Source organism: Paraburkholderia sp. BL9I2N2 (assembly GCF_004339745.1).
In the GTDB taxonomy this organism is placed as follows: domain Bacteria; phylum Pseudomonadota; class Gammaproteobacteria; order Burkholderiales; family Burkholderiaceae; genus Paraburkholderia.
This window is the reverse complement of the sequence record NZ_SMGP01000001.1, coordinates 4,716,629-4,798,375: the sequence shown is the minus strand read 5'-3', so window position 1 is coordinate 4,798,375 and position 81,747 is coordinate 4,716,629. Positions and strand designations below refer to the sequence as shown.

Sequence of the window (81,747 nt, the reverse complement as noted above, 5' to 3'; positions counted from 1 at the left end):
TATTAAACAGTCGCAGCCACCAGTTTATTGCAACCCCTTCACCCTTCTGGCGCAGCCAGTCAAGCTACAGGGGCGTACCTTATCCCGAAGTTACGGTACCAATTTTGCCGAGTTCCTTCTCCCGAGTTCTCTCAAGCGCCTTAGAATACTCATCTCGCCCCACCTGTGTCGGTTTGCGGTACGGTCTTGTTAAACTGAAGCTTAGAGGCTTTTCTTGGAACCACTTCCAGTGCTTCTTCACCGAAGTGAATGGCGCCACGCCCTTGAATTGCGCACCCGGATTTGCCTGAGTGCCTTCTCCAACGCAGCGACCGGGACTTCCAACACCCGGACAACCTTTCCGCGATCCGTCCCCCCATCGCATTTAACAATGGTGCAGGAATATTAACCTGCTTCCCATCAGCTACGCATTTCTGCCTCGCCTTAGGGGCCGACTCACCCTACGCCGATGAACGTTGCGTAGGAAACCTTGGGCTTACGGCGAGGGGGCCTTTCACCCCCTTTATCGCTACTCATGTCAGCATTCGCACTTCCGATACCTCCAGCGCACTTTTCAATGCACCTTCGCAGGCTTACGGAACGCTCTCCTACCATGCATATAAATATGCATCCGCAGCTTCGGTATATTGCTTAGCCCCGTTACATCTTCCGCGCAGGACGACTCGATCAGTGAGCTATTACGCTTTCTTTAAAGGATGGCTGCTTCTAAGCCAACCTCCTGACTGTTTTAGCCTTCCCACTTCGTTTCCCACTTAGCAATATTTGGGGACCTTAGCTGGCGGTCTGGGTTGTTTCCCTCTTGACACCGGACGTTAGCACCCGATGTCTGTCTCCCGTGATTGCACTCTTCGGTATTCGGAGTTTGCTATGGCGTAGTAATCCGCAATGGACCCCACAACCATGACAGTGCTCTACCCCGAAGGTGATACACGAGGCACTACCTAAATAGTTTTCGGAGAGAACCAGCTATTTCCAGGTTTGTTTAGCCTTTCACCCCTATCCACAGCTCATCCCCTAACTTTTCAACGTTAGTGGGGTTCGGACCTCCAGTACGTGTTACCGCACCTTCATCCTGGCCATGGATAGATCACCTGGTTTCGGGTCTACACCCAGCGACTGAACGCCCTGTTCGGACTCGCTTTCGCTACGCCTGCCCTAATCGGTTAAGCTTGCCACTGAATGTAAGTCGCTGACCCATTATACAAAAGGTACGCCGTCACCCCCTTGCGAAGGCTCCGACTGTTTGTATGCATGCGGTTTCAGGATCTATTTCACTCCCCTCCCGGGGTTCTTTTCGCCTTTCCCTCACGGTACTGGTTCACTATCGGTCGATCACGAGTATTTAGCCTTGGAGGATGGTCCCCCCATCTTCAGACAGGATTTCACGTGTCCCGCCCTACTTGTCGTACACCCAGTTCTTCCTCGCTGTTTTCGTCTACAGGGCTATCACCTGCTATGGCCGCACTTTCCAGAGCGTTCGACTAACAATGAAGATAAAGAGTACAGGCTGGTCCCATTTCGCTCGCCACTACTCTGGGAATCTCGGTTGATTTCTTTTCCTGCGGTTACTTAGATGTTTCAGTTCACCGCGTTCGCTTCGCATGACCTATGTATTCAGTCATGGATGACCCATACGGGCCGGGTTTCCCCATTCGGATATCGGTGGATCAAAGCTCGTTTGCCAGCTCCCCACCGCTTTTCGCAGGCTACCGCGTCCTTCATCGCCTGTGATCGCCAAGGCATCCACCACATGCACTTGTTCGCTTGACCCTATAACGGGTGTGTCTCCTGCATGATCCACGGGGAATCATGCGCTCGCCACAATCGCTACAGGTTGAGTATTCGTGTTGCGCCGTATTCCAAAGCGATCTTTCGATCACCTTTAAAATACATTGATACAATCACAACCCTGATTCACCTACTCAATCACCCATCTCTAAGTGATCTTTCGTGAATCTCTTTACTACTTCTTCCTGATTGTTAAAGAACGACAGCCGATATCGCAGTTGCTATAACCGCGTATCACTCTGACTGGCTCAATCGCCAATGCCTGTTTCACTACACCGCAAACCCCTTTCAGGGTCCGCCGCAGTAAAACCGGCATTGAGGATTGGTGGAGGATGACGGGATCGAACCGACGACCCCCTGCTTGCAAAGCAGGTGCTCTCCCAGCTGAGCTAATCCCCCAGTCATACACAGATAAACTCTCTATGCGCACGGCATACCCCGGGATCATCGATCAGCACACCAGACAAGACTTTGGTGGGTCTGGATGGATTCGAACCATCGACCCCCGCCTTATCAAGACGGTGCTCTAACCGACTGAGCTACAGACCCCTGAGTCTGTCCTAGATTTCACAGCCGATAAGCGTGAGCGCTCAACGCGATTGACACGTCAGCTCGAGAAAGGAGGTGATCCAGCCGCACCTTCCGATACGGCTACCTTGTTACGACTTCACCCCAGTCATGAATCCTACCGTGGTGACCGTCCTCCTTGCGGTTAGACTAGCCACTTCTGGTAAAACCCACTCCCATGGTGTGACGGGCGGTGTGTACAAGACCCGGGAACGTATTCACCGCGGCATGCTGATCCGCGATTACTAGCGATTCCAGCTTCACGCACTCGAGTTGCAGAGTGCGATCCGGACTACGATCGGTTTTCTGGGATTGGCTCCCCCTCGCGGGTTGGCGACCCTCTGTTCCGACCATTGTATGACGTGTGAAGCCCTACCCATAAGGGCCATGAGGACTTGACGTCATCCCCACCTTCCTCCGGTTTGTCACCGGCAGTCTCCCTAGAGTGCTCTTGCGTAGCAACTAGGGACAAGGGTTGCGCTCGTTGCGGGACTTAACCCAACATCTCACGACACGAGCTGACGACAGCCATGCAGCACCTGTGTTATGGCTCCCTTTCGGGCACCCCGGCCTCTCAGCCAGGTTCCATACATGTCAAGGGTAGGTAAGGTTTTTTCGCGTTGCATCGAATTAATCCACATCATCCACCGCTTGTGCGGGTCCCCGTCAATTCCTTTGAGTTTTAATCTTGCGACCGTACTCCCCAGGCGGTCAACTTCACGCGTTAGCTACGTTACTAAGGAAATGAATCCCCAACAACTAGTTGACATCGTTTAGGGCGTGGACTACCAGGGTATCTAATCCTGTTTGCTCCCCACGCTTTCGTGCATGAGCGTCAGTATTGGCCCAGGGGGCTGCCTTCGCCATCGGTATTCCTCCACATCTCTACGCATTTCACTGCTACACGTGGAATTCTACCCCCCTCTGCCATACTCTAGCCCGCCAGTCACAAATGCAGTTCCCAGGTTAAGCCCGGGGATTTCACATCTGTCTTAGCGAACCGCCTGCGCACGCTTTACGCCCAGTAATTCCGATTAACGCTTGCACCCTACGTATTACCGCGGCTGCTGGCACGTAGTTAGCCGGTGCTTATTCTTCCGGTACCGTCATCCCCCACGGGTATTAACCACGAGGTTTTCTTTCCGGACAAAAGTGCTTTACAACCCGAAGGCCTTCTTCACACACGCGGCATTGCTGGATCAGGCTTTCGCCCATTGTCCAAAATTCCCCACTGCTGCCTCCCGTAGGAGTCTGGGCCGTGTCTCAGTCCCAGTGTGGCTGGTCGTCCTCTCAGACCAGCTACAGATCGTCGCCTTGGTAGGCCTTTACCCCACCAACTAGCTAATCTGCCATCGGCCGCCCCTGTAGCGCGAGGTCCGAAGATCCCCCGCTTTCATCCACAGATCGTATGCGGTATTAATCCGGCTTTCGCCGGGCTATCCCCCACTACAGGACACGTTCCGATGTATTACTCACCCGTTCGCCACTCGCCACCAGGATTGCTCCCGTGCTGCCGTTCGACTTGCATGTGTAAGGCATGCCGCCAGCGTTCAATCTGAGCCAGGATCAAACTCTTCAGTTCAAACCTGTTACTGTTTTCGGTTCAGTTAAGAACCGGTCGCTCACTCAACGTACTGACGATGATTTGATTGCTCAAACCTTCCTCTAATACTGTGTGAGACTTGATACTTTCGCTTGGTCGGCAGATCCCGAAGGATCCACCTCGCGTCGCGCATCAAGCGCCCACACTTATCGGCTGTTAATTTTTAAAGATCGGTTACGCATTCACTACCGGACCGGCACCGCACGTCGTCAACCTCACAACTATCCGGCACCGCTTCGTTCTGCGTCGCTGCATCAGCAGCAGAGAAACGAGATTATGAAGAACTTTCGCTACGTCGTCAACAGGTTTTTTCCAACTTCCTGAACCTGCCCACTTCGCTGAAAGCCTTGCCACTGCTGGCTCTCCCGCCTCCCGTGCCCGGCTGTCCGGAGCACGAAAGAGCGAGATTCTAGCGAGCCCCACTCCGCCTTGCAAGCGTTATTTTGACAAGCGTATTAACGATGCTTGAACACCGGTTTGCGCTTCTCCACGAACGCGGCCATACCTTCCTTCTGATCTTCGGTAGCGAAGAGCGAATGGAACAGGCGCCGCTCGAAATGCACGCCTTCCGCGAGCGTCGTTTCGTAGGCGCGATTGACTGATTCCTTCACCATCATCACTGCCGGCAGGGGGAATTCTGCGATCGTCGCAGCCGCAGCCACCGCTTCGTCCACCAAGGAAGCAGCCGGAATCACACGCGACACCAAGCCGGCGCGCTCAGCTTCGGCGGCATCCATGAACCGCGCGGTCAGGCAGAGGTCCATTGCCTTCGCCTTGGAGACGGCGCGCGGCAAGCGCTGCGTACCGCCAGCGCCCGGCATGATGCCGAGCTTGATTTCCGGCTGGCCGAACTTTGCCGTGTCGGCGGCGAAAATGATGTCGCACATCATCGCCAACTCGCAGCCGCCGCCGAGCGCGAACCCGGCCACTGCGGCAATGATCGGCTTGCGAATGGAGCGAACAGTTTCCCAATTGCGGGTGATGTAGTCACCCTTATAGACATCCATATAGGTATAGGTGGACATCATGCCGATGTCGGCGCCGGCCGCGAACGCCTTTTCACTGCCCGTGACCACGATCGCGCCGATCGCGTCGTCGGCATCGAATTCGCGCAGTGCCGTCCCCAACTCGTCCATCAACGCGTCATTCAGAGCGTTCAACGCCTTCGGACGATTCAACGTGATCAAGCCGACTCGTCCCCGCGTCTCAACCAGAATGTTCTCGTAAGCCATGCCGCCTCCCAAGGATAGAAAAATTGCGCGCGAAAACACTTCGCGCGGCCATCTTAATAATGCTACCATTCACCAACCAACCGGTCGGTCAATTATTCGACAGGCTTTTCCCAACGTACAGCCAAGCCCCTCTGCCATGACACATCCGCTATTCACCAAGCACGAAGACACGCTGCAAAAGGCACTCACCGCGGTTGAAACGCGCGGCTACTGGAGCCCGTTCGTCGAAATGCCCAGTCCGAAAGTGTACGGGGAAACGGCCAACGCGGAAGGCGAAGCCGCATTCAAAGCGCACCTCAACGCGACGTTCCAGCTGGACCAACCGTCGACGGGCGAAACCGTCGGCGCCGAAGTCTCACCGTTCGGATTCCCGCTCGGCGTACGCTATCCGAAGGCCGACCCCGCCGCTCTGATCGCGGCCGCCAACGCTGCCCAACGCGATTGGCGCGCGGCGGGCCCGCAGGCATGGATCGGCGTGTGCCTCGAAATCCTTGCCCGCGTGAATCGCGCCAGCTTCGAAATCGGCTACAGCGTGATGCACACGACCGGTCAGGCGTTCATGATGGCCTTCCAAGCCGGCGGCCCGCACGCGCAAGACCGCGCGCTTGAAGCCGTCGTGTACGCATGGGACCAATTGCGCCGCATTCCCGGCGACGCCCATTGGGAAAAGCCGCAAGGCAAGAACCCGCCGCTCGCCATGCACAAGCGTTATACCGTCGTGCCGCGCGGCACCGGCCTCGTGCTCGGCTGCTGCACTTTCCCGACGTGGAACGGCTATCCGGGCCTCTTCGCCGATCTGGCCACGGGCAACACGGTCATCGTCAAACCGCACCCGGGCGCAATTCTGCCGCTCGCGCTGACGGTGCGAATTGCGCGTGATGTTTTGCGCGAAGCGGGATTCGATCCGAACGTCGTCACCTTGCTGGCCACCGAACCGAACGACGGCGCTCTCGTCCAGGACTTGGCCGTGCGCCCGGCAATCAAACTCATCGACTTCACGGGCAGCACGCAAAACGGCACGTGGCTCGAGCGCAATGCGCATCAGGCGCAGGTTTACACCGAAAAAGCCGGCGTGAACCAGATCGTGATCGACTCGGTCGACGACATCAAGGCTGCCGCCCGCAACATCGCCTTCTCGCTCGCGCTGTACTCGGGCCAGATGTGCACCGCGCCGCAAAACATCTACGTGCCGCGCGGCGGCATCCGCACTGCGGAAGGCACGCTCAGTTTTGACGAAGTCGCTCAAGCCATTGCCGGCGCCGTGCAAAAACTCGTGGCCGACCCGGCTCGCGCTGTCGAACTACTCGGCGCGATTCAGAACGAAGGCGTGACTCAACGCATCGACGATGCCGCGAAACTCGGCCGCGTGCTCGTCGAGAGCCTGACGCTCGAACATCCCGCATTTGCCGCGGCCCGCGTGCGCACGCCGCTCGTGCTTCAACTGGATGCCGCCACCGACCAAGCACAGTTCACCAAAGAATGGTTCGGCCCGATCTCGTTCGTGATCGCGACGGACTCGACTGCGCAGTCGCTCGATCTCGCCGGCGGGATCGCCGCCGAGCACGGTGCGCTGACGCTGTCGGTGTACAGCACGGACGACGCGGTGCTGGAAGATGCGCACGAAGCATCGATCCGCGGTGGCGTGGCCTTGTCTATCAATTTGACCGGCGGTGTGTTCGTCAATCAGTCGGCAGCCTTTTCCGACTTCCACGGCACGGGCGCGAACCCGGCGGCCAATGCCGCGCTGGCGGACGCAGCTTTCGTATCGAATCGCTTCCGCGTAGTTCAAAGCCGGGTTCATGTTGAACCGAAAGCGGCGCCGGCGGTAGCTGGCTGAATGGCATAAGACAAAACACGGCTTCGTCCTATGCCGTTTGGCCGAATGGACCTGGCTGTGCACCCAAACTAACATGAGACATCGGATCGGCACCTCACGCCGATCCGCCCCAGCAGGAATCCATATGAACGACGCCTTCATTTGCGATGCGATTCGCACTCCAATCGGCCGCTACGGCGGCGCCCTGAAAGATGTCCGCGCCGACGATCTCGGCGCGGTGCCGATCAAGGCGCTGATCGAACGCAATCCCGGCGTCGACTGGCGTGCTCTCGACGACGTCATTTATGGCTGCGCGAACCAGGCCGGCGAAGACAATCGCAACGTCGCCCGTATGTCCGCGTTGCTGGCCGGCTTGCCCACCGAAGCGCCCGGCGCAACAATCAACCGCTTGTGCGGATCGGGTATGGACGCGGTCGGCACCGCAGCGCGCGCCATCAAGGCGGGGGAAGCACGCCTGATGATCGCCGGCGGCGTCGAAAGCATGACGCGTGCGCCGTTCGTCATGGGCAAGGCGACTAGCGCGTTCTCGCGTCAGGCCGACATTTACGACACGACCATCGGCTGGCGCTTCATCAATCCGCTGATGAAACGTCAGTACGGAGTCGATTCAATGCCTGAGACCGCGGAAAACGTTGCCGTCGAATTCAGCGTGAGCCGTGCTGATCAGGACGCGTTTGCGCTGGCGAGCCAGCAAAAAGCCGCTCGGGCCCAGCAGGACGGCACGCTGGCCGAGGAAATTGTTGGCGTCGACATCGCACAGAAGAGGGGTGACCCCGTACGCGTGCTGCTCGATGAACACCCGCGCGAAACTTCGCTCGAAAGTTTGGGCAAGCTCAAGGGCGTGGTCCGTCCGGACGGCAGCGTGACGGCCGGCAATGCGTCGGGCGTGAACGACGGCGCGTGCGCACTGTTGCTCGCGAACCAGCAGGCCGCCGATCAATACGGACTGCGTCGCCGCGCCCGCGTGGTGGGCATGGCAACAGCAGGCGTCGAGCCGCGCATCATGGGTATCGGTCCGGCGCCGGCCACGCAAAAGCTGTTGAAGCAACTCGGCATGACGCTCGAACAACTCGATGTGATCGAGTTGAACGAAGCCTTCGCATCGCAAGGCCTGGCTGTTCTGCGCACGCTCGGTCTGCGCGACAACGACCCGCGCGTCAACCCGAACGGCGGAGCCATTGCGCTGGGTCATCCGCTGGGCGCATCAGGCGCGCGTTTGATCACGACCGCGTTGTACCAGTTGGAACGGACCAATGGCCGCTTTGCGCTTTGCACGATGTGCATCGGCGTAGGCCAGGGCATCGCGCTGGTCATCGAGCGAATCTGAGGTCGACGCCACAGCGCCCATCGGTCAAAGAGACTTTGAGGAGACACCCAATGTCATATGAAGCGATTCGACTGGACATCGACGCGTCGAGCCATGTCGCAATCATCACGCTGAACCGGCCGGACAAACTCAACAGCTTCACGCGCGCGATGCATCAGGAATTGAGCGCCGCGCTCGACGAGGTCGAAACGTCCGGCGCCCGGGCGCTTGTGCTCACCGGCGCGGGCCGCGGCTTTTGCGCCGGCCAGGATCTCGCCGACCTCGACTTCACGCCAGGCGCCATGACCGATCTGGGCGAACTGATTGAGCAACATTTCAATCCGCTGATTCGCCGCCTGCAAGCTTTGCCGCTGCCGGTAATCGCCGCGGTGAACGGCACGGCTGCCGGCGCGGGCGCCAATCTCGCGCTCGCGTGCGACCTCGTGCTCGCGGCTCGCTCCGCCAGCTTCATTCAGGCGTTCGTGAAGATCGGCCTCGTGCCGGACTCGGGCGGCACATGGTTCCTGCCGCAGCGCGTCGGCATGGCTCGCGCGTTAGGGCTCGCCATCACCGGCGACAAACTCAGCGCGGAAAAAGCCGAAAGCTGGGGCTTGATCTGGCAAGCAGTCGACGACGCGGAACTCGCCGCCAGTGCGGCGAAACTTGCGACTCAACTTGCGCAACAACCCACGCGCGCCATCGCCGCAATCAAGCAGGCCATGCGGAAGGGCGCGACGCAAACGCTCGACCAGCAACTCGATCTCGAACGCGATTTGCAACGTCAACTGGGTGCTTCCCACGACTACGCGGAAGGCGTGCAAGCCTTTGTTGAAAAGCGCGCGCCGCGCTTCGAGGGCCGCTGACATGTCCGCTCAAGCCAACCATCCCAATCAGATGACACCCGACGAGCTCGCCCGCGCGACTGCTGCTGCAATGTACGAGAACGACGCGTGCAGCCGCGCGCTCGGCCTCGAAATCGTCGAAGTACGCCCCGGATTCGCACGCCTGCGCATGGCAATACGTGATGACTTTCTGAACGGCCATCAGATTTGCCACGGCGGCCTGATTTTCACGCTCGCAGATTCGACCTTTGCGTTCGCCTGCAACACGTACAACATCAACACGGTTGCCGCCGGATGCTCGATCGAGTTTCTGCGGCCCGTGCGAGGGGGCGACGTGCTGACGGCGGAAGCCGTCGAGCAGACGCTGAGTGGCCGAACCGGCATCTACGACATTCGAGTGACGAACCGTGCCGAAGAAACCGTTGCAATGTTCCGCGGCAAATCGGCTCAAATCAAAGGCAATCTGATTCCGACAGGCGAGTGATAACAGCAACCTCGCAGCAAACGCTATAACTCCGAGACACCACGCAGCAAACCAATGACAGATTCGCGGCCCAGTAGCGGCTCTTCGCCGCCACACCGTTAAACGGCAGCCAGCCCCAGGTTTTTGCGCGCAAGCGCACGTATTTCAGACCCAAGCATTGAGGCAGCAAGGAGACATTCGATGACCACCGCCCTTCCGCTCGATCCGATCGAGACCGCCAGCCGCGACGAACTTGCCGCGCTTCAACTTGAACGGCTTAAATGGTCGTTGAACCACGCTTATGAAAACTCGCCGGTTTATCGACACAAATTCGACGAAGCCGGGGTTCATCCGAGCGAAGTGAAAACCCTCGCGGACCTGGCGCGCTTCCCCTTCACCACCAAAAAGGATCTGCGCGACAGCTACCCGTTCGGTATGTTCGCCGTGCCGCAAGAACAGATTTCACGGATTCACGCATCGTCCGGTACCACGGGTAAGCCGACCGTCGTGGGCTACACCGCGCGCGACATCGACACGTGGGCGAATCTCGTCGCGCGTTCGATCCGCGCCGCCGGTGCGAAGCGTGGCGACAAGGTTCACGTGAGCTATGGCTACGGCCTATTCACAGGCGGTCTCGGCGCGCACTACGGCGCCGAGCGCGCGGGGCTCACTGTGATCCCGTTCGGTGGCGGCCAGACCGAAAAGCAGGTGCAACTGATCCAGGACTTCCGGCCGGACATCATCATGGTGACGCCGAGCTACATGCTCTCCATTGCCGACGAACTCGAGCGTCAAGGCATCGACCCGGCCAATTGTTCGCTGCGCCTCGGCATCTTCGGCGCGGAACCGTGGACCAACGACATGCGTCAGGCGATCGAAAAACGCATGGGCATCGATGCTGTCGACATCTATGGCCTGTCCGAAGTGATGGGCCCTGGTGTGGCGTCGGAGTGCGTGGCAACGAAAGACGGCCCGACCATCTGGGAAGATCATTTCTATCCCGAGATCATCGATCCCGAAACCGGCGAGGTGCTGCCGGACGGCGAACTCGGCGAATTGGTGTTCACGTCGCTGACCAAAGAGGCGCTGCCGATCATCCGTTACCGGACGCGCGACCTGACGCGCCTATTGCCGGGCAGCGCCCGCACCATGCGTCGGATGGAAAAGATCACCGGCCGCTCGGACGACATGATGATCGTGCGCGGCGTGAACGTGTTCCCGACGCAGATCGAGGAACTGCTGCTCAAGCAGCACGCGCTTGCGCCGCACTATCAGATCGTGCTGACCAAGGAAGGCCCGCTCGACGTGTTGACGTTGAACGTCGAGCCTTGCCCGGAATCGGCGCCGGATACGGCTGCGTTGAACTCGGCCAAGCAGGCGTTGACCTATGACATCAAGGCGTTGATCGGCGTGAGCGCGGTGGTGAACGTGCTGGGTGTGAACGGGATCGAGCGTTCGGTCGGCAAGGCGCGGCGCGTGGTGGACAAGCGCAAGTCGGGGCTGTAACAAGCAGGAAGTAACGCGCGGCGCGGCGGACCCGCACCGCGCCACGCGCTACTCAACCCTCAAGAATTCGGCAGCAACAGCCACATCCGGCCGCCCTGCTTCATCTTGCCGGCCAGATCGCCGGCGTCGTCGCCGAGGCCCCAGAAATAATCGGCGCGCACGCCGCCCTTGATCGCGGAACCCGTGTCTTGCGCGAAGACGAGGCGATTCATCGGCGAGTTCGTCAACGGACGCGTGGTCTGCAAAAACACCGGCGTACCAAGTGGAATCGACGTCGGATCGACCGCAATCGACCGCTCCGGCGTCAGCGGCACACCCAGCGCGCCGATTGGGCCGTCCGCGCCGCCGCTCGGCACGCTTTCGCCGGAAGGCATCTCGCGGAAAAACACGAAGCGCGGATTCGTATCGAGCAACGCATCGACGCGCGTCGGGTTCGCGCGTGCCCACGCCTTGATGCCCTGCATGGTCGCCTGCGCGGGCGTCAGTTCGCCGCGATCCAGCAGCCAACGTCCGATCGACTTGTACGGCTGATTGTTGGTACCGCCGAAGCCCAGACGCATGACGCTGCCGTCTTCCATCACGATGCGCCCGGACCCCTGCACCTGCAGGAAGAAAGCTTCGATCGGATCATCGACCCACACGAGTTCGTTACCGTTGAGCACACCTGCGCGCTCGAGTTGCGCACGCGCCGGCAGCGGCGCGCCCGCGCGATAACTCGCCGGCCAGCGATACAACGCGGTCTGATACACACCGTGCCGCGTATGCGAACCACGCAGCAAGGGCTCGTAGTAGCCCGTGACGAGACCGTCGAGGGTCCCGTCGGTATTCGCTAACTGGAATGGCGTGAAATAGGCTTCAAAAAAAGCCCGCGCACTGGTGACGTCGAGGTCGTCGATTTGCGAGGCTGCGGCACATGCACGCGCCCAGTTCGGTTGACGCGCGAGCCTCACGCAGTTTTGCCGCAACGCGGCCGTCGCGCCGATCAACGAGTCGTCCTGCCAACCCGGCACCTGCTGCCACGCAACGGCCGTCAGCCGCGCCGCGGCAATCTGTCCGGGTATGATCGCGGCACCCGTGGGCGGCGAAACCGACGGCCGGATCGCGCCGCCACCACCGCAGGACGCCAGCATCACCGCAACCGAAAGCGCTCCGAGCCATGCTCCGGCCGTGCGGACAAAACGCATACAATGTTCGTTCTTGATGGAAACCGCCATGTCTGATCTGTTCGACGAATACCCGATGCTCATCTTCGCGCTGGAATCGCTCCTCGCGCTCTTCCTGCTCGTCTTTATCGTTGTGTGGACGTCGTCCGGCAAGAAGAAAGCGGCGCGCGCCAACGCGAGTGAACAGCAAAAGCAGCAAAAATCGCAGTAATGCTGCGCGCTTAACCGCGCATTGAGCTTCTTAAAGACCGCGGGCCACGCCCTCGGTTCAATGCAAGGTGCGCGGCATGCGCAAGATGAACTCCGGCACTGGCGCTTCGAAACGCTCGCCGTCCTCGGCCACACAGAAGTATTCCCCGCGCATGGTGCCGACCGGCGTGGCAATCACCGCCCAACTCGTGTACTCGAAATGCTCGCCCGGTTTGAGCAACGGCTGGTGCCCGACCACGCCCAGGCCCTTCACTTCCTGCACGTTCTTGTCGCTGTCGGTGATCACCCAATGGCGCGCGATCAATTGCGCGGGCACCTGGCCGGTGTTACGGATAGTCAGCGTGTATGCGAACGCATACTGGCGGCGCTCCGGGTCCGACTCTTCGGGCAGATATTGCACCTGCGCCGAGACGCTGAATTCGTACTGGCTCATCCTGATTCCGGTCTGCTGAAACGGGGTGTGAAAAATCGCGGGAAAGCCCGAACGCCAATGGTTTGCGGGCGCATTGGCGAAGCGGCGCTGATGGTTTTGGCATTCTGCTTGATGCGCGGCACGCCCGCAACCGGACAAATCCCTTTGGACAAGGGCGAGTAAGGCGTTTTGTCGCATTCGCCGCTCAAACGACGAGCCACGCCCGAATGCACCCGTGACCGGAACGCCCGCGCACAAAACGGTAAAATGGCGCTTTCCCGCTTGCCTCCGCCCCCGCCATGACGCAATTCCGCATCGCTCCAAGCATTCTGTCAGCCGACTTCGCCCGCCTTGGCGAGGAAGTCCGCAACGTCGTCGCCGCTGGCGCCGACTGGATTCACTTCGACGTGATGGACAACCATTACGTGCCGAACCTGACCATCGGGCCGCTCGTCTGCGAAGCGATCCGCCCGCATGTCGACGTGCCGATCGACGTGCATCTGATGGTGCGCCCGGTCGACCGCATCGTCCCGGACTTCGCCAAGGCCGGCGCGAACCTGATCAGCTTTCACCCGGAAGGCTCAGACCATATCGACCGCACGCTGTCGCTGATCCGCGACCACGGCTGCAAGGCCGGCCTGGTGTTCAATCCGGCCACGTCGCTGAATTATCTGGATCACGTGATGGACAAGCTCGATCTCGTGCTGATCATGTCGGTGAATCCGGGCTTCGGCGGGCAGTCGTTCATTCCGGAAGCGCTCAACAAGCTGCGCGAAGCGCGCAAGCGGCTCGACGCCTACAAGGAACGCACCGGCCGGCAGATCTTCCTGGAAGTAGACGGCGGCGTGAAGGTCGACAACATCGCTGAAATCGCGGCGGCCGGCGCGGACACCTTCGTGGCCGGTTCGGCGATTTTCGGCCAGCCCAACCACAAGGTCGTGATCGAAAAGATGCGCGCGGCACTCGCCAACATCCAGCACTGAGCACTTGTACGCAACATGACCACTCCGTTCCCCGCCCCGACCTTCACCAGCCCACGCCTGCAAGCCGCGATCATCGACCTGGACGGCACGATGATCGATACCGCCGACGACTTCACCGCCGGCCTGAACGGCATGCTCGCGCAACTCGACGCAGAAGAAACGTCGCGCGAGGAGGTGGTCGGTTATGTGGGCAAGGGTTCTGAGCATCTGATCCGCAGCGTTCTGGCGCCGCGCTTCGAAACGGAGCATGCGCAAGACCGCTTCGACGAAGCGCTCGCGATCTATCAGGAGGAGTACGCGAAGATCAACGGCACGCACACGCGGCTTTATCCCGATGTCGAAGCCGGCTTGATCGCCATGCGCGAGGCCGGTCTCAAACTCGCCTGCGTGACCAACAAGCCGCACCGGTTCGCAGTGGAGTTGCTGCAGCAGTATGGGCTCGCGCAGTATTTCAGCGTCGTGATCGGCGGAGACAGCCTGGCGAAAAAGAAGCCGGATCCGCTGCCCATGCTCACAGCCGCGGCACAACTGGGCGTCGAACCGCGAGCCACGGTGGCCATCGGCGATTCGGAAAACGACGCGCTGGCGGGCCGCGCGGCGGGCATGGCGACGCTCACGGTGCCGTACGGCTACAACCACGGCCAAGCTATACAAACAATAAAATCCGATGGTATAGTTGACTCGCTGCTCGGCGCCGCCAAGGCGATCGCAGCGCACCATTCCACGACTTGAAAAGTCCTTCATCCTCATGTTTCTGAATAAAAAACGGAGTCTGATTAGCATCGACCGGGGAGCCTGGCCCTGGCGTCGCTGGTCGCGCTAACCTCGCCTGAGGTACGCTGAAGCTCGTCTTCGGCAACCGTTTTTTACTTCGCTGCGCTCACGCGTTTTTTCCATCATCTTGTTTCGCTGCATCGGCTGATTCGGCCTGCGTGTACCCGCAAAGTACATCTGTGCGCTGAAATCCCTTGCACGCGTCGATGGGAAACTCGCGCCGGTCGGTATCATCGTGTCGATACGTCGAACCAACGCCTGACCGGCCGCGCAATGACCCGCTTTGTCCGACGCACACTGCCGCCGGACCACCGTACAGGATCGGAACATGACCGAACTCGAATTCCAGTCCCTCGCCAATGAGGGCTTCAACCGCATTCCGCTGATCGCCGAAGCGCTCGCCGACCTCGAAACGCCGCTCTCGCTGTACCTGAAGCTCGCGCAGAGCGAACGCAACGGCGCGAACTCGTTCTTGCTGGAGTCGGTGGTAGGCGGTGAACGTTTCGGCCGCTATTCGTTCATCGGCCTGCCGGCGCGCACGCTGCTGCGCACCCGCAACGGCGTGTCGGAAGTGGTGCGCGACGGCAAGGTCGTCGAAACGCACGAGGGCGACCCGCTCGAATTCATCCAGCAATTCCAGGGCCGCTTCAAAGTGGCGCAGCGCCCCGGCTTGCCGCGTTTCGCGGGCGGTCTGGCCGGTTATTTCGGTTACGACGCGGTGCGCTACATCGAGAAAAAGCTCGCGCACACGGCCCCGAAAGACGATCTGAATCTGCCCGACATCCAGTTGCTGCTGACTGAGGAAGTGGCGGTGATCGACAACCTCGCGGGCAAGCTCTATCTGGTGGTCTACTCCGATCCGACGCAGCCCGAGGCGTACACGAAAGCCAAACAGCGGCTGCGCGAACTGCGCCAGCGTTTGCGCACCACCGTGCAACCGCCGGTCACGTCGGCGAGTGTGCGCACCGAGACCTACCGCGAATTCGCCAAAGACGATTACCTGGCGGCCGTGCGCAAGGCGAAGGAATACATCGCCGCCGGCGAGCTGATGCAGGTGCAGGTCGGCCAGCGCCTGATCAAGCCGTACCGCGACAATCCGCTCTCGCTGTACCGCGCGCTGCGCTCGCTGAACCCGTCGCCGTATATGTATTACTACAACTTCGGCGACTTCCACGTGGTAGGCGCATCGCCGGAAATCCTGGTGCGCCAGGAAAAGCGCGGTGAGGATCGCATCGTCACGATCCGGCCGCTCGCCGGCACGCGTCCGCGCGGCAATACGCCGGAACGCGATGCGGAACTCGCCACCGAGCTGCTGAACGACCCGAAGGAAATCGCCGAACACGTCATGCTGATCGACCTCGCGCGTAACGACGTGGGCCGCATCGCGCAAATCGGCTCGGTGGTCGTCACCGACAAGATGGTGATCGAAAAGTACTCGCACGTGCAGCACATCGTGAGTTCGGTCGAAGGCAAGCTGAAGCCCGGCACCACCAATTTCGACGTGCTGCGCGCCACCTTCCCCGCCGGCACGCTGTCGGGCGCGCCGAAGGTCCGCGCGATGGAATTGATCGACGAACTGGAACCCGTGAAGCGCGGCCTGTACGGCGGTGCGGTCGGCTATCTGTCGTTCACCGGCGAAATGGATCTGGCCATCACGATCCGCACCGGCGTGATCGCGAACGGCAATCTGTACGTGCAGGCGGCAGCGGGTGTAGTCGCGGATTCGGTGCCGGAATCCGAATGGCAAGAGACCGAGAACAAGGCGCGCGCCGTGTTGCGCGCCGCCGAACAGGTTCAAGACGGCCTCGATAGCGACTTCTGACCGGAGACACACCATGCTGCTAATGATCGACAACTACGACTCGTTCACCTACAACCTGGTGCAATACTTCGGCGAACTCGGCGAAGACGTGCGCACCTATCGGAACGACGAAATCACGCTGGACGAAATCGCGAAGCTCAACCCCGAGCGCATCTGCCTGTCGCCCGGTCCGAGCAATCCGCAACATGCCGGCATCACGCTCGACGTGCTGCGTGAATTCGCCGGCAAGACGCCGATTCTCGGCGTCTGTCTCGGCCATCAGGCGATCGGCGAGGCTTTCGGCGGGCGCGTGGTGCGCGCGCAAACCATCATGCACGGCAAGGTCAGCACGATCGAAACCGACTGCAAAGGCGTGTTCGCCGACCTGCCGAAGCATTTCGTCGTGACCCGCTACCACTCGCTCGCGATCGAACGCGAATCGCTGCCCGACTGCCTCGAAGTATCGGCATGGACCGAAGACGGCGAGATCATGGGTGTGCGCCACAAGGAACTGGCCGTGGAAGGCGTGCAGTTCCATCCGGAATCGATCCTGTCCGAACACGGCCACGCGCTGCTCGAAAACTTCGTGAAGCAGTCGAAGCTCGCGAGCGCGCAAACGTCCAACCGCAACGCCTGATGAAGAGAGACGACATCATGTCGATTACGCCCCAGGAAGCGCTGCAACGGACCATCGAGCACCGCGAGATTTTCCACGACGAAATGCTGCATTTGATGCGGCTCATCATGCGCGGCGAACTCTCGCCCGTGATGGCGGCCGCGATCATCACGGGCTTGCGCGTCAAAAAAAGAGACCATCGGCGAAATCACCGCCGCCGCCACGGTGATGCGTGAATTCGCCCGGCACGTCGACGTGCCGGACAACTCGAACTTCGTCGATATCGTCGGTACCGGCGGCGACGGCTCGCACACCTTCAACATTTCCACGGCGACCATGTTCGTCTCCGGCGCGGCCGGCGCGAAGGTCGCGAAGCACGGTGGCCGCGGCGTGTCGAGCAAGTCGGGCAGCGCGGACGTGCTCGAAGCGCTCGGCGTGAATATCGATCTGCAGCCGGAACAGGTGGCGGCGTCGATTGCGGAAACCGGCATGGGCTTCATGTTCGCGCCGAATCATCATCCGGCCATGAAGAACATCGCGCCGGTGCGCCGCGAACTCGGCGTGCGGACCATCTTCAATATTCTCGGGCCACTGACCAATCCGGCCGGCGCGCCCAATCAACTGATGGGCGTGTTCCACGGGGACCTCGTCGGCATTCAGGTGCGCGTGATGCAGCGCCTCGGCGCGAAGCACGTGCTGGTGGTGTACGGTATGGACGGCATGGACGAGGTCTCGCTCGGCGCGGCGACGCAAGTCGGCGAGCTGCGCGACGGCCAGATCCACGAGTACGAAATTCACCCGGAAGACTTCGGCATGCAGATGGTGTCGAACCGCACGCTGAAAGTGGCCGACGCCACCGAATCGAAAGCAATGCTGCTCGAAGCGCTCGACAACAAGCCGGGCGTCGCCCGCGAGATCGTCACGCTGAATGCGGGCACTGCCCTGTATTCGGCGAACGTGGCTTCGTCGATCGCGGACGGCATCCAGTTGGCGCGCGAAGCGATCGCGAGCGGCAAGGCCCGCGCGAAAGTCGACGAGCTGGTTCGCTTCACCCAGCAATTCAAGCAGTAATCACGTAGCGAGACATTTATGAGCGACATCCTCGACCGTATCATCGCGGTCAAACGCGAAGAAGTCCGCGCGGCCGAACAGAGCGCGCCGCTCGAAGAGCTGCGCCTCGAAGCGTCGTCGCGCGACCTGCGCGATTTCGTCGGCGCATTGCGCGCGAAACACGCGGCGGGTCTCGCCGCGGTGATCTCCGAAGTCAAAAAAGCGAGCCCGTCCAAAGGCGTGTTGCGCGAGCACTTCGTGCCGGCCGAGATCGCGCGATCGTATGAAAAGCACGGCGCGGCCTGCCTGTCCGTGCTCACCGACGTGCAGTTCTTTCAAGGCAGCGTCGCGTATCTGCAGGAAGCGCGCGCGGCCTGCAATTTGCCGGTGCTGCGCAAGGACTTCATCGTCGATCCGTACCAGATCGTCGAAGCCCGCGCGATGGGCGCCGACGCGATCCTGCTGATCGCCGCCGCGCTCGAAACCTCGCAGATGCAGGATCTCGAAGCGCTCGCGCATTCGCTCGGTCTCGCCGTGCTGGTCGAAGTGCACGACCAGAATGAGCTGATGGAATCCCTCACGCTGAAAACGCCGTTGATCGGTATCAACAACCGCAATCTGCGCACCTTCGAGACGTCGATCGAAACGACGATCGGCATGCTCGAAGCGATTCCGGAGGACCGCATCGTCGTCACGGAGTCGGGCATTCTGTCGCGCGCCGATGTGGAACGCCTGCGCGCGATGGACGTGCACACGTTCCTCGTCGGCGAAGCGTTCATGCGCGCGGACGAGCCGGGCGTGGAGCTTGCTCGGATGTTTTTCTGAGCACGGTGTCGACACACGGCACGCGGCGCACATAGCGGAGCAGATCATGGGCATGGAACGCGAAATCAAACTGGCGCTGCCGCCCGCGCAGGTGCAGGCGGCTACGCAGTGGTTCGTCGCGCGCGCGGGTGGGAAAGGCCGTCCGATCAAGCTGGTGAATATTTACTTCGACACGCCCAAGCTGACGCTGGCGAGTTCGAAGAGCGCGTTGCGTCTGCGTCAGACGCCGGACGGCTGGCTGCAGACCTTCAAGACGGTGGGCAACGCCAAAGAAGGTTTGCACAGCCGGCATGAATGGGAAATGCCGGTAGCGGGCGAAAAGCTGGAGATCGATGCGTTGTTACGCGAGTGCGACGAACCGTCCGCCGCGGATGCTTTGCGTCAGGCCGCGCCCGAACTCGTCGAATTGTTCCGCACGAATTTCACCCGGACGCTGTGGCGTGTCGAAGTGGACGGCTCGGACATCGAAGCGGCGATCGATCAGGGCGACGTGTTCGCCGAGGTCGATAGCGAAACGCGTCGCGCGCCGATCTCGGAAGTCGAGCTCGAACTGAAGTCCGGCGACGAAGCCGCGCTTCACACACTCGCCGCGGAACTCGGTAGACAGATAGCCGGTCTCGCACCGGACAATATCAGCAAGGCGCAGCGCGGTTATAAGTTGCGGGCTGGTTGAGGCGACACCTTGAGCAACGCCGCGTTTGCTGCGACACTTCCCCGCCATGACCTCCGCTTCCCGTACCCGCTCCAATCCGTCGCAGGCATCGCTGTTCGGCGACGCCGCGTCCGCACCGGCCACTGACATGACGCACGCGCAGCCGCAGCAAACCAGCGCCAGCGCCGCCACGCGGCCGCCATCACTCGAGGCCCAGTTCGACACACTGCCGCCCGCATGGCGCGCACATCTCAAACCGTTCATCGAAAGCGACGCCTACGCGCCGCTCTGCCGTTTCGTCGACGGTGAGCGCGCCGCCGGCAAAACCGTCTATCCCGCCGACGTGTTCCGCGCGCTGCGCCTGACCAGCCCCGACGAAGTGAAAGTCGTCATCCTCGGCCAGGACCCGTACCACGGCGAAGACCGCGGCACGCCACAAGCGCACGGCCTCGCGTTTTCCGTGGCGCCGGACGTGCGCACGCCGCCGTCGCTGCGCAATATCTTCAAGGAAATCGCCGCAAGCCTCGGCCACGAGACGCCCCGTCACGGTTGTCTGGACACATGGGCGAAGCAAGGCGTGCTGCTGTTGAACACGGTGCTGACCGTGGAGCGTGATTCCGCCGCCAGCCACGCGAAACGTGGCTGGGAAAAATGCACCGACACGCTGATCCATGAACTGGCGATGCGCCATGACGGCCTCGTGTTCATGCTGTGGGGCGCGCATGCGCAAGCCAAGCGCGCGCTGCTCGGCGGCAAGTCGCATTACGTGCTGGAAGCGCCGCATCCGTCGCCGCTGTCGGCGCATCGCGGTTTTCTCGGCTGCGGGCATTTTGCGAAGGCCAACGACTATCTCGCGCAGCACGGCCGCGAACCCATCGACTGGCGCCTGCCCGACGAAGCGCAAATGCTCGCGTAAAAACCGCCGGCATCCGGCATCGCGCCACAAAGAAAAAACGCCACGGACCCAAGGTTCGTGGCGTTTTTCATTCCGGTGCTATCGACCGCATCGAAGCTGCGCAGCTAGATTTACGCAGCAGCGATCGCTTCACGCGCGGAAGCCAGAGCGGCGCCGGCAGCGTCCGGGCCCATGTTCAGGCCTTCGGCGTAGATGAAGTTGACATCGGTCATGCCGAGGAAGCCCAGGAAGCTCGTCAGGTACGGCGTCTGGCTGTCGTTCGGCGTGCCCAGATATTTGCCGCCGCGTGCCGACACGACGTGAACCTTCTTGCCCTTCACGAGACCTTCCGGACCGTTCGCCGTGTACTGGAACGTGATGCCGGCACGGGCGATGAAGTCGAAGTACGTCTTCAGTTGCGACGAGATGCCGAAGTTGTACATCGGTGCGCCGATCACGACGATGTCGGCGGCTTGCAGTTCGGCGATCAGCGCTTCGCTGCGCGCGGCGATCGCGGCTTGCTCGGCCGTGCGTTGCTCAGCCGGCGTGAAGAACGCGCCGAGGACGGCGTCGTCCAGGTGCGGCAGCGGTTCAGCTTGCAGATTGCGGACGACGACTTGCGCGCCCGGATTCGATTGTTGCAGTTTTGCGGTCAGCTCGTTGACGAGCAACGTCGAGTTTGCGCCTTGCGAGCGGGCTGCCGAGTTGATTTGCAGGATCGTGGTCATGGTTGACTCCAGTTGGGGCGCGCAGTGTTGCGCGAATGGAGCCATTGTGTTTTTTTACCGCCTCGGGAAAAAGCCATCCGGCGGCGACGGATCGTTGCACTGGTAGAACAATCCGCCACCACGGGCCGTTCGTTGGGACGGCCCGGATGACGATCAGCTAGCCAGCCAGCGCTCGCGAGCCTTGCGCGCGGCGGGGCGCTTGTCGCTGGCGGTGAGCTTGTAGCGCGCCACCTCCGGCCCGTCCAGCTTGACTTGCGCGGTGCGCAACTCGTCGCGGCGGAAGGCGTGAATCTCGACTTTCGCGCCCGGCTGGTAGCGCGCGAGCAGCCCGTCAAGATTCGAGCCCGTCACGCGCAGGCCGTCGAGCGCGATCAGCACGTCGCCGGCCGAGAGCCCTGCTTTTTGTGCGGCGCTGCCGTCATGAACCGCTGCCAGCGCGCAATCCGCGCCGCCGCGCATGCGCGCGCCGAGCGACGGCTTGGCGTTTTTGTCCACTTCGGGCGCGATTTCGACGCCGAACGGTGCGAGCAGCGTGTCGAGGGGCAGATCGCGCGTGCCATGGACGGCTTCGGCGAACAACTCGGCCAATTTCGCGCCGGTCGCTTCCGCAAAAATCGCCTCGATCTCGCTTTCGTCGACGCCGACTGGCTTGCCGCGATAGAAGTCACGGCCGAAGCGCTGCCACAGCAGACGCATCACGTCGTCGAGCGATTTGCGGTTGTTGGTCTGCGCACGGATCGTCAGATCGAACGCGAGCGCGACGAGCGAGCCCTTGGTGTAGTAGCTGACAATCGCGTTCGGCGCGTTCTCGTCCTGGCGGTAGTACTTGACCCACGCGTCGAACGAGCTTTCGGCGACGGTCTGCTTGAGACGTCCGCTGCCGCGCTGCACGCCGCCGATCACCTTTCCGAGCATGCCGAAGTAGTCGTCCTGCGAGATCAGGCCGCTGCGCACGAGGATCAGGTCGTCGTAGTAAGAGGTGAAGCCCTCGAACAACCACAGCAGCGACGTATAGTTTTCGACGCTCAGATCGTACGGCGCGAACACGGCCGGCTTGATGCGCTTCACGTTCCAGGTGTGGAAGTATTCGTGACTGCACAGGCCGAGGTAGGTCCGGTAGCCTTCGGTGAGCGCCTCGCGCCCTGCCACCGGCAAATCGCCGCGATTGCAGATCAACGCGGTCGAAGCGCGGTGTTCGAGGCCGCCATAACCATCGGTGACGGCCTGGGTCATGAATACGTAGCGATCCATCGGCGCTTTCTTCGACTTCGGCTCGAACAACGCGATCTGCGCTTCGCAAATGCGCTTCAGGTCGGCGGACAGACGCGCCATGTCGAGCCCGATCACGCGTCCTGCGATCACGATGTCGTGCGGCACGCCATGCGCCTTGAACGTCGCCAGCGCGAATTCGCCCAGCGTGACGGGATGATCGATCAGCTCGTCGTAGTTCTGCGCGCGATACTCGCCGAAACCGTAACGCTTCGTGCCGCGCGCCTCCGGCAGCGCGGTCGCGACGCGCCAGTTGCGATACGCCGCGCCTTCGGGCTTCTGAATATCGACCACGCACTGCGCTTCCTCATGACCGAGCGGCGAGAGGAACACGCTCGTGCCGTTGAAAAAACCCGTCGTATCGTCGAGATGCGCCGCGCGCACCGATAGATCCCACGCGTAGACCTCATAGCGCAACGTCAGCGCGCCCTTGACCGGCGCAGCCTGCCACGTGTGCTTGTCGGTCTTCTCGACGCGCACTTTGCGGCCCGCGTCGTTGAAGGCGCGCAACGTCACGATGTTGCGAGCGAACTCGCGCACCATGTAGCTGCCCGGAATCCACACCGGCAGCATGAAACGCTGGCCGGCCGGATCGGGATCGGCGACGGTCACGGTGACTTCGAACAGGTGAGCGGCGGGTTGCTTGGGAACGATGGTGTAGCGGATCGGCTTCATCGGCGGCGATTAGAAGAGGTGAGGCGGGGATGTTCGGGCTCGATGCGAAAGGAGGCGCACGTCGCGCCTCCTTTGTTCGTTGAGTTCCGCGTGCTCAGTGCACCGCGGACATTTCCTTGTCCAGCCGGTCGGCCGGCACGGCGCCGGGCAGACGGCGGCCGTCGGCGAGGAACACCGTGGGCGTGCCGTCGACGTTCATTGCGTGGCCGAGCGCCAGGTTCTTGTCGATCGCGGCGGTGTCGCACGTGCCGGCGGCGGTGGGCGCCTGATGGTCCTGCATCCACGATTCCCAGGCCTTCGCGCGGTCCGTCGAGCACCAGATCGACTTCGATTTGGCGGTCGAATCCGGCGACAGCACCGGGTACAGGAACGTGTAGACCGTCACGTTGTCGATCGACTTGAGCGACGTTTCGAGTTGCTTGCAGTACGGGCAGTTCGGATCGGAGAACACGGCGATCTTGCGCGCGCCGTTGCCCTTCACGACCTTCACCGCGTTCCCGAACGGCAGGCTCGCGAAATCGATGCGGTTGGTTTCAGCGAGGCGTGCTTCGGTCAGATTCTTGCGGGTCTTGGCGTCGACCATGTCGCCGAGCATCAGGTAATCGCCGTTCGCGTCGCTATACACAATCTGCGTGCCGAGGTTCACTTCGTACAGGCCGGCAATCGGCGACTTCGTCACGCTCTTGATCGACACGTCGGAAAGCCGCGTCTGCAGCGTGGCTTTGAGCTTGTCGGTGGTCTGGTCGGCCTGCGCGGAGCAGCCGATCGTGACGGCGGCGATGGCAAGCACGGCGGCGGCCATGCGGAAAGTTTTTTTCATCCTGAATTCCTGGTTCAATCGCGCGCCATGCGCACGCATTGCTCGTTTCCTGACGTTTCCTGTCTGACCGGAACGGCGTCCATCCGCTCATGATACCTGTGTCGCCGGCCGCGGCATGCCCGGCCGGGTGCTTCAACCCAGCGCAGCCGACACCAGCCAGCGCTTGATGAACGGCTGCGCGCCCACGAACGCCATGCCGGTATTACGCAAGACCTTGGCAAACGGACCGGGAACCGAGAAGAGTTTTTGCAGCCCGTCGGTGGCGATCATCAGCGCGCGGATGTCTTCGCGGCGGGCGCGTTCGTAGCGGCGCAGCAGCACCATGTCGCCGAGATCGCGGAACGATTCCTTGCCGGCGACCGCGTCGGCGAGCGCCGCGACGTCGCGCAGGCCGAGGTTCATGCCCTGCCCGGCCAGCGGATGAATCAGATGCGCGGCGTCGCCGACCAGCGCGACGCGTGGCGCCACCAGCCGGTCGACCATTTGCAGCGCGAGCGGGAAACCTTGCGCCGGCGTCACGCAATCGAGCACGCCGAACTGGCCGCCGGTCACGCGTTCCACTTCAGCGGCGAGTTGCGCCGGATCGAGCGCGATCAGTTGCTCCGCGTGCTCGGTGCGCGCCGACCAGACCAGCGAAACGTGGCCGTCCGGCATGGGCAGAAGCGCGATGATCTCGCCGTCCTTGAACCATTGGTAAGCGGTTTCGCCGTGCGGCTTTTCGGCCTTGAAATTGGCGACCACGCCGGTTTGCTTGTAGTCGCGCCGGTCCATCTTCGAGCCGATCTGAGCACGCACCCACGAATGTGCACCGTCCGCGCCGACCACCAGATCGGCGTCGAGCACATTGCCGTTGGCCAGCCCGACGCTAGCGCTATCCGCGGTGAAGTCCAGCGCCTGCGCGCGCGTGTCGATCCATGTGAGATTTGGCTGGAAGCGCAACGCCGCATCCAGCGCACGTTCGATCACCGACGACTCGACGATCCACGCCAGTTGCGGCACCGAAGCCTGGAACGCGGAGAAATGCAGTTCGGCGTGCGCGTCGCCGTAGACGCGCATGTCGTAGACGGGCCCGAGCCGCGCCAGATCCAGCGCCTGCCAGACCCGCAAACGCTCCAGCAAAGCCTGTGAACTCGACGACAACGCGTAGACCCGCGAGTCGAAGGCAACGCCGGCGGGCAGTGCCGCGCAGGGTTGCGCGAGCAGCGCCACGCGCAACCCGCCTTGAGTCAGCGCGAGCGCCGCGGTCTTGCCGACGAGCCCGCCGCCGATCACGGCGGCATCAAAGGTCTGGTGGTGTGCGTTCATCCGCGCATTATAGCCGCGGGGGTTGCGGGGGACGGATCGATGCACGCGGCGTTTGAGCCCAAACAATCGCGCCGATGCTCACAGGCGACCGGCGGCCGCGTGTGCCGCGTTCGCTTCGCGCAGCCGCGTGAATTCGCGGTCGGAAGACAGGAGCCGCCAGGCGCTCGCCTCGAGGTCGCCCTTGCGCTCCCGCTGATCGCCGCGCACGGCGCAGTCCGGGAAAATGCGGTCATACACGTGCCAGAGTGAATCGAAGTCGTTGGCGTCGGCGAATTGGGCGATCTGCTTTTTATCGTCCAACGTCAAACGACTGGAGAGGCAGTTGACCGTCTGCCGGTCCGAGTTCGCCTGGGCGTCGTCGAAGTTCGGCGATACCCATGACGCGATCGCGCTGCCCAACGCGACAATAGCCACGCCCGTGATGACCCATCGTATTGTTCTCATTTTTTCCTCGGATTGGGCTCTACCGGCCCTGAACCGGCGATTCTACAATGCGTTCGAGAAATTCTTACCTGAACCTTGCAATCGCCGATCGAGCGATGGGCGCCGCTTTCCCGCTGCCGCGTCGGTGCGCCGATCCGAACGGGTTACAATTGCGCTTTCCGTGAAAACTTGCGCCCGGTCGTCGAGCAACGCCCCGATCCGGTGTCTTGTCCCGCTCCGCTGCATTGTCCGCCACGCCACACGCGAAGGCTTCTCGAATCCTGCACACAGCGTCGAGCGCATCACGCAACTTACTGATTCACTGAAGGATTTCCATGAGCCTCAAATGCGGCATCGTCGGCTTGCCTAACGTCGGCAAGTCCACCCTGTTCAACGCGCTGACCAAGGCGGGCATTGCCGCCGAAAACTATCCGTTCTGCACGATCGAGCCGAATGTCGGCATCGTCGAGGTGCCGGACGCGCGTCTGAAGGCGCTCGCTGAGATCGTCAAGCCGGAGCGCATCCTGCCGGCCGTGGTGGAATTCGTCGACATCGCCGGTCTGGTGGCCGGTGCGAGCAAGGGCGAAGGTCTGGGCAACCAGTTCCTCGCCAACATCCGCGAAACCGACGCGATCACGCACGTGGTGCGCTGCTTCGAAGACGAGAACGTGATTCACGTCGCGAACAAGATCGATCCGCTGTCGGATATCGAAGTGATCAACACCGAACTGGCGCTGGCCGACCTCGCGACCGTCGAAAAGGCGCTGGCGCGCTATTCGAAGGCCGCCAAGTCGGGTAACGACAAGGAAGCCATCAAGAACGCTGCGGTGCTGGAAAAGGTGCGTGCGCAACTCGACCAGGCCAAGCCGGTCCGCGCGCTCGACCTGTCGGACGAAGAAAAGGCCACGCTCAAGCCGTTCTGCCTGATCACTGCCAAGCCGACCATGTACGTGGCCAACGTGAAGGAAGACGGCTTCGCGAACAACCCGCATCTGGACGCGGTCGCGAAGTTCGCGGCGGCGGAAAACGCGCCGGTCGTCGCCGTGTGCGCCGCGATCGAAGCGGAAATCGCCGACCTCGACGAAGCCGACATGGAGGTGTTCCTCGCCGACATGGGCATGGAAGAGCCGGGTCTGAACCGCGTGATCCGCGCCGGCTTCAAGCTGCTGGGCCTGCAAACCTACTTCACGGCTGGCGTGAAGGAAGTGCGCGCGTGGACGATCCATGTCGGCGATACGGCGCCGCAGGCCGCGGGCGCGATTCACACGGACTTCGAGCGCGGCTTCATTCGCGCGCAGACAATCGCGTTCAACGACTACATCACGTACAAGGGTGAGCAAGGCGCGAAGGAAGCCGGCAAGATGCGTGCGGAAGGCAAGGAATACGTCGTGCATGATGGCGACGTGATGAACTTCTTGTTCAACGTCTGAGTTTCTGCCTGGGCTTCGGCTTCGGCTTCGGCTTCGGCTTCAGCTTCGGCATGAGACGGCCACGGGTGAAAACCTGAGCGTTGTCGCCCGCAGCAAGTGACTTCAAGGGAGCCCGCTTTTTAAAGCGGGCTTTTTTTATTGGCCGCTAGTTTGCATTGGAACGCGCGCAGCGCAGCGGCAATGCGATACCGTCCCTGATCGCCGCCATTCTTGCCGGTGAATCCGTGAGCACCGCATCGATGCCGAGGCACGCCGCCATGCGGTAATCGTCCGCATCGTTCACGGCAATCGCGACGATGCGCACGTCGGGCTTCTGCCGGGGCGCGAGCGAGCAACCGGCCAACGCGAGGCCCGCAATCAACTACCTGCTGCCAACCGCAATGAAGAACCCAGCATCTGCAATCCTGATTAACGCACCGTGACGTAACGTACACGAATCCACGCGAGCAACTCAAACTCGTAGGCGCCGAGCAGACTGAGGCCTCGCACAGACTGTCGCCTTCAACCACCGACTGTTTCCGTTTTGTGACACCGGTGTTAAATTGCGGCATTCGGCGCCCGTCAAAAATGGTGCACGCCGCCCGGCCACCGTCGCCGGACTGTCATCGAACACAAATAGAATCGCGCGATTCGCATCCGCGCCCGTTCCAATCTGGAGACAAATCGATGAGTTTGAAGCCGCTAATCCGTTCGCTTTCCGTTGCCGCCGTATTGAGTGTCGGCCTCAGCCAGGCGGCCCACGCCGCGACTGAAATCCAGTTCTGGCACGGCATGGAAGCCGCATTGGGCGAACGGCTGAACGACATCGCCAACGCGTTCAACGCATCGCAAAGCGACTACAAGATCGTGCCGGTCTTCAAAGGCACCTACGACCAGACTCTCGCCGCCGGCATCGCCGCGTATCGCAGCGGCAATGCGCCGGCCATCCTGCAGGTCTACGAAGTCGGCACCGCCACCATGATGCAGGCGAAGAAGGCCGTGATCCCCGTCTCGGAAGTGTTCAAGCAAGCCGGCGTGCCGCTCGATGAAAAGGCCTTCGTGCCGACCATCGCCAGCTATTACAGCGACGCCAAAACCGGCGAGCTGATCTCGATGCCGTTCAACAGCTCGACACCGGTGCTGTACTACAACAAGGACGCCTTCAAGAAAGCCGGCCTCGACCCGAACCAGCCACCGAAAACCTGGGCCGAACTGCAGGCCGACGCACAAAAGCTGAAGGCGTCGGGCATGGCGTGCGGCTATTCATCGGGCTGGCAGAGCTGGATTCAACTCGAGAACTACAGCGCCTGGCACGGCGCGCCGTTCGCGACGAAGAACAACGGCTTCGACGGCCCCGACGCGCAACTGGAGTTCAACAAGCCGCTGCAAGTCGCGCATATCCAGTTCCTGCAGAACATGCAGAAGGACGGCACCTTCACCTACGTCGGCCGCAAGGACGAACCAGTGTCGAAGTTCTATAGCGGCGACTGCGGGATCATCACCAACTCGTCGGGGTCGCTCGCCACGATCAAGAAGTACGCGAAGTTCAACTTCGGCACCGGCATGATGCCGTACGACGCGAGCGTGAAGGGCGCGCCGCAGAACGCGATCATCGGCGGAGCAAGCCTGTGGGTGCTGTCGGGCAAGGATCCGGCGGTCTATAAGGGCGTGGCGAAATTCCTCTCGTATCTGTCGTCGGCGCCGGTTGCCGCCAAGTGGCATCAGGATACCGGCTATCTGCCGGTCACCACCGCCGCCTATCAACTGACGCAGCAACAAGGCTTCTACGAAAAGAACCCGGGCAGCGACACCGCCATCAAGCAGATGCTCAACAAGCCGCCGCTGCCGTACACGAAGGGCTTGCGTCTGGGCAACATGCCGCAGATCCGCACCATCATCGACGAAGAACTCGAACAGGTCTGGGCACAGAAGAAGACGCCGCAACAGGCGCTCGACGCCTCCGTGTCGCGTGGCGATGAACTGCTGCGCCGCTTCGAGAAAGCCGGCAACTAAGCGGTCGTCGGCAGGGTTTCGGTGCGCTCGCACCGGAACCCGTGCTTGCAGCAGAACCTTGGAAATCATCGATGGAAAAGCGCTCCAGCTTCGGCACCAGCCTGCTGCCCTACCTGCTCGTCGCGCCGCAACTCGCGATCACGCTGCTGTTTTTCCTGTGGCCGGCCGGTGAGGCGCTGTGGCAATCCACGCAAAGCCAGGACGCGTTCGGAACATCCAGCGAGTTCGTCGGGCTCGCCAACTTCAAGCAACTCTTCGCCGATCCGCTCTATCTTTCGTCGTTCTATACGACGCTGATCTTCTGCGCGCTCGTCACGGTGTCGGGGCTCGTGATCTCGCTGCTGCTCGCGGTCTGCGCCGATCGCGTGACGCGCGGCGCCAAGACTTATCAAACGCTGTTGATCTGGCCGTACGCGGTCGCGCCCGCGATCGCCGCCGTGCTGTGGTCGTTCCTGTTCAACCCGAGCATCGGCCTCGTCACCTACGCGCTGGCCAAGTACGGCATCGTGTGGAATCACGCGCTGAACGCGGGCCAGGCGATGTTCCTCGTGGTGCTCGCGTCCGTCTGGAAGCAGGTCAGCTATAACTTTCTGTTCTTCTATGCGGGCTTGCAGGCGATTCCGCGCTCGCTCATCGAAGCGGCGGCGATCGACGGCGCCGGTCCGGTGCGGCGCTTTTTCGGCATCGCACTACCGCTCCTGTCGCCGACCAGTTTCTTCCTGCTGGTGATCAACATCACCTATGCATTCTTCGACACCTTCCCGGTGATCGACGCCGCCACCGGCGGCGGTCCCGCGCAAGCCACCCGCACGCTGATCTACAAGATCTTCGCCGAAGGTTTTCAGGGGCTCGACATCGGCAGTTCCGGCGCGCAGTCGGTGATCCTGATGGTGATCGTCGTCGCGTTGACGGTCGTGCAATTTCGCTTCATCGAACGCAGGGTTCAATACTCATGATCGAGAACCGCCGCGGTTTCGACCTCTTCTGCCACGCGGTGCTGATTCTGGGCGTCGTGCTGGTGGTGTTTCCGGTGTACGTCGCGTTCTGCGCGGCGACCATGAGCGAGCACGAAGTGTTCAGCGTGCCGCTTTCGCTGGTGCCGAGCACGCATCTGTTCGAGAACATCGCGACCGTCTGGTCGCAAGGCAGCGGCAACGCGGCGGCGCCGTTCGGCCGCATGCTGTTCAACAGCCTCGTGATGGCGCTGGTGATTTCGATCGGCAAGATCGCCGTGTCGATGATCTCCGCGTACGCGATCGTGTTCTTCCGTTTCCCGTTTCGCAACCTCGCGTTCTGGCTGATCTTCATTACGCTGATGCTGCCGGTCGAAGTGCGGATCTTTCCGACCGTGCAAGTCGTGTCGTCGATGCATCTGAGCAATACGTATAGCGGTTTGACGTTGCCACTGATCGCCTCGGCCACCGCAACCTTCCTGTTCCGCCAGTTCTTCATGACGCTGCCGGACGAATTGATGGAAGCCGCGCGCATCGACGGCGCCGGCGCCATGCGGTTCTTCTGGGACGTCGTCTTGCCGCTGTCGAAGACGAACATGGCTGCCCTGTTCGTGATCACGTTCATCTACGGCTGGAATCAGTACCTGTGGCCGATTCTGATCACGAGCCAGCAATCGCTGACCACGGCCGTGGTCGGCATCAAAAGCATGATCGCGTCGGGCGACACCGCGACCGAATGGCATCTGGTAATGACCGCAACGCTGCTCGCCATGCTGCCGCCGCTCGCAGTCGTGCTGACGATGCAGCGCTGGTTCGTGCGCGGACTCGTGGACGCGGAGAAGTAAGCGGCGCCCGTTTGAGCGAGCTTCTTCCGGCATTGAAATCACAACACCGCGCGATCCGCGGCACGTAACGAAAGGCTAAAACGGCATGGCTGCACTGACTCTGCAAGGCGTGAAAAAAACCTACGACGGCAAACAGTTCGTGTTGCACGGCATCAACGTGGACGTCGCCGACGGCGAGTTCGTCGTGATGGTCGGCCCGTCCGGTTGCGGCAAATCGACCTTGCTGCGGATGGTGGCGGGACTCGAGCGCATCTCCGATGGCAATATTTCGATCGCCGGCAAAGTGGTCAATCAGCTTGAGCCGAAGGATCGCAACATCGCGATGGTGTTCCAGAACTATGCGCTGTATCCGCATATGAGCGTGGCCGAGAACATGGGCTATGCGCTGAAGATCGCGGGTGTCGAGCGTGCGCAGATCGAAAAGCGCGTGCAGGCCGCCGCGCAGATTCTCGAACTCGAAGCGCTGTTGCAGCGCAAGCCGCGCGAGCTATCCGGCGGGCAACGCCAACGTGTCGCGATGGGGCGCGCGATCGTGCGCGAGCCGGCCGTGTTCCTGTTCGACGAACCGTTGTCGAATCTCGACGCGCGCTTGCGCGTGCAGATGCGGCTCGAAATCCAGCGCCTGCATGCGCGGCTTGCAACGACGAGTCTGTACGTGACGCACGATCAGATCGAAGCGATGACGTTGGCCCAGCGTGTGATCGTGATGAACAAGGGCCACGCCGAGCAGATCGGTGCGCCGACCGATGTCTATGAACGGCCCGCCACGGTGTTCGTAGCGAGCTTCATCGGTTCGCCGGGGATGAATTTGCTGGAAGGCCGCGTGTCGGATGACGGCTCAGTTTTTGAAGTGGCTGGGAACGGTCCGAAGCTGCCGTTGGCCGACGTCGCATCGATCGGCCGGGAAGTCGCCAAAGGACGCGAGTGGACGCTCGGCATTCGTCCGGAACACATGAGCCCGGGCCAGGCGGATGCGCCGCACGCGACGCTCACCGTCGATTCCTGCGAATTGCTCGGCGCGGACAATCTCGCGCACGGCCGCTGGGGCAAGCACGACGTGACGGTGCGTTTGCCGCACGCGCATCGGCCCGCGGCAGGCGAGGCGCTGCAAGTGGCGCTGCCCGCGCGGCATCTGCATTTCTTCGATCCGGCGAGCGGACGGCGCGCGAATTGAAGTGCTCGCAAAGCGCGCGTGAGGTCAGAATAACAAGCACTCGAAAGACCATGACAGGCATGATTCGTAACACCTTGCGCGCCTGCACGGCAGCTGCCGCGGCGCTGTTGTTCACCGTGTCCTCCGCGTTCGCGTATGTCGCACCGGGCACCACGCCCGACGAAGCGAACCTCAGCAATCACAACACCTATACGAATCGCGACGGCAACACGGTGCACGCGCCAGCCCGCTCCTTATCCGGCAAGGCGCCGGAAGGCGCGACCGCGCGCTGCCGCGATGCCACGTACAGCTTCAGCCGGCATCGCAGCGGCACGTGTTCGCGGCATGACGGTGTCGCGGATTGGCTCTGATCATCCGAGCGGGCCCTGGCCGGACGGACACCCACTGCCGTCCGGCGCCCCTGCCGAAGTACAATGCCACCTGAAGAACCCGCCCGCGCGCGGGGCGCCGCGAAGTTCGACGCCATGCTTCACGCCGCGCCGGCCGGCGCCGGGCGCTCCGCCCGGCCATGACACCGATTACCCATCCACCCACGATCGCCCGCCCCTACGCGGCCGGCGTCGTCAACGTCTATTGCAAGCAAATGGCCCAATACGTCTTCACCATGAACCGGGTCGGCAAGATCGTGCCGCCCAAGCGTCAAATCCTGAAAGACATCTCGCTGTCGTTTTTCCCCGGCGCGAAGATCGGCCTGCTCGGCCTGAACGGCTCGGGCAAGTCGACGCTGATCCGCATCATGGCCGGTGTGGACAAGGACATCGAAGGCGAAGCCACGCCGATGCCGAACCTGAACATCGGCTATCTGCCGCAGGAACCGCAACTCGATCCGAACAAGACAGTGCGTGAAGCGGTCGAGGAAGGTCTCGGCGACGTGTTCAACGCGCAAAAGAAGCTCGACGAAATCTACGCGGCCTACGCCGAACCGGACGCCGACTTCGACGCGCTCGCCGCCGAACAGGCGAAGTACGAAGCGATCCTCGCCACCTCCGACGGCGGCAACGCCGAGCAGCAGATCGAAATCGCCGCCGACGCGCTGCGCCTGCCGGCCTGGGACGCGAAGATCGAACATCTGTCGGGCGGCGAAAAGCGTCGCGTCGCGCTGTGCAAGCTACTGCTCGAAAAGCCGGACATGCTGCTGCTCGACGAGCCGACCAACCACCTGGATGCGGAATCGGTCGACTGGCTCGAACAGTTCCTCACGCGCTTTCCGGGCACCGTGGTCGCCGTGACCCACGATCGCTACTTCCTCGATAACGCCGCCGAGTGGATTCTCGAACTCGACCGCGGCCACGGCATTCCGTGGAAGGGCAACTACAGCAGCTGGCTCGACCAGAAGGAAGAGCGCCTGAAGCAGGAAGAATCGTCGGAGTCGGCGCGTCAGAAGGCGATCAAGAAAGAACTGGAGTGGGTGCGCCAGAACCCGAAGGGCCGTCAGGCGAAGTCGAAGGCGCGTATCGCCCGCTTCGAGGAACTGAACAGCCAGGATTACCAGAAGCGCAACGAGACCTCGGAAATCTTCATCCCGGTCGGCGATCGTCTGGGCAATGAAGTGATCGAGTTCAAGAATGTCAGCAAGTCGTATGGCGACCGTCTGCTGCTCGACAACGTCAGCTTCAAGGTTCCGGCGGGCGCGATCGTCGGCATCATCGGGCCGAACGGCGCGGGTAAGTCGACACTGTTCCGCATGCTGACCGGGCGCGAACAGCCGGATTCGGGCGAGATCGTGCAAGGCCCGACCGTCAAGCTCGCGTACGTGGATCAAAGCCGCGACGCGCTGGACGGTTCGAAGACCGTGTTCGAGGAAATCTCCGGCGGCGCCGACGTGCTGACAGTCGGCAAGTACGAAACGCCGTCGCGTGCGTACATCGGCCGCTTCAACTTCAAGGGCGGCGACCAGCAGAAGGTGGTCGGCAACCTGTCGGGCGGTGAGCGCGGCCGGCTGCACCTGGCCAAGACGCTGATCGCGGGCGGCAACGTGCTGCTGCTCGACGAACCGTCGAACGATCTGGACGTCGAAACGCTGCGCGCGCTCGAAGACGCCTTGCTCGAGTTCGCCGGCTCGGTGATGGTCATCTCGCACGATCGCTGGTTCCTCGACCGGATCGCCACGCACATCCTCGCGTTCGAAGGCGATTCGCAAATCACGTTCTTCGACGGCAACTACCAGGAATACGAAGCGGACAAGCGCGCTCGTCTGGGTGAAGAAGCGGCGCGTCCGAAGCGTCTGCGTTACAAGCCGATCACACGATAAGCTGAGACCGGCTGGCCTGCGCGTTGGCTGGGCTGACGCGCAGGCCGCCTCGACGGCCGTTTTTCAAGGCACTCGAGCGTGGCGTGCGCCGCAAACACCTGGCGTCGACGGTATGAGCGGTAGGGCACACGCATTGCGTGTCATGGCGTGATACACGTCATCGCGGCGAGACGCGTGCATTCCTCGTTCCGCCCGGACGAACATCTCTAGGCGCGCCCACCCGATGAGCGCACAAGGCCGATCACTGCCACGCCGCGCGCCACGCGGTGACGAGGAGGCAAGCATGGCGATGTCGAAGGGCAAGCGCTGGGCCGTCGCCGTGGGCGGCGTGCTGCTGGTGCTGATCGTCGTCGTGGTTGGCGCCTTGCAGTTCGCGCAACGCGAGGTCAAGGAGCGCGTGATCGCGGCGCTCGGTCCCTTGGGCAGCGCCGAAACCATCGACGTCGGCCTCACCTCGGTTCATCTCACCAACGTTCTTCTCAAAGCGCCGCCCGGTTGGCCGGCCGGCGATCCGCTACGGGCGGACGAAATCACCGTCACGCCCGATATTCGCGATCTGATCGCGCGGCGCATGCATATCCGTAGCGTCGTGGTGCGCGGCTTCGATATCGCCGTGCTGCGCACCAAAGACGGCACGATTCGCTTGATGCCGAATCTGCGGGAATCGGTGAACCGATACGACATCGAAGCCAGCGGCGCGGCGGCGTCCACGCCCCGCGAAAAGCAGGTCGATCACATCAGCTTCGAGCAGGGCAACTTCCACTTCTACGACATGACGGTTGGGCCGCCGCCGTTCAAAGTGACGGTCAGCAATGCCAACGCGACCGTCGACAATCTGCACCTGCCCGCCCTCACTGAGCCGACCAACGTCAATGTCACGGGCTCGATCAAAGGCCCGGCGCATACGGGCACCGTGTCGTTCGCCGGCTGGATCAAGATCGCCAGCAAGGATTCGCAGACCACCAGCAAACTGCGCGGCGTCGACATCGTGATGCTCGACCCGTACCTGATCAAAAAGGCCGGCACCAAGGCGCAAGTGACCGGCGGCACGATTGACCTGACGGTCGACTCGACGGTACGCAACTATCAGTTGCACGCACCCGGCACGGTGACGGTCCACAATCTGCAGCTCGCCGACACCGGCAACCCGCTCGACACCTTCATGTCGATTCCGACCAAGGCTGCGGTCGCCGCGCTCAAGTCGCACAACGGCGACATCACGTTGCATTTCGTGCTGGATGGGAATTTGCGCGACCCGAAATTCTCGGTGCAGGAAGGCCTGATGAAGCGCATCGGCACCGGCTTTGCGAAGGCGCTCGGAGTGAGCGTCGAGGGCGTGGCAAAGGGCGCGGGGGAAACTGTGAAAGGCTTAGGGAACGCGTTGAAAAATCTGCTTGGGCAGTAGGCCGGGGCAAAACTGCGTCGATGCGGGCAGAGTTAAAGCAGCGCCGTTGGAGCGCGGCCGCGCCGCTTTGCTGCCAGAAACGCACGAGCTTCGAACTGCTGGCCCAAGCTCGCGCAGTCTCCCTTCAATTTGCGAGACGCGCTGAAACTGGAACGCAGCTGCCTCGCTATCTCTTCGGAACCGTCCCAGCCTTAAACCGGCAGCCCCAACTCGCGCAGTTTCGCTTCGGTTCGCGCGGCGCTGGTGTGATGCACGCCGTGCCAGCCGAGCGCGGTTGCGGCCTCCGCGTTCTTCAGGTTGTCGTCAATGAAGACGAGTTCGCCGGGCTCGATGCCCGGCATTTGCGCCTCGATCCGTTCGCGCATGGCCGCGAAAATGGCCGGATCTGGCTTCACCATCTTCACTCGCCCCGAGACGACGATGTCGCGAAACCGCCGCAGCACCGGGTAATGCTCCCACGCATACGGAAATGTCTCCGCCGACCAGTTGGTCAGCCCGAAGAGCGGCACCTCGGCCGCTTCGAGCTTTTCCATGATCGCCACACCCTCTTCCAGCACGCCGGCCACCATGTCGTGCCAGCGTTCGTAGAACGCGCGGATCAGCGCTTCGTGATCGGGAAACTTCGCAACCAGTTCCGCGGTGGCCTCGACGATCGGCTGGCCGCCGTCCTGACGGATCACCCAGTCCATCGAGCAGACGTGAGTCAGGAACCAGCGGCGCGCGGTCTCGTCAGGGATCAGTTCCCGATACAGATACTCCGGGCTCCAGTCGATCAGCACGCCGCCGAAATCGAACACCACTGCCTTGATGGCCATGCACTCTCCGTAAGCTGATTTCCGATCGCGATCAGATGGGTTGCGTGCGCAACTCCAACCACGCTTTGGCGTCGCCGGACACGTGCGGCGTCAGGCGAGTACGCACGGTCTCGTGATACGCGTTCAGCCACGCGCGTTCGTCCTCGCGCAGCAGCGACAGATCGAGGCAGCGCGTGTCGATCGGGCACAGCGTCAACGTCTCGAACTTGAGGAAATCGCCGAACTCGGTTTGACCGGCCGGCACGTTCAGCACGAGATTCTCGATCCGTACGCCCCATTTGCCCGGACGGTAAATGCCCGGTTCGACCGAGGTGATCATGCCTTCTTCCATCGCGGTCCACGGTTCGGCCGGCGCGTAGTGCGAAATCACCTGCGGGCCTTCGTGCACGTTCAGGAAATAGCCCACGCCGTGGCCGGTGCCGTGACCGTAATCGGCGCCGGCTTCCCAGATCGGCGCGCGGGCGATCGCGTCGAGCATCGGCGAACGGATGCCGCGCGGGAACTGCGCGCGCGACAACGCCATGGTGCCCTTCAGCACGATCGTGAAATCGCGTCGCTGCGCTTCGCTGACGGTGCCGATCGGCACCACGCGCGTGATGTCGGTCGTGCCGCTCAGATACTGCGCGCCGGAATCGATCAGCAACAGGCCGTTGCCTTCGATCACCGAATGCGATTCCTGGGTGGCGCGGTAGTGCGGCATCGCGCCGTTCGCGTTGAAGCCGGCGATCGTCGCAAAGCTCAGCGACACGAAACCCGGACGGCGCGCGCGAGCCGCCGTCAGACGCTCGTCGATGGTGAGTTCGGTGATCGTCTCGCGGCCCAGCGCCCCTTCGAACCACGCGAAAAATTCCGCCAGCGCCGCGCCGTCCTGTTCCATCGTCTCGCGCACATGCTCGGCTTCCGCCGCGGTCTTGCGCGATTTGAAGAAGGTGGACGGATTGACGGCTTCGACCACCGTAACCGTCGACGGCACGGATTGCAGCGAGCCGAACGTGATGCGGCGCGGGTCGATCAGCAGCGTGCTGCCGGCGGGCAGCGCGGCCAGCGCGTCCGCGGCCTTCGCATACGGCTCGACGCTGATATTGTCTTTCGCCAGCGCATCGGCCAACGCCTGCGGCACTTTGCCGTCGGCGACGAACAGCGACGCGTGGTCGACACCGATCAGCGCGTGGGCCACGAACACCGGGTTGTAGCTGACGTCGGCGCCGCGCAGATTCAGCAGCCACGCGAGGTCGTCGAGCGTGGAGATGAAGTGCCATTGCGCGCCTTTGTCCGCCATTGCGCGGCGAATTTGCGCGAGCTTGTCCGACCGGGCGACGCTCGCATGCGGCGCGGCGTGCTCGAACACGGCGGCCGCCGGCAGCGACGGACGCTGCGGCCAGATCGCGTCGAACAGATCGACGTCGGTGCGCAGTTGCACGCCGCGCGCGCTCAGCGCCTGGCTCAAGGCCCGCGCCGCCGCCACGCCGAGCACGGCGCCGTCCACGCCGACCGTGGCGCCTGCCGGCACGTTCTGAGCGAGCCATTCGAAATGCGGCACGGTCTGCTGGCCGCCGGTCATCTTCATCAACTGAACGCCGGTGCCGGCTAGTTGCGCATTGGCCTGTTCCCAATAACGGCTGTCTGTCCAGACGCCGGCGAAGTCCGCGGTCACGACCAGCGTGCCGGCCGAGCCGGTGAAGCCGGACAGCCACTGCCGGCCTTGCCAGCGCCCAGGCAGATACTCGGACAGATGCGGGTCGGCGGACGGCACCAGGTAGGCGGCGACGCCTTCGCGCGCCATTGCGTTGCGCAAGGTGGCAAGACGTTCGGGAATGGAGGAAGTTTCGGGGAGTCGGGCATTCATCGGAGTCACCTGCAAATATTCATCGACGGGAAAGCAAGCCGACCGTCACGGCGACGGCGATCAACGCGACGGCGGTGCAAACCGGCCATTCGAGCGTATCACCGTCATGGAAGAGACCAATCACATTGCCGGCCATGTGCGCGACGGTCGCGCCCAGCACGCCGGCCAGCAGCGCCACCCACCACCGGGCGCGGCTCGCGCGTCGCAGCGGATGCAACCACCAGCCCGCGAGGCCGATCGCCGCGCCCAACACTACAAGGCCGGGCCACCCCATTAACGGCTGGCCTCGCGCAGTTTCGGATTCGTCTCATGGGCGCAAGGGGCCAACACAGCTAGCATTTTTGTCTCATTAACTATAGAAGTTCAGCACGGCGCTTTCCGCATAGCGGTTGAGTTTAGGGGTCGGGGTGATGTTAGGCAAGCTGTGAGCCTTACGGAAAAGCCTGGTCCCCGGTCGTTGCCACGCTGAAAGTGCGTCATGCGAATCGCCCTTATCGAGCCGGACTTGCGGCATGCTGAACTGGTCGGCCGGCTGGTCTTCGCCGGCGGTCATCTGTGTCAGCACTTCATCGCAAGCGTGCCGTTTCTGACGCGCGCCAGCGAAGAATTCTTCGACCTTCTCATCACCGAAAGCTGGGCCGGCGACCACTCCGCCGAAGACGTCATCGCGCGCGCCCGCGCCATCCTGCCGGGTTTGCCGGTGATCGTGCTGATGTCGGCGCCACGCGAAAGCCAGATTGTCGCCGCGCTGCACGCCGGCGCCGACGACTGCCTGACCAAACCGGTCCGCGGTCCGGAGATGCTTGCCCGCGTGGACGCGCTGTTGCGCCGTGCCGGCTTGCGGCGGCTGCCCAACCGGCGGCGCGACGTCATCGGCGAATATGCGTTCGATGCGGCGCAATTTGCCGTCACATTCCGTAAGCAAACGGTCACGCTCACGCCAAAGGAATTCCACCTCGCGCTGCTGCTGTTCAGCAATCTCTCGCGGCCGGTGTCGCGAGCGCATATTCTTGAAAACGTCTGGACGCGCCGCCGCGACGTAAGGTCGCGCACGGTCGACACGCACGCGTCGCGCGTGCGCAGCAAATTGCAGCTTCATCCTGAACACGGCTATTGCCTGACGCCGCTGTATGGCTACGGCTATCAACTCGACGCGATCCCGCCGGAAGCCGTTGTAAACGCGGAATAAGACACGCACAATGTGAAAATCGTGGAAACGCTATAATATTGGGCTAGACCATAGCTCCCCCAAATGCAGCTTCTAACGATCGGAATCAATCACCACACTGCGCCTGTCGCCCTGCGCGAACGCGTGGCGTTTCCGCTCGAACAGATCAAGCCTGCATTGGACACCTTCAAGAGCGTCTGGCTGGGGCCGTCGGCCCGCACGGCGCCGGAAGCGGCAATTCTGTCCACGTGCAATCGCACCGAACTTTACTGCGCGACCGACGACCAGGCCGCGCGCGAAGCCGCGATCCAGTGGCTGTCCAAGTACCACAACCTGCCCATCGACCAACTCGCGCCGCACGTCTACGCGCTGCCGCAATCGGAAGCCGTGCGTCACGCGTTCCGCGTCGCGTCCGGGCTGGATTCGATGGTGCTGGGTGAGACGCAAATCGTCGGACAAATGAAGGATGCGGTGCGTACCGCGTCGGAAGCCGGCGCTCTCGGCACCTATTTGAACCAGCTGTTTCAGCGCACCTTCGCCGTGGCGAAGGAAGTGCGCAGCACGACTGAAATCGGCGCGCAGTCGGTTTCCATGGCAGCTGCCGCCGTGCGCCTCGCCCAACGGATTTTCGACAAGGTCTCGAACCAGCGCGTGCTGTTCATCGGCGCAGGCGAAATGATCGAGTTGTGCGCCACGCATTTCGCCGCGCAGCAGCCGAAGGAACTCGTAGTCGCCAACCGCACGGCCGAGCGCGGCACGCGTCTCGCCGAACGCTTCAACGGCCGGGCCATTCCGCTGTCGGAGCTGCCGTCGCGCATGCATGAGTTCGACATTATCGTGTCGTGCACGGCGTCCACCTTGCCGATCATCGGCTTGGGCGCGGTCGAGCGGGCTGTCAAAGCGCGCCGCCACCGGCCGATTTTCATGGTCGATCTGGCCGTTCCGCGCGATATCGAACCCGAAGTCGGCAAGCTCGAAGACGTGTTCCTGTACACCGTCGACGACCTCGGCGCGATCGTCCGCGAAGGCAATGCGTCGCGGCAAGCCGCGGTCGCGCAGGCCGAAGCGATCATCGAAACGCGCGTGCAGAATTTCATGCAATGGCTGGACGCGCGCAGCATCGTGCCGGTGATCCGCCATATGCACACGCAAGCCGACGTGCTGCGCCGTGCCGAAGTCGAACGCGCGCAGAAAATGCTCGCACGCGGCGACGATCCGGCCGCCGTGCTCGAAGCGCTGTCGCAATCGCTCACCAATAAACTGATCCACGGTCCCACGCACGCGCTCAATCGTGCGAGCAGCGAGAACCGTGACACGCTCATCGAACTCATGAGCGGTTTCTACAAACACTCCGGTTCCACGGAGCGTTAGCGGCGCAGCCACCGCCGCGCTGTCCGGGCTACTCGCAAGTGGCCCGCGACATGCTTCTGACCAGGGCATCCGCCCACTCCCCTAGTCGTCGTCCTTGCCGGAGCCCGCTCCGATACCCGTCCGATGAAAACGAGCATGCAACGCAAGCTCGACCAGCTCACTACCCGGCTGGCCGAACTGAATGATCTGTTGAGCCGCGAGGACATCACCTCGAATCTCGACCAATACCGCAAGCTCACGCGGGAACACGCCGAGCTCGGGCCGGTGGTCGACCACTACGCGCTGTGGCGCCAGGCCATGAACGACGCGGCCACCGCGCAGGAATTGCTGGCCGATGTGTCGATGCGCGACTTCGCCGAAGATGAAATTCGCGCGGCGCGCGAGCGCATGGAAAAACTCGGCGCCGAGTTGCAGAAAATGCTGCTGCCGAAAGACCCGAACGACGATCGCAACATCTTTCTCGAAATCCGTGCCGGAACGGGCGGCGACGAGTCCGCGCTGTTCGCGGGCGACCTGCTGCGCATGTACCTGCGCTTTGCCGAGCGCAACCGCTGGCAAGTCGAGATGATGTCGGCGAGCGAATCGGATCTGGGCGGCTACAAGGAAGTGATCGTGCGGATCGCGGGCGAAGCCGCCTATTCGAAGCTCAAGTTCGAGTCCGGCGGCCATCGCGTGCAGCGCGTGCCGGCGACTGAAACCCAAGGCCGCATTCATACGTCGGCGTGCACGGTCGCGGTCATGCCGGAAGCGGACGAAATCGGCGAAGTCGAGATCAATCCGGCCGATTTGCGGATCGACACGTTTCGCGCTTCCGGCGCGGGCGGGCAGCACATCAACAAGACCGATTCCGCAGTGCGCATCACGCACTTGCCGACGGGTATCGTCGTCGAATGTCAGGACGACCGTTCGCAGCACAAGAACAAGGACCGCGCGCTGAAGGTGCTGGCCGCGCGCATCAAGGACAAGCAATCGCACGAGCAGCAGGCGAAGGAAGCCGCCACGCGCAAGAGCCTGATCGGCTCGGGCGACCGCTCGGAGCGGATTCGCACGTACAACTTCCCGCAAGGGCGTCTGACGGATCACCGCATCAACCTGACGCTCTACCGCCTCGACGCAATCATGGACGGCGATCTCGACGAACTGATCGCGGCGCTCGTCAGCGAGCATCAGGCCGAGTTGCTGGCCTCGCTGGGCGACGCGGACTAAAGCGCGCATGAGTTCGACCACGCCCAACACGCCCGCCGCTTTGTTGCGCGCCTCGCCGCTGCCGCTGCTCGAAGCGCGCATCCTGCTCACGCATGTGCTCGACTGGCGGCCCACGCAGCTGATTACGCGCAGCGACGAAGCGCTCAGCGACGAGTTTGTCGAGCGTTACCAGGCGCTGGAAGCACGGCGCGTAGCGGGCGAGCCGGTAGCGCAACTGGTCGGCGCCCGGGAATTTTTCGGGCTGGATTTCGAAGTCACACCACACGTGCTGATTCCGCGCCCCGAAACCGAACTGCTGGTCGAAACTGCGCTGACGGCGCTGGAAAACCTCTCGCGGCCTCGCGTGCTCGATCTCGGCACGGGCACCGGCGCCATTGCCGTCGCGATCGCATCGATGCGGCCCGACGCGCAAGTCTGGGCGCTCGACCGTTCCGCCGAAGCGCTGGCGATCGCCACACGCAACGCCGCCCGGCTGCTCGACGCGAAACGGCCCGGCGGCGCCTTGGCATTAACGCAAAGCGACTGGTACGACTCGCTCGACGCCACCTTGCGCTTTGACCTGATCGTCAGCAATCCACCGTATATCGCGAGCGGCGATCCGCATCTGGACGAAGGCGATCTGCGCTTCGAACCGCGCGGCGCGCTCACCGACGAAGCCGACGGGCTCAGCGCGATCCGCGCCATCATCGCCGGTGCGCCCACACGGCTCGCCGCCGATAGCGTATTGTGGATCGAGCACGGCTACGATCAGGCCGAAGCCGTGCGCGCGCTGCTGACGGCGCAAGGTTTCGCGCAAGTCCGCTCGGAGCGGGACCTGGCCGGCATCGAGCGGATCAGCGGCGGGCGTTTGGACACCTGACGCGCATCGCCTAATATCCACAAACGCTGCACGGACAAAGCGGCGCTCGGCCGGCCGTATCGAAATCCGCTATCATTTCAGCCTATTCCCTACACATAACGGAACCGCAAGGTCAGTCATGGATACGCAACAACGCATCAAGCAAATCGTCGACGAGAACAACGTCGTCCTCTTCATGAAGGGCACTGCTCAGTTCCCGATGTGCGGCTTCTCGGGCCGCGCCATCCAGATCCTGAAGGCGTGCGGCGTCGGCGAGATCAAGACCGTCAACGTCCTGGAAGACGACGAAGTCCGCCAGGGCATCAAGCAGTTCTCGAACTGGCCGACTATTCCGCAGCTCTACGTGAAGGGCGAATTCGTCGGCGGCTCGGACATCATGATGGAAATGTACGAATCGGGCGAACTGCAGCAACTGTTCGCCGCGGCCTGAGCGGCCACGGTCCACACGCTTCTATCCCCAAGGCGCCGCGAGCCATGGAAACACGCGCTGCGGCTGCGGCGCCACGCCGGCTGATCGTCGCGATTACCGGCGCGACCGGTGCCATCTACGGCATCCGGATACTCGAAACGCTGCGCAGGCTGGGCGGCGTCGAGAGCCATCTGCTGATTTCGAGCGCGGGCTGGCTCAATATTCAGCACGAACTCCGGTTGAGCAAAGAAGACGTGCATCCGCTCGCGGATGTCGTTCATTCGGTGCGCGACGTCGGCGCGAGCATCGCGTCCGGTTCGTTTGCCACCGACGGCATGATCGTCGCCCCTTGCTCGATGAAGACGCTCGCCAGCGTCGCGCACGGTTTCTCGGACAACCTGATCACGCGCGCCGCCGACGTTACCCTCAAGGAGCGCCGCCGCCTCGTGCTGCTCGTGCGCGAGACGCCGTTCAATCTTGCGCATCTGCGCAATATGACGGCCGTCACCGAAATGGGCGGCGTGATCTTCCCGCCCTTGCCTGCTTTCTACAACCGACCCGCCTCCATCGACGAAATGGTCGATCACACCGTGGCGCGCGTGCTGGATCTATTCGCGCTCGGACCGGCTTTGTCGCCGGCGTGGGCCGGGCTGCGCGGCGTGCAGGAATAGCGCCTTAACCGCAGCGTATGATGACCGTGCATACACACGGATTCAAAACATCTGCGACACAATCAATTCTGTTTTCGCCCGTTTATCAAATCGCGGTTCAGCTCTATATTGGTAGCAACCCAATCTCTGCGCCGCCTTTCGCGGCTGCGCTGCTGCCATGAACCGCTTACCTTCGCTTTTCCTGTCCCACGGCGCGCCCACGCTGCCGATCGACCCGTCGCTGCCGTCCGCCGAATTCGGCGCGCTGAGCGCCCAGTTACCGCGTCCGCAAGCCGTGCTGATGCTGTCGGCCCATTGGGGCACGGCGCAGCCGGTGGCGAGCACGTCCACGGCGCCGGAGACAATCCACGATTTCTACGGCTTTCCGCGTCAGCTGTACGAAATTCAGTATCCGGCTCCTGGCGCGCCCGATGTGGCGCGCCGCGCGGCGGTGCTGCTTGGCGAAAACGGCATCCTCACGGGCGCGCAGCCGCACGGACTCGACCACGGCGCATGGGTGCCGATGCTGCTCATGTTTCCGGATGCAGACGTACCCGTCGCCCAGTTGTCGATCCAGCCGCACATGGACGCGGCGCATCACTTCCGCGTCGGCCGGGCGCTGCGGTCGTTGAAAGACGACGGCGTGATGGTGATCGGCTCCGGCCAGATCACGCACAACCTGCGCGCCGCCGACTTTTCCGCGCGCCCTGAAGACGCCGATCCGCGCGTCGCCGAATTCACTGACTGGTTCGAGGAAAAGCTCGCCGCGCACGATATCGACGCGCTGCTCGACTACCGCCGCCAGGCGCCGCACGCCGTGCTGATGCATCCCACCGACGAGCATCTGCTGCCGGTCTTCGCCGCATTGGGCGCGGCGGACGACGATTACTCGCTGGCCATCCAGTCGCTTGGGACCTACCAGCGCTCGCTGGCCATGACGAACTACGTGTTTGGCACCGCCTGACGCAGAGTCAATAAGCGCGGCAGAAAAGAAACCCCCCCCGCCTGAGCAACTCAGGCGGGGGTTTTTTACAGACTTCAGCGCAGCACCTTAATGCGCGCCCATGCCTTCGAGCACTTCGTCGTGCTCTGTGCGCTCGTCCAGATATTCCGAGCGATAACCGCTCGTCACGCCCCAGTAGTAGAACACCAGCGAAAACGCGATCACCACCACCATATCCCAGCCGTAAGGGATGAGGTCGTGACCGCCGAACTGCTTGCTGCCGATCAGCGACAGAATCGCCATCACCGGCAGATAGGCGACCAGCCACCACGCCGCCTTCAGATCACGCCCCCAGCCGGCAAAGCCCGACTTTGCCTGGAAGTAGAAGTACACCGGCAACGCGACGACCATCAGCAGAATGATTTCGCCGGTCAGCGGCCACTTCGCCCAGTACAGGATCAGCGACGCGCAGACGAACGCGAACGGCGCAATGATCTTCATGCCCGGGATATGCAGCGGACGATCGAGGTCCGTCGCCGCGCGGCGCAGGGCCATCAGGCTGATTGGGCCGGTCAGATACGAAATCACCGTTGCGACCGAGATCACCGCCGCGAGCGAACTCCAGCCGCGGAAGAAGAACAGGAAAATGAACGACACCAGCAGGTTGAACCACATCGCCTGACGCGGCACGCCGTAGAACGGGTGCACGTTGCCGAACATCTTCGGCATGGTGTTGTTGCGTTCCATTGCGTAGATCATGCGGCTCGTGGTCGCCATATAGGTCGTGCCGGTGCCGCTCGGGCTGACGAATGCGTCGACGTACAGCAGAATTGCCAGCCAGTTCAGGTTCAACGCGATCGCAAGTTCCGCGAACGGCGAAGCGAAGTTGAAGTGGCTCCAGCCCTTCATCACGTCGCTCGGGTTCACCGCGCCGATATACGCGACCTGCAACAGCACGTAGATCACCAGCGCGAGCAGGATCGAGCCGATCACCGCGAACGGCACGCTCTTGGCCGGATTGCGCGCTTCACCCGCGAGATTGATCGGGCTCTGGAAACCGTTGAACGCGAACACAATGCCGCTCGTCGACACGGCCGTCAGCACCGCTGACCAGCCGTACGGTGCGAAGGTGCTCGCTTCGCCGAAGTTTTCCTTGTGGAAGCCCGTCAGCATCAAGCCGAGGATCGTCGCGCCGGGAATCAGGAACTTGAAAATCGTAATCGCCGAGTTGGCGCGCGCGAACAGTTTCACGCCCCAGTAGTTCAGCATGAAGTAAATGATCACGAGCGCAGCGGATAGCAATAACCCATTCGTAGTTAATGAGCCATCCACGAATAGCGCATGCGCCCAGGGATAGGGCCACGTACTCATATATTGGATGGACGCTTCAGCCTCGATGGGAATCACCGAGACAATCGCGATCCAGTTGGCCCATGCGCTAATGAAACCGACCAGCGCACCGTGCGAATAGCGCGCGTAACGCACCATGCCGCCGGACTCCGGGAACATCGCGCCGAGTTCCGCGTAGGTCAATGCGATCGCGAGAATCACGACCGCGCCGATCACCCATGCACAAATGGCAGCGGGACCGGCAATTTTTGCGGCCTTCCACGCGCCGAACAGCCAGCCGGACCCGATGATCGAACCCAAGCCCGTCAGCATCAGCGCGAACGGCCCAATGTTCCGTTGTATAGAACTTTTCACGTCTTCTCCTGTGTCGGCCGGAGTGAGCGCCTCGGCACTCCCTCCACCCCATGCAAGTTTGCTGCAGAACCATGACGGCACCGCGTGACATCGCCTTGGGGCGTTGCAGACGGGTGACGCGCATTCGTACGCGACGGCCCCCGTTCCAGACAGGTGCAACCGACGCGAGGCGCGTAGTTTAACGGTTGCACCCAGCCTCTGCAGCGAAACCAAGGGTTCTCCCTAGCAAAAAATTCAGACGAATAGCAAGCTTTGTAAGCAACTTTTACGCCAGGCTGACAAAAGTTTGTAAAGTTGTGGGGAGACTGTTGACCTTCTCTCGAAATCGCCGTATAACGTTCGGGCAGGATTTCAAGCGGCGAGTGAATTGGTCTTTCGTAGTTCGCCCATCAACGGTACTCCGGTTGGTCCCATTACCCCCTTCCTTGATTTTCATGCACCCTCTGGGCTTCGGCCTTATTTACCATCTTTAGGAACAAGTAATATGGAAACCGGTACCGTCAAGTGGTTCAATGACGCAAAGGGCTTTGGCTTCATCACGCCGGACGGCGGCGGCGAAGATCTGTTCGCGCATTTCTCGGAAATCCGCACGGAAGGCTTCAAGACGCTGCAAGAAAACCAAAAGGTTACGTTTGAAGTGAAGACGGGCCCGAAGGGCAAGCAAGCTGCTAACATCAAGCCGGTGTAAGCAACACGCTTCCTTCTGGACGCAAAAAAACCCCGCCTCGGCGGGGTTTTTTTATATCCATCGCTATTGCGAATGGTGATTATCTTCGCAGTATGCGATTGGTGATTTCGGTTATCCGAATAGACGCCGCGCGTGAATACCGAGTCCAGTCGCGACACTCGCAAGTCGGTCGCCGAATACTGCTTTGGCATCCGGAAATGCCGCCGCCAATGCGCCCGATAAAAACGCCAATCCGGTCGAACCACCCGTAAAGTAAATCGCGTTGACGTCGCGTGTCGCGACGCCGGCCGCCTGCACCGTGTCGCGCGCCGCCTGCACGATGCGGACCGTTTCGTCGTGGCCGGCCTTGATGAGTTGCACCTCGTCGAACGCGAGGCGCAGGTCGTCTTCCACTTCATCGAGGTCGATCACGGTCTCTCCACCCGCCGCCACGCCGATCTTCGCCTCTTCCGCATGCGCCGCCAGCGCGTGGCCCAACCGGCGGTCCACGACGCGCATCAGCCGGTCATGGTGCTTGACCTCCGTGAACAGGTGCCGCATCAGCGCGAGTTCACTGACGCGCTTCGGGGCGTAGACGGTGTTGATCAAATGCCAGGTCGCCAGATCGAAATAGATCCGGTTCGGGATTTCGCGGCCTTCCGGGTCCAGCGTCTGATAGCCCAGTTCGCGCAGGATCGTCACCAGTTCCACGCGCCGGTCGAAATCCGTACCGGCGACGTGCACGCCGTGGTGCGCGAGCACGTCGTCCTTACGCTCGACGCGCTTCATCCGCTCCGGCCCGACCCGTACCAGCGAAAAGTCCGAGGTACCGCCGCCGATGTCGGCCACCAGCACGAGCCCTTCTTCCGTCAGATGCGATTCGTAGTCGAACGCGGCCGCGATCGGCTCATACTGAAAGTGAATTTCCCGCAGGCCGACCGAGCGCGCAGCGGCTTCGAGCTGTTGTTGCGCCATCTGATCGGCGCGCGGATCGTCGTCGACGAAAAACACCGGGCGGCCCAGCACGGCGCGATGAATCGCGCCGCCAGCGCTTGTTTCGGCCGAGCGCTTGAGGTGCTCGACGAAAATCGCGATCACATCCGTGTACTTGATCGCGGAACCGTCGCCGAGGTCGGTGGAGTTCTCGGCGAGCGGCGAGCCCAGAATGCTCTTCATCGAGCGCATCAGGCGGCCGTCGAAGCCGTCGATGTAGGCTGCTAGCGCCGCCCGCCCGAATTCGCGAGTGTTCTCGTCGGTGTTGAAAAAGACCGAAGTGGGCAACGTCGTGTAGGCGCCCTCGACCGGCGCGAGCTTGAGCGCGCCGCCGACAGGAACGGCCACAGCCGAGTTGGAAGTACCGAAGTCAATCGCGCAATAGTTCATGGCAGGAATCGCCGCTCACGGCTGGCGCGGACAGAAAGGGGAGCGGCTTTGTAACACGAAAGCCCAATAAGCATCAACTGACGCTTGGGCACGCTCCAGATAATGGAAGAACCCAGATCGACGGAACGAATATTGCTCATTTTGACAGGATACGCCGCCAATTTTCGGAATTGAGGGGACTTCAAGCAATGAGCGCGCCGCCTACTGCCACTGTTCACGAAAAAAACGCCACGGTCGTCGAAAGCGATCTGCCCTCGCGGCTCGACCGTCTGCCGTGGGGCCGCTTTCACTCGCTGCTCGTGGTGGCGCTTGGCGTGACGTGGCTGCTCGACGGTCTGGAAGTCACGCTGGCGGGCGCGGTTGCGAGTGCGTTGAAGTCTAGCCCATCGTTGCACTTTTCCAACGCCGACGTCGGCTTGGCCGGTAGCGCCTACATCGCCGGCGCGGTGCTCGGCGCACTGGGATTCGGCTGGCTGACCGACCGGCTGGGCCGCCGCAAGCTGTTTTTCATCACGCTCGCGCTGTATCTGGCAGCGACTGCGGCAACCGCGCTGTCGTGGAATCTAGCCAGCTTTCTGCTGTTTCGCTTCCTGACCGGCGCCGGGATCGGCGGTGAATACACGGCGATCAATTCGACGATCCAGGAATTCACCCCGGCGCGCGTGCGCGGCTGGACCGATCTCGGCATCAACGGCACGTTCTGGGTCGGCGCGGGGCTCGGCGCGGCCGGTTCGCTGGTGCTGCTCGATCCGCATCTGCTGCCGGCCGACTGGGGCTGGCGCGCCTGCTTCTTCATCGGCGCGGTGCTCGCGCTAGGGATTCTGCCGATGCGCATCTGGCTGCCCGAAAGCCCGCGCTGGCTGCTCACGCACGGCGACGAGCGCGACGCGCGCGCGATCGTCGAAGGCATCGAAACGCGCTTTCGCCACGAAGGTCACACGCTCTCCGGCGAAGGCCTCCTGCGCCTGCGGCTGCGTGCTCGCGGACATACGCCGCTGCGCGAGGTATTCCATACGCTCTTCAACGTGCATCGACGGCGCGCGCTGGTCGGCCTGTCGCTGATGACCGCGCAGGCGTTCTGCTACAACGCGATCTTTTTCACCTACGCGCTGGTGCTCACCGATTTCTACCACGTGCCGGGCGACCACATCGGCTGGTATCTGCTGCCCTTCGCGCTCGGCAATTTCCTCGGACCGCTGCTGCTCGGCAGGCTCTTCGATGTCATCGGGCGGCGCAAGATGATCGCGGCGACTTACGCGATCTCCGGCATTCTGCTGACGCTCAGCGGTTACCTCTTCGAGCAGCATATGCTCACCGTCGTGACGCAGACGATTGCGTGGATGGTGATTTTCTTCTTCGCGTCGGCAGCTGCGAGCTCGGCTTATCTGACCGTCAGCGAATCGTTTCCGCTGGAAATTCGCGCGCTGGCCATTGCGGTTTTCTACGCGTTCGGCACGGCGCTCGGCGGCATCGCCGGGCCGGCATTCTTCGGCCGGCTGATCGACACGCATCAGCGCAGCGAAGTGTTTTCGGGCTATCTCGTCGGCTCGGGGCTGATGCTCGCGGCGGCGGTGATCGCGGCGATCTGGGGCGTGGACGCGGAGCGCAAGTCGCTGGAGAGCGTAGCTACGCCGTTGTCGAGCGTCGCGGAGGATGTGGAATAAAAAACGCGCGGTTGTCGCCGCGCGTTCTACTTCAACTCACAAATCGCAGGCCGCTCAGAACGCCTTCTTCCAGCCGCCAGCATAGGCGATTTCCGCCAGCGGCAGACGCTGACGCACCGACTTCTCGCGCTCGCGCAACACCGGATCCAGCTTGTCGACGTCGCCGTAGTGGCCGAGCGAAATCATCGCGATCACGTCGACGTCGCTCGGCAGCTTGAATGCCGTGCGGAACGCGTTCGGGTCGAAGCCGCTCATCTGGTGCGCGGCAAGTCCGAGCGCGTGCGCCTGCAATACCAGCGCCATCGCCGCGGCGCCCGCGTCGTACGGCGCGCAGCGATTCACGTCGCCCTTGTTGGTGAGCGTGTGTGTGGTCACCGCGATCAGCACCGGCGCCGGCGCATTCCAGCCCTGGTTGAACGGCACCAGTGTGGCAAAAGCCTGCTTGAACGAGACTTCATCGACACTGCGGTCGAATACGAGAAAACGCCACGGCTGCGCGTTGTACGAAGACGGCGCCCAGCGTGCCGCTTCGAGCACGGCTTGCAGATGCTCGCGGCTCACCGGCTCGCTCGAATACGCGCGCGGGCTCCAGCGGCCTGCAATCAGCTCGTGAATGGCAATTGCGGTAGGGGCGGGTTTATGGGTCATGCGCTTCTCTCAGTCGAAATTCATGATCGACGGGCAACTGCCCGGGGTCACATAGCATAACCGGGCTTCAGCGCGCGTGCGCCAACAAGCGAGCAGTTTGTTTAGTGCCGGCTGCGATAGCGAAACGGCCCCTCGCGGGGCCGTGGTTCTCGCGATGCTCGGATCGCCGCGGCGGTTTTATGCCGCCTGCGGTTCCGGCACCTTGGCGGGCCGGTTGATCCGCAACACGATCACCGCAGCCACGAGGCACAAGCCGCCAGAAATCATCGACGCTACCGTATAGGTGCCGAGGCTCGCGCGCAGCATGCCCGCGCCGAGCGCCGCGAACGCCGCGCCGAGTTGATGGCCGGCGACGACCCAGCCGAACACCACCGGCGCTGATTCCTTGCCGTAGACGTCGGTGGCCAGACGCACTGTCGGCGGCACGGTTGCGATCCAGTCAAGGCCGTAGAACACGGCGAACAGCGGCAGACCGAAGAAGTCGATGCCGAACGCGTGCGGCAGAAACATCAGCGACAACCCGCGCAGACCGTAGTACCAGAACAGCAGCACGCGGCTATTGAAGCGGTCCGACAGCCAGCCCGAAAGAGTCGTGCCGAACAGATCGAAGATGCCCATTGCGGCGAGCAGCGAGGCGCCCTGCACTTCCGTCATGCCGTAGTCGCCGCACATCGCGATCAGATGGGTGCCGACGTAGCCGTTGGTGCTCGCGCCGCAGATAAAGAAGCTGAAAAACAGCAGCCAGAAGTCGCGGGTCTTGCTCGCCATAGCGAGTGTGCCGAAGGCGATTGCCAGCGGGTTCTGTTTGGTGACCGTGCTGTTGATGGGCGAATCGTGTGGCTCGCCATAAGGACGCAGCTTCATGTCGGCCGGGCGCTCCGGCAACAGAAACGCAACCAGCGGAATCACGATCGCGGCCGCAATGGCGACGACCCACACCACTTGCCGCCAGCCGTAGTGCTCGGCGATGGCCGCGAGCATCGGCAGGAACACCAGTTGGCCGGTTGCCGAGCTTGCCGTGAGAATGCCCATGACGAGGCCGCGGTGCGTGGTGAACCAGCGCGTGACCACCGTCGCCGACAACGACAGCGCCGCGACACCCGTCGAGCCGCCGACCATCACACCCCAGATCAATATCATCTGCCACGGGTGCGTCATCAGCGACGAGAGGCCCACACCGGCCGCCATCGTGCCGAGCGCGGCCAACAACGTGGGGCGCACACCGAAACGTTGCATTGCCGCCGCCGCGAACGGTCCCATCAGACCGTACAGGGCGATGTTCACGGAAATCGCCAACGAGATCGTTGCGCGGCTCCAGCCGAATTGATGCTCGAGCGGCACCATCATCACGCTCGGCGTGGCGCGCGTGCCGGCTGCCGCCAGCAGTACCAGAAACACCACGGCGACGGTCAACCAGCCGTAGTGGAAACGTCCGCCAATCAGTTTTGCTGCCCAGTTCATCGGTTCTCCAATCGACACCTGCCCCGCAGGCGTCGCCGCTTGTATTGTTACGCGTTCGGTAAAGGATTTGTGACAGATCAGTCACAATAGGTGTTGCGATCTTAGTTACTGGTCGGTAACATGTCAAGGCGTTAATTGATTTCAGGTGGTCTTCCATGTCCGACAGTGAATCCCTCAAACCGGCCGCGGCCCGTCGCTCGCGCGGCGCGCAGACCGCCGGGCCGCAGGCGCAACAGCACTTGCTCCGTGCCGCGGACGAGCTGTTCTATCGCGAGGGTGTGCGAGCCGTCGGGGTGGACGCGGTGGTCGAGCGCGCCGGCGTGAACAAGATGAGCCTGTACCGGCAGTTTTCGTCGAAGGACGAGTTGGTCATGGCTTATCTGGACCGCAAGGACGAGCAGTTTTTCGGCTACGTGGAGAGGAGCTTCGCCACACATCCGGGCGAGCCGGCCCGGCAGCTTCAGCAATATTTCGACGACCTCGCGGTGCGCGCGTCGATCGACGACTATCGCGGCTGTCCCTTCGTGAACGTGTCGGTGGAGTTTCCGGACACGGCGCATCCGGCGCGGCAGTTCGTGTTTCACAACAAAGCGCGCCTGATGGCGCGACTCACGGAACTGACGACGGCGGCGGGCGCCGATGATCCGGTCGCGCTCGCCAATGCGCTCGGTCTGATGATCGAAGGCGTGTATGCGGCCAGCCAGACGTACGGCCCCGGTTGCGGGCCCATTCTGGCCGCGCCGAAGGTCGCCGCGCAGTTGATCGCCGCGGCGTGCGGCGCGGCGTCGGCGTCGGCGTCGGCGTCGTCGACTGACTGAATTGTCTGCTTTGCGGTTCTGTTTGCGCGAGGCGCGAATCGTTTGCGCGAGGCGCGAATCGATGCCCATCCGCCCCGCTAAAATGGCGCTTTATCTCCCGCGCCACCCGCCATGCCGTTGCCCGCCGAATCCCACGATGCCGTTGTTGCCGCTACTCGTCACTGGCTGACCGAGGCCGTGATCGGGCTCAACTTGTGTCCGTTCGCGAAGGCAGTCCACGTAAAGGGGCAGATTCGCTACGCCGTCAGCGATGCCGTGGACATGGAAGGTGTGCTGGCCGACCTGGAAACCGAGCTTCAGACGCTGGTCGCCGCCAACCCGGATGCCGTGGATACGACGCTATTGATCGTGCCGCAGGCGCTCAGCGATTTTCTCGACTACAACGACTGCCTGTTTTTCGCCGAACGCATGCTCAAGCAGCTTCGGCTCGAAGGCATCGTTCAGATCGCGAGCTTCCATCCCTTTTACCAGTTCGAAGGCAGCGAGCCCGACGATATCGAGAACTACACGAATCGCGCGCCCTATCCGATCTTGCATCTGCTGCGCGAAGACAGCATTGAACGCGCGGTTCAGGCTTTTCCCGATGCGGAAGAGATTTACGAGCGGAATCAGGAAACGCTCCGGCGAATCGGCCTGGCCGGCTGGGCCGCGTTGATGAAGCCCTAGTTCACGCAGCGGCTCGCAACGAGCCAGCGCGCCACGCCGTCCGATCAGGCCGAAACAAAGAACCGTTCCTTCAGTTCCTCGATCCCAAGCGTTTCCATCACCTCGTTCAAGCGCTCGGTCGGCCGGCGTCTCGGCAGATCCTTGTATTGGGCGATGATCAGTTCATTCTTCATGGAATGCTCCCAGCCCACCAGTTCGGTCACGCTGACCTGATACCCGTGCGCTTCGAGCTGCAAACACCGCAGCACGTTCGTGATCTGGCTCCCGAACTCCCGCGTGTGCAACGGATGCCGCCAGATCTCCGTCAAGGCGTTGCCGAGCGATTTGCCCTTGTTCTGCCGCAACACCCCCGCCACCTCGGCCTGACAGCACGGCACGACCACGATGTACTTCGCCTTCTTTTCGAGCGCGAAGCGCAGCGCGTCGTCGGTCGCGGTATTGCAGGCGTGCAGCGCCGTGACGATGTCGATCTGGGCCGGCAAGCGGTCCGACGTGATCGAGTCCGCCACTGACAGATTCAGAAACGACATGCCCGTGAAACCCAGCCTTCCAGCCAGCTCTTCCGACTTCGCGACGAGCTCCTCGCGCGTCTCAATGCCGTATATATGTGACGCAACACCCGCATCTTCCTGAAACTCCTTGAAGAAAAGGTCATACAGGATAAAACCTAGATACGACTTGCCCGCGCCGTGATCGACGAGGGTAACGGCGCCTTGCTTGTCCTTGAGGTCTTTGAGCAGCGGCTCGATGAACTGGAACAGGTGATAGACCTGTTTCAGCTTGCGGCGGCTGTCCTGATTCATCTTGCCGTCGCGCGTGAGGATGTGAAGCTCCTTCAACAACTCGACGGACTGGTTCGGACGGATTTCGTGCGTTTTGCTGGACATCGGGGGAAACCGCCAAGAATTGCAACGTGAACGTGCGACAGGTGACGGAAAAAGGGAAAAGTTGCTGCCAGTTTACCCAAAGTGCGGCTTGCTGACCGAAGGAGCCGCGCGAAGCATGTGATAAAGGGCATCAACTGGAACACTTCCTGCGTAAAAAGTGTCACGCGGAAGGTTCCAGAAAGGCGCAAAAGCAGCTTGCGTGACGGCCGGGCCCGATGGTGCCGGCCGTGCCGCCTATAACAACGGGCTGCGGCCGTGGCTTTCACCACGCGAACCGAATGAATGTGGGGAGGACGGTCCCGGAACACGGGCCGAACGTTACGTAACCAGCAGCGCGCCGAGACGTCAAGCGGACGCGCGCTCGGAAAATAGAAGAGGCGGCAATGGATACGGTACCCAACGGAAACGTCGAACAGAAATTTCAGGAAATGCTGGCGAAACTCATCGCCACACCAGCGTGGTCCGAGAAGCAGCAACTTGAACTGGAAATGGCCCGCGACATCTCCACGGAGATGCTGCGGCTGGCCGAAGTCATGCGCGACGGCAGCGTGGACATGGAAACCTGCCTGACCATGCTCAAGTACGCCAAAGTGCTCGACTTCGTCATGACTACGCTCGCATCGCGGCGCGATATCAAACCGCAGACGCTGCGAGTCATTTTCAAGCTCGCCGGGCTAAAGGTGGACGAGGCGTACCCCGGCTAACACATAGTTCAACGATGCTGCGACCCGCGCGGGCGGCCAGACGCCGCTCGCGCGGGTCGCTCGTTCTGTAGCTCCCCAAATGACGGCAGCTCACCCGCGCGTCGCTTCGACCGGTGGCGTGCCGTCGTGAAACAGCGCCTTGAGTTGCGAGCGCAATTCCGGCGAATCCGTATGCTTGTGCACAGCAACCGCATGCTGCACGGCGGCGTCGAGCAATTCACTCTCGCTGTCGGCAGACAAGGCGACGGTGCAGTTCATTTCGCTCGGAAACTCACGGCAATCGATGTATTTGCGGGACATGGCAGTCTCCTTTGATCAAGATGACGTTCAGACATCCACGCAGGCAGCAGACGCGCGGACCACATCACCGGCCGTGACGCGGCGGCTCCGATAGCTCGGATAGCGCCGGGTGGCGGGGAAGACGGCGAGTTGGTATGACGCGAGGAAGACGCGCACGGCATCCGATGGAAGGTGTCTGAAAAGTATAGGTCGCGCCGGTCGATAACAAAGCCGTCGACGCAAACCAGGCTTACGCAGGAACGCCTGAACTCAGCCATTTTCGGCCTGCCGACCCCCCCGCGCGTTTGCCCTGCCCTGCTCGCAGTGTGAAAATAGCGCCCTTCGCACCGGCGGATCATCCGAATCGCCGGCGCGCCGCCTCTTCCGCTCATCCACAGGCCCGCATGTCATCCTCATTCGATTCCGCCCGCGTCGCCGTGATCGGCGGCGGCCCCGCCGGCTTGATGGCCGCCGAGGCGCTCGTCCAGCAAGGCGTGCAGGTCGACGTCTATGACGCCATGCCGTCGGTCGGCCGCAAATTTCTGATGGCGGGCAAAGGCGGCATGAACATCACGCATTCGGAGCCGCTCGAGCCGTTCCTCGGCCGCTACGGTGCGCGCCGCGAACAGATCGCGCCGCTCGTGCGAGCCTTCGATCCCGACGCCCTGCGCGCGTGGGTGCACGGCTTGGGTGTGGAGACGTTCGTCGGAAGCTCGGGACGCGTTTTTCCGACCGACATGAAAGCCGCGCCGATGCTGCGTGCGTGGCTGCATCGACTGCGCGAGGCGGGCGTGCGGTTTCACATGCGCCACAAGTGGATTGGCTGGGACACCGAAGCGGGCGATGCCGCGGCGCATACGCTCCACTTCGCGACACCCGACTGCGAACAGACTGTGACCTTCGATGCCGTCGTGTTCGCGGTGGGCGGCGCAAGCTGGCCGCGGCTCGGATCGGACGCCGCCTGGGTTCCGCTGATGGCCTCGCGCGACGTGCCCGTAACGCCGTTGCTGCCCGCAAACTGCGGCTTCGACGCGGACTGGAGCCCCTATCTGCGCGAGCATTTCGCGGGTCAACCGGTCAAGCCGGTGGCCATGGCGCTCACCGACGTAGACAATAAAGTCCACAATCGACAAGGTGAAATACTTCTGACCGAAACGGGCTTGGAAGGGAGTCTGATTTACGCCTTGTCGGCAGTAATCCGGGAGCGGATTCTGGCCGACGGCGATGTCACGGTCACGCTGGATCTGGCGCCGGGCTTGCCTTTGGAGCGGGTCGTCGCCGAAGTCACGCGACCGCGCGGCTCACGCTCGATGTCGAGCCATCTGCACGGCAGAATCGGAATTGGCGGGGTAAAGCTGGCTTTGTTGCACGAGATTTTGTCGAAAGAAGCCTTCACCGACGCCGACGGCCTCGCGCACGCCATCAAGGCGCTGCCCGTGCGCCTCACGCGCGCCCGGCCGATCGCGGAAGCGATCAGCACCGCCGGCGGCATTCCCTTCGAGGCGCTCGACGAGCACTTGATGATTGAGCGCCTGCCCGGCGCCTTCTGCGCCGGCGAGATGCTCGATTGGGAAGCGCCGACGGGCGGTTACCTGCTCACCGCCTGCTTCGCCAGCGGCCTCGCGGCAGGACGCGGCGCGGCGGCGTATGTCGGCAAACTCAAGGGGAGCGACGCGGCGGCGTGACGTGTTGCCCTCGCTCTTAAAGCGAGAGCAGCGCATCTCACCGCTTATCGCGCCTTCAGACGCCACAGCGACGTCACTTCGGCCATGCGCGCCGTGTGCAGCGCATCGGTTTCATCGGTCGACTTGGGGTGTCGCGGACGAATGTCCTCGCGACCCACCACGGTCAAGCCCGCCTTGTCGATGGCGGCCAGCAGCCAGTCGCGCGTGCGCAAACCGAGATGCTCGGCGAAATCCGACATGATCAGCCAGCCCTCGCCGCCCGGCGACAGATGCTCCGCGAGGCCGTTCAGGAAACCGAGCAGCATGCGGCTTTCCGGATCGTAGATGGCGTACTCGATCGGCGAAGCGGGTCTCGCCGGCACCCACGGCGGGTTGCATACGACGAGCGGCGCGCGGCCTTCCGGAAACAGATCGGCCTGCACGACCTCGACCTGCTGGTCATAGCCGAGACGCGTCAGGTTCTCACGCGCACAAGCGAGCGCGCGGGGATCCTGATCGGTAGCGATGATTCTCTTCACACCGCGTTTGGCGAGCAGCGCGGACAACACGCCCGTACCGGTGCCGATATCGAACGCCTTATTCAGCGAAGGCAGCGGCGTGCGCGCAACGAGATCCACATACTCGCCACGCACCGGCGAGAACACACCGTAGTGCGGATGAATCCGGTCACCCAGCGCGGGAATCTCGACGCCCTTCTTGCGCCATTCATGCGCGCCGATCATGCCGAGCAGTTCGCGCAGCGAGACGACGGACGGTTCGTCAGTGGACGGACCGTACGTCTCGATGCAAGCCTGTTGGACCTCCGGCGCGCGTCGCAGCGGAATACCGTACGCGGCGTCGAGCGGAATCAGGATCATGCCGAGCGTGCGCGCGCGTTGCGACTGCGCCTGCCGATGCAGATTGAACGCGTCGACCGGCGTTTCGCCGTGTTTGCGAGGCTTGCGCTCGAGCCGGCGCGTGACCGCTTGCAGCAGTTGACGAGCGTTCTGGAAGTCGCCGTTCCACAGTAGCGCCGTGCCTTCACACGCGAGTCGGTACGCGGAATCGGCGGTGGTGCGGTCGTCCGCGACGATGACGCGCTTGGGCGGCGGCACGGCCGCTTCGGAGCGCCAACGCGCGGAGCGGGGGCCGTCGGCTTCGGGCCAGGTGATGGTTGCAGGGCTGGTCATGGTGAGGTGGGGTCGGTGTTGCGGGAGCGACGCGCTGATAAGCCGCGTCATCGGGGGCGTTGCCCGCCGGAGTACTGGATAGCGTTGCCGACTGACGCCCGCATAGTACCTCTGTCATCCGGGTTCGCGGTGCGCTATTCGTCGGCGAGGACGGGTGAGGCGCGCTATCTGCAGGCCTCGACCGGCAACTCGTAGACTAAAAAGTCCACGATCGACAAGGTGAAAGAGATGTGGTGATTTTGGACCGTTTCGCAGCTCACCGATGCTTCACGAAGCCGGTTCTTTCTGCAGGTTGAATGGCCGTGCAGCGGCTCGGATACGTCACCTTTATCGATAAGCGCGGACAAATAAAAACGGGGTTTCTGAATGAACAGAAACCCCGTTTAGTACAACTGGTGCCGGCTGCAGGACTCGAACCCGCCACCTCATGATTACAAGTCAAGCGCTCTACCTGATGAGCTAAGCCGGCATGAGGCCGTGATTCTACTTCATTTTACGATCTTGAGGCGAGCCCTTCCGCCGCCTTTCGATCCATCGTCGTCAGGCTGCGGACCGTCCGTCTCGCTATCCGCTTTGGCGGTGGCGGCATCCGTTGCCGGCGCCGTTTCGACCACGCGTGGCGCGGGCGCCTCGGTCTCGTCCGCCACTTCCGCGTCGGCGCCCGAATCCTGTGCTTCACCGCCCGTCGACTCGACCGGGAACGCCATGCCCTGCCCGTTTTCGCGCGCGTAAATCGCGAGAATATTGGCGATCGGCACCTCGATCTTGTGCGACTTGCCGGAGAAACGCGCGCTGAACTCAATCCACTCGTTGCCCATCTGCAACTGGCTGGTCGCCTCGAAGCTGATGTTCAACACGATTTCGTTGTCGCGCACAAACTGACGCGGCACGCGCGTCTGATTGTCGACCCGGACCGCGATGTGCGGCGTATAGCCGTTATCCGTGCACCACTCGTAGAGCGCGCGCAGCAGGTAAGGCTTGGTGGAAATCTCTTGCATCAACAGTCCTCTTACCGGGCGCGGGCCCGCGCTCACTCCGCAGCGCGGCGCCCTCGCCCCAAAGCCAAACTCAACGACGCATCACCTTTTCCGAAGGCGTCAGCGCTTCGATATAAGCCGGGCGGCTGAAAATGCGCTCGGCATACTTCATCAGCGGTGCGGCGTTCTTCGACAGTTCGATGCCGTAATGATCCAGACGCCACAGCAACGGCGCGATCGCGACGTCGAGCATCGAGAACTCTTCGCCGAGCATGTACTTGTTCTTCAGGAAGATCGGTGCGAGTTGCGTCAGACGATCGCGAATCGCGAGACGGGCCTTCTCGTGATTCTTCTCGGCGGCCTTGCCCTTTTCGTTTTCGAGCGTGCCGACGTGAACGAACAGTTCCTTCTCGAAGTTCAGCAGGAACAGGCGCGCGCGCGCGCGCTGCACCGGATCGGCCGGCATCAGCTGCGGGTGCGGGAAGCGCTCGTCGATATACTCGTTGATGATGTTCGATTCGTACAGAATCAGGTCCCGTTCGACGAGAATCGGCACTTGACCATACGGATTCATCACGGCGATGTCTTCCGGCTTGTTAAACAGGTCGACGTCGCGGATCTCGAAGTCCATGCCCTTTTCGAACAACACCAGCCGGCAGCGCTGGGAGAACGGGCAAGTTGTGCCGGAATACAGAACCATCATGTTTACGTTTCCTCAAAAAGCTGAAAGGCCAGCGCGCGGAAAAACCGTTCAACAGGTTTTTCCTGGCGCCGGCCCCACGCCGGGTGACGGCGTGATTATTTGATATGTTTCCAGTACGCGGCGTTCAATCGCCAGGCGAAAAAGCTCAGGATACCGAGGAACAACAGCACCCACACGCCAAGCTGTTTGCGGGTTTTCTGGGTCGGTTCGGACATCCATGACAGGTACGACACAAGGTCGGCCACAGCAGAATCATAATCTACCGGCGACATCGTCCCCGGAGTGACCTGCTGGAAGCCGACAAATTTGTGTACCGTCTCGCCAGTTTTTTCGTCGGTTTCGTCACCGAACTTCGCGGTACGTTGCCCCTGAAGCTGCCACAGCACGTGAGGCATGCTCACGTTTTCATACACCAGATTGTTCCAGCCGGTCGGCCGCGTATTGTCGCGGTAAAAGCTGCGCAAATACGTGTACAGCCAATCCTTGCCGCGCGCTCGCGCTTCCACCGACAAATCCGGCGGACTCGCGCCGAACCACGCTTGCGCGTCGGCCGGATGCATCGCCACGGTCATGGTGTTGCCGACTTTATCCGTGGTGAAGAGCAGGTTCGCCTGAATTTCGTTCGGCGTAATGCCGATGTCGGTCAGGCGGTTGTAGCGCATCAGGTTCGCGCTGTGGCAATTCAGGCAGTAGTTTACAAACAATTGCGCGCCGTGCTGCAAAGAAGCGAAATTCTCCGCGTTATCCGGCGCGCGGTCGAGAGGGAAATTCTCGTCCGCGTAAGCCGGGGCGGCCAGCACCGCGAGCAGTGTCGCGCCGATCAGCGCGCACTTCGTAAGCAGTTTTTTCATTTCGTGTTCTCCTGGCTCGCGATTAGTGAGGCTTGAACCGCACCCGTTCGGGCGGCTGCTTGAACGTGCCAAGCCGCGTCCAGAACGGCATACCGAGGAAAAACGCGAAGTAGATCAGCGCGCAGATCTGGGCGATCAACGTGGCGGCCGGCGACGGCGGTTTAGTGCCGAGGAAAGCCAACGTCAGGAACGCGGCCACGAAGATGCCGTAGAACACCTTGTGAAAAAACGGCCGGTAACGGATCGACTTGACCGGCGAGCGGTCGAGCCACGGCAGGAAGAACAGCGACACCACCGCACTGCCCATCACCACCACGCCCCAGAACTTCGACTCCGTGAACGCCATGGCCAGAATCACCAGCACCGCGAGCACCGGCAGGCCGAGCTTCCATTTGCCGCGCGCGCGCACCAGCGCGAGCAGGCCGAGCAGCCCGATCACGACCATCAGCACGATCTTGAACGGATCCGTAGTGGCGCGCAGCATCGCGTAGAAGGCGGTGAAGTACCACACCGGGGCGATTTCAGGCGGCGTCTGCAGCGGGTTGGCCGGCACGAAGTTGTTCGCTTCGAGGAAGTAGCCGCCCATCTCCGGCGCGAAGAAGATGATCGCCGCGAAGATCAGCAGGAACACCGTCACGCCCATGAAATCGTGCACCGAGTAGTAGGGGTGGAACGGGATGCCGTCGAGCGGAATGCCGTCCGGGCCCTTCTTCGCCTTGATTTCGATGCCGTCCGGGTTGTTCGATCCCACTTCGTGCAGCGCGACCAGGTGGGCGACCACCAGACCGATCAGCACCAGCGGAATCGCGATCACGTGAAACGCGAAGAAGCGGTTCAGCGTGACGTCGGAGACCACATAGTCGCCGCGAATCCACAGCGACAGATCCGGCCCGATGAACGGAATCGCCGAGAACAGGTTCACGATCACCTGCGCGCCCCAGAACGACATTTGCCCCCACGGCAGCAGATAGCCGAAAAAGGCCTCGGCCATCAGGCACAGGAAAATCGCGCAGCCGAAGATCCACACCAGTTCGCGCGGCTTGCGGTACGAGCCGTACATCAGCCCGCGGAACATATGCAGATACACGACGACGAAAAACATCGACGCGCCCGTGGAGTGCATATAGCGGATCAGCCAGCCCCACGGCACCTCGCGCATGATGTACTCGACCGACGAGAACGCAAGCGTCGCGTCGGGCTTGTAGTTCATGGTGAGGAAGATGCCGGTGACGATCTGGTTGACCAGCACCAGGAGCGCAAGCGAACCGAAGAAGTACCAGAAGTTGAAGTTCTTCGGCGCGTAGTACTCGGAAACGTGCTTCTTCCAGGTGGAAGTCATCGGAAAGCGCCGGTCGATCCAGCCGACCAGCCCGGTCGTCTCTACTTCGTGTTCGATCGCCATTACGCTTCTCCTTTCTCGTCCTTGCCGATCACGAGGCCGGTGGCCGAGGTGAACATGTAAGGCGGGATGTCGAGGTTCTGCGGCGCAGGTTTGTTCTTGAAGACGCGGCCGGCCATGTCATAGGTCGAGCCGTGGCAAGGGCACAGGAAGCCGCCTGGCCAGTCGTCTGGAAGATTGGGCTGCGCGCCCTCCTGGAAGCGCGGCGTCGGCGTGCAACCCAGATGGGTGCACACGGCGACGGCGACGAAAAGGTTCTTGTGGTCAGTGCGTGAACGGAACTCGTTGTTGCAGTACTCCGGCAACGGCATCGAAAAAGGATTCTTGGTGTGGGGATCCGCTACTTCGTTATCGGCTTTCTGGACATCGGCGAGCATCCGGTCGGTGCGGTTGATGATCCACACCGGCTTACCGCGCCAGGCAACGGTCTTCATGTCGCCGGGCTTGAGATCGCTGATATCGACTTCGACCGGGGCACCTGCTGCCTTGGCCTTTTCAGATGGTGCAAACGAACTAACAAAGGGTACGACAGTGGCAACGCCTCCTATGCCACCTGCTACGGTCGTCGCTATCAGCCAGGTACGGCGGCTGCCGTCGACGCGTTCATCTTCCTTGTCTCGCATCACACGCCCCACTTCTGAGTTGGATTTTTCCTTCACGTCTCTTCTACCGCCGCTAGTTTGCGCGAATGGAGTCGCCATTTACAAGGGCCGATTGCCAAAAACCGTGCGAAGCCTTTGATAAATCAGGGTTTCTCCGTACGAATCGCAAACCTTTTTGCACCTCCTTTTAAGTGCCCCCTCCGTTATTCGTTCCTTTTTCTACGCTAATGCGTTTTACCTGATTCTTGCGATTCAAACGGGATTGGGGATATCGATAAAGAGGTGCTCGATATCGAACTGCTCGGACAGATGCTTGCCCACCGCCTGCACGCCGAAGCGCTCGGTGGCATGGTGGCCTGCCGCGAGAAAAGCCACACCGCTTTCCGCCGATGTGTGCATCACCGACTCCGACACTTCGCCGGTCAGATAAACGTCCGCACCAGCGTTGATGGCCGCGTCGAACATGCCTTGCGCGGCGCCCGTGCACCAGCCCACGCGGCGCAGTTCGCGGTCCGCGTCGCCGAACACGAGCGGCGTGCGGCCGAGCGTCTGTTCGACTTGCGCGGTGAAGTGCGCGAGCGTGATTGGCATGGGAAACGTGGCAAGCCAGCCGAGATCGTTCTCGCCGAAGCGCGCGTCGCTGATCCAGCCCATCTTCTGGCCGATCTGCGCGTTGTTGCCGAACTCGGGATGGTCGTCGAGCGGCAGGTGATAGGCGAACAGGTTCAGGTCGTTGGCGATCAGCAGCTTCAGCCGCGCGTGTTTGCGGCCGGTGATCTGCGGCGCTTCGTTGCGCCAGAAGTAGCCGTGATGGACCAGCACGGCGTCCGCACCCCAATCGAGCGCCGCCTCCAGGAAGGCCGCCGAAGCGGTCACGCCGGTCGCGAGCTTATTGATCTTGCGACGCCCTTCGACCTGCAGTCCATTGGGGCAATAGTCCTTGAAGCGCGCGGTTTCAAGGAGATTGTTCAAGTACAATTCAAGTTCGATCCGATCCATATAAACCTCTAGTCTTCAGATGCTTAGACGCTTTTGGCTGTTCTTTGCCCAAGCGGTGACCGTGCTGTTGGCGCTCATGTTCATCATTGCGACCCTCAAACCGCAGTGGCTCCAGCGTCAAGGGCAATTCGGCAAGCAACTCGCCGAACCGATCGTCGCCCTGCGGGAAGTAGCGCCAGGCATCGGCAGCGGCCCAGCTCAGGCGTCGTACGCGGACGCCGCGCAAAAGGCCATGCCCGCGGTCGTCAATGTGTTCTCCAGCAAGGATGGCTCACTGCCACCCGACCCGCGCGCAAAAGATCCGCTGTTCCGCTACTTCTTCGGCGACAAGAACCGCAAGCAGCAGGAACAGCCCGCGTCCAATCTGGGCTCCGGCGTGATAGTGAGTTCGGAAGGTTACATTCTAACGAACCAGCACGTCGTGGACGGCGCCGATCAGATCGAAATCGCGCTGGCCGACGGCCGCACCACGAATGCGAAGGTGATCGGCGTCGATCCGGAAACGGATCTGGCCGTGCTCAAGGTCAACATGACCAATCTGCCCACCATCACGCTCGGCCGCATGGATCAGACGCGCGTGGGCGACGTGGTGCTGGCGATCGGCAATCCGTTCGGCGTCGGCCAGACGGTGACCATGGGTATCGTCAGCGCGCTCGGGCGCAACCACCTCGGTATCAACACGTTCGAAAACTTCATTCAGACCGACGCGGCCATCAACCCGGGCAATTCGGGTGGTGCGCTCGTCGACGTGAACGGCAATCTGCTCGGCATCAACACCGCGATCTATTCGCGCTCCGGTGGCTCGCTCGGCATCGGCTTCGCGATTCCCGTCTCGACGGCGCGCAGCGTGCTCGAGAGCATCATCACCACGGGTTCGGTCACGCGCGGCTGGATCGGCGTCGAACCGCAGGATGTCACGCCGGAAATCGCCGAATCGTTTGGGCTGGATCAGAAGTCGGGCGCGATTGTCGCGGGCGTGCTGAAGAACGGTCCCGCGGACCGCGCGGGCATCAAGCCGGGCGACATTCTCATGAGCGTGAATGGCCAGGAAATCACCGACACCACTCGTCTCCTGAATGTGATCGCGCAGATCAAGCCGGGCACGGCCGCGAAGGTGCATCTCGTGCGCAAGAGCCGCGAGATGGATCTGGAAGTCACGATCGGCAAACGCCCGCCTCCGCCGAAGCAACCGGCCGAGGACAACGGCGGTGGCGGTGATCAAGACGATGACGGCGGCTGACGTATAGAGCGAAGAGCGCAATCGCGAGGGCAACGCCTCAGCGGCAGCTGCAAGCACAAGCAACGCGCCGCGCATCAGGCAAAAAGGGCAGTCCATAACGGACTGCCCTTTTGTCTTTGCGTGAGCGGCCGAAGCGCTACGTCATTGACTCGGCGGCGGGCTCGCGTCTTCGATCACCACCGGCTGCTTACCAACAATCAACCGCGCCGCGATGATCCCTGCCTCGTACAACACGATCAGCGGAATCGCCAGAATCAATTGCGAGAACACGTCCGGCGGCGTAACCACGGCCGAGATAACAAAGGCGCCGACGATCACATAGGGACGAATCTCCTTGAGCTTCTTGAGCGTCACCACGTTCATGCGCACCAACAGCACCACGACGATCGGCACTTCGAACGTCACGCCGAATGCGATGAACATGGTCAACACGAAGCTCAGGTAATTGTCGATGTCCGTGGTCATCTCCGCGCCGAGTGGCGCGTTGTAGTGCGCCATCACGCGGAAGATAGTTGGGAACACCACGAAATACGCGAACGCCATGCCGCACAGGAACAGCGTGTAGCTGCTACCCACCAGCGGCCCGACCAGTTTCTTCTCGTGCTGATAAAGACCCGGCGCGACGAATGCCCAGATCTGATACAGCACGATCGGCAGCGCGATCACGAAGGCCACCAGCATGGTCACCTTCATCGGCACGAAGAACGAGCCGGTGACGTCGGTGACGATCATCTTGCCGTCCTTCGGCAGGTTCTGCATCAAAGGCCGCGCCAGCAACCGGAAGATATCCGGCGCCCAGTACACGAGCCCGACGAACACCACGACGACGGCAAGGCCGGCGCGAATGATACGGTCGCGCAATTCAACGAGGTGGGAAATGAAGGTCTCTTCAGTGCCTTCGTCCTGGGTATGCTGGGGGTCGCTCACACCGGCCCTCGGTTAGAGATTGTCGTTCTGATCATCAGAAAAACCGCGTCGGGCGACGCATGCTGGCCGGCGTGTGCCGCGCCACACGCGCCGCACCCGACTGCACACGCGTGCGGCGCGTGGTCGCGCGCTTGTACCAGGTGGGCATAGCCGTCTGCTTGACGCGCCAGTTCTTGCGTTTGGGCCCCGCAGCCGGCGTGCTGCTCGGCCACGAGGTGTTACTTGCATTGCCGACGTCTTCAAGCGCGCCACCGGCAATGCTCGGCGACACCGACGTGCCGCTGTTCCACGCGTCGTTCAGTTCGGTCTCGTGCTTGCGCAGATTATCCTTAACGGAGGTTTCGACGTTGGTCGCGGCGGCTTCGAACTCGCTTTTCATGCGACGCAGTTCGTCGAGTTCGATTTCGCGCGTGACTTCGGCCTTCACGTCGTTGATATACCGCTGCGCGCGGCCGAACAACGCGCCGGCTGTACGGGCGACGCGTGGCAGGCGCTCAGGCCCGAGTACGACCAGCGCGACGACGCCGATCAGCGCCATCTTGGTTAGACCGAGGTCCAGCATGAAGTGGAATGTCCGTCAGTAACGCGGTTAAGCCGCGGCTTAGCGGTAATCGCCCGAACGCGGCGTCTTTTCCTTCGCTTCCACATCCACGGCGCCGTTGCGCGGCAGTTCGCGCTGCTGCGCTTCGCCGCCCGGCGTTTCGGCTTCCTTCATGCCTTCCTTGAAGCCCTTCACCGCGCCACCCAGATCGGTGCCGATATTGCGCAGCTTCTTCGTGCCGAACACGAGCGCCACGATCAACAACACGATCAACCAATGCCAAATACTCAACGAACCCATGACTACTCTCCTTAAACCCGACACCGCACCGTAATGCGGTGAACCTCGTACGCCTTGCGGCATGAATCGAAGCGCGTACGCTTCATCTGAACATTACCGCGAGCCCTTCCGACTCAACCCGCGACACGGTATGTCATTGTGACCAGACGATCGCGTCGGCGTCGTTACAATGCGGCAAAAACAACGGCCGCGGTATTGTGCGTGACCAAAACTCGCCGTGCAGCCGCGTCAGCCCATGCGCTGCCAGGGGCGCGGCCCCGCGAGAATGTGTGCGTGCAGGTGATACACCTCTTGCCCGCCGCCCGGCCCGGTATTGATTACCGTGCGAAAAACCCGTTTCGCCGCCGGTGTACGCCACGCCCAGCTGATCGGCCAGACGTGCCGCCAAAACTAGCATTCTACCAAGCAGCGGCGCATCGCCTTCGGTGCAATTCGACAGCGTGGCGATGTGCTTGCGCGGAATGACCAGCACATGCGTCTCGGCGGCCGGACGAATGTCGCGGAAGGCGACGAATTCGTCGTCTTCATGGACTTTGGTCGACGGGATCGCGCCGGCGGCGATTTTGCAGAAAAGGCAGTTCGGGTCGTGGCTCATCGTATTCCTGACACAGTATGGCTGAAGCGCGAACCGTACGCGGCGCGATTCGTGTCAGGCCCGGCAACCGTCGGACGAAACTCAGAACCAGGCACGCGGATTCGCGAGCGGCTTGTTATCGTACAGATACAGCCAGCCTTTGATAATACGGTACAACATCCAGATGCTCACGGCCCACAGGACCGGAATGCCGATCACCACGAACAGCAGCACGCCGCCGATCGCATAACCCAGCAAGGCCATCCAGAAGGAGCGGATCTGCCACTCGAAATGGGCTTCGTACGGCGTGCCCGCCACGTCGGGCCGCTTCACGTAGTTGATGATGATCGCGATCAGGATCGTCAGGCCGCCTGTCAGCCAGTGGACCGCATACAGCGCGTACAGAACGTGGGTGAGCGTGCGCAGGCTGCGTTCGCGCTCTGGCTCGATAGCATTGCGATAGACCGGCGGCGGATAGCTTTCGTGCGACTGTTCCATGCTTGCGTCCTCCCAAGGATGCGATCAGATGCGTTCAGTGCAATATGGGCGCCGGTGCTCCCCACTTCAAGACGCGAGCGGCCCAACGACGATCAGTCGCCGTTCTGCTCGCGGTCGCGGCTCTTGCGTAGCGCCTTCTCCTCGATGCCCGACATGCCTTCGCGGCGCTCCAGCTCGGCGAGCACGTCCGCCGGGCTCAGATCGAAGTGCGACAGCATCACGAGGCAGTGAAACCACAGGTCCGCGACTTCGCCGACCAGCGCCTTCGGCGCGCCGCCGTGGCGCGCATCCTTGGCGGCCAGCACGACCTCGGTGGCTTCTTCGCCGATCTTCTTCAGCACCGCGTCGTCGCCCTTGTGGAACAGGCGCGACACGTACGACACGTCCGGATCGCCGCCCTTGCGGCTGTCGATGATCGCCGCGAGGCGCAGCAGCGTGTCATTCGTGGTCGCGGGGTCGGACGACGTGGTTTGCGTGGATTGCGTCATTTGTAGATGTGTTCGGGGTCTTTCAGCACGGGATCGACGGCGACCCAGTCGCCATCGTCCACCGCGCCTTCGAATTTCTGGAAAAAGCACGAGTGGCGGCCGGTGTGACAGGCAATGCCCGACACCTGCTCCACTTTCAGCAGCACGACGTCTTCGTCGCAATCGAGCCGCACCTCGTGCACATGCTGCACATGGCCGGACTCTTCGCCCTTGAACCACAGACGCTGACGCGAGCGCGAGAAATACACCGCGCGGTTCGTTTCGATGGTCTTGGCCAAGGCTTCGCGGTTCATCCACGCGAACATCAGCACGTCGTTCGTCGACGCCTCCTGCGCGATCACCGGCACAAGGCCGTTCGCGTCCCACCTGACCTTGTCGAGCCAATTGACTGCCGAGGGATTCACCACGTCACAACCTCACCGAAATGCCCTGATCGGCCATGAAGCGCTTGGCCTCGCCCACGGTGTGTTCGCCGTAGTGGAAGATGCTCGCGGCGAGTACTGCGTCCGCGTGGCCGCTCTTGATGCCGTCGGCCAGATGCTGCAGATTGCCCACGCCGCCCGAAGCGATCACCGGAATCGGCACTGCGTCGGACACTGCGCGCGTGAGTGCAAGGTCGAAACCGCTCTTCGTGCCGTCGCGGTCCATGCTGGTGAGCAGGATTTCGCCAGCGCCGAGTTCGGCCATCTTGCGCGCCCATTCGACGGCTTCGAGGCCAGTGGCCTTGCGTCCGCCGTGCGTGAAGACTTCCCAGCGCGGCGGCTCGCCGTCCGCGGAGACGCGCTTTGCGTCGATCGCGACGACGATGCACTGCGAGCCGTACTTGTCCGTGGCGTCTTTCACGAGCTGCGGATTCGCCACCGCCGACGAGTTCATGCTGATCTTGTCCGCGCCCGCGTTCAGCAGGCGCCGCACGTCTTCGACGGCGCGCACGCCGCCGCCGACCGTCAGCGGGATAAACACTTGCGAGGCGACCGCTTCGATGATCGGCAGGATCAGATCGCGCTGATCCGAGGTCGCGGTGATATCGAGGAAGGTGAGTTCGTCGGCGCCCTGATCGTCGTAGCGGCGGGCGATTTCGACCGGGTCGCCCGCATCGCGTAGTTCGACGAAGTTGACGCCCTTGACCACGCGGCCAGCCGTGACGTCGAGACAGGGGATGATGCGTTTAGCTAGAGCCATGATCTTGCAATTCTGCCAATACCGCTGATGAGGCCGCTCGCTTTGAATTTCAGACGAACGGCACAGTGCCGGCGCGGCGAGCCGCGCGCGCCGGGCGCCCTGAGGCGCCTCTGCGCGAATGATGAGCCAAACGCGACGCCGCTTGAACGACCCTTAAGCGTCGTCCGATTCGCGCAGCCGGTCCGCGAGGGTTTGCGCCGCCGCGAAGTCGAGATCGCCCGAGTAAATCGCCCGGCCGCAGATCACGCCTTCGATGCCTTCGTCTTCGACTTCGCACAGCGATTCGATGTCGGCGAGGTTGGACAAGCCACCGCTCGCGATCACCGGAATCTTCACCGCGCGCGCAAGGCGCACCGTCGCTTCGATGTTGATGCCCTGAAGCATGCCGTCACGGCCGATATCGGTGTAGATGATCGACTCGCAGCCGTAGTCCTCGAACTTGCGCGCGAGATCGGCCACTTCGTGGCCGGTCAGCTTGCTCCAGCCGTCGGTCGCGACCTTGCCGTCTTTCGCATCCAGCCCGACGATGATATGGCCGCCGAACGCCGTGCAGGCATCCTGCAGGAAGCCGGGATTCTTCACCGCCGCCGTGCCGATGATCACGTACGACAAACCGTCGTCCAGATAGCGCTCGATCGTGTTCAGGTCGCGGATGCCGCCGCCCAGCTGCACGGGAATCTCGCCGCCCACTTCCTCGATGATCGCGCGAATCGCGTCTTCATTCTTCGGCTTGCCGGCGAACGCGCCATTCAGGTCGACGAGGTGCAGACGCCGGGCACCGCGATCGACCCAATGTCGGGCCATCGCCGCCGGTTCCTCGGAAAATATCGTCGCCTGGTCCATATCGCCCTGTTTGAGGCGTACACACTGACCGTCTTTCAGGTCGATGGCGGGAATCAGCAGCATAGCAATCGGGTGTTGTCTGGGAAGGGGTTGAAGGTCGGCGGCGGCGGCTGGTGGTCCAGCCCGCCGGGGCGCCGTTTCGCTAGTTTAGTACAACTCTTTCGACGCCCTTGCGCGGCGTCGTGGGTGAGCGAAATCGTGATGTTGCGATTGCGGCGCGCGGCACACGCTCCGCTTGTGGCGAAACGGCGCATGGCAACAGGATGAAGAAAGGCGCTCACGGGTTCCAGTGCACGAAGTTGCGATACACGCGCAGCCCCGCTTCGGCGCTCTTTTCCGGGTGGAATTGGGTCGCGAAGATGTTATCCCGCGCCACCGCCGAGGTAAAGGGCACACCGTACACCGTTTCGCCCGAGGTATGGGCGGCGTTGTCCGGCACCACGTAATAACTGTGCACGAAGTAGAAGAAGGCGTTGTCCGCGACGCCCTCCCACAGTGGGTGCGGCTGCGCCTGGCGCACGCGGTTCCAGCCCATTTGCGGGACTTTGAAGCGCGAACCGTCGTCCTGCAACTGGCCTTCCAGGTCGAAGCGCAGCACTTTGCCGGGCAAGAGGCCCAAGCCGGGCGTGCCGCCCTCCGCGCTCCAGTCGAACAGCATCTGCTCGCCGACGCATACGCCCATCAGCGGCTTGCTGCGCGACGCTTCAATCACCGCTTCCTGCAGGCCGGATTCGGCCAGGCTGCGCATGCAGTCGGGCATCGCGCCCTGGCCGGGCAGCACGACGCGGTCGGCCGCGCGAATCGCTTCAGGCTGGTCGACGATCGCCACGTCCGCTTCCGGCGCAGCTTTGCGCAGTGCCTGGGCCACCGAACGCAGGTTGCCCATTCCGTAATCCACAATCGCTATCGAAGTTTTCATTTCAAGTTAGGCAGCAATGCCTTCAGTCCATCGACGATGAATTCCACCGCCAGCGCCGATAACATCAAACCCATAAGCCGCGTGCCGATGTTGATACCCGTGCGACCGACCCAGCGGGCAATCGGTTCGGCGAGCCGCAGCGAAAAAAAGCAGATCGCCGCCAGCACCGCGCCGATCGCGACGAGGCTGATCCGGTCGTACCAATGCGCCGAGCCGGCCGCGTAGATGATCGTGGTGCTGATCGCGCCCGGACCGGTCAACAGCGGAATCGCCAGCGGCACGACCGCGATGTTGTCCTTCTGCTCGGCTTCATGGCGCTCTTCCGGCGTCGAACGGCTGTTGCCGATCTGCGCGTTCAGCATGTTGATCGCCATGAGCAGCATGATGATCCCGCCGCCCACTTCGAGCGAGCCGACCGAAATACCGAAGAAGCTGATGATCTGCTGCCCGAGCAGCGTGGTGATCGTGATCACGCAGAACACCGAAATCGCCGCAATGCGAATGGTTCTACGCCGCTCGGCATCGCTCTGATTCGCCGTCAGGCTCATGAAGAACGGGATCGCGCCGACCGGGTTGATCAGTGCCAGCAGCGAAATAAACGACTTCAGAATGTCCATCGCACACCGGGCGCGAGCGCATCGGCGCTGGTCCCGGTCCTGGTAAGTGAGTTGGCCAATGAGCCGGCCAACGAGCCGGCTAGTGAGCGCTTAAAGGCTGCCCTTGGTCGATGGAATCTGCCCCGCCGCGCGTTCGTCCAGTTCGGTGGCCATGCGCAACGCACGCCCGAACGCCTTGAATACCGTTTCCATCTGATGGTGGGCGTTCAGGCCGCGCAGGTTGTCGATATGCAGCGTGACGCCGGCATGATTCACGAAGCCGCGGAAAAACTCGATGGACAGATCGACGTCGAACGTGCCGATGCGCGCGCGCGTGAACGGCACATGGAATTCGAGGCCCGGACGGCCGGAAAAATCGATCACGACGCGCGACAGCGCTTCGTCGAGCGGCACGTAGGAATGACCGTAGCGGCGGATGCCCTTGCGGTCGCCGATCGCTTTCGCGACGGCCTGGCCGAGCGTGATCCCGGTGTCTTCGACCGTGTGATGGTCGTCGATATGCAGGTCGCCATGCGCTTCGATTTCGAGGTCGAACAATCCATGCCGCGCGATCTGGTCGAGCATGTGGTCCAGAAACGGCACACCGGTGGCCAGCTTTTGCTGACCGGTGCCGTCCAGATTGATCTTCACACGGATCTGCGTTTCGCTGGTGTTGCGAACGACTTCCGCAAGGCGCATGGTAATTCCTCGAATCTAGCTAGAAAGCGATAGGTAGGTGGGATGGGAAAACGGCGGGCCACGCGCGCTTTTCCGCAATATGGGAAAACGCTTGCGCGGCCGTTCGGCACGCCGTTCAGTTCAGCACGAGTTTCAGTGCAGCGATCAGTTGGGCGTTTTCTTCCGGCGAACCGACGGTCAAACGCACGCAATTGGCCAGCAATGCATGCATTTTACTCACGTTTTTGATCAGAACCCGCGCCGTCAGTAGCGTTTCGAACAGCACCGACGCGTCGGGTACGCGCACCAGCAGGAAATTACCGGCGCTCGGGAACACTTCGGCGCCCGGTAATTGGGACACCGCGTGCGCCAGTTTCGTACGTTCGTCGCGCAATTGCGCGGCTTGCGAGTCGAGCACGTCGACGTGGTCGAGCAGGAAATCGGCGGCGGCTTGCGTGAGCACGTTGGTGTTGTACGGCGGCCGCACTTTGTCGAATTCGGTCAGCCAGCCCGGTTTGCCGACCAGGTAGCCGAGACGGATCCCGGCGAGGCCGAGCTTGGACACCGTCCGCATCACGACGACGTTGTCGAACGCGTCGGCGCGCGGCAACCAGCTTTTCTGCGCGAACGGCTGGTAAGCCTCGTCGATCACCACGAGGCTCCTGGTTGCCGCAGCGATGATGCGTTCCATGTCGGCGTCGTCGTACAACGTGCCGGTCGGGTTGTTCGGGTAGGCAAGATAGATGATCGCCGGCTGGTGCTCGGCGATGGCGGCCAGCATCGCTTCGGTGTTGAGCGTGAAGTCCGCTTGCAGCGGCACGCCGATGAACTCGAGATTCGCCAGCTTCGCCGACATCTGATACATCACGAAGCCCGGCACCGGCGCGAGCACCTTGGCGCCCGGCTGCGCGCACGCGACCGACACCATGCTGATGATTTCATCCGAGCCGTTGCCGAGCAGCACGTCGCAGCCGGCCGGCACGCCCATCACACGCTTGATCTTCTCGATCAACGCATCCGGACGCGGCGCCGGATAGCGATTCAGCGCGATGCCGGCCAGGTGCTCGCCCAGATGCGCGGCCAGCACCGGCGGCAGCGTGAACGGATTTTCCATCGCGTCGAGCTTGATGTAGCCCGTGGCGTCGGGGACCGGATAGCTCGTCATCGCGAGCACGTCGCGGCGGATGATGTCTTGAGGTGTCGTCATAGGTCAGGTGAGCGGGCCGCGGGGGGAACGCCGGCCCGGCGTCGGCGGCATGCGGGCCGCCCCAGGTTGGTCTGTGTTGTCTTTATTAAACGGAGAACCGCGCGCAATCCGTCGCCGGCGTTCGCGGGCACCGGCTCGATGCCCGCGTGCCCGCGGTTTCAGCGTCGGATCAACCGCGCTCAGCCGGTTTGCCGCATCCGGTATTCGGCGCTGCGGGCATGCGCCTGCAGGCCTTCGCCGTAAGCGAGCTCGGCGGCGATCTCGCCGAGCGTCTGCGCGCCTTCCGCGCTGACCTCGATCACGCTTGAACGCTTAAAGAAATCATAGACGCCCAAAGGAGACGAGAACCGTGCGGTACGAGACGTAGGCAAAACGTGATTCGGCCCCGCGCAGTAGTCGCCGAGGCTTTCACTGGTGTAGCGGCCGAGGAAGATCGCGCCGGCATGGCGGATCAGTTGGCCCCACTGATGCGGCTCCAGCGCGGAGATTTCGAGGTGTTCCGGGGCGATGTCGTTGGCGATCGCGCAGGCTTGCTCCATATCGCGCACCTTGACCAGCGCGCCGCGGCCTTCCAGCGACGCGCGGATCACGTCGCGGCGCGGCATGGTGGGCAGCAGTTCGTCGATCGCGTCTTTCACGCGGCCGATGAACGCGTCGTCCGGGCACAGCAGAATGGACTGCGCGAGCTCGTCGTGCTCGGCTTGCGAGAACAGGTCCATCGCGACCCAGCGCGGGTCCGTGGTGCCGTCGCACAACACGAGGATTTCCGACGGCCCGGCGATCATGTCGATGCCGACCGTGCCGAACACCCGGCGTTTGGCCGATGCGACGTACGCGTTGCCGGGACCGCAGATCTTGTCGACCGCGGGAATGCTTGCCGTGCCGTAGGCCAGCGCGCCGACCGCCTGCGCGCCGCCGATCGTGAACACGCGGTCCACGCCGCCCAGCAGCGCGGCCGCGAGCACCAGCGGATTCTTCACACCGTCCGGCGTCGGCACGACCATGACGATTTCACGCACGCCGGCCACCCGCGCCGGAATCGCGTTCATCAGCACCGACGACGGATACGCCGCCTTGCCGCCCGGCACGTAGATACCCGCGCGATCCAGCGGCGTGACCTTCTGGCCGAGCACGGTGCCGTCGGCTTCCGTGTACTGCCAGCTATGGCTGCCGCATTCGATCTTCTGCTTCTCGTGGTAACCACGCACCCGCGCCGCCGCCGCTTCGAGCGCCGCACGGCGCTTCGGCTCGAGGCTTTCGAGCGCCGCTTCCAGTTCCGACATCGGCAGTTCGAGCGCGTCGACGCTCTTCGCCTCGACACGGTCGAAGCGCTTCGTGTACTCGAGCACCGCAGCGTCGCCGCGCGCCTTCACGTCGTTCAGAATCTGCGCGACCGAGCGCTCGATTGCTTCGTCTTCGCTCGCCTCGAACGCGAGCACCGCGTGCAGCGACTTCTGGAAGTCGGGAGCGGTGGAATCGAGTTTGCGAATCTTGATAGACATACGGGTATCCGTTTCGGTAAGGCGCGCTTTAGAACGTGGTCACACTGACACGATCAGGCCGTTGCGGCGCCGGCTTTCGACGCGCGTTCGAACGCGTCGAGAATCGGCCGCAACGCGGCGCGCTTGAGCTTCAGCGCCGCCTGATTCACAACGAGGCGCGACGAAATCTGCATGATCTCCTCCACCTCGACCAGATTGTTGGCGCGCAAGGTATTGCCCGAGCTCACCAGGTCGACGATCGCATCGGCGAGACCGACCAGCGGTGCCAGTTCCATCGAACCATACAGCTTGATCAGATCGACGTGCACGCCCTTGGCGGCAAAATGCTCACGGGCGGTTTCAACGTACTTGGTCGCCACCCGCAAACGGGCGCCCTGGCGCACCGCATTCGCATAATCGAAACCGGCGGCGACCGCGACCGACATGCGGCAACGCGCAATATCCAGGTCGACCGGCTGATACAGGCCGCTGCCGCCGTGTTCGAGCAGCACGTCCTTGCCCGCCACGCCGAAGTCGGCCGCGCCGTATTCGACATAGGTCGGCACGTCGGTGGCGCGCACGATGATCACGCGCAGGTTCGCGTCGGTAGTTGGCAGGATCAGCTTGCGCGAGGTTTCCGGGTCTTCGGCCACTTCGATGCCGGCTGCGGCGAGCAGCGGCAAGGTCTCCTCGAAGATACGCCCTTTCGACAACGCCAGCGTGAGCGGTGCGCTCACCGCCGGCGACGACGAAGTTTGCGCCATGGCGCTCATGCCTGGCTCCCCGAGACCCGGCGCACCTTCGCGCCGATGGCGGTGAGTTTGGTTTCCATCCGGTCGTAACCGCGGTCGAGGTGATAGATCCGGTCGATCAGCGTTTCACCGTCGGCGCGCAAGGCGGCGATCACGAGACTCGCGGACGCGCGCAGATCGGTCGCCATCACCTTCGCGCCGGACAGCTGGTCGACACCGGTCACGAGCGCGGTGTTGCCGTCGATCGTGATGTTGGCGCCGAGACGGTTCAGTTCCTGCACGTGCATGAAGCGGTTTTCGAAGATCGTTTCGACGACCTGCGAGGTGCCCGTCGCGATCGTGTTCAGCGCCATGAACTGCGCCTGCATGTCGGTCGGGAACGCCGGGTATTCGGAGGTGCGGAACGTGACCGCGCTCGGCCGCTTGTCCATTGCGCACGCGCATCCAGTCGTCGCCCTCTTCGATCGTGACGCCGGCTTCGCGCAGCTTTTCGGTGACCGCTTCGAGAATCAGCGGACGCACTTTGCGCAACGTGACATCGCCACCGGCTGCCGCCACCGCGCACAGGAACGTGCCGGCTTCGATCCGGTCCGGAATCACCGTGTGCTTCGCGCCATGCAGCTTGTCGACGCCCTGGATCACGAGACGGTCCGTGCCGATGCCTTCGATGTTCGCGCCCATCTCGACCAGCAGATGCGCAAGGTCGCCGACTTCCGGCTCACGCGCCGCGTTCTCGATGACGGTTTCGCCTTCGGCCAGCACGGCGGCCATCAGCAGGTTTTCGGTGCCGGTCACGGTGATCATGTCGGTGACGATGCGCGCCCCCTTCAGACGCTTCGCGCGCGCCTCGATGAAGCCGTGCTCGATCGTGATCTCGGCGCCCATGGCCTGCAGGCCTTTGATGTGCTGATCCACCGGACGCGCGCCGATCGCGCAGCCACCCGGCAGCGAAACACGCGCGTGACCGAAGCGCGCGACCAGCGGGCCGAGCACGAGGATCGACGCACGCATGGTCTTCACCATCTCGTACGGCGCGACGAGGTTATCGACCTTCGACGCGTTCAGCGACACACGCCCGTCCCCGCTCTCGATCTGCACGCCCATCTGGCCGAGCAGCTTGAGCATCGTGCGCACGTCCTGCAAGTCGGGCACGTTTTCCAGATGCACCGGCTCCGCGCTGAGCAGACTCGCGCACAGAATCGGCAACGCCGCATTCTTCGCACCCGAGACGACGACTTCACCCGACAGCGGGTAGCCACCTTCAATGACGAGTTTATCCATGCCTGTCAGTTCCTGATTGACCCGGACTTCGGCCGGGGCTGCTTTGACTGTGTTCGGCGCGCCGCTACCGGCCTCGGCGCCCTTCTTGAGTAATTCGCACTAAATTTCCAGATTACGCGTTCTGCCATTCGGCGGGCGTCAGCGTCTTCATGCTGAGCGCGTGGATTTCTTCGCGCATGCGGTCGCCGAGCGCCGCATACACGAGTTGATGTCGCTGGATCAGACGCTTGCCTTCGAAGCTCGGCGAAACGATGGTCGCAAAGAAATGCTGGCCGTCGCCTTCGACTTCGAGATGCTGGCAGGCGAGCCCAGCCGCGATGTATTGCTTGACCTGTTCGGGAGTCGGCAACATGAGAGAAGCTCCTGATCAGTGGCGCAGTTTGTAGCCGGAAGCGAGCATGCGCATCGCCACCACGGCCAGCACCACAAAGAAACCGGCAACGATCGCGAGGCTCGCGAGCGGATTGATATCCGACATCCCGAAGAAACCGTAGCGAAAGCCGTCGATCATGTAGAAAAAGGGATTCAGCCGCGACACTTCGCGCCACACCGGTGGCAGCGTGTGAGTGGAGTAGAACACGCCCGAGAGGAACGTGAGCGGCATGATCAGAAAATTTTGAAACGCGGCAAGCTGATCGAATTTGTCGGCCCAGATACCGGCGATCAAACCGAGCGTGCCGAGAATCGCCGCGCCGAAAATCGCGAAGAGAATGATGTAGAGCGGCGCGCTGAAACTGACCGGCACGAACCAGATCGTCACGATGAATACGCCGAAGCCGACCGCCAGCCCGCGCGCCACGGCCGCGAGCACATAGGCGCCGAACATCTCGTAATGCGACAGCGGCGGCAGCAACACGAACACCAGGTTGCCGGTGATCTTCGACTGGATCAGCGAAGACGAACTGTTTGCAAATGCATTTTGCAACACGCTCATCATCACGAGACCCGGAATCAGGAAACTCGTGTATTCGACACCCGGATAGACCTGCACATGGCCGCGCAACGCGTGGCCGAAAATCGTCAGATACAGGAGTGCGGTAATGACCGGCGCCAGCACGGTCTGGAACGCCACCTTCCAGAAACGCAGGAGCTCTTTGTAAAACAGCGTACGGAAACCGCTCATGCAAGCCCCTCGATCACTTCAGGACCGTTCATCACCTGAACGAACACATCTTCGAGGTCGGCTTTGCGAACCTCGATTTCTTCGAAGATGCAGCCCGCTGCGCGGCACTGCGCGAGAATTGTTTCGACGTCGTCGTAGCTCGCCAGACGCAGCAGATGCTGACGGCCATTGCCGTTGCCCGTGCCGCTTTCCACTTCGAGCGGACGCAGATCGACCGGCAAGACGCCTTGCGAGAAACGCAGGAACAGCTGCATGCCGGCGAAGCGTTGCAACAGCGCGCTGGTGCGCTCGAGCGCGACGACTTCGCCGCGCCGCAGCATCGCGATGCGGTCGCACAGCGATTCGGCTTCTTCCAGGTAATGCGTGGTCAGCACGATGGTGTGGCCTTCGCGGTTCAGACGCGAAATGAATTTCCACAGCGTTTGCCGCAATTCGACGTCGACGCCCGCGGTCGGCTCGTCGAGCACGATCACCGGCGGCCGATGCACCAGCGCCTGCGCGACCAGCACGCGGCGCTTCATGCCCCCCGACAGCGCGCGCATGTTGGCATCGGCTTTGTCGGTGAGGTCGAGATTGGCCATGATCTCGTCGATCCACGCGTCGTTGTTGCGCAGCCCGTAGTAGCCGGACTGGATGCGCAAGGTTTCGCGGACCGTGAAGAACGGATCGAACACCAGTTCTTGCGGCACCACGCCGAGCGCGCGGCGCGCGTCACGGAAATCGCTGACGACGTCGTGGCCGCGCACGGCAATGCTGCCTTCATCGGCGCGCGCGAGCCCGGCGAGGATGCTGATGAGCGTCGTCTTGCCCGCGCCGTTCGGACCGAGCAGTCCGAAGAACTCGCCTTCTTCAACTGTGAGGCTGACGCCCTTGAGCGCCTGCAAATCCTTGTAGCGCTTCTTGACGTTACGAATTTCTATGGCTGACATGACTGTGGGCCGCGTGCGTCGCGGCGCCTAAAGGAGCCCTGGGAGGGCGCACAAATGCTGGAAGGAACGGAATTGGGGCCGGTTATGTGCCCCAAAAAACGTTTGATTATAGGGCAAAAATCTGTAGCCCTATCTCAGCAGGAGGTGTTTGGATGTGACGCGTTAGAGCGTCAATGTCGCGCGGCGATGAGGGTATCGACGCCGTAGGCTTGCGCGAGACTGGCGAGACCAGCCGGCAGATTGACGATCTCGAACGCGGCACCGCGTGCCTGGGCGGCACGCTGCCACGCGAGGAGGACGGCCAGCGCGGACGAATCGAACTGCGCGAGCGGTGCGCAGTCCACGCCCGTCGCGCCCGCCGCGATACGTTGCAAACCCGCCGCGAGCGCGGCATTCGCGCTCGCGTGGGTCAGCGTCGCGCCGCTCTCGAAGCGGCTGACGACGGGGCTCAGCACTTCGCTCACGACTGCTTGCCCGCGGCGAGTTGCTGGTTGCGCTGCGTGAGGAACTGGATCAGTCCGTCCACGCCCTTCTGCTGGATCTGCTCGTTGAACTGCTGCTGGTACGCCTGGATCAGCCATGCGCCGAGCACGTTGATGTCATACACGCGCCAGCCTTGCGGCGTCTTGTACAGACGGTAGTCGAGTTCGATCGGCGAGCCGTTGTTCATCACAACCGAGCGCACCACCGTGTCGGTGTCGTCCGGGTTCATGCGGAACGGCTTGTACTGGATCTCCTGATCGCGCACCTGAGCCAACGCGCCCGAGTACGTACGGATCAGCAGCATCTTGAACTGCTCGACCACCGCGTTTTGCTGCTCCGGCGTAGCGGTGCGCCAGTTGCGGCCCATCGCCAGTTGCGTGGTGCGGCGGAAATCCGTGTACGGCAGGATCTTTTCGTTGACCAGCTTGGTGATGTGCGAGATGTCACCTTGCTGGATCGACTTGTCTGCACGAATTGCGTCGATCACCTGCTGGGTGACCGTCTTGACCATGCCGTCGGGCGAATTGGTGTCGACCGTTTGTGCCGATGCACCGGCACTAGCAAACGAGAACAACGCGGCGAACAGCGGAATCAGGAAGAATTTTTTCATTTGAAGCCTTGCCTTAAAAATAGTGCAACCGTTTGAACCGACATTAGCACGCGAGTTCAGCAGCAATCCATGCGCAAACTGCGAGAGTCGTATCGATCTGTTACGGCCGTACGATCAACGCAATTTGAATGACGGAAAGTTGAAACGCGTGGGCGGGACCAGTTGACCGGCCGGGATCTGCGTCGTCTCAGGGCCGCCGTTCAGGTCCAGCGGCGGTGATTCCGAGCTACCCGAAGCGGCCTCTGGCGCGGCAGCGGTGGCCGATGCGGCTTGCGGCGGCGTTGCCGCGGTCGCACCCGAAGCCGCCTTCGCGGCAGCAGCACCCTGCGTGCCCGCCGCACCAGCCGCCGCGCCGCTGTCGACGTCGTCGTACTTCGGCAGCGGCGCTTCGTCGCCGTAGTTGGGGAGCGCCGCAGACTGCTTGCCATCCGACAGCAGATACTGACGGCGTTGCAAATACGCGTTACGCACGAACGAATATTTGTCGAGCGCGGCGCCTTCCAGCACATCACTCGCATTCAACAGATTCGCGCGCGTGTTGACGATGTTCAAGCCGTACAGCGCCCAGCTCAGACCATCCGGATGAATGTAACTGAGCGGATTCACATAGTAGTTGCCGATCGAGCCGACCGCGTCGCGCACGGTGCTCGGCCCGAACAGCGGCAGCACGAGATACGGGCCCGCCGGCACGCCGTAGTGGCCCAGCGTGAGGCCGAGGTCGTTGTCGTGCTTGGGCAGCTTGGCGAGCGTCGCCACGTCGAACAGGC

Annotated in this window: 79 protein-coding genes, 3 tRNA genes, 2 rRNA genes and 4 pseudogenes (1 of these 88 running past the window's edge); 36 read left to right on the top strand and 52 right to left on the bottom strand. The window is 62.4% G+C overall.

Translation table 11 applies throughout. From position 1 onward, the window contains the following. The 5 genes from B0G74_RS22020 to B0G74_RS22000 form a co-directional block, all read right to left on the bottom strand. Positions 1-1,770 (bottom strand): 23S ribosomal RNA (locus tag B0G74_RS22020); the annotation flags it as partial. 341 nt (positions 1,771-2,111) lie between these two features. Next, a tRNA-Ala gene (locus B0G74_RS22015) sits at positions 2,112-2,187 on the bottom strand. Positions 2,188-2,260: 73 nt separating this feature from the next. After that, positions 2,261-2,337 (bottom strand) — tRNA-Ile (locus tag B0G74_RS22010). Positions 2,338-2,405: 68 nt separating this feature from the next. Then, a 16S ribosomal RNA gene (locus tag B0G74_RS22005) occupies positions 2,406-3,937 on the bottom strand. 476 nt (positions 3,938-4,413) lie between these two features. After that, positions 4,414-5,190, bottom strand: a complete 777-nt coding sequence (locus B0G74_RS22000) for an enoyl-CoA hydratase (RefSeq protein WP_132376803.1) — start codon at positions 5,188-5,190, stop codon at positions 4,414-4,416. Between the two features lie 136 nt (positions 5,191-5,326). Here B0G74_RS22000 and paaN point away from each other — a divergent pair, with 136 nt between their 5' ends. The 5 genes from paaN (at position 5,327) to paaK (ending at position 11,144) form a co-directional block, all read left to right on the top strand. Beyond that, positions 5,327-7,027, top strand: coding sequence for a phenylacetic acid degradation protein PaaN (paaN, locus tag B0G74_RS21995; protein WP_132376802.1), 1,701 nt, complete (start codon positions 5,327-5,329; stop codon positions 7,025-7,027). A gap of 124 nt (positions 7,028-7,151) precedes the next feature. Beyond that, positions 7,152-8,354 (top strand): 3-oxoadipyl-CoA thiolase, encoded by a 1,203-nt coding sequence (gene pcaF, locus B0G74_RS21990; protein ID WP_132376801.1) that lies wholly within the window; start codon positions 7,152-7,154, stop codon positions 8,352-8,354. Between the two features lie 50 nt (positions 8,355-8,404). Then, positions 8,405-9,196, top strand: a complete 792-nt coding sequence (paaG, locus tag B0G74_RS21985) for a 2-(1,2-epoxy-1,2-dihydrophenyl)acetyl-CoA isomerase PaaG (protein ID WP_132376800.1) — start codon at positions 8,405-8,407, stop codon at positions 9,194-9,196. Between the two features lies 1 nt (position 9,197). Continuing rightward, entirely contained in the window at positions 9,198-9,659 is a 462-nt protein-coding gene (paaI, locus tag B0G74_RS21980; protein ID WP_132376799.1) for a hydroxyphenylacetyl-CoA thioesterase PaaI, read from the top strand. A 180-nt stretch (positions 9,660-9,839) separates the two neighbouring features. Beyond that, complete coding sequence (paaK, locus tag B0G74_RS21975; protein ID WP_132376798.1) at positions 9,840-11,144, top strand: phenylacetate--CoA ligase PaaK; 1,305 nt, start codon at positions 9,840-9,842, stop codon at positions 11,142-11,144. Between the two features lie 59 nt (positions 11,145-11,203). On the opposite strand, the gene B0G74_RS21970 is transcribed toward paaK, so the two are convergent. Then, positions 11,204-12,328, bottom strand: a complete 1,125-nt coding sequence (locus B0G74_RS21970; protein WP_132376797.1) for an MltA domain-containing protein — start codon at positions 12,326-12,328, stop codon at positions 11,204-11,206. 28 nt (positions 12,329-12,356) lie between these two features. Between B0G74_RS21970 and B0G74_RS45835 the strand changes: the two genes are divergently transcribed. Next, positions 12,357-12,518, top strand: a complete 162-nt coding sequence (locus B0G74_RS45835) for a hypothetical protein (protein ID WP_012434443.1) — start codon at positions 12,357-12,359, stop codon at positions 12,516-12,518. Positions 12,519-12,575: 57 nt separating this feature from the next. On the opposite strand, the gene apaG is transcribed toward B0G74_RS45835, so the two are convergent. After that, positions 12,576-12,950, bottom strand: a complete 375-nt coding sequence (gene apaG, locus B0G74_RS21960; protein WP_132376796.1) for a Co2+/Mg2+ efflux protein ApaG — start codon at positions 12,948-12,950, stop codon at positions 12,576-12,578. Positions 12,951-13,228: 278 nt separating this feature from the next. Here apaG and rpe point away from each other — a divergent pair, with 278 nt between their 5' ends. The 8 genes and pseudogenes from rpe (at position 13,229) to B0G74_RS21920 (ending at position 20,546) form a co-directional block, all read left to right on the top strand. After that, positions 13,229-13,912: a ribulose-phosphate 3-epimerase gene (rpe, locus tag B0G74_RS21955; protein ID WP_132376795.1), complete on the top strand. Its 684-nt coding sequence runs from the start codon at positions 13,229-13,231 to the stop codon at positions 13,910-13,912. A gap of 15 nt (positions 13,913-13,927) precedes the next feature. Then, positions 13,928-14,644 (top strand): phosphoglycolate phosphatase, encoded by a 717-nt coding sequence (locus tag B0G74_RS21950; RefSeq protein ID WP_132376794.1) that lies wholly within the window; start codon positions 13,928-13,930, stop codon positions 14,642-14,644. A 370-nt stretch (positions 14,645-15,014) separates the two neighbouring features. Further along, entirely contained in the window at positions 15,015-16,508 is a 1,494-nt protein-coding gene (trpE, locus tag B0G74_RS21945; RefSeq protein ID WP_132376793.1) for an anthranilate synthase component I, read from the top strand. Positions 16,509-16,521: 13 nt separating this feature from the next. After that, on the top strand, positions 16,522-17,124 hold the full coding sequence (locus B0G74_RS21940) for an aminodeoxychorismate/anthranilate synthase component II (RefSeq protein ID WP_132376792.1): 603 nt from the start codon (positions 16,522-16,524) through the stop codon (positions 17,122-17,124). A gap of 17 nt (positions 17,125-17,141) precedes the next feature. Continuing rightward, positions 17,142-18,174, top strand: a pseudogene (gene trpD, locus B0G74_RS21935) (anthranilate phosphoribosyltransferase). Positions 18,175-18,192: 18 nt separating this feature from the next. Beyond that, positions 18,193-18,978, top strand: a complete 786-nt coding sequence (trpC, locus tag B0G74_RS21930) for an indole-3-glycerol phosphate synthase TrpC (protein ID WP_132376791.1) — start codon at positions 18,193-18,195, stop codon at positions 18,976-18,978. A gap of 46 nt (positions 18,979-19,024) precedes the next feature. Beyond that, positions 19,025-19,651, top strand: a complete 627-nt coding sequence (locus tag B0G74_RS21925) for a CYTH domain-containing protein (protein ID WP_132376790.1) — start codon at positions 19,025-19,027, stop codon at positions 19,649-19,651. A 46-nt stretch (positions 19,652-19,697) separates the two neighbouring features. Further along, on the top strand, positions 19,698-20,546 hold the full coding sequence (locus B0G74_RS21920) for a uracil-DNA glycosylase (protein ID WP_132376789.1): 849 nt from the start codon (positions 19,698-19,700) through the stop codon (positions 20,544-20,546). 110 nt (positions 20,547-20,656) lie between these two features. Here the strand turns inward: B0G74_RS21920 and B0G74_RS21915 are convergent, their stop codons facing one another. From B0G74_RS21915 to B0G74_RS21895, 5 genes are all read right to left on the bottom strand, one after another. After that, the gene (locus tag B0G74_RS21915; protein ID WP_132376788.1) at positions 20,657-21,253 is read right to left on the bottom strand and encodes an NAD(P)H-dependent oxidoreductase; all 597 of its coding nucleotides are present in this window, start codon (positions 21,251-21,253) and stop codon (positions 20,657-20,659) included. A 153-nt stretch (positions 21,254-21,406) separates the two neighbouring features. After that, on the bottom strand, positions 21,407-23,197 hold the full coding sequence (locus B0G74_RS21910) for a PDZ domain-containing protein (protein ID WP_132376787.1): 1,791 nt from the start codon (positions 23,195-23,197) through the stop codon (positions 21,407-21,409). 94 nt (positions 23,198-23,291) lie between these two features. Continuing rightward, positions 23,292-24,017 (bottom strand): DsbC family protein, encoded by a 726-nt coding sequence (locus B0G74_RS21905; protein ID WP_132376786.1) that lies wholly within the window; start codon positions 24,015-24,017, stop codon positions 23,292-23,294. 132 nt (positions 24,018-24,149) lie between these two features. Next, positions 24,150-25,322 carry a UbiH/UbiF family hydroxylase gene (locus B0G74_RS21900; RefSeq protein WP_132376785.1) on the bottom strand — a complete coding sequence of 391 codons (1,173 nt, stop codon included), beginning with the start codon at positions 25,320-25,322 and terminating at the stop codon, positions 24,150-24,152. 78 nt (positions 25,323-25,400) lie between these two features. Next, on the bottom strand, positions 25,401-25,766 hold the full coding sequence (locus B0G74_RS21895) for a hypothetical protein (protein WP_132376784.1): 366 nt from the start codon (positions 25,764-25,766) through the stop codon (positions 25,401-25,403). 314 nt (positions 25,767-26,080) lie between these two features. Here B0G74_RS21895 and ychF point away from each other — a divergent pair, with 314 nt between their 5' ends. Then, the gene (gene ychF / locus B0G74_RS21890) at positions 26,081-27,175 is read left to right on the top strand and encodes a redox-regulated ATPase YchF (RefSeq protein ID WP_132376783.1); all 1,095 of its coding nucleotides are present in this window, start codon (positions 26,081-26,083) and stop codon (positions 27,173-27,175) included. Between the two features lie 145 nt (positions 27,176-27,320). Here ychF and B0G74_RS21885 read toward each other — a convergent pair. Then, a pseudogene (locus B0G74_RS21885) lies at positions 27,321-27,494 on the bottom strand (glycerophosphodiester phosphodiesterase); the annotation flags it as partial. 347 nt (positions 27,495-27,841) lie between these two features. Here B0G74_RS21885 and ugpB point away from each other — a divergent pair. From ugpB to B0G74_RS21850, 7 genes are all read left to right on the top strand, one after another. After that, a complete protein-coding gene (gene ugpB / locus B0G74_RS21880; protein WP_132376782.1) occupies positions 27,842-29,167 on the top strand; it encodes a sn-glycerol-3-phosphate ABC transporter substrate-binding protein UgpB in 1,326 nt (441 codons plus the stop codon). Positions 29,168-29,238: 71 nt separating this feature from the next. Continuing rightward, complete coding sequence (gene ugpA, locus B0G74_RS21875) at positions 29,239-30,123, top strand: sn-glycerol-3-phosphate ABC transporter permease UgpA (RefSeq protein ID WP_012434461.1); 885 nt, start codon at positions 29,239-29,241, stop codon at positions 30,121-30,123. Next, complete coding sequence (gene ugpE / locus B0G74_RS21870) at positions 30,120-30,965, top strand: sn-glycerol-3-phosphate ABC transporter permease UgpE (protein WP_007180267.1); 846 nt, start codon at positions 30,120-30,122, stop codon at positions 30,963-30,965. The genes ugpA and ugpE overlap by 4 nt, the downstream gene beginning before the upstream one ends. Positions 30,966-31,050: 85 nt before the next feature. After that, positions 31,051-32,139 (top strand): sn-glycerol-3-phosphate import ATP-binding protein UgpC, encoded by a 1,089-nt coding sequence (locus B0G74_RS21865; protein WP_132376781.1) that lies wholly within the window; start codon positions 31,051-31,053, stop codon positions 32,137-32,139. Between the two features lie 50 nt (positions 32,140-32,189). Further along, a complete protein-coding gene (locus tag B0G74_RS21860) occupies positions 32,190-32,489 on the top strand; it encodes a DUF3761 domain-containing protein (protein ID WP_132376780.1) in 300 nt (99 codons plus the stop codon). Between the two features lie 233 nt (positions 32,490-32,722). Continuing rightward, on the top strand, positions 32,723-34,390 hold the full coding sequence (gene ettA, locus B0G74_RS21855; RefSeq protein WP_132377022.1) for an energy-dependent translational throttle protein EttA: 1,668 nt from the start codon (positions 32,723-32,725) through the stop codon (positions 34,388-34,390). Between the two features lie 283 nt (positions 34,391-34,673). Continuing rightward, on the top strand, positions 34,674-35,795 hold the full coding sequence (locus B0G74_RS21850; RefSeq protein WP_132376779.1) for a DUF748 domain-containing protein: 1,122 nt from the start codon (positions 34,674-34,676) through the stop codon (positions 35,793-35,795). A gap of 191 nt (positions 35,796-35,986) precedes the next feature. Here the strand turns inward: B0G74_RS21850 and B0G74_RS21845 are convergent, their stop codons facing one another. From B0G74_RS21845 to B0G74_RS21835, 3 genes are read right to left on the bottom strand one after another with little or no spacing between them, the layout of a single operon-like run. Next, complete coding sequence (locus B0G74_RS21845) at positions 35,987-36,610, bottom strand: HAD family phosphatase (RefSeq protein WP_132376778.1); 624 nt, start codon at positions 36,608-36,610, stop codon at positions 35,987-35,989. A gap of 31 nt (positions 36,611-36,641) precedes the next feature. Continuing rightward, positions 36,642-38,456 carry an aminopeptidase P family protein gene (locus tag B0G74_RS21840; protein WP_132376777.1) on the bottom strand — a complete coding sequence of 605 codons (1,815 nt, stop codon included), beginning with the start codon at positions 38,454-38,456 and terminating at the stop codon, positions 36,642-36,644. A gap of 19 nt (positions 38,457-38,475) precedes the next feature. Continuing rightward, positions 38,476-38,730, bottom strand: a complete 255-nt coding sequence (locus tag B0G74_RS21835; RefSeq protein WP_132376776.1) for a hypothetical protein — start codon at positions 38,728-38,730, stop codon at positions 38,476-38,478. A gap of 204 nt (positions 38,731-38,934) precedes the next feature. On the opposite strand from B0G74_RS21835, the gene B0G74_RS21830 reads away from it, so the two are divergent. The 7 genes from B0G74_RS21830 to B0G74_RS21800 all read left to right on the top strand — a co-directional run bounded on the left by B0G74_RS21830 (position 38,935) and on the right by B0G74_RS21800 (position 45,083). Then, positions 38,935-39,645, top strand: a complete 711-nt coding sequence (locus B0G74_RS21830; RefSeq protein ID WP_132376775.1) for a response regulator transcription factor — start codon at positions 38,935-38,937, stop codon at positions 39,643-39,645. A 63-nt stretch (positions 39,646-39,708) separates the two neighbouring features. After that, positions 39,709-40,995: a glutamyl-tRNA reductase gene (hemA, locus tag B0G74_RS21825; RefSeq protein WP_132376774.1), complete on the top strand. Its 1,287-nt coding sequence runs from the start codon at positions 39,709-39,711 to the stop codon at positions 40,993-40,995. 123 nt (positions 40,996-41,118) lie between these two features. Then, positions 41,119-42,201 (top strand): peptide chain release factor 1, encoded by a 1,083-nt coding sequence (prfA, locus tag B0G74_RS21820; protein WP_132376773.1) that lies wholly within the window; start codon positions 41,119-41,121, stop codon positions 42,199-42,201. A gap of 7 nt (positions 42,202-42,208) precedes the next feature. Beyond that, complete coding sequence (prmC, locus tag B0G74_RS21815) at positions 42,209-43,060, top strand: peptide chain release factor N(5)-glutamine methyltransferase (protein WP_132376772.1); 852 nt, start codon at positions 42,209-42,211, stop codon at positions 43,058-43,060. Positions 43,061-43,178: 118 nt separating this feature from the next. Next, positions 43,179-43,490 carry a Grx4 family monothiol glutaredoxin gene (gene grxD / locus B0G74_RS21810; protein WP_012434475.1) on the top strand — a complete coding sequence of 104 codons (312 nt, stop codon included), beginning with the start codon at positions 43,179-43,181 and terminating at the stop codon, positions 43,488-43,490. Between the two features lie 44 nt (positions 43,491-43,534). Next, entirely contained in the window at positions 43,535-44,140 is a 606-nt protein-coding gene (locus B0G74_RS21805) for a UbiX family flavin prenyltransferase (protein ID WP_132376771.1), read from the top strand. Between the two features lie 157 nt (positions 44,141-44,297). After that, positions 44,298-45,083: a class III extradiol ring-cleavage dioxygenase gene (locus tag B0G74_RS21800; RefSeq protein WP_132376770.1), complete on the top strand. Its 786-nt coding sequence runs from the start codon at positions 44,298-44,300 to the stop codon at positions 45,081-45,083. Between the two features lie 87 nt (positions 45,084-45,170). On the opposite strand, the gene B0G74_RS21795 is transcribed toward B0G74_RS21800, so the two are convergent. Next, on the bottom strand, positions 45,171-46,766 hold the full coding sequence (locus B0G74_RS21795) for an APC family permease (protein WP_132376769.1): 1,596 nt from the start codon (positions 46,764-46,766) through the stop codon (positions 45,171-45,173). Positions 46,767-47,250: 484 nt separating this feature from the next. Here B0G74_RS21795 and B0G74_RS21790 point away from each other — a divergent pair, with 484 nt between their 5' ends. Continuing rightward, on the top strand, positions 47,251-47,454 hold the full coding sequence (locus B0G74_RS21790) for a cold-shock protein (protein WP_007180251.1): 204 nt from the start codon (positions 47,251-47,253) through the stop codon (positions 47,452-47,454). A 111-nt stretch (positions 47,455-47,565) separates the two neighbouring features. On the opposite strand, the gene B0G74_RS21785 is transcribed toward B0G74_RS21790, so the two are convergent. After that, positions 47,566-48,816: an Hsp70 family protein gene (locus tag B0G74_RS21785; RefSeq protein ID WP_132376768.1), complete on the bottom strand. Its 1,251-nt coding sequence runs from the start codon at positions 48,814-48,816 to the stop codon at positions 47,566-47,568. 188 nt (positions 48,817-49,004) lie between these two features. Here B0G74_RS21785 and B0G74_RS21780 point away from each other — a divergent pair, with 188 nt between their 5' ends. Continuing rightward, complete coding sequence (locus tag B0G74_RS21780; RefSeq protein ID WP_132376767.1) at positions 49,005-50,480, top strand: MFS transporter; 1,476 nt, start codon at positions 49,005-49,007, stop codon at positions 50,478-50,480. A gap of 54 nt (positions 50,481-50,534) precedes the next feature. Here B0G74_RS21780 and B0G74_RS21775 read toward each other — a convergent pair whose 3' ends face one another. Together B0G74_RS21775 and B0G74_RS21770 are read right to left on the bottom strand one after the other, a co-directional pair. Continuing rightward, a complete protein-coding gene (locus tag B0G74_RS21775) occupies positions 50,535-51,128 on the bottom strand; it encodes a nitroreductase family protein (protein ID WP_132376766.1) in 594 nt (197 codons plus the stop codon). 177 nt (positions 51,129-51,305) lie between these two features. Then, positions 51,306-52,589, bottom strand: coding sequence for an MFS transporter (locus B0G74_RS21770; protein ID WP_132376765.1), 1,284 nt, complete (start codon positions 52,587-52,589; stop codon positions 51,306-51,308). Positions 52,590-52,744: 155 nt separating this feature from the next. Here B0G74_RS21770 and B0G74_RS21765 point away from each other — a divergent pair, with 155 nt between their 5' ends. Together B0G74_RS21765 and B0G74_RS21760 are read left to right on the top strand one after the other, a co-directional pair. Continuing rightward, positions 52,745-53,407: a TetR/AcrR family transcriptional regulator gene (locus B0G74_RS21765; protein WP_132376764.1), complete on the top strand. Its 663-nt coding sequence runs from the start codon at positions 52,745-52,747 to the stop codon at positions 53,405-53,407. A gap of 111 nt (positions 53,408-53,518) precedes the next feature. After that, the gene (locus tag B0G74_RS21760; protein ID WP_132376763.1) at positions 53,519-54,073 is read left to right on the top strand and encodes a DUF1415 domain-containing protein; all 555 of its coding nucleotides are present in this window, start codon (positions 53,519-53,521) and stop codon (positions 54,071-54,073) included. Between the two features lie 44 nt (positions 54,074-54,117). Here the strand turns inward: B0G74_RS21760 and B0G74_RS21755 are convergent, their stop codons facing one another. Further along, on the bottom strand, positions 54,118-54,960 hold the full coding sequence (locus B0G74_RS21755; RefSeq protein WP_132376762.1) for an SAM-dependent methyltransferase: 843 nt from the start codon (positions 54,958-54,960) through the stop codon (positions 54,118-54,120). 383 nt (positions 54,961-55,343) lie between these two features. On the opposite strand from B0G74_RS21755, the gene B0G74_RS21750 reads away from it, so the two are divergent. Beyond that, complete coding sequence (locus B0G74_RS21750) at positions 55,344-55,664, top strand: hypothetical protein (protein WP_012434486.1); 321 nt, start codon at positions 55,344-55,346, stop codon at positions 55,662-55,664. 90 nt (positions 55,665-55,754) lie between these two features. Here B0G74_RS21750 and B0G74_RS21745 read toward each other — a convergent pair whose 3' ends face one another. Further along, positions 55,755-55,964 (bottom strand): DUF1059 domain-containing protein, encoded by a 210-nt coding sequence (locus B0G74_RS21745; protein ID WP_132376761.1) that lies wholly within the window; start codon positions 55,962-55,964, stop codon positions 55,755-55,757. A gap of 383 nt (positions 55,965-56,347) precedes the next feature. On the opposite strand from B0G74_RS21745, the gene B0G74_RS21740 reads away from it, so the two are divergent. Further along, the gene (locus B0G74_RS21740) at positions 56,348-57,628 is read left to right on the top strand and encodes a TIGR03862 family flavoprotein (RefSeq protein ID WP_132376760.1); all 1,281 of its coding nucleotides are present in this window, start codon (positions 56,348-56,350) and stop codon (positions 57,626-57,628) included. A gap of 44 nt (positions 57,629-57,672) precedes the next feature. Here the strand turns inward: B0G74_RS21740 and B0G74_RS21735 are convergent, their stop codons facing one another. From B0G74_RS21735 to B0G74_RS21700, 8 genes are all read right to left on the bottom strand, one after another. Beyond that, on the bottom strand, positions 57,673-58,797 hold the full coding sequence (locus B0G74_RS21735; RefSeq protein WP_132376759.1) for a class I SAM-dependent methyltransferase: 1,125 nt from the start codon (positions 58,795-58,797) through the stop codon (positions 57,673-57,675). Positions 58,798-59,190: 393 nt separating this feature from the next. Beyond that, positions 59,191-59,266: transfer RNA gene (locus B0G74_RS21730), tRNA-Thr, on the bottom strand. A gap of 19 nt (positions 59,267-59,285) precedes the next feature. Beyond that, entirely contained in the window at positions 59,286-59,795 is a 510-nt protein-coding gene (locus B0G74_RS21725; protein ID WP_132376758.1) for a ClpXP protease specificity-enhancing factor, read from the bottom strand. Between the two features lie 70 nt (positions 59,796-59,865). Continuing rightward, a complete protein-coding gene (locus B0G74_RS21720; protein WP_006052302.1) occupies positions 59,866-60,477 on the bottom strand; it encodes a glutathione S-transferase N-terminal domain-containing protein in 612 nt (203 codons plus the stop codon). 95 nt (positions 60,478-60,572) lie between these two features. Next, positions 60,573-61,328, bottom strand: a complete 756-nt coding sequence (locus tag B0G74_RS21715) for a cytochrome c1 (protein ID WP_132376757.1) — start codon at positions 61,326-61,328, stop codon at positions 60,573-60,575. 22 nt (positions 61,329-61,350) lie between these two features. Beyond that, positions 61,351-62,730 carry a cytochrome bc complex cytochrome b subunit gene (locus B0G74_RS21710; protein WP_132376756.1) on the bottom strand — a complete coding sequence of 460 codons (1,380 nt, stop codon included), beginning with the start codon at positions 62,728-62,730 and terminating at the stop codon, positions 61,351-61,353. Continuing rightward, positions 62,730-63,350 carry a ubiquinol-cytochrome c reductase iron-sulfur subunit gene (petA, locus tag B0G74_RS21705; RefSeq protein ID WP_012434493.1) on the bottom strand — a complete coding sequence of 207 codons (621 nt, stop codon included), beginning with the start codon at positions 63,348-63,350 and terminating at the stop codon, positions 62,730-62,732. Before petA ends, B0G74_RS21710 begins: the two co-directional genes overlap by 1 nt. 231 nt (positions 63,351-63,581) lie before the next feature. Next, positions 63,582-64,328 carry a Nif3-like dinuclear metal center hexameric protein gene (locus B0G74_RS21700; RefSeq protein WP_106284204.1) on the bottom strand — a complete coding sequence of 249 codons (747 nt, stop codon included), beginning with the start codon at positions 64,326-64,328 and terminating at the stop codon, positions 63,582-63,584. Positions 64,329-64,347: 19 nt separating this feature from the next. Here B0G74_RS21700 and B0G74_RS21695 point away from each other — a divergent pair, with 19 nt between their 5' ends. Beyond that, positions 64,348-65,568, top strand: coding sequence for a Do family serine endopeptidase (locus B0G74_RS21695; protein WP_132376755.1), 1,221 nt, complete (start codon positions 64,348-64,350; stop codon positions 65,566-65,568). Positions 65,569-65,709: 141 nt separating this feature from the next. Here the strand turns inward: B0G74_RS21695 and tatC are convergent, their stop codons facing one another. The 22 genes and pseudogenes from tatC to B0G74_RS21585 form a co-directional block, all read right to left on the bottom strand. After that, entirely contained in the window at positions 65,710-66,495 is a 786-nt protein-coding gene (gene tatC, locus B0G74_RS21690) for a twin-arginine translocase subunit TatC (RefSeq protein WP_132376754.1), read from the bottom strand. Between the two features lie 34 nt (positions 66,496-66,529). After that, on the bottom strand, positions 66,530-67,057 hold the full coding sequence (gene tatB / locus B0G74_RS21685; RefSeq protein ID WP_132376753.1) for a Sec-independent protein translocase protein TatB: 528 nt from the start codon (positions 67,055-67,057) through the stop codon (positions 66,530-66,532). Between the two features lie 39 nt (positions 67,058-67,096). Continuing rightward, the gene (gene tatA / locus B0G74_RS21680; protein ID WP_132376752.1) at positions 67,097-67,336 is read right to left on the bottom strand and encodes a Sec-independent protein translocase subunit TatA; all 240 of its coding nucleotides are present in this window, start codon (positions 67,334-67,336) and stop codon (positions 67,097-67,099) included. Between the two features lie 228 nt (positions 67,337-67,564). Next, positions 67,565-67,931, bottom strand: a pseudogene (locus tag B0G74_RS21675) (histidine triad nucleotide-binding protein). Between the two features lie 81 nt (positions 67,932-68,012). Beyond that, positions 68,013-68,408, bottom strand: a complete 396-nt coding sequence (locus tag B0G74_RS21670) for a hypothetical protein (protein WP_132376751.1) — start codon at positions 68,406-68,408, stop codon at positions 68,013-68,015. Between the two features lie 92 nt (positions 68,409-68,500). Then, positions 68,501-68,896 (bottom strand): phosphoribosyl-ATP diphosphatase, encoded by a 396-nt coding sequence (locus tag B0G74_RS21665; protein WP_132376750.1) that lies wholly within the window; start codon positions 68,894-68,896, stop codon positions 68,501-68,503. Next, on the bottom strand, positions 68,893-69,303 hold the full coding sequence (hisI, locus tag B0G74_RS21660; RefSeq protein WP_207915672.1) for a phosphoribosyl-AMP cyclohydrolase: 411 nt from the start codon (positions 69,301-69,303) through the stop codon (positions 68,893-68,895). The genes B0G74_RS21665 and hisI overlap by 4 nt, the downstream gene beginning before the upstream one ends. A gap of 1 nt (position 69,304) precedes the next feature. Beyond that, positions 69,305-70,078, bottom strand: a complete 774-nt coding sequence (hisF, locus tag B0G74_RS21655) for an imidazole glycerol phosphate synthase subunit HisF (protein ID WP_013589770.1) — start codon at positions 70,076-70,078, stop codon at positions 69,305-69,307. 153 nt (positions 70,079-70,231) lie between these two features. Continuing rightward, a complete protein-coding gene (hisA, locus tag B0G74_RS21650) occupies positions 70,232-70,984 on the bottom strand; it encodes a 1-(5-phosphoribosyl)-5-[(5-phosphoribosylamino)methylideneamino]imidazole-4-carboxamide isomerase (protein ID WP_042329166.1) in 753 nt (250 codons plus the stop codon). Positions 70,985-71,198: 214 nt separating this feature from the next. Beyond that, on the bottom strand, positions 71,199-71,840 hold the full coding sequence (hisH, locus tag B0G74_RS21645) for an imidazole glycerol phosphate synthase subunit HisH (RefSeq protein ID WP_132376749.1): 642 nt from the start codon (positions 71,838-71,840) through the stop codon (positions 71,199-71,201). Then, entirely contained in the window at positions 71,837-72,457 is a 621-nt protein-coding gene (locus B0G74_RS21640; protein WP_132376748.1) for a MarC family protein, read from the bottom strand. Before B0G74_RS21640 ends, hisH begins: the two co-directional genes overlap by 4 nt. Before the next feature lie 90 nt (positions 72,458-72,547). Then, positions 72,548-73,135 carry an imidazoleglycerol-phosphate dehydratase HisB gene (gene hisB / locus B0G74_RS21635; RefSeq protein ID WP_064267519.1) on the bottom strand — a complete coding sequence of 196 codons (588 nt, stop codon included), beginning with the start codon at positions 73,133-73,135 and terminating at the stop codon, positions 72,548-72,550. A gap of 115 nt (positions 73,136-73,250) precedes the next feature. Then, the gene (gene hisC, locus B0G74_RS21630) at positions 73,251-74,321 is read right to left on the bottom strand and encodes a histidinol-phosphate transaminase (RefSeq protein WP_132376747.1); all 1,071 of its coding nucleotides are present in this window, start codon (positions 74,319-74,321) and stop codon (positions 73,251-73,253) included. A 179-nt stretch (positions 74,322-74,500) separates the two neighbouring features. Beyond that, positions 74,501-75,823, bottom strand: coding sequence for a histidinol dehydrogenase (gene hisD / locus B0G74_RS21625; RefSeq protein WP_132376746.1), 1,323 nt, complete (start codon positions 75,821-75,823; stop codon positions 74,501-74,503). Between the two features lie 53 nt (positions 75,824-75,876). After that, positions 75,877-76,575 (bottom strand): ATP phosphoribosyltransferase, encoded by a 699-nt coding sequence (gene hisG, locus B0G74_RS21620; protein ID WP_132376745.1) that lies wholly within the window; start codon positions 76,573-76,575, stop codon positions 75,877-75,879. After that, a pseudogene (gene murA, locus B0G74_RS21615) lies at positions 76,572-77,838 on the bottom strand (UDP-N-acetylglucosamine 1-carboxyvinyltransferase); the annotation flags it as partial. The gene hisG and the pseudogene murA, both read right to left, overlap by 4 nt. Before the next feature lie 109 nt (positions 77,839-77,947). Beyond that, positions 77,948-78,187, bottom strand: coding sequence for a BolA family protein (locus B0G74_RS21610; RefSeq protein ID WP_006052280.1), 240 nt, complete (start codon positions 78,185-78,187; stop codon positions 77,948-77,950). A gap of 15 nt (positions 78,188-78,202) precedes the next feature. Then, positions 78,203-78,958, bottom strand: a complete 756-nt coding sequence (locus B0G74_RS21605) for an ABC transporter permease (protein WP_132376744.1) — start codon at positions 78,956-78,958, stop codon at positions 78,203-78,205. Continuing rightward, positions 78,955-79,887: an ABC transporter ATP-binding protein gene (locus B0G74_RS21600; RefSeq protein WP_132376743.1), complete on the bottom strand. Its 933-nt coding sequence runs from the start codon at positions 79,885-79,887 to the stop codon at positions 78,955-78,957. The genes B0G74_RS21605 and B0G74_RS21600 overlap by 4 nt, the downstream gene beginning before the upstream one ends. A gap of 170 nt (positions 79,888-80,057) precedes the next feature. Further along, positions 80,058-80,351 (bottom strand): STAS domain-containing protein, encoded by a 294-nt coding sequence (locus tag B0G74_RS21595; RefSeq protein ID WP_132376742.1) that lies wholly within the window; start codon positions 80,349-80,351, stop codon positions 80,058-80,060. Next, positions 80,348-80,980, bottom strand: a complete 633-nt coding sequence (locus B0G74_RS21590; RefSeq protein ID WP_132376741.1) for an ABC transporter substrate-binding protein — start codon at positions 80,978-80,980, stop codon at positions 80,348-80,350. Before B0G74_RS21590 ends, B0G74_RS21595 begins: the two co-directional genes overlap by 4 nt. Positions 80,981-81,094: 114 nt before the next feature. Next, positions 81,095-81,747: the 3' portion of a VacJ family lipoprotein gene (locus tag B0G74_RS21585; RefSeq protein ID WP_132376740.1), read on the bottom strand. The gene runs 355 nt beyond the window's last position; only the last 653 of its 1,008 coding nucleotides appear in the window; its start codon lies beyond the right edge, outside the window; the stop codon is at positions 81,095-81,097.

Bases quoted from the DNA above. Each gene is read 5' to 3' on its own strand.
- tatA (WP_132376752.1), bottom strand. From the start codon at position 67,336: ATGGGTTCGTTGAGTATTTGGCATTGGTTGATCGTGTTGTTGATCGTG.
- B0G74_RS21805 (WP_132376771.1), top strand. From the start codon at position 43,535: ATGGAAACACGCGCTGCGGCTGCGGCGCCACGCCGGCTGATCGTCGCG.
- B0G74_RS21915 (WP_132376788.1), bottom strand. From the start codon at position 21,253: ATGACCACGATCCTGCAAATCAACTCGGCAGCCCGCTCGCAAGGCGCA.
- hisD (WP_132376746.1), bottom strand. From the start codon at position 75,823: ATGTCTATCAAGATTCGCAAACTCGATTCCACCGCTCCCGACTTCCAG.
- B0G74_RS21800 (WP_132376770.1), top strand. From the start codon at position 44,298: ATGAACCGCTTACCTTCGCTTTTCCTGTCCCACGGCGCGCCCACGCTG.
- hemA (WP_132376774.1), top strand. From the start codon at position 39,709: ATGCAGCTTCTAACGATCGGAATCAATCACCACACTGCGCCTGTCGCC.
- B0G74_RS21725 (WP_132376758.1), bottom strand. From the start codon at position 59,795: ATGCAAGAGATTTCCACCAAGCCTTACCTGCTGCGCGCGCTCTACGAG.
- paaN (WP_132376802.1), top strand. From the start codon at position 5,327: ATGACACATCCGCTATTCACCAAGCACGAAGACACGCTGCAAAAGGCA.
- B0G74_RS21780 (WP_132376767.1), top strand. From the start codon at position 49,005: ATGAGCGCGCCGCCTACTGCCACTGTTCACGAAAAAAACGCCACGGTC.
- B0G74_RS21830 (WP_132376775.1), top strand. From the start codon at position 38,935: ATGCGAATCGCCCTTATCGAGCCGGACTTGCGGCATGCTGAACTGGTC.
- hisB (WP_064267519.1), bottom strand. From the start codon at position 73,135: ATGCGCCTTGCGGAAGTCGTTCGCAACACCAGCGAAACGCAGATCCGT.
- B0G74_RS21775 (WP_132376766.1), bottom strand. From the start codon at position 51,128: ATGACCCATAAACCCGCCCCTACCGCAATTGCCATTCACGAGCTGATT.
- B0G74_RS21700 (WP_106284204.1), bottom strand. From the start codon at position 64,328: ATGGATCGGATCGAACTTGAATTGTACTTGAACAATCTCCTTGAAACC.
- B0G74_RS21910 (WP_132376787.1), bottom strand. From the start codon at position 23,197: ATGAAGCCGATCCGCTACACCATCGTTCCCAAGCAACCCGCCGCTCAC.
- B0G74_RS21600 (WP_132376743.1), bottom strand. From the start codon at position 79,887: ATGTCAGCCATAGAAATTCGTAACGTCAAGAAGCGCTACAAGGATTTG.
- B0G74_RS45835 (WP_012434443.1), top strand. From the start codon at position 12,357: ATGTCTGATCTGTTCGACGAATACCCGATGCTCATCTTCGCGCTGGAA.
- B0G74_RS21720 (WP_006052302.1), bottom strand. From the start codon at position 60,477: ATGATGGTTCTGTATTCCGGCACAACTTGCCCGTTCTCCCAGCGCTGC.
- B0G74_RS21950 (WP_132376794.1), top strand. From the start codon at position 13,928: ATGACCACTCCGTTCCCCGCCCCGACCTTCACCAGCCCACGCCTGCAA.
- B0G74_RS21905 (WP_132376786.1), bottom strand. From the start codon at position 24,017: ATGAAAAAAACTTTCCGCATGGCCGCCGCCGTGCTTGCCATCGCCGCC.
- B0G74_RS21785 (WP_132376768.1), bottom strand. From the start codon at position 48,816: ATGAACTATTGCGCGATTGACTTCGGTACTTCCAACTCGGCTGTGGCC.
- B0G74_RS21590 (WP_132376741.1), bottom strand. From the start codon at position 80,980: ATGAAAAAATTCTTCCTGATTCCGCTGTTCGCCGCGTTGTTCTCGTTT.
- ychF (WP_132376783.1), top strand. From the start codon at position 26,081: ATGAGCCTCAAATGCGGCATCGTCGGCTTGCCTAACGTCGGCAAGTCC.
- B0G74_RS21610 (WP_006052280.1), bottom strand. From the start codon at position 78,187: ATGTTGCCGACTCCCGAACAGGTCAAGCAATACATCGCGGCTGGGCTC.
- paaG (WP_132376800.1), top strand. From the start codon at position 8,405: ATGTCATATGAAGCGATTCGACTGGACATCGACGCGTCGAGCCATGTC.
- ugpE (WP_007180267.1), top strand. From the start codon at position 30,120: ATGATCGAGAACCGCCGCGGTTTCGACCTCTTCTGCCACGCGGTGCTG.
- ugpB (WP_132376782.1), top strand. From the start codon at position 27,842: ATGAGTTTGAAGCCGCTAATCCGTTCGCTTTCCGTTGCCGCCGTATTG.
- pcaF (WP_132376801.1), top strand. From the start codon at position 7,152: ATGAACGACGCCTTCATTTGCGATGCGATTCGCACTCCAATCGGCCGC.
- B0G74_RS21760 (WP_132376763.1), top strand. From the start codon at position 53,519: ATGCCGTTGCCCGCCGAATCCCACGATGCCGTTGTTGCCGCTACTCGT.
- B0G74_RS21765 (WP_132376764.1), top strand. From the start codon at position 52,745: ATGTCCGACAGTGAATCCCTCAAACCGGCCGCGGCCCGTCGCTCGCGC.
- hisG (WP_132376745.1), bottom strand. From the start codon at position 76,575: ATGAGCGCCATGGCGCAAACTTCGTCGTCGCCGGCGGTGAGCGCACCG.
- B0G74_RS21835 (WP_132376776.1), bottom strand. From the start codon at position 38,730: ATGGGGTGGCCCGGCCTTGTAGTGTTGGGCGCGGCGATCGGCCTCGCG.
- B0G74_RS21860 (WP_132376780.1), top strand. From the start codon at position 32,190: ATGACAGGCATGATTCGTAACACCTTGCGCGCCTGCACGGCAGCTGCC.
- B0G74_RS21750 (WP_012434486.1), top strand. From the start codon at position 55,344: ATGGATACGGTACCCAACGGAAACGTCGAACAGAAATTTCAGGAAATG.
- hisA (WP_042329166.1), bottom strand. From the start codon at position 70,984: ATGCTGCTGATTCCCGCCATCGACCTGAAAGACGGTCAGTGTGTACGC.
- paaK (WP_132376798.1), top strand. From the start codon at position 9,840: ATGACCACCGCCCTTCCGCTCGATCCGATCGAGACCGCCAGCCGCGAC.
- B0G74_RS21840 (WP_132376777.1), bottom strand. From the start codon at position 38,456: ATGAATGCCCGACTCCCCGAAACTTCCTCCATTCCCGAACGTCTTGCC.
- paaI (WP_132376799.1), top strand. From the start codon at position 9,198: ATGTCCGCTCAAGCCAACCATCCCAATCAGATGACACCCGACGAGCTC.
- prfA (WP_132376773.1), top strand. From the start codon at position 41,119: ATGAAAACGAGCATGCAACGCAAGCTCGACCAGCTCACTACCCGGCTG.
- B0G74_RS21925 (WP_132376790.1), top strand. From the start codon at position 19,025: ATGGGCATGGAACGCGAAATCAAACTGGCGCTGCCGCCCGCGCAGGTG.
- rpe (WP_132376795.1), top strand. From the start codon at position 13,229: ATGACGCAATTCCGCATCGCTCCAAGCATTCTGTCAGCCGACTTCGCC.
- B0G74_RS21740 (WP_132376760.1), top strand. From the start codon at position 56,348: ATGTCATCCTCATTCGATTCCGCCCGCGTCGCCGTGATCGGCGGCGGC.
- trpE (WP_132376793.1), top strand. From the start codon at position 15,015: ATGACCGAACTCGAATTCCAGTCCCTCGCCAATGAGGGCTTCAACCGC.
- B0G74_RS21970 (WP_132376797.1), bottom strand. From the start codon at position 12,328: ATGCGTTTTGTCCGCACGGCCGGAGCATGGCTCGGAGCGCTTTCGGTT.
- B0G74_RS21670 (WP_132376751.1), bottom strand. From the start codon at position 68,408: ATGGAACAGTCGCACGAAAGCTATCCGCCGCCGGTCTATCGCAATGCT.
- hisC (WP_132376747.1), bottom strand. From the start codon at position 74,321: ATGACGACACCTCAAGACATCATCCGCCGCGACGTGCTCGCGATGACG.
- B0G74_RS21790 (WP_007180251.1), top strand. From the start codon at position 47,251: ATGGAAACCGGTACCGTCAAGTGGTTCAATGACGCAAAGGGCTTTGGC.
- B0G74_RS21665 (WP_132376750.1), bottom strand. From the start codon at position 68,896: ATGACGCAATCCACGCAAACCACGTCGTCCGACCCCGCGACCACGAAT.
- B0G74_RS21770 (WP_132376765.1), bottom strand. From the start codon at position 52,589: ATGAACTGGGCAGCAAAACTGATTGGCGGACGTTTCCACTACGGCTGG.
- B0G74_RS21845 (WP_132376778.1), bottom strand. From the start codon at position 36,610: ATGGCCATCAAGGCAGTGGTGTTCGATTTCGGCGGCGTGCTGATCGAC.
- B0G74_RS21745 (WP_132376761.1), bottom strand. From the start codon at position 55,964: ATGTCCCGCAAATACATCGATTGCCGTGAGTTTCCGAGCGAAATGAAC.
- petA (WP_012434493.1), bottom strand. From the start codon at position 63,350: ATGCGAGACAAGGAAGATGAACGCGTCGACGGCAGCCGCCGTACCTGG.
- B0G74_RS21715 (WP_132376757.1), bottom strand. From the start codon at position 61,328: ATGAAAAAACTGCTTACGAAGTGCGCGCTGATCGGCGCGACACTGCTC.
- hisH (WP_132376749.1), bottom strand. From the start codon at position 71,840: ATGAAAACTTCGATAGCGATTGTGGATTACGGAATGGGCAACCTGCGT.
- B0G74_RS21850 (WP_132376779.1), top strand. From the start codon at position 34,674: ATGGCGATGTCGAAGGGCAAGCGCTGGGCCGTCGCCGTGGGCGGCGTG.
- ettA (WP_132377022.1), top strand. From the start codon at position 32,723: ATGGCCCAATACGTCTTCACCATGAACCGGGTCGGCAAGATCGTGCCG.
- apaG (WP_132376796.1), bottom strand. From the start codon at position 12,950: ATGAGCCAGTACGAATTCAGCGTCTCGGCGCAGGTGCAATATCTGCCC.
- B0G74_RS21920 (WP_132376789.1), top strand. From the start codon at position 19,698: ATGACCTCCGCTTCCCGTACCCGCTCCAATCCGTCGCAGGCATCGCTG.
- B0G74_RS21940 (WP_132376792.1), top strand. From the start codon at position 16,522: ATGCTGCTAATGATCGACAACTACGACTCGTTCACCTACAACCTGGTG.
- B0G74_RS21865 (WP_132376781.1), top strand. From the start codon at position 31,051: ATGGCTGCACTGACTCTGCAAGGCGTGAAAAAAACCTACGACGGCAAA.
- B0G74_RS21735 (WP_132376759.1), bottom strand. From the start codon at position 58,797: ATGACCAGCCCTGCAACCATCACCTGGCCCGAAGCCGACGGCCCCCGC.
- B0G74_RS21695 (WP_132376755.1), top strand. From the start codon at position 64,348: ATGCTTAGACGCTTTTGGCTGTTCTTTGCCCAAGCGGTGACCGTGCTG.
- B0G74_RS21605 (WP_132376744.1), bottom strand. From the start codon at position 78,958: ATGAGCGGTTTCCGTACGCTGTTTTACAAAGAGCTCCTGCGTTTCTGG.
- B0G74_RS21900 (WP_132376785.1), bottom strand. From the start codon at position 25,322: ATGAACGCACACCACCAGACCTTTGATGCCGCCGTGATCGGCGGCGGG.
- trpC (WP_132376791.1), top strand. From the start codon at position 18,193: ATGAGCGACATCCTCGACCGTATCATCGCGGTCAAACGCGAAGAAGTC.
- B0G74_RS21755 (WP_132376762.1), bottom strand. From the start codon at position 54,960: ATGTCCAGCAAAACGCACGAAATCCGTCCGAACCAGTCCGTCGAGTTG.
- hisF (WP_013589770.1), bottom strand. From the start codon at position 70,078: ATGGCTCTAGCTAAACGCATCATCCCCTGTCTCGACGTCACGGCTGGC.
- B0G74_RS21895 (WP_132376784.1), bottom strand. From the start codon at position 25,766: ATGAGAACAATACGATGGGTCATCACGGGCGTGGCTATTGTCGCGTTG.
- ugpA (WP_012434461.1), top strand. From the start codon at position 29,239: ATGGAAAAGCGCTCCAGCTTCGGCACCAGCCTGCTGCCCTACCTGCTC.
- B0G74_RS21710 (WP_132376756.1), bottom strand. From the start codon at position 62,730: ATGGCGATCGAACACGAAGTAGAGACGACCGGGCTGGTCGGCTGGATC.
- prmC (WP_132376772.1), top strand. From the start codon at position 42,209: ATGAGTTCGACCACGCCCAACACGCCCGCCGCTTTGTTGCGCGCCTCG.
- B0G74_RS22000 (WP_132376803.1), bottom strand. From the start codon at position 5,190: ATGGCTTACGAGAACATTCTGGTTGAGACGCGGGGACGAGTCGGCTTG.
- B0G74_RS21640 (WP_132376748.1), bottom strand. From the start codon at position 72,457: ATGGACATTCTGAAGTCGTTTATTTCGCTGCTGGCACTGATCAACCCG.
- tatB (WP_132376753.1), bottom strand. From the start codon at position 67,057: ATGCTGGACCTCGGTCTAACCAAGATGGCGCTGATCGGCGTCGTCGCG.
- grxD (WP_012434475.1), top strand. From the start codon at position 43,179: ATGGATACGCAACAACGCATCAAGCAAATCGTCGACGAGAACAACGTC.